Raw genomic sequence first — 115,343 nt, 5'->3', positions numbered from 1 at the left:
CGGAGTGCCCGGTCTTTCATTTCATCCGGCAGATGATGAAAGGCATAAGTGCTCACAATCGCGTCAACCGAGGGGATTTCCTCCGGGACATCCAAAAAGTGTCCTTCATACAGCTTTAAATCCGGCACTTTTTCTTTTGCCTTTTTCCGCATCGCTTCCGATGGCTCGATACCGATCACCCGGTAACCGGAATTTAAGAGCAAACGGGACAAATTTCCGGTGCCGACACCAAACTCCAACACCAGACTTTGTTCCGGAAGTTGAAGAGCATCCACTACCGCTTTCAAAATGTCGGAATATCCTTCAAACACCTCTTTATATTCCTCATGGCCGCCGAAAACGGTTTCATCATAATGCTCGGCCCATTCATCAAACAAATCATTAAATAATGCTTCTGTCATATCCATGCCTCCCGGGCAAACGCCAATAAATCTCATCAAAATAGTGTGTTTTTATTTGATATTAACAGAATATACCTTTGGATACAATCCCTTTCTTTGATGATATTCCTATGCATATTTGCCGGTCCCCGTGTCTTTCCGGACTCCCGCTATCTGCCCAAAAAAAGAGCCATTTCATCTTTGCGACAAAACGGCTCTGCTATGTATCAGGAGATCCTCCGGTTTAATAACTGATCAGTGCGGCCATCAAAATTCCGGCTGCAATATGGAGTCTGGATGAGAAAATCGCCACGGCCACATTGCCTTTGGGGATTTCCTTCAACACACTAAACGGCGCAAACCAGTGGAACAGGAAAAAGATCGCCAAATGAAACAAAATCCCCACGACTCCCCAGATGATCAGATCCACCAAGTTCACGGAATTAAAAATGGCAGAAGCCACCACAATGACCAACCCCAACACTTTTCCGCCCAAATCATGGGCCGCCGCTTTAGCCGCCCGCACTTTGGTGTCATCCTCCGTATCCGCTCCGGCGCGGATCAACCCGATTTCACGATAAGGCGTTGACCACAAAAACAACAAATAACCCAAAAGCACAAGCGGAATGGAAACGCCGAGATAATAAATAAAATTCAAAAAATATCCCCATTGAGCCACTGTTGTTCCTCCTCTCTTCAGGCTTCTTTCCATTATACAAATTTTTCGTTCCCGGGCCTGCCTGTTTAACATTCGTTTCCGCTTTCCTTTTCCCCGCGCAGGATTCCCCGGACTTCCATCAAAATTTCCCCCAACCGGTTTTTTCCTTTTCCGTCGGGGCCACATCCCCAATAACGATCCACCGGTGTCTTTTCAACAATCCGTTCATCTCCGGTGGACAACAAGATTTCCCGGATCTCCTTGTGGGTTTGAAACTTTTTGAGAACGGCTTTCCGCATGATGTCATCTTTTACTTCTTCCCAATCATCCCGCAAAGGCAACCTTCGATCCCGTCCGGTATTGGCCGCTTCCATCGGGCTTTTGGCCAACCGGACTTTTTCTTCATAAGGCGTCCCGGCAAATTTTTGCGCCTGAAAATAATGTTCACTTGTCGGCCACCATTTCCCATCCAACCTGAAGCCGTGCGGAGAAAAATTGGAAAAACAGCCATAAGGTTCATTTACCCGGTAAAAATAAATCGTCATGATGCCACCTGCCCTTGAGCAAAAAATAGACCACTTAAATTATATCATGCCAGATACGAATAAGGATTAGCTTTATGATCTCTGATCATATCATTTGCCAGAAATATAAAACCGAAAATGTCCAAAGTTATTGACATCCTGTGATGAATTGTTAAACTGTAAATGTCCAATTCTTTTGACGCGGGTGATACGGTTGAAAAACAAAATCAAAGAAATCCGCAAAAAGCTGGGGCTCACTCAAGAGCAACTTGCCAAAGCTTGCGGAGTGGCGAGACAAACAATCAATTGCATCGAAAACGATAAATACGACCCCACGCTGGAATTGGCTTTCAAATTATCCAAAGTTTTAAAGGTAAAGGTGGATGAGTTATTTATCTATGAGTAAATTTCACACAGGTTATACCATTACCATGAAAGACATTGTAAGGGAAGGCCATCCGATTTTGCGCAAACGGACCCGGGAAGTGAACGTACCTTTGTCCAAACAGGATCAGGAAACGTTAATCTGTATGATGAACTTCTTGAAAAACAGCCAAGACCCCGTGTTGTCCAAAAAGTATCAACTGCGGGCAGGTGTCGGCTTGTCCGCCAATCAAATCGGCTTGAACAAACGCATGTTTACGGCTTACTTCGCGGATGAGGAAGGGACGGAACACGAATATGCCCTCGTCAATCCAAAGATCATCAGCCATTCCATTATGATGGTGTATTTGCCGCAAGGGGAAGGCTGCCTCTCCGTCAACCGGGAAGTAAAGGGCTTTGTCCCCCGTTACGAATGGGTCAAGGTCAAAGCGTTTAATTTAGAGGGCAAAGAAGTCACCTTGAAATTGAAAGGTTATGCTTCCATTGTCATTCAACATGAGATCGATCACCTGAACGGAATCATGTTTTATGATCGCATCAATAAAGAAAACCCTTTTCAAGTGCCGGACGACTGCCGGAGCCTTTTTTAACATCTGTTCAAAAAAAAATTGCCGGTTGAAACACTTCAACCGGCAATTTTTTATCAGATTTCTTCAAAACGACCGTAACCCACAGCCGTCTTGGCCCCGGCCCCGGTCCAACTCATCGCTTCTTTCAACCAATGAACCACTTTGTCCACATCTTTTATGTTTTTTTCCTCACGGGGAGCAACCGCAAAGAGAAATGGCTGATTTTCGTCCACGGCCAAAAAAGGAATGGGAATGGGGTTCTCCCATTCTCTCGGAGAAATATTTCCCGGATCCGTGTAGTATTTTGAAAAGTGTGGGGTCATCACATCTCCCACCAACCGGATTGGAGTTGCCGGAATGGCATCAAAAAAGATGACACTTCCTGCTTGGCGGTTATTTTCGTTTTGTTCCGAATCAGTCCGGTCACTCCCAAAGATCTGTTGAATATCTTTTGGATCATTCTCCTCATAAAACTCCGCCCAAGTCCGGACAACTCCTTTGACCGAAGAACCCGGCAAATAGGGAACCCCCAGTGTCGGATGCCAGTTCACCCCGTTTTCAACCGGATTCGGTCGTCCCATACCCGGAACAAACCGGGAAACGGTTTTCATCCGGATCAGCTTCCCCTTTTTTTTATTTACCAATTGCTGCAAACGGTATTTCGCCCTCTCAATCTCTTCCGCGTCCCCAACTTTACCGATTTTAGCAATTTTATTATTCCACTGTTGTTTCCCGGTACCTTCCAAAGCCAATTTTCTGATGAATTTTCGATTTTTACTAAGTCTACAGTCCCATTGATCACAAAATTTTTCATACCATAATCCTGCATTTCCTTTTTCCTTCATTAATACACGAATATCAGGCTTCGACGAACCCAAATTATATAAAGGTATAAAAAATTGGTTTTCTTGTTTATTGCTTCTCATCTTTCTCCTCCCCGGGCTCTGACTTTTTCAGTTCGGCCACAGCGATCTTGCGATGCCACTCCAAAAACGCCAACGTCTCCATCAACGCCCACTGATAATCTGCCCGGGATTTCCGGCTTAATTGCAAAAGCAGATCTTTATCCTCTTCAAACTCGGAATGCGGATGCTTTTTACAAATCCACTTGTTAATATGCTGATACAACCATTCATGGGGATCATCCGCCTTATCTTTGGCTGCCGAACGCAACTGGGCCAAAGCCTGTCCCAATCCGTTGATCAGAATGGCTCCCGCCAAATTCACCACATAACCGGCGTACTCATCCCCCTGTTTTCCCGTTTTGTCTCTTTGTTTTACCTTGCTTACCACGCTCAATGAATAAGCAGCGCGCTGTTGCTCCAAAGTTCTGTCACTCATTCTGTCCGCCTCCCAACACTTGGGTCACCATCCAGCCTTGGCCGATCGTTTCATTTCCCCCGACTTGGAGGTAATGGCTATCTTTCAGATAATCAGTAAACTCCTTCAATTTTTCCTCGTTACCAAACCGGGCCACAAACATCGTATAAAAAAGCGTATCCGGCGGAATCACTTCTTCCTGCCACAAGTTATTGCTTTTTTTCGTTCCGGACTCCAATTCATTCCGGAAATTTACCGGCAACCCGTAGCGGGCAAAGTAAGCAAACTCATCGTCATTGATGATCGAAAGCCTGTTTTTCAACTCTTTATGTAAAAAAGGATGACGGATCAATTTCTTTAAATACGGAACCAAGCGGTCTATCAGGTCCGTTTCTTCCCGAACCTTAAATGTTAACTCTTCCAGGAAGATTGGTTTATCTTTTTCATATACACCAGCAGCAATCATTTCCCCGTTATTAATTTCCGGAATTTCGAGCGGAAAAGAATTCTGTTTATCCAACACCCCGGCCATTTTCATATCCCGGTAAAACCGTTTCAGTAAATAAGGGCTTGTCACCCAACGGTAATGCCCGGTCAAGGAACGGACGGGAAGCAACAACAGACGTGCATCCGCCACCCCAAAGGCGCCCGCATGATCTTGTTTACCAAATAAATCTTCCAAACCTTTTTCCCCTTTTTCCTCCAACCATTTTTCTCTCAAAGCCCCTTTCAAACCGGAGCCCGGAATGGTCGGACTGCCGGTGGTTTTCTCCCGGGCGACCGGCAAATCGATGACACTGTATACTTGTCCGGCTCCTGGATGAACCGGTGTTTCAGCCAACATTCCCAAGATGTATCCTTTCATTTCGCTTCTCCTCTCTTCTTCCAGGTTCCGATCACCATTTGTCCCATCCCGTATTCCTGGTATTCTCCCGTTGTCACTCCATGTAAATGCTTAAATTTGACCAACTCCTCCGGATCCGCCTGATAAAACCAGGTGCTTCCGGACGGAAGAAAAGTCATCAGCGTCCGCGGCCATGTTCTGGCCACATTCCAACCGCCGATTTGCACCGCTTTGCCGATGCCGGCGGAAAGGCAAACAGCGGATGAAAGATGTTCCCTGATTTCCGGCGGTCCTTGGTTCACCGCTTCTTTCATATCCGGATACCGGCCGGGCGTCAGCAAAGTCACCGTAAAATAACCATTTCCATCTTGGTGAAATTGTTTATCTTCAGGGATGCCAGGAAAACCGGAATCATCTTCCGCATCTTTTTCTTCCACCGTCACTTCCGCAAAACGGCCTTCCCCGCCCAACGGAATCATGAACTTCTCCGGCACTTGCCATTTTTCATCCATTCCGAAGACTTCCACCACGACTTCCAGATCCCGGTCCGGACGAGTGTGTGTGACGGCATACAGATGATGATCCTCAGCCGTCCGGTTGGGGCCCCGCTTGATCCCGACACGCCGCTCCGGTTTCCAATGATCTTTTGGACAGAGAAACGAATCCGGTTCGGGAACGCCTCCCTCCAGAATGGCCTCCATCCCTTCACAATCGACCCACCAGTCCTCGATCCATTTACCATCCGGCAGATGACGGTCCGGAGACAAAAAGAATTTCTCTTGCAAAAAGTCGCTTTCACCACTTTTTTCTGTCGGGGAAAGCCGGGTCAACCGCTCTCTGGTGCCGTACAACACCAGCGGTACCGGGTCGTATCGTTTTCCATGCATTTGCAAATATGGTCCGGACAATCTTAAATTTCCCAGTGAATCCGGCTGTGCCCAGACTTTCCGCTTTTCCTCCAAGGAAAGCCCGTGGGTATCGATGTATTCGCCTCCCAGCTCTTTGGGCCACTTTCTTCCGGGAACCCACTGTTTGATAAAATAGGCCATTGCCGCCCGGATGGCACCTTGCAAAGTGAAGATTGAAGGTGGAAACACTCCTTGCGGCGCCACCCCCGTCTCCTCCATATTAAACGGGGTTCCATCCCGGAAAAACAAAGTGTCCAATGCACGAAAACGCCATATCCACTTTCGTTGGTTATGCATCTTTTTCGAATCCTTTCTGTGCCAAAAACTTCGCCAAGATCGCTCCATCTGCTTTGAATTCGTTCGTCTCTTTGAGTCGGACGGTGTCCCCCTCCATCGATCGCTTCACGACAAAGCAGACTTGGAGCAACCGATCCATTTGCTCTTCGATCTTTTCTTTCTTCTCATCGGTCCATTTTCCGGAATCTCCCAAAATCCGGACATAGTCTGAAATCAATAACCGTTTGACCTGTTTCCGGTCGAGAACCGCTTCCACCTGATTTTCCAACAATGACTCATACATGGACAATTTATATAAAAAGCTGTTGGACAAAAGCGGATCGTCCTTCTTTTGCAGACCTTCCCGAATGTCATCAAAGACGGTCCGGTTCGTTTCCCAATCCAACACAAAATGCTCCCAAGGTGCCGACCACTGTGTGGCAATCCCCGAGCTTGTCCAAACCCCGACGGCCAAGCTGTCGCGTCCGGTCCCGCTTTTGGCCACATCATCCAGCAAGCGATGCCCTTCCTTCACCACTTCTTTCAATGGAACCTTGTAATGGGCAAAAAGGATCGCGGCAGAACCCGTCGCTGTTTTCGCTGCAATATGATCTTTGGAAAATACTTTTTCAAACGCCTTTTTGTACCGCTTGGAAAGATCGACAGCGGCCGGGATTGCCTGATCCAGCGGAAACATCGCCATCAAATCGTCCCCGCCGGCATAAATCGTCACGCCGTCATACCGGTCACGAATGTAATCGGCCAAGCCCGGCTCCTTTTCATCCCCCAGTGAAAAAACAGATAAAGCCTGGCTGACCTTCCATTCTTCGCGGGTGTCCTTTAAAGCTTGCAACAAATCCCCCAACTTGTCCCCGTCCATGACAAGGAGTGCATAATAATTCGCAAACGGTTTTCCCAACTTTTTGTTCAATGCATCCAATTGCTTCTTCAGTTCCCGGACCTTTTCATCGTTTTCGATCAGTTTGTCCAACTCGTTGGGATAAAAAGCCTTGGGATCCAGCGTCAAAAATGCATCGGCCCCCGCTTTTTCCGCTTCAGCCCGTAAATTGGGAAAATGATTTTTGGCGGCAGGACTTCTCAAAATCCCGTATTCCCTCGCTTTTTTCGCAAAATCAACGGCAAGGTCGGGACACTCATGAAGCGCCTGTTTCATCCCGGAATGAGCAGACAAATGATAAACCGACGGGAAAGAAACAGCATGATCCGTCCATTTCCAACCGATCGCCTCTTGGGTGACACGTGGGAAAAAGCGCTTGATGGTGCCAATCGCACTCAACCGTTCAGTTTCTTCCTTAATTTCCAAGGCATGGGTTTGTCCCAGATGATCCTTAAAGCACCTCCAAAAAACACTTTGTTTTTTTCTCTCTTTGGCCCGCACATACCCGGACAACTCCTGCAACCGGGAAATGAGCATGCATTTGTCTCCCGGTTCATCCGTGGGAATATAACTGCGCCAGTACTTCCGGTAATTTAACTGACTGGGGCTATCAGCCACCACCCATGTGATCTCCCACCAGTTTTTCACTTGGCGTTCCCAAATCTCCCTGGTGTTTTTACCCGCAGATGCCGGTCTCGCCACAAACCGCTTCCAAACAGCATCTGCGATCCTTTCCCATGCTTCAAGCACCGCCTTTTCACATGCTTCCGGCCGGAAATCTTCCGGGATGGAGGCGGTAAAGCGGTTGGGCAATGACCCGATCCACGGTCCGTCCACATGCGGTTCCTTCAAGCCGGATTTTCGAATCGCCTTTACCAGCGGATCTTCATGCACTCTGGGAAACACGATTTTCCCCTTGTGTTCCGTAATGTAAGCCATGGCACATCCTGACAAATAAGACAACAAAAAAGAGCCGGCCAGCAAATCCCGCGTCCGTCTGGCCTGGGCCACAAAATCCTGTACCGGACCGATGGAAAAATGAAGCAGTCGTTGATCATTCATAGCCACATACCCTCCGGTAATGTTTCTCTTTTAATTGATCTTTAAATGATTGAATGGCTCCGGCATAGTTTACGGGTGGATAATCCTCAAAATATGGTTTTCCATTTCTCTTTTTTCTCAAATGCAACTCTTCCGGAAATTGAGTGGTTAAAAACAAAAAGGCTGAGTAGTATCGCTGCTTGACTTGAAACACCCTTAACCAAACCGGCGAAGGAGTTCGATCATATTCTTTATCTTTCGGCTCCAATGTACCGCCTTGAGTACGTTTTGGAAGACCAAAGATGACTGCATTTCTTTTATTTTTGGAACAAAAATTTTTGATAATATCGCCTGCGGTCTCCCATACTTTATCGGCACATTTGTCATTGACAACTGATACAAATAGTGAAGAATGATGATCCAGGATGGTATGGCTTTGTTCATCGTTCGGATCATGGTTTACCACGAAATTATTCCAGCATCTTGTTAAATTCTCTTCCCAATCTTCAAGTGATTTGGCGTTATGTAAAATCGGGAAATCATTATCGATCATGGATTGAAGCTTTTCACAATTTTTCGCTTCCCATTTTTCCAAAGCAATCGTCCCGTATCCGCGACGGACTTTTGCTCCCACACCTCCAAAATGGCCGAGCAGCCAAATGCTGGCCAGAAGTCCCCACCAATCCGGATCCGGTTTTTTACCTTGTTTTAAATGAGGTCGTAAAAGAAATTCGATTTCAAAACTTTTATCCTTATAAAAATCTGAGTTTCCTCTTCCCTTGGGTTTTTCTAAAAACCGCATCAAAAAAGCCGATTGTCCGGCTTTTCCATTGGCACCGCCAAACAGATACTCTTCTTGCGTGATCCCGAGTGGTTTCACCTTTTTCTTATAATGCGGATTGGCAGCCCGGTACCAATACCGTAGCGCTCCTTTGATGGAAGGGATGCGAAGCTCGACTATCGGTTTTTTTCCTTTGTTATATGCACCATATAATTTTAATGGAGTCATCACACGAAACCTGGCTGTAATCCTGGGATGCTTCATGTGCTCAGCCCTCCTTTTTTTCAGGGAGTGCATGGATATATGTAAAGATATGGCCTAATAAAGTTAAACGAGTGTTAGCAGGAGTAAACCAACCATATTTATTGAGTTCTCCCATATCATCTTTTGAAATTCGATTATTCGGATCATCTGAATAAACAATAACCGGAATATCTGAATCCTCCTCAGTCAACAATTGAATCATTTTTCTCATTCTTAGATCATTACTTTGATTTCTTTTGTCATAGCAATAAACAAAAGTATCATTGTCTCTCAGTTTATTTTTAACTTTTTCTTCAGGAAACCGTTCTGGATCTGTCTCTAATAAAAAATATTCAGGCTTTCTCACTCCTCGCTTGATCAGCGCGGGATTTAGATATTCCTGCATCTTATACAAATCTTCCTCTGACCCAAGAACCAGTATCTTCGCTTCTTTATATCTCCGTTCATTTTCCATCAACTGCTCTAAGTCATCTACTCTTTTATTCAATTTGTTTTCTTTTACAAATCGATCCCATTTCTTACTGAATTCTTCTTCCACTTCTGCTTTTTGTTTTTCAAATTTATCCATTGATTTTTTCTTCAAGTCCTCATATTCTTGCTCAGCTTTGTCTTTCAATTTCTTACAAAACGAAAAAAAAGATGCTCCGAGGAAAAAGGCAGCTAATCCCCCAACAACATATAAAAAGGTTAAAAACTTATCCCATTCTCTTTCTACGAATGCACGGTTATCATCCATGTCCTTATCTGCTGAATTTTTAAATTCCTTGATCTGCTCTTTTAAAAAGTTGTACTCATCATTTTTGGCTTTCAGCTTTTCGACTTCAGAGCGAAGGCTTTCCACTTCTTTTTTTAATGCTTCCACATCCTGAGATTCTTGAGCTTGTCCTTCTGCCGGAATCAGGAAAACTCCGGAAAGCATCAGGACTGTCAGTAAAAGCAGAAAGTGTTTTCGCATCTTTCTCCTCCTCTCACATCGACAAAAATTTTGTTTTAATATAATAAAACATAAACATTTAAAAATTATTCAACGCTTTTTGTAAAAAACCCTCTTTTCTTTACAAATCAGTCAAAATCAAAATGAATTTGATAAAATTAAATTCCTTCTCTTTAGCGAAAGAAGCCGGATTTCATCGTTTATAAGCTTGTTGCCACTTTGCAACCACATAAATATTTCACAACATCCGATTTGTCACTGTTTCAAATCCTCACATAAAAATTAATAAACCAAAAAGATACCGGATCGATGTCATTCCCCGCAAGAATTTGAAGAATACGGAGAAAAAATGGTTAAATCCTTTTGGATCAAGAATCATAGCAATCGAATTTTGATGAAAATTTTTGTATATATTATATTTTCATAATATAATCGTTTTATGGCTTACGGGAATCAAAAAGAAGGGGGAAGTCCAATGAAAATCCAAGGCAACGCCACTTTTAACAGCTCCAAAAGCCAAGTCAATATTGCCAGTGATCAGGCAACCATTCACGCCTCTTATTCCCAATCATCCCAAGAAGACCTCATGGAAAAATTATGGATCGCTCTTCAAAAGTTGCACGAAGCATTGGAAAACGTGCCCAACCCTGACAAAGAACTGGTAAAACTGAGTGCCACGACGGAGGACCTCTTGGAAGAAATGAAAAACGATAAAGTCTCCAAGAGCAAACTGACACGCTTCCGGGAAAAAATTGAAAAAATCCATCCAGAGCTTCAATTGGGTTCCACTTTGCTTGCAGCCATCAGCACCGCCAGTGATGTAATTCAAACGATCACAAATACATAGAAAGAGTGATGAACATGGAGAAAATCAATACCAAAGAATTAAAGGATTATTTGTATTGTCCGGAATACTGGTTCAAACGAAAGACGGATAATGAATATCAATGGAATATTGATATATCTGCTCAACGAAGGCGATATGAAAAACGAAAAAAGCGTTATGAGCATTATCAAAAGCTAAAAAAGGACCTCTTTTACGCCAAGAAAAGAGCAAAGACGAAAAAGCGTAAACGTCACACCAAAAAGAAAAGACCAAATGAGCCAATCATTTTCCTAGGTTCCTTACTCCTGGCTATGTTGGTCCTCAAATCGTATGTGTTATATATCTTTCTGACCGGATTAGTAATCGGGGTGCTCTGGTGGCTCCATAAGAACTGGAAACAGTGGACGGTCCGCATCCTGGAGAAACAATTGGATCCATACCGGCTGCTTTTGAAAGAATTAAAAATCAACCCTTCATTGGTTCTCTATGATTTTTCATCAAAACCTCCCCTTGGTACCAAACTGGAGGTGACTTATGAAGGAAACAAATTTTATATCCACTTGGATCGTTCCAATGATAAAATCCCCGGCTATCTCCGTTACAGCAAAAAAAGTGATCTCATTGAATTGGCCGCCCAAATGAAAATCTTCCATTCACATTTTTTCACAGATCACATCATCGGCCAAATTAAATATCAAAATGAAACCAAAACAATTCTTTGGAAAAAAGAAAAAAAGCTGACGAAAAAAATGAACACTTTATTAAGTGGAGTCAATGAGATTGTTCATCAAGTGGAAGGCGGTCTGCACAAAAACTCAAAACCTTTGCCCTTTCGCTGTGCGCAATGCCCCATTCAGTCCGAATGTCAATCCTGCACTATCTATCCAAAAGCCAGAACCTCTCCGAATGAAGCAGTGGAAAAAACTTATGAACAATTCGTCGAAACTGCCTCCAAATTGCTTTCCACCTCCAAAAAACACTGGCAAAACGATGCAAAAGAACTGTTCAACGTCATCCAATCCTCTGCGTCCATTCAAAAAATCATCCAAAAGCACTGCACTTCCAGTCGTTCCTTTGACATCGAAGAGTTAATTGAAACAGCCGCGTTCCACAAAACCCGATTATTTAACACCACATTAAGCAAAAAAGACGAATTGTCCTTGGCTTACCAACTGCTCCAATATATTGCTTATAAAGGGCGCAGCTTCAAGCAAAAAACCATGGAAGATTTGGCGGGGGCTTATGGTTTCACCAAATGGTACGATCACCGAACCCACAGTGATCAAACCATCCGCTCCTTTTTCAACACCGTCATGAACCGGTTGATCCAAACCATTGAATCTGAATTGCAAAAGCAAATTCCCAAAGAAAAAATGGAACAAGTCATTTTCAACCTGAACCGAAGCCAACTGAATATTGCCTCTGATCTTGCAACCATTCGTGCAGAAATGCGTGTGGATGATGACTTTAGAGATGAAGAGGAAGAAGATGCGGATAAAAAGGATGGAGAAATGGAAATCTCGACGAAAAAGCAGTTTGCAAACCATCTGCGTTAAATAACAGACCTCCGTCTTGTTCAGACGGAGGTTTTGCACTAAAATAAAGAAACAGTTTGTCAATTCATCATTTTTCAATAAAGGAGCAAAAATTATGCTTTCAACCAATCAAATTTATATCAGAAAGTTAGAACTTTCTGATGCCGAAGCGTTGTATGAATTGAGAACCCGCAATCTGAAATATTTCCAGCCGTTTGAACCCATCCGGCCCGACGCGTATCACACGTTGGAAGGTCAAAAAGAAAAAATCGAAAAAAACCTTTGGAAGTGGAAAAACGATTTGGGATACAGTTTCGGTATCTTCCTGGCCTCCACGGACCAATTGATCGGCCAGGTCAATTTAAGCCATATTGTTCGTGGAGCTTGGCAAAATGCCTCCATCGGTTATTTTATGGATCACTCGATGCAAAGAAAAGGATATACGACAGAAGCCGTCAACTTGGCATTGGACTTTGCTTTCAACCAAGCCGGGTTACATCGCGTTGAAGCCGCGATCATGCCGCGAAACACCGCTTCCATCCGGGTGGTCGAAAAAGTGGGCTTTCTTTATGTCGGTCTCTCCAAATACTATTTACAAATCAACGGTGTCTGGGAAGACCATCACATCTATGCCATCACGCAGGAAACGTGGCAGGAAAAATCATTGAATAACTAAATGCTGAAAACAATGACCGCAAATTGTTTATTTCCTTTCCTTTAAATAGCGGACCGGAACATGATCTGTCAACCAAACCCCATTGGCAGAACGAAAAAAGACATATCCTTCCTTATGCATCTCCTTTGCCAGAACAACCAAGATGACAGGTTTTCCGTGTCTGCTTCCCACCTTACGGGCCACATCCGGATCCCCGGATAAATGCACATGATGCCGTTTTCCTTTCACCAGTCCCTTTTGACGGATGGAATGAAGAAAACGTTCCGCCGTTCCATGATACAACCGATCCGGCGGTTGCACCGGCTTGAGATTTAAATTGACCGCGATGGAATGCCCTTGATTCGCGCGGATCTTTTGTCCATCTTCACTCAAAGCAAAACGCTGCTTCTCATTCGTCGCCACAATCCGCTCCAACACCGTCCGATCCATCGGAACCCCATGGTTGCGGCATGCCGTCAAAAGCTTCTCCACATCCACCCATCCATTTTGATCCAACTCAAGACCGACCATCTCCGGCTTATGACGTAAAACTTTGCTCAGAAACTTACTCAGACGGACATCTGATTTTAACAAAACCATCAAGCTCCTTTGAACGAAAAATGACAAGTTGAATATAAACAATTTTACGAGCTGGGACAATCCTAAAAAAGAACCCGACAGATATATTGGAAAGCCTCCGTCTTGTACAGACGGGGGTTTTATTTTTGGGCAATCATTCGTTCTAATAAATCGAATTGTATAATTTAATTTATAATTAATAAAAAATATTTATTCGTCCGAATATATATTTTTAGATAATATTAGGAGGTTTCCTCATCTATGTTTATCATCGGAAAAGAATACCAGCGCAGAAAACTTCACGAACTCTATGGTGGACAACGTTATGGAGGCATTTCTACTCCAAAAAATTACCCATTTATCATGCTTTTCACAGGAGAGTCTGGACAAAACTACGGCTATAAAGATTATTGGGAAGACGGTGTTTTTTATTATACAGGCGAAGGACAAAAAGGTCCGATGCAATTTACGAAAGGTAATAAAGCCATTCGAGAACATAATGAAAACGGCAAAGACCTTTATTTATTCCAGTATGTTCGAAAAGGAGTCGTCGCGTTTGTCAATCAGTTAACTTACATCGGACATCATTTTGAAAACGATGGCCAACGTGAGATTATTGTTTTTCACCTCGCAATTTCGGATCTCGTCAATCAATGGGATGAAACCCCGATAGAATCCGAAGATTTCAAAACCAACGACCTTCATACCTTAAAAAAGATAGCACTTGATCAGCAAATAAAAACACAAAGTAGCACCATCTCTGAGGGGAAAGTGATTTACCGAAAAAGAACACTCGCGGTCAAAAAATACGCACTCGCCAGATCGAAAGGGAAATGCGAAGCATGCGGCCAACCGGCTCCTTTTATCAATAAAAAGAATGAGCCCTTTCTTGAGGTTCATCATTTAAGACGCTTATCCGATGGTGGATATGACCATCCCGAACATGTCGCAGCCATTTGTCCAAACTGCCATCGACGCGTACATAATGGGATCGATGGCAAAGATTATAACGAGAAGTTAATCCAAAAGATCCATCAAAAAGAAAAAAGGTTAAACATCAACTGTTAGTTATAAGAAAAAACAGCAAATATCCCTCTTGATCTAAGGCCACAAAGAAAAAATATTCCAAAGAACAACCATATAAACAACCTTGATCTTGTCACACCCTGTTTTTTGAATAAACAGGGTTTTTTATTTTGATGCCTTATGATAAGATCAGATTATAAATATCATATATGGAATATTAAATCACATATGTGATTTAGCGAGGTGGAAAATGTCTGTTAAATCTGCAGAACGAGTGTTACTCATTTTTGAGCTACTGGCAAATAACACTGAAGGCCTGACCATTAAAGAGATTAGTGAGAAACTCACCATCCCACAAAGTAGCACTTCCAATTTGGTTCGTACTCTTCTTCAGGCAGGGTACCTCACTCAAGATTCGCTCAAACGTTATCAATTAGGCCCCAAGCTGATCCAAATTGGAACCGTTGCTATGGATTCGTTGGATATCTCATCACAGGGAAGGCCGTATCTTAAAAAATTGATGGAAGAAGTGGAAGAAACGGTTTTTATGGCCGTCCTCTCTGGGAAAGAACTGGTCTATGTTGCCAAAATTGACAGTGATCGTTCGATTCGTACCACCGCGCAACCAGGTTATCGGAAACCTTTATATTGCACGGGTTTAGGCAAAACTTTCTTAGCATTTTTGCCAGAACCAGATCGAAAAGCATTGTTGGACGAAATCAAACTGACTCCGATCACACCCAAGACGATCACAGACAGGGAAACATTGGAAACACAACTCGAAACCTTTGCAGAACAAGGATACGCCGTGGATGATGAGGAGAATGAAGAAGGCTTGTTCTGCCTGGCTGCTCCTATCTTTGGCGTTGACCACAAGATACAAGCAGCTATCAGTGTTGCAGGGCCGAGAGAGCGAATGCTTCACCGTAAAGAACAAATCATAGAGAAACTTTCACAAACTGCATTGATCATTTCAAAAAACATTGGATATTCCCATGCACTTCACAAATAATTGGAGGCTTTTGAATGGATGTTGTCAGTATTGGAGAAACAATGGCACTGTTTACTCCCGATCAACGAGGGCCTATGAGATACGCCCGAAATTTTTCATTAAAAATGGCTGGAGCTGAAACCAATACATTGATCGGGTTAGCCAAGCTAGGGCACAAGACGGGTTGGATCAGTCGGGTTGGAAAAGATGAATTTGGCGCCTTTCTACTCCATTCAATTCGCGGAGAAGGTGTCGATACAAGTCGTGTCACTGTGGATGATCAAGCTTTGACGGGCATCTTTTTTAAAGAAATTCGAAATGAAAAAGATGTTCGTATCACCTATTACCGGAAGCATTCAGCAGCTAGCCGCATCCATCATGAGCAAATTGACGAAGACTACATCGCCAGCGCACGTTTCCTCTATCTTACCGGGATCACCCCTGCATTAAGTGAATCCTGTCGGAAAGCGATATTCTATAGCATGGACGTGGCAAAAAAACATGGCGTGAAAATTGTTTTTGATCCTAATTTGCGTCTTAAGCTTTGGAGTAAGAAGGAAGCAAGAAAAACGCTTTTATCGATGGCAGAAATGGCAGATCTGGTCCTCCCCGGTTATCAGGAAGGAATATTTCTAACGGAAACCACAGATATCAAAGAAATGGCCGATGTTTTCCATCAACTCGGAAATGAAATCGTGATCATAAAATGTGGAGAAAAAGGCGCCTACTATTCCCTTCACAATCAATCGGGATTTATTCACAGTTTTCCAGTGAAAAAAGTGATCGATCCCGTTGGGGCCGGAGATGGTTTCGCAGCGGGTGTGCTCTCAGGCTTGTTGGATGGACTCTCTATTTCCCAGTCGGTTGAAAGAGGTTGCGCCATTGGAGCCATGGTGACTACTGTTCCTGGAGATATCGAAGGGCTTCCAGATCGCGAAACATTGGAAGCGTTTTTAAAATCCGTGGACCAAGAAGATATTGAACGCTAAATAAAGGAAGGAGCTGATGGAGTGAACACTTACGCTCGCATTGTTGAGAACAAAATTGTCGCGATCATCCGCGGGGCTCATCCCTCCGATGTCATTCAAATCATCCATGCGCTAAGGGATGGCGGGATTCATGTCGTCGAAATCACGATGAACTCCCCCAAAGTGTTATCTGTTTTGGAAGCGGCTACAGACACCTTTGGTGACCAAGTTGTGATTGGAGCGGGTACGGTCTTGGATGCAGAAACCGCTCGTGCTGCGATCCTGGCTGGTGCCAAATTCATTTTATCTCCCACAACTGATGAGGAAACCATTAAAATGACCAAACGATATGGGATAATTAGCATTCCTGGTGCTTTGACACCAACGGAAATCCTTCGGGCTTATGAATATGGTGGAGATATTATCAAGGTTTTCCCAGCTACGTTGGGACCTCGATATATCAAGGACCTGCGTGGTCCCCTTCCTCAGATTCCTCTCCTTCCTACAGGCGGAATTGATCTAGATAACATCGCTCAATTTATCGAAGCAGGCGCCGTCGGTTGTGGCATCGGGAGTTCGCTCGTCAATCCCAGACAGGAAATTAATGAGGAATCACTAAAAGCGATCACGTCCAAGGCAAAACAATTTGTCTCAGCTGTAAACCATATTCATAGATAAAGGAGCGAAGTTTAATGAAAATAACAGGTTATAAATTGTTTCAAGTTCCACCCCGCTGGCTGTTTTTAAAAGTAGAAACCGATGAGGGACTCATCGGTTGGGGAGAACCAGTGATTGAAGGCCGGGCAGAAACCGTCAAAACTGCCGTTAAAGAACTAATGGAGTATTTAATTGGACAAGACCCTCTTCGGATTGAAGACCATTGGAACCTTATGTACCGCTCTGGTTTTTACCGAGGGGGACCAATATTAATGAGTGCCATTGCTGGCATTGATCAAGCCCTGTGGGATCTGAAAGGGAAATATTTTGGCATTCCCGTTTATCAATTGCTAGGTGGCGCTTGCCGGGATTCTATCCGTATTTATTCTTGGATTGGTGGCGATCGTCCATCCAATGTAGCAGATGCAGCCAAAAAAGCGGTCGAATCCGGTTTTACCGCTGTCAAAATGAATGGTACTGAGGAACTGCAAATCATTGATTCTTATGAAAAGATTGACCAAGCCGTCGAAAGGATCGCTGCAGTTCGAGAAGCTGTTGGCCCATCCGTCGGTATTGGCATTGATTTTCATGGTCGCGTCCATAAGCCGATGGCCAAAATTTTAGCCAAAGAGCTCGAACCGTATCGTCCCATGTTTATCGAAGAACCCGTATTGCCAGAAAATAATGAAGCATTAAAAGAAATTGCACAGTCTACCCATATCCCGATTGCTACGGGTGAGCGAATGTTCTCGCGCTGGCATTTTAAAAATCTTTTAATTGATGGTTATGTAGACATTATCCAACCAGACCTTTCTCATGCCGGGGGAATCACCGAATGCAAAAAAATTATTTCCATGGCTGAAGCATTTGATGTAGCCGCTGCCCCCCACTGTCCATTGGGCCCCATTGCTTTGGCAGCTTGCTTGCATGTAGATGCGACCTGCTATAACGCCTTTATCCAAGAACAAAGCTTAGGCATTCATTATAACCAAGGTAGTGATTTGCTTGATTACCTTGTTGACAAACAGGTTTTTGCATATAAAGACGGATATGTTCAGATTCCAAACGATCCCGGACTTGGTATCGAGATTGATGAAGAACACGTCAGAAAAATGGCAAAGATCGAACACAACTGGCGCAATCCCGTCTGGCGACATCGAGATGGTAGCATTGCCGAATGGTAAAACGAAAGGAGAAAGGCGCAAGACCAGACATGAATCAACGGAAAAATCGAAACAAACCGACACGGGTACGTTACGCCATTTTGGCACTCATTTTTGTAAACGTTGTCATCAACTATATGGATCGAAGCAATATCTCCGTGGCCGCCACGGCGATCAGTCAAGATTTGCAATTGAATTCGGTCCAATTGGGACTCATCTTTTCTGCCTTTGGTTGGGCGTATGCCGCTCTCCAAATTCCAGGTGGATGGTTGGTAGACCGACTTGGTCCCCGAATCATCTATAGTCTTTCTTTGTTTACTTGGTCCTTAGCGACCCTTTTTCAAGGCTTTACCAGAGGGTTTGCTTCTTTATTTGGGCTTCGTTTTGCAATTGGGGCATTTGAAGCCCCATCCTTTCCGACCAATAACAAAATTGTGACCAGTTGGTTTCCGGATCGTGAAAGAGCTTCGGCCATTGGAATGTACACCTCGGGTCAATTTGTTGGTTTGGCATTTTTAACTCCATTGCTTGTGACGATCCAACACTTCTTAGGTTGGCGAGGATTATTGATTGTAACCGGTCTGATCGGGATCATTTGGTCTGCCATTTGGTATTTGATTTACCGCAATCCTTCCGATAGTCGAAAAGTTAACCAGGACGAACTGGACTATATCAAAGAAGGAGGCGGATTAATCGATACAAAAGATTACCTAACCAACAAAGATAAAAAGAAATTTCAATGGAGTGATTTAAAAGAAGTCTTTACCCATCGCAAGCTTTGGGGGATTTATCTTGGACAATTTGCAGTCACTTCCACCTTATGGTTCTTCTTGACTTGGTTTCCCACATACCTCGTCGAATATCGGGGACTGGGCTTTATTCAATCTGGTTTTTTAGCTTCTATTCCCTTTTTAGCAGCTTTTGTAGGTGTATTGATTTCTGGATTCTTGTCTGATTATTTGGTGAAACGAGGCATTTCCATGGGGGTTGCTCGCAAGACACCAATCATTGTCGGGCTGTTCCTTTCCATTTCCATTATAGGAGCCAACTTTGTAAACAGTGCTGCTCTCATCATTTTCTTTATGACCATCGCTTTCTTTGGAAATGGACTCGCATCCATCACCTGGGTGCTCGTCTCTTCCCTTGCCCCCAAAAACCTGATTGGGTTAACCGGTGGTGTTTTCAACTTTATTGGTAACCTTTCTTCCATTGTGGTCCCTCTGGTCATTGGATTCTTAATCAAAGATGGCAATTTCGCTCCAGCGCTGATCTTTATTGGTACCATGGCTTTAATCGGTGCATTATCTTATATTTTTCTGGTTGGAAAAGTGGAACGGATTGCTGTCCATGAGGAGAATCCAGCAAGCTCTTCTGCTTCATCTTTATAAGTTCTTTCTTAAAGAGGCTGTCTAATCAGCCTCTTTTTCTTTCATTTTCTAGTACACACATTTTCTCCCGAAATCCTTCACGATAATGAGAAAACAAAACAAAAACAGCATGAGAAGGATCAAACCGCCGGAAATGAAAACCAACCGCCTGTGATTCTGTTTTACAACCCTTATACCGGGGAGTAAGATGATCTCAATCTCAATAAATCTCTTCATAAAAATCGCTGAATCCCATGATGGGAGCGGGGGAACCACCTGTTCCGGGGTGAATCCCGGGCAAGCTGTTTTGTCCGGGTAGGGTGACTCTCAACACCCGAATCCGTCAGCTAACCTCGCAAGCGTTCTGAGAGGAGGAGTGACATCGTGTTGTAGCCACGGTTTCTTTTGTGGTGCAAAAAAAGCCGCAGGAAGTCTTCCTTCTTGCGGCTTATTGTATAAGGCAAGGTGGTTATCAATATATTTCCTTACGTGATTCCAAGATCCCATAATCATCTTAATAAAAGGAAGTGAATGGCTTTGAATTATGTTTTGCGTTTTGAGGAAATGGATCGCCACAGCTTGCCGATGGCCGGGGGAAAAGGGGCCAATCTGGGAGAATTGGCCAACGCCGGATTTCCGGTACCCCCCGGGTTTTGCATCACCACCGGCGCTTACCGCCGGATCATTGACGAACGGGATGAACTCAAAGATTGGTTGGATCACTTGAATGAGCTGCAACCCGATCAGTTGGACACCATTCGTTCAATCGGACAAAAAGTGCGGGAATTTTTTGAGTCCCTGGAATTTCCCGCTGCGATAAAATCTGAAATTATCAAGGCTTGGGAGGAATCGGGAACGGAGCATGCCTATGCCGTCCGCTCCAGCGCAACGGCGGAAGACTTGCCCCATGCCTCTTTTGCCGGCCAGCAGGAATCCTACTTAAACATCAAGGGGGAAGAACCGCTTTTAAAGGCCGTCAAAAAATGCTGGGCCTCCCTTTTTACCGACCGGGCCATTGTCTACCGCCTCAAAAACGGTTTTGATCATCACTCCGTTTCCTTGGCCATTGTCGTCCAACGGATGGTCTTTCCGGACGTTTCAGGCATCCTGTTCACCGCTGACCCGGTCACGGGACACCGGCGCACGGTCTCCATCGATGCCGGTTTCGGGTTGGGGGAAGCACTGGTTTCCGGGATTGTAACCGCCGATTTGTACAAAGTGCGGGACAATGAAATCATCCAAAAACAAATTGCCAAGAAAGAAAAAGGGGTTTTTCCTCTCCCGGAAGGCGGTACCGAGGTCCGGGAACTTTCTCCGGAACTTCGCCAAAAACAGGTGCTCCCGGATGAAAAAATTCTTGCCTTGGCAGCGTTGGGGAAAAAAGTGGAAAAACATTTCGGCTCGGAACAAGATATAGAATGGTGTTTGGAAGGCGATAACCTTTACCTGCTTCAGAGCCGGCCGGTCACTTCCCTTTATCCCGTCCCTGCCGCCGGAAAAAATGAAAACTACCGGGTTTATCTGTCCATCGGCCATTCGCAAATGATGACCGATTACATGAAACCGCTCGGGATCTCGGTTTTTCAGTCACTCATTCCCTTGGATAACGAAACGACGCTTATGGAAGCCGGAGGGCGCCTTTTCTGGGATTGTTCCGGTTATCTGTTCTTAAAGCCCGTGCAGCGGAAGATTCTGCAAAGCACCCTTGCCGATGACAACATCCTGGTGCTGAAAAAAGTGATCCAAAGCAAAGATTTCAAGCGGCTCGCGCCCAAACGGGGAATCTTAAAGCACGCTTTGCGTCCGACCAAAGCGATTATGGGGATCTACAGAAACGCCATCCCCAGAATCATCCGGACCTGGTATTTTGAAGATCCAAACCGGATTGTGAAGCGGGCCTACTCCACTTTTGAACAAGATCTGGCCCGCTTCAAAAAAGAATTGTCCAAATACACCGGGGCCGTACGCATCCGGTTAATCCGGGATCATACCTTGTTCCAAACCATTCCCGATCCGTTGGCCTATACCTACACCGGAATGATCGCTCTTGCGGTAATCAAAAGCAAAATCAAAAAATGGCTGGGCGAAGAGGCTTGGGATCACGCCATCGAAAAGTCTCCCCCCGGCAATATCACCAGCGAAATGGGGCTGATGATCGGGGATTTGGCGGATGCAGCCAGACGTTATCCCGACGTGGTCCGCTATCTGGAGCAAGCAGAAGACCACAACTTTTATGAAGGGCTAAACCAAGTGGAAGGCGGTAAAGCTTTCCAAGCCGAACTGGACCGGTTCATGAAAAAGTTCGGGATGCGGGCACCCGGTGAGATCGACATCACCCGGGTCCGCTACAAAGAAGCGCCCGCCATGCTCATTCCATCCATTCTCAGCCATATGAAAAACAATGCCCCCGGGGAGCACCGCGAAAAATTTAAACAAGGGGAAAAAGAAGCACAGGAAGCCATCCGGTCTTTGCTGGAAAAAATCAAAGCAACACGCGGCGGAGCCCGGAAAGCCAGGAAACTTTCCCGGTGGATCGCCATCTTCCGGAACACGGTGGGCATCCGTGAATTGCCCAAATATATTATGATCCGCTATTTTGAGCTGTACCGGGAAGCGATTTTGGAAGAAGCGCAAAAACTGAGTGAAAAAGGTATCCTGAAACAAAAAGAGGATGTCTTTTACCTCACACTTGACGAACTGATCCAACTGTTGGAAAACCGGTTGGCCGGGGACGAAGCTATCAGACGTATCGACAGGCGCAAAGAAGAGGAAAAAGTATACCGGAATTTCACGCCTCCCCGGATCATCACCAGCGAAGGGGAAACCTTCAATGGAGGTGTGGAAAACAAAGATGCCCCGCCGGGCGCTCTGGTGGGCATTCCGGCATCAGCCGGGGTGGTGGAAGGGTATGTCAAAGTCATCCGCCGGTTGGAAGAAGGAACATTAAACAAAGGAGAGATCCTGGTCGCTCCCTACACCGATCCTGGTTGGACCCCCTTGTTCCATTCCGCCAAAGCGCTCATCACCGAAGTCGGGGGATTAATGACCCACGGATCCGTCGTTGCCCGGGAATACGGCATCCCCGCGGTCGTCAGCGTGGAAAACGCAACCCAAATCTTAAAAGATGGCCAATACATCCGTGTTGACGGAACCAACGGCTATGTCGAAATTCTGGAGGATATAAAGGAATAAAAATAAGGTTTCAACCAAGCCAAAGCCCGCTCCGGTGAAAAAGGAGCGGGCTTCTTTACAACATCCATGGACGATTATTCAATCAAGTTCAACAATTGTTCTCTGTTGATCTTCTTTTCACTTCCTGCCGGATAATGTTTCAGCAGGTATTCCTTTAAACACTTGGCCCACTCTTTTTGGTAGCCTTCTGTTTTTGCTATTTCTTTTGTAAATTCATCAATCATTTCATCATCAACGATTTCAATGGATTGTGGGACATAATTATCGTGACCATATTCAAATTTATACGCCTGCCAGATGGTATACTCCAATGCATAATTGATGCATAACCATATACTTGCCTGCTGAGAATTTTCCTCATCCACTGCATCTTCATAAAACATGGAGACTCCGCCATCTTCTTCATTGTCAAATACAGAGTAAAGATCACCGCCATCATATTTCTTCTCTTCGACCCATACCCAGCACATATCAATAGTTTTTCGGGCATCAGCGGGACCTTTGGTTACTTGATCCAAGATTTTCTCTGTTAAACTCAATAAATAAGCCACCCGAGCCTCTTCATTGATTTGGGTGTACCAACTCATGGCACCTCCTTCACCCTTTCCCGGGGGTATGAATCTGCAAATATGCAGCTTCGGCCTCTTCATTTACCTTTTCATGCCACTTCACCCTTGATGGATCGTTGACATGACTTTTAAACACATCGGAACGATTTTTTCATTTTTTAAGGACTCTGTGTGCTAAATCTTCCCAAATTAGTGCATCGTCAAGTTTTCCTGTTTCAAAGAAATGTTTAAAAGCTTGAATCATCGGATCATATTCCACCAACCATTCCTTGTTATAATCCGCTCCCACTCCTTGGGTTGTGATCATTTCAAATTCTTCATCTCGTGTTTGAACCTCAGGATTTGCCAAACAATATTGTATGCGATAATCAAATTCTATCGGGAAAAATGATACTGCGTACAGTCGGCGACCATCGATTTCATTTCCCCCGGTGACGGTCATGTCGCCAAAATCCGGGTTGGTTAAATATAAAGTATCAAAGTAATCACAACCCACTTGGTCCCCATCCACTTGATCCAAGTAACTTTTGATTTGTTTCCAATCCGGATTTTTAATCTTTTCTTTCCCGCCACCTGGCTTGAAAATAGTTAGTTCCCATTTACTCATTCGATCACCTGTTCAATCATACTTTACCGATAAGGCGATTTTTACGGCCTCTTCAAGTTTATTTTCAGCTACAAATTCCTCAATTCGCTTCGATTCTTCATCCCAATCCGGGCCATACGCATAAATGAAACGGGCAAATGAGATGATTACATCTTTGTCCAGAGATCCTAGCATGAATGCTTGGTGAAATAAGTCAAATGCCAAATCAACTCGCAATAAATACACAATTGCTGGATATGATTTAATAATGTCTTCGATTTCATCCTTGGATGCCGATGTTTCCAAATACCCCCTGATTTCGCCAATCAATGCCTCACATTTTTTCTCCAACAGTGGATATTTTCTCAAATCAATGTCATATTCTTCAGATTCAGTGATTTCCAGCAGTCTTTTTAATCGGGTGTACAGACAGTTCATCTATTATTTTCCCCCATTTACAAATCCGCTTGCATTTTTAACCAAGCCAAAGGCCTGCTTCGGTGAAAAAGAACAAGCCTCACTTATACTTCTATTCAATCATACATTTATACAATCAAAGCCAACAATTCTTCTCTTTTGATTTGCTCGTCACTTCCGGCTGGGTAATTTTTAAGCAAGTGCTCTTTTAAACGCCGGGACCACTCTTCTTGGTAGCCTTCTGTTTTTTTGATTTCTTCCATAAACTGAATATAGGTGGAATCGTCATTGACGGATTCGAGTTCTTGCGGACCATGATGTTCCTTGTTTTCAAATATTAATGCTTGCTTTAAGGTATAAGATACGGCAAAGAACAAACACCAATACGCCGATTCCGCTTGCAAATCATCTTGGAAGACACCGTCCAAAGTTGAAAGAACATAAAAACCCTCGTCTTCATCCGTCAGTCCATCATACATGGCATAAGAATCATGCATCTTCGCCTCAACCCATTCCCAACAAAGATTGATGGATTTTCTGATAACCGCATCCCAATCATCACCAAAATCCAATGGTTCCGATATTTTTTCTGACAACGTTAAATAATAAGCGGCTTTTGCATCCATGTTTACTTTCTGATACCATTTCCCCATCAAGATCCCCCGTCACATTGATAATTTTCAAAATCCACATTCTCCAGAAAGCCAATCTGATTTTAAAGGATTCGGTCAAATCCATCCATGATTTCCAAAAATTCATAAACGGTTTCCCAAGTTGGATTGGAAAAAACTTTGAATTTATCTTGAATGCTTAATCCTCCATCGTCTTTATGAAATTAACTTCAACAATTCTTCTCTTTTGATTTGCTTATCACTTCTGGCAGGGTAATTTTTTAGCAAGTATTCTTTTAAGCGTTCAGACCATTCTTCTTGATAACCATGAATTCGCTTTATTTTTGCCATAAAATCCATTTCAATCGATTCATCACTCACCAAGTCAAGGATTTGCGGAAGATAATCTTTCTTTTCATACTTATAAGCTTGCCACATTATGTAACAAATTGCTTCCAGAATCGTATGGAGAATGAGCATGAATTGCGGGCTTTCCGCCACTTCCTTCTCTCCTTCAATAAAAATGAGTCCGTCTTCTTCGTCATCAAACTGATAATACAGATCATCTGCACCATACTTTTTCCCTTCAACCCATTCCCAACACATATCCATCATGTTCCGAATCAATTGATGCCACGGGTAACTTCTTGTCAAAACCAATATCTTTTCCGATAAGCACAGTACATAAGCTGCTTTTGCATCCTCACTGAGATGTTCATACCAAGCGATGGCAAGTCCCGCCTTTCCAACTTTTAGAATTCCAAACATGATACCGGTCAAGCGGTCATCGGAGGGACGATGAGAGCTGGTGGAATCATGGGAAGAGAAGTTGTTCGGAGAGTGATCCGAAAAGGATAACCACCCTTCCCTTCCAAATTTTCCGATGGGCATGCGCTAAGAAAAATCAAAGAAAGAGATGAGCCAACCTTTTTTCATCGCATAGGACCTGAAAAAGTGTATGGATTTTTTCTATAAGTTTTCGCCAAATTCGGATCATACAAAAAAGTGTTCATGATGGTCAACGCGTTATGAAAATTTACTTTCCCTTTTTCCATGATGAACTTTAAATCAACACCTTCAACATTAAAATTAGATATGCTCCGATCCTTCATCCACTGATCCATCGTTTCCTGAAGCAGATCGTCCAATTTTTTCAGGTTTTCTATGATAAAGGATGTTTTCGATTCCTCAATTCCTTCTTCTTCAATCAAAACAGATTTAAGTTGATTTTCATCAAAACTCAGCAAAAGTTCTCCCTCCTAAGCTAACTTTCAAGATAATAAAATAAAAAATCATCCAAAATATAAGTATAATTAATTATAGTTTAAAAAATCAGGAGGTAAACAAATGCTTGAATTCAATGAGAGAAAATTAATCAGAGTTTTAAAGAGAAGGATGGCATAATCATGAAATTAAAGCGATGATATCTCTTTTAGACAAGGTGACGGATCGGCTTCAAAAGCCTTTTAATGAATGGCTGGATCATCAAGCCGTCTCTGATGAACCACTGGTTGAAGGGTTGAGTATACGAACCATCATGAAGTTGCGGAAGTGCCATTTTTTGAATACTTTGACGATCCACTTGGCAAAGCAATATAAAAACCTTTTTCAAAGCGTGGAGATAAATGAATAAAGCGAACAAAGAATTGGTTTCATGATTGAACTGAAGATTGAGTAAACTCAACGCCAAAAAGAAATCCGCCTGCGACTATTCAATTAAAAGAAGAGGCGGAAAAGCGGAAGTAAATAGGGATGTTTATGAAAGACTTTCTGGTCTTCGACAAGTGCTAATCAAATCGAGATAAGTAGGAGCAGAAGGATTTGGAAAATCAACCGGACCTCATGATGAACATTGTGTTTGCCCAAAGAAGGAATTTAAGAGCAAGGTGGAACAACCCAGGCAGCACAATCGATACAGATTCTTCCAAATTAGAAATATCAAATTTTTTTCAGATCAGTTTCAACAACTCTTCTCTTTTAATCTTCTTGCCGCTTCCGACTGGGTGGTTTTTAAGCAAATATTCCTTTAAACGTTCGGACCATTCTTCCTGGCAGCCATCCACTTCTCTGATTTTTTCCATAAAGAGCTCGATGGATTGATCACTTTCGCTTTCCAGCATGGGGGAAAATAATCTTGCTCTGTTTGATAAGCTTTCCATATCACATAACAAATGCCGTCAAATATGCAGAAAAACAGAGATTTTAGTGCAGGATTATCAACCACTCCCGGATAGTGCTCAATGAAAACCAGTGCATCATCTTCATCAGCAAACACGTCATAAATCTCCACCGCACTGTATTTACGATGTTCAACCCATTCCCAGCACATATCCATCACGTTCCGAATCAGGCGATGCCATGAGTAATTTCTTGTCAAAACCAACATCTTTTCCGATAAGCACAATACATAAGCCGCTTTTGCATCCTCACTGAGATGTTTTTACCATGCGATGGCAAATCCCGCCTTTCCAACTTTTTAAATTCTCGAAGAAAAGTCTCACATCACTCTGATTATTTCCTTATTGGATATATAACTTATGACAGGATTCCCCTTCAAGGTGATCAAGCCAAAACGAAAACCCGCTCTTTTTTACCGGTGCGGGCCGTTTTATCATCGAAACAACGTCCATGGATTTATGAAATCAACTTCAACAATTCATCTCTTTTGATCTTCTTGTCACTTCCGGTCGGGTGATTTTCCAACAGGTACTCTTTTAAGCGTTCGGACCATTCTTCTTTATACCCATTTACCTTTTTTATTTTCTGGTTAAACTCTTCATCCATAAATTCATCATCATTAATTCCAACGGGTTGTGGAAATGCTTCCCCTTTCATTTCATACGCCTGGCGGGCAGTATATAACACAGCATCAACCGCACACGACCAAATCAGTTCTGCTTGAGGACCGTATGCATTATCAGCTGCAAAAGACATTCCTTCAATATAAATCAATCCATCTTCCTCCTCATTATCTGCTGTTTCATAAAGATCATCGCCACTGTACTGTTTTTCTTCCACCCACTTCCAACACTTATCAACCGCCTCTCTGACCATCTTAAACCAATCATAGTTTTCAATCTCACTCATATGTTTTTCCACCAAAGCCAAAGCATAAGCTGCCTTTGCATCTGACCTGACATTATTCACCCATTCTATCCATTTCATTAAATATCCCTCCATTGCATTTGCATTATAAACAGAGTATGTCATTCAAGCTATTTAAAAGGTGATATGCAGTATCATTCCTCAAACCGTTGATTCATGGCAGATATCATGCTTTCTCGATGAACTTCCTTGTGATTCTCTTTCGGGGAATGTGCCAAACTCTGCTTATAAAAATTCCGGTTGATCATTCTTCCCAGATATCTTCTCCCAAGATAAAATCTGCAACGGAATAAGTTTTTAAATTCTTTCAAAATATAAAGTTCTTTATTTCGTCGCAATATTTACTAGTCAACCCACTTCAATTTATCCGTTAGATTTCCGGAATTATAAAATTCTTCAAATGCAATAATAGCCGTGTTTAAAGGAACAAGCAAACGCTGTGGAAAATCAATGCCTGTTTGTTGGCAGCTAATATATTCATACTCATCTATATTTTTCACCCTCATATTTTCCACTACCAAATGAATGGAATTGTTCTCCGGACTGTATTGAACAGCATAAAGGCGTCGGCCTTTTATCTCATTTCCTCCCATTAAAGTTAACTCCCCTTTGCCAACCACCTTTAATCCAATTAAATCAATGTTTATTCCATCAACTTGTTTCATCACTTTTTTTACTTGATCCCAAGATGGATTTTCCATTAATGTTGAGCCTGTTTCGTTATAAATATGGAGTTGAATATTGTTCATTTTCATCACCAAGACTTTCTTAATTTTTCTTTATCTACTTTTAAGATTTCAGACCCGCTCGGGATGATAACTTCCAGTTCTTCCAAACCAACTTCGACCATCATTTGACGTACATTTCTTTTGCATGATATTTAGCAGCCCAGTTGGTTCCTTTTTGTTTAGGCAGCCTTGAATCCATTCATTCCTAATCCCTTTCTTGATATTTTTTTGGATTATCATCTCCCCAACCATTTCGCCGCCAAATTCGTTTCCCATCCACTTCCAATACCGCTGATCAATTCAAAAACGAAAACCCGCTCCATATTAACGGTGCGGGTCTTTTTATGATCACCAAAACAGAATTATGAAATCAATTTCAACAATTCTTCTTTCTTGATCTTCTTTCCACTGCCTGCCGGGTGGTTTTTAAGCAGGTACTCTCTTAAGCGTTCCGCCCATTCTTCCTGATAGCCGTCTACTTTCACTATTTTTTCCATGAACCAATCAATTACTTCATCATCTGTCATTTCTATCGCCTGTGGAACATATTCTTCCTCTTCATATTCATAAGCCTGCCATGTAACATAAAACGCCGCCTGTGTTACACAAAACCACAGCGCCTTTTCTTGAGGGTCCGGTTGATCATCGACAAACGCCACCCCTTTGATATGTGCTAATCCATCCACATCATTGTCTATTTTCAAATAAAGTTCATCTCCACTATGCTTTTTCTCTTCCAGCCATTCCCAACACATATCCATGGTTCTTCTGGCCAAGCCATACCATTTATAATTTTCTATTTTATGCATGATTTTCTCTGTTAATGTCAGCAGAAAAGCCACTTTTGCTTCTGAACTCACATTCTCAATCCATTCCATCCCAGGAAACCTCCTGATTTTCATTCAATATATTTACCATTTTTCAATCTAAAGAATTGTCTTCCAACAGCTTTTTTTCCTTCTACTATTTCCGATGTAACTACTATTTCAAGCTTAGGATACATCTTGCTAAATTCCAAGAATATACCGCTCTTTGCATCAGGGTTTGTAATTCCCGCAATACATGCCGGACATGCTCCTCTAGGGTTTGATTGATGGATATATAGCTTTCCAGATACTTCTTTTGGATTTAATTTAGCCTCTTTTACTGCAGCTTCAAATTCAGCCATGACATATTCTTCAGCATGTCTAGACATTTGCGGACTATCAAACGGTGACTTAATTGATCTGTTTGGATATTTTTCATCCAAAGGAACTAACCCGGCTTCTTTTGATGCTTTTTTTATGGCACCAGGCGAAGCACCTTTAAACAATCGATCTTCCAATCCTTTAACATCTGTTCTGGCAACAGCAAGGGTATGTTTATTATGACCTACTTTTCCTCTCAAATTTTTCAAGTCTTCTTTCAGAATGTCTGTTATGCCTGAATAATCACATTTAATATTTGTCGCCAAGAACAAAGCATGGTACCCTCTGGTTGGCTGTACAGCAAAACAATCGTCAACTTTGTTGAAAATATTTTTGACAATCGGGGTTTTGGCCAGAACCGGTTCCAATTGCTGAACAGCTTTATTGATCGCTGGTTGGGCAAAGTGAACCACGGCGACGGAGCCGGCTCCAAACAGTCCTGCCAAAAAGGCATTTTTCCAATTGATCTTCCGCCCATGCAGGATATCGTCTGTCACACTGGTTCCGGCACCCTCGACCGATCCGAGGAATCCGCCTTTGCCAAACACTTTTTGCAGAGGTGCCGGCAATTTGGAGACCAGTTTCTGTCCTCCTTGCAGAACAGACCCCAAGACTTTGGAATTCTTGGCACCCATGATCAGCTTTTGCCCGATGCCGCTCGTCAATGCCCGGGAAGCTCCTGCCGTGATACCTCCTCCAACCAATCCCAAAATGCCGCCAATGGCCGCCTCCAAGAAAGTGTTCTTATTAATCCCGCCATTTAAAACGGCACTGACCAAGAAGGATATACCCATTCCCCACAAAATGGCCGCACCCAATCCAGACGTGAGCGGAAAAAGACATAATACAACACCAACCACTAAAACGACGGCAAAAGCAATATATTCTTTATATTTTTTCACCCATTCCCAAGCCGATGACAGCGTATCAATCACAACTTCTGCCATTTTGGAGCAAATCTCGGCGAACCAATCCCAAAAGGCAGCCGCTTTCTCTTTGGTCCATTCCCATGCTCCTGAAATTTTGTCCCCGAACCAATCTCCAACCTTTGACAATGATTCGGTAAACTTATCCACAATTCCTTTCTTTTTTTCAACCGGAGGGGATGAGACCGGTTGTTCCTTCTGAACCGGGTCTTTTTGTTCGAATTGATCGAAATCTTCGTTAATTTCAGGAATATTAATTCCCCCGTCAGCATGTACAAGGTCATGAACCCAGAAGGCTGTTCCCACCGAGACGATCAGCAACAAAAGGAGAAACCGTACAAAATATTTTCCCATATCTTCGACGGGTACGAAAATCCGTAACCCCGTTTCCTCCTTTCTTATTTCTCTAAATACATTGTACAGGAAACAATTAATAATTTTAAAAAGTATTATTCTCCTTGGCAATTATATTTATATATAAATTTTTATAAATAGTGCATGAATTTGTTGATGACAATTGCGATAAAAAATAAGCCGAAATAAACCTGCTTATTGCAGGAAGGTTCAATCATTGGACTAAATTGCTGTTGCACGGTTTAAAGGTCACTTCTGTATAGCAAAGATCCGTCAATTAAAAACCATGGAAAAAAATAAATCCCACTCTGTTGAAGAAGGAGCGGGATTCTTTTCATTTATGCAATCAACTTCAACAACTCTTCTCTTTGGATCTTCTTGTCACTGCCCGCCGGGTGATTTTTCAGCAGGTACTCTTTTAAACGTTCGGCCCATTCTTCTTGGCAGCCGTCTATTTTTGTTATCTTTTCTGTAAACTCCTGAATCGACAAATCACTTTCGCTTTCAAAATACTGTGGCACTGATTTCTCCCCTTCGTATTGATACGCTTTCCAAATGGCATAACAAAAACCGTCAAATATACAGAAACAAAGATATTTTAATTGTGGATTGGATTTAACTTCCGGGTAACACTCTATGTAAACCATCGCATCATCTTCATCGTCAAATTCATAATAGATATCATCGGCACTATGTTTTTTCTCCTCCACCCATTCCCAACACATCTTCAATAATCTCCGAATAAGTCTGTACCATTCATAATCTTTTGTTTGTTCCGCAATCTCTTCTGTCAAAGACAATACATAAGCCACTTTGGCATCGTCAGTTATGTTTTCATACCAAATCATCATGAGCCCCTCCTCAACCAGGATTATAAAAACAAATTCCGCTCCGGTTAAGAGAGCGGAATTCTTTTCATTTATACAATCAACCTCAACAATTCTTCTCTTTGGTTCTCTTTGTCACTTCCGGCCGGGTGATTTTTCAGCAGGTACTCTTTTAAGCGTTTGAACCATTCTTCTTGGCAGCCGTTTACTTTTCGGATATTTTGCATAAACGCTTTCTCCATATATTCATCATCAATGGGTTGTATTTCCTGAGGGGCTTCATGTTCTCTTTTTTCAAAGAGGAGTGCTTGCTTTACGGTATAAGAAACAGCCAAAAAAAGGCACCAATAGATAAATTCTTCCTGCGAGCCTTCTTCGAAATCGTCATATTCCAGTCCAATAATATAAAATCCCTTATCTTCATCAGCCAATTCCAAGTACATGAGATAGGAATCACCCTTTTTATTCTCTGTCCACTCCCAACACATATCCATGGATTTTCTCACAGTGGAAAACCAGTCATATCCGGCTAATTTATCGAGGACCTTCTCAGATAAGACCAAATAATAAGCCGCTTTCGCATCCATATTTACTTTCTTATACCATTTCTCCATCTTAATCCTCCGATTTATTAAAATCCCGTCACTCCCTGTCGTCTTTGTCCCTGCAAAGTCCCATGATCTTTTTCACTTGTTCCATGTCCATGTGTTCACGGATCCATTGCGCCAGCAAAGAGTAAATCTTTTCCCTTTCTTCCCTTCTTCGTTTCATCGTTTGTTTCCGTTTTGGCAACCCTTTTTTCAAGTGGAGATGGCAGATCCAATGCACGGTAAAGGAAGGATTGTCAAAAACGCCGTGAAGTCCGGTTCCCCACACTTCTCCGTCTTCGGAAACCGCGCCGTCGAACCGGCCGTCGGACAGCTCAAACAGTGGAGAAACTCCCGCGGCTTTCCGGGGGCGGGCGGAATGAATCTCATATCCTTCCACCGGGTCCGGTCCTCCCCAAGCGGCCAAAGGTTTTGCTTGGCTCCGGCTGGTTGGTGTGTTGAAATTCCATTGTATTTCCATGGGAAGAAGCCCCAAACCGGCCTCTTCGCGTTCGGACTCACAATCAGGATAAACCCATTTCGTCCCCAACATGGGAAAGCCTCCGCCGATCCCGATAACCGAACTTCCTTGTATTTTTAACACCCGGATTTTTTCTTCCAGTCCGGTCTTTTTCAGCCAGGCAAAATCTTCTTTCGGATTTTCCGTCCCGGGCAGAATGATGACATCTGGTCTTCCCAGTTCCCGGGCCGCTTTTACAAACCGGACAGACAAATCCGGATGATCCATGAGCGGGGAAAAATCCGTGAAGTTGGCAATACGGGGAAAACGGATCACGGCCACATCCAGATCGGCCGTTTCTTTTTGGTTTCCTTTTAACGCCAGTTCGGTGAGCGACAGGGAATCTTCCGGATCGATGCCAACCTCCACATAAGGAAGGACACCCAAAACCGGGATCCCGGTTCGCTGTTCCAGCCATCGGATTCCCGGTTCCAATAATGATTTGTCTCCACGGAATTTATTGATGATGATGCCTTTCACCCGCCGCCGCTCGTCCGGCTCCAGCAATTCCAAGGTGCCCACAACCGAAGCGAACATGCCCCCGCGGTCAATGTCGGCGATCAGCAAAACCGGCGCATCCGCCATCCGGGCCGTCCACATGTTCGCGATATCCCGCTCTTTCAAATTAATCTCCGCCGGACTCCCTGCTCCTTCCATCACCAGAATGTCATAATCCCGGGATAACCGGTTCAACGACTGTTGAACGGAAGCCAGAATCGAATCCAGTTCATGATGGAACGAACCGGCACGGAGTTCGGCAAAACGGCGCCCGTGCAAAATCACTTCCGACACCATTTCTCCTGTGGGCTTCAGAAGTACCGGGTTCATATCGACCGTGGGTTCAATTCCCGCCGCCTCCGCCTGAATGCCCTGTGCCCGGCCGATTTCCCCTCCATCCCGTGTCACATACGAATTTAAAGCCATGTTTTGCGACTTAAACGGAGCCACCCGAAAACCTTCTTCAAAAAAATAACGGCAAAAAGCCGTGCATATCACACTTTTTCCGACATCGGAAGCCGTTCCTTGCAGCATGATGGCCTTCATCTTGTTACACCTCTCTTTTGCGATCATGTTTCGTTTCATTATTGCACATTTTCATTCTTTTTCCCTTTTATAAAACGATGCTCTCTTCGCTCCCGCCAATGAAAACTGTGACGGCACTGAATGTGCAAAGAAAAAAAGTCCCCCAACGCAAGCCGGCATATTGATCCGAAAATCCGTAATCGGCCGAGAAAACCGGCTGCAGAAAAAAAGCATTTCCTCAACCCTGTTGAAGAAATGCTTTTCATTGTTATTGCTATGGAAGGCATTTGATTGCCATCGATTCAACGGGCAAACCCTTTTGATATCGTTCGATAAAAGCTTCATACCCGGAAACTCCTTCAGGCTCCGGAGATAAGATGGTGCTTTCAAGGTTTGCAAAAACTTCCCGGTCCAAAAAGTCCTCCAAATTTTGATACCGATCTTTTCGTTTGGCGAAAATCGCGAGCAAAGCCATCCCCCAAGCTCCGCCTTCCCCCGCTGTACTCATTACTGCAATTGGGGTATTCAAAGCGTTGGCCAGAACTTGCTGGGCAATGCCCGGCGTTTTAAACAGACCTCCTTGGGCGATAAAGAATTTTGTTTCGATTTGCTCTTCCTTTTTCAGAATATCCATCCCGATTTTTAACGGGGCCAAGGCTGCATACAACTGTGCCAGAACAAAATTTGGCAAGGTAAACGCGCTGTCGGGATTCCTGACAAAAAGCGGGCGTCCGGCAGGCATTCTGGTAATATTTTCCCCCGACAAATAACTGTAATTGACCAATCCCCCCGCATCGCAATCCGCCTTGGCTGCAGCCTGAAACAATGTTTCATATAATTTATTCGTATTTATATCCACACCCAGGCATTCTGCAAACTCTTTAAACAGATTGGCCCAAGCATCAATATCCGATGAGCAATTGTTCGTATGGATCATTGCCACAGGGGTGCCATCAGGTGTCATGACGATGTCGACATCTCTGTAAACTTTTTTCAATGGTTTATCCAAAACAATCATGGAAAAAGCGGAGGTTCCGACTGATATATTTCCTGTCCGTTTACGAACACTGTTGGTGCTGACCATCCCGGTTCCGGCATCCCCCTCCGGAGGAACCATCAAACTGCCCTCTTGGAGCTTGCCGCCGGCATCCAGCAACCGTGCCCCTTCCTTGGTCAATCTCCCTGCGTACTCACCTGCTTTTAAAACTTCCGGCAAAATCTCTTTGATTTTCCATGGGTAAAACGTCACATTTTCCAAACTCTCAAATCGTTTTAAAAAATCGGCAGAATAAGTTCCGGTAACTTCGTCTACGGGGAAAACCCCCGAAGCATCCCCGATTCCCAACACCTTTTTTCCGGACAGTTTCCAGTGAACATAACCAGCCAAGGTTGTAATAAAATGAATGTCTTTTACATGAGGCTCTTTGTTTAAGATGGCTTGATACAGATGGGCAATACTCCATCGTTCCGGAATATTAAATTGAAACAAGTCGGTTAATTGGTTTGCGGCTTGTTCCGTGATGTTATTACGCCAAGTTCGAAACGGGGTTAACAATTCTCCGTTTTTCGAAAAAGCCAAATATCCGTGCATCATGGCACTGACACCGATGGCGCCGATCTTGGTGAGCGTGACCTGGTACTTGCTCCGGACTTCTTCGGCAAGCTGCGCATAACTGCTTCGAATTCCTTCCCATACTTCATCCAATGCATACGTCCAAATTCCATTTTCAAATTTATTCTCCCAGACATAACTACCCGTCGCAATAGTATGAAAATCATCCGTCACCAGTACGGCTTTGATACGCGTCGATCCCAATTCAATGCCTAACGTGACATCCCCTTGTCGAATGGCCTCAGAAACTTTAACCAAGTTCACTTCACTCACCCCAATCTTTTGGTGCCTTTCTCAAATTTCTCAATCTCCTCCAAAGTATGGCCGCGTGTTTCCGGAACGCGTGTGCGGATAAATAAAACGCCGAGTAAACAAATCAACCCGAAGATTGCAAATACAGCTTCTTGAGACATCGAAGCCGTCATGATCGGGAACAACAGTCCCACCAAAAAAGAACCGATCCAGTTAAAAGATGAAGCCAATCCGGATGCCCGCCCGCGGATTAACAGCGGGAAAATTTCCCCTACGATCACCCAGGTCAACGGAGCCCAAGTAAATGAATAAAAGGCTACATATATACTCAAAAAAACAACGATCATCATCGGATTTGCATTTGGAACCAACACATTCATCACAACCGGGAAAATAAAAGACAATCCCATGATGGTTCCGCCGGTCATCAATAAAGCTCGACGGTTAAATTTATCCGCAATCAACAGGAATACAAGGGAACCCAATACAAGAATGATCCCTTGAATAATCGGCCACATTAATGCGGATTTTGCCGCATGCCCTGTTGCTTTTTCCACAATCAAGGGAATGTAATAGAAAATGGCGTTCGCGCCCTGAAATTGTTGAAACGCGGCAATCCCGACACCGGCAATGACCAAATAACGATATTTACTCTGAAAAAGCGTGCTCCATGATGCTTTTTGATTTGCCTTTTTTCCTCGATCACGGTTTCTTGAATTTGTTTTATTTCGGATTCGATTTGTTCCGGGTCCTGACGAATATATCCCAATACTTTGCGGGCTTCATTCAGTTTGTTGTTTTTTATCAGAAAACGGGGGGACTCCGGCAGCCGCAAAACACCGATAAACAGAATCAAAGCGGGCAGGGCGGCCATCCCCAACATCAGACGCCAAGCCATGGTTACGGATAAATCTTTCAATAAATAATCAACAATATATGATAGCAACATCCCGGAAACGATCATTGTTTGGTTAATTCCGGACAAACGGCCGCGCAATTTCGCCGGTGCCATTTCCGACATATAAGCCGGGACCAGCGCTGAAGCGGCTCCGACAGCCAGTCCCAATAAAATCCGGACACCGGCCAAAAAATAGATTCCATTGTGCGGGGCAATCCCTGACAAAACAGAACCAACGACAAAAACCAGGGAAGCAATTAAAATCATTTTTCGTCGTCCCAAACGGTCTGAAAGTTGTCCGGCCAAAGCCCCTCCAAAAATCGCCCCAAACATCAGAGAAGAAGTGATCCAACCAATTGCACCGGCATTGTTTTGCAGGTTCCAATCATGTTCCAAAAAAGGCAAAGCCCCCGTCATCACACCGATATCGTAACCAAAGAGGATGCCACCGAAAGCCCCGAAAAAATAGATAAAGCCACTGGGAATTTTCTTGTCATTTGCCATGCCTGTTCCTCCTCATGTTGACCACTTATTGACTTCCCTTTCCTTCATGCATCAATCATGGGTAAAACGTTTTCAAAAATGTGTTTGGCCTTGTTTTCCCTGAAACATGAACGGGAAAGTGACCAAGATCCCCTTTTTCAAGAAGGATCCCTTCCGGGGAATCCGATTCCCCGGAAGCTGTGATTACTTGATCACCACGTATTCTGCACCCACAAGTTTTGCATAAGTGACGATTTGATCCGTTGTTAAATCCAGCGAAACCACGGTATGGTGCCCGCCTCCGTTCTCAATCCAAGCCTGAACCCCGTCACGAAAATTCGGCTTGACGCGCCAAAGCACACGGGCCACCGGAAGTTTTGGCGCAGGAACGGTTGGCTCAAATGCAGAAACTTCATTGATCAACAATTTGAAATGCGTACCGAAGTCCGCCATTGAAACAACAACACCATCCCCCGCCTTGCCGTCAAACACCAAACGGGCCGGATCCTCACGATCGCCTATTCCCAAGGGAGCTACAACAATTTTCGGTTTGTTTTTTGCCAGCGCAGGATCCACTTCCAACATATGGGATTGAAGCACATACTCTTGACCGCTCGCCAATTCATACGTGTAATCTTCCATGAAACCGGTTGAACCGTTGCGGCTCATGATTTTGAGCAACCGGTTGAGTGCCGCCGTCTTCCAATCCCCTTCGGCGGCAAAGCCGTATCCTTGGGCCGTCAGACGCTGTACGGCAAGCCCCGGAAGTTGTTTCATGCCGTGCAAATCTTCGAAATTTGTTGTGAAAGCATTGTAACCCCGCTCATCCAAAAAGCGCTTGATGGCTATTTCATACCGCGCCTGAACTTTCACGCTTTTCTCCCAATCTTCCTTGCTGTACGTCCCGTAATCAAATTCATAAAGGTTTGCATACTCTTCAAATAAGGCATCAACTTCCTCATCTTTGACGGCATTCACCTCTTGAACAAGATCGCCGATGCCATAGTAATCAACAGTCCACCCAAATTGAATCTGCGCTTCGATTTTATCCCCTTCGGTTACCGCAACATTGCGCATGTTGTCGCCAAAACGGGCTACTTTAATCTGGAAGCTTTCGTTATAAGCAACTGCCACATCCATCCATTCCGCGATTTGCTTCTGTACTTCCTCACGTTTCCAGTATCCGACAACCACTTTATTTTGTTTTTTCAAGCGGGCATTAATGAAACCATATTCACGGTCGCCATGCGCCGACTGATTCAGGTTCATAAAATCCATGTCAATCGTTTCCCAAGGAATGCTTTCATTGAATTGTGTTGCTAAATGAAGCAATGGTTTTTGCAATAATTTTGTCCCGCGAATCCACATTTTTGCGGGTGAAAACGTATGCATCCATGTGATCACTCCGCAAACTTCATCCCGATAATTGACTTCTTTCATGATGTTCGTGATTTTGTCGGCACTCACGGCCAGGTCTTGCAACACAATCGGGTACGGCAATAAACCGCTTTCATTCAATTCATCCGTAATGGTTTGTGCATGCGCTTTCACCCGGGCCAGCGTTTCTTCCCCATAGAGATGTTGCGAACCCACGACAAACCAAAATTCCCGTCTTTTTGGCGTTGACATCGTACCCCTCTTTTCTTTATTTTCTTTTCTTTTAATTTTGTCCGTAATAGGCATTTTTTCCGTGTTTTCTATAATAGTGCTTATCTAAAATATGTTTCGGCAATTCTTTCGCAAAGTGATTTAATTCTTGTGTAAAGAAATTCATTTTTGAAATTTCTTCAAGCACGACACTATGCATGACCGCCGATCTTACATCTTTCCCCCATGTAAACGGACCATGTCCTTTTAACAAAACCCCGGGAACGGCCAAGATATCCAATCCCCGTTCTTCAAATGTTTCAATAATCACGTTTCCCGTTTCTGTTTCATACCCGCGTTCAATTTCTTTTGGCGTCAGAAAACGGGCGCATGGAATGGAACCGTGGAATGTATCTGCATGCGTGGTTCCCATCGCGGGAACATCCAAACCTGCCTGAGCCCAGATGGTTGCCCATGTCGAATGCGTATGCACAATCCCGCCAATTTTCTCATAATGCTTATAGAGCACCGCGTGAGTGGGTGTGTCCGATGAAGGCTTCAGCTTACCTTCAACCACATTGCCTTCCAAATCAACCACCACCATGTCACCGGGCTTCATCGTTGCATAATCAACACCACTGGGTTTGATCACAAATAAACCGCTTTCACGATCAATCGCACTTGCATTCCCCCAAGTATATTTCACCAGCCCGTGTTCAACCAATTGCAAATTGGCTTGAAGCACTTCTTCTTTCAGCTGTTCCAACAATTTCATCCCTCCGGTTTCCGACTTAAAATCAATGGTTAAAAACAATCACCGGGGAGCGCTTTTAAGGTAAGTATATTTTTTATACGTACATATGTCAATCTTAAACAAAATATGTGCATACATCTTCTACAAAATAAATGATATTCTCATTTATATTTATGTATTAACAAACGAAATGAATGACGCCGATTACGATTATTGGAAATTTGTTCGCACCAATTGTTTAACTGCTTTCGATTCATTTCACATCATGTTAAGATATGTCCATACAAATTTTTAAAACGGAAGCAAAGCACAAACAACTTTCAGGAGCAGTGGTAATATGAAACCAAAGTATCAAGCAATCATCGATGACATCAAAAGTAAAATTCTTTCCGGGGAATACAGTGTTGGAGAACAAATCCCCACGGAGTCAGCCTTGCAGGAAATATACAAAGTCAGCCGGCACACTGTGCGAAAAGCCATTTTGGAACTGTCAAAGGAAGGCTTTTTAAGAAGCAGCAAGGGGTCCGGAACCTATGTCAGCAATCAGTTCCAAATAAAGTCGGGGGCCCACTCAAATCAAAAAACCATCGGGGTGATCACAACCTATATTTCGGATTACATTTTTCCTTCCATCATTCGGGGCATCGAAAGAAGACTGAATGAGGATAACTATTCATTGCTGCTGGCCAGCACCAATAATGAGATCGAACAAGAAAAAAAAGCCTTGGAAATGATGTTGTCTTCGGGCATCGACGGATTGATCGTCGAACCCACCAAAAGCAACTTGTACAATCCCAATATTTCATACTACTTGTCATTAAAGAAACAAAACGTTCCGTTTATTATGATCAATGCTTATTACAATGAATTGGATGTCCCTTTTCTTTGTCTGGATGATGTACAGTCCAGTTATCTTGCAACCAACGAATTGATTTCCAAAGGACACACGCAAATCGGACTCATTGCAAAAATGGATGATTTACAGGGTAAGCACAGAATGAAGGGGTATATCAAAGCGCTCGAGGAAGCCCGACTCCCTTTTCAGCCGGAGTTGGTCTTATCATTCAATACAGAGACAAAGCCGGCTTTGGGCATGAACTTAAAAGATTTCCTGAACAAACATCTGAATGAATTGACGGCCATTGTCTGCTACAATGACGAGGTCGCATTTGAATTGGTAAATGTATGCAGACAACTTGACATCCCGGTTCCGGACAAATTGTCAATTATTGGTCAGGACAATTCTTTTCTCGCCAAAACCTCTTTTATTAAGCTGACGACATTGACACACCCGCAAGAACAAATGGGTTATGATGCTGCCAATTGGATTATTAAGAAATTACAGGGTAAAAAGGATTTACCTTACCAAACCTATTATCAACCCAGATTAATCGAAGGTGAAACAGTGAAAGAATTGAATAAAGAGAACCCCTGATAATTTCCATAAACATAAAACAACCCCGCTCGAAACTTCACTGAGTCCAGTGACTTAAGCGGGGATGTTTTGTTTTAGTGCCTGTTATTTTCCATATCCGGCAACAATCCACCGATTTCACGTTACAGTTCACGACCAACAGATTATCTCCAATCGTTACATGGACAAATAAAAAAGAGGGAAAGTTCCCTCTTTTAATACGGCTGGTCGCCAACGATGGCCACCCGTTCGGCTTGGCGGGGATTGGGATAATAGTCGGAAACCGCGTAATGTTGAGTGGCCCGGTTATCCCAGAAAGCGATCGTGTTTTCTTCCCAGCGAAAACGGACTTGGTACTCGGGAATCTGCGCCTGCCGAAACAAATATTGCAGCAATGCCTCGCTCTCTTCTGGTTTCATCCCGACGATCCGGGTTGTAAAGGACGGATTCACAAACAAAGTTTTGCGCTCGGTTTCCGGATGGGTCCGGACCACCGGGTGTTCCACAGGAGGGAATTCGGCTTGTTTTTCCGCCAATTCTTCTTTTGTCATGAAATCGCTGAAAGCCGGGGTAAAGTCGTGAATGGCGGTCAGCCCGTCGATGCTCTCCTTGATCTTGTCGGGTAAATTGTCATAGGCGGCTCCCATGTCTGCCCACAGTGTATCGCCCCCAACCGGCGGAACCTTGATCATTTTCAACAGGCAAGCTTTTGCCGGACGGGGCCGGAAAGTCACATCGGTATGCCAGATATTTTCGTATCCGGCTTGCTTTTGATCCCTGGCAAACCGGACAAATTCCTTGGACTCGCCTTGCGGCAAAAAAGGGTGAACCTCCAGTTCTCCCCATAACCGTGCAAAAACTTTCAGTTGTTCACTGGTGACGTTTTGATTTCGGAAGAAAAGCACCTTCCACTCAAGCAGCGCCCGGTTCAATTCGGCTTGCAGCTCCGGTGTGACAGGCCCGCTCAAGTTGACCCCGGCAATTTCAGCACCGATTACCGGCGTGAGCGGCTTCACTTTGAACAGGGTATAAGGGCGCTCCTTTGTTCCTTCCGGCAAACGGCGTAAATGGCGCGGACCGACATGATCTTCCCGGTTTTCAAACTTGAGCGGACGGGAATCTCCGGAAATGAATCCAGACATGGCACCTGCTCCTTTCAACGGGATTTCCAAACAAAAAAGGAGGTCCCAATCCGGCCGTAAAAGCCGGGATACAGGAACCTCCAGTGATCTGGTCGGATAATTATATATTTCACATCTGTTTACTCGGAAATAATGATACCAAAAATTACTTATGATGTCAATCAGTGATGGTTCTTCAGGGTTCACCCTGGAAAAGAAGACGGGGCAAGCAACACACCATGATGCGCTTACCCCTTCTTGCTGTCCCGGTAGTTTCGGCAAGCCACAATGAAACGTTTGGCCACAGAAGGGTTGGAAGCAAAATGGAGATGGGTATACCCGGCCAAAAGATTTCCCCGTGCATATCCTTCCCGCTTGTTGCCGGCATGCCCGCGGATTTTATAAGCCCAAGCATCCTGCTCTTTCTGCATCGCCAGCGTGGAATAGTGAAATTCATGTCCACGCGCTTTCTCCCCTTGCTTGAGCAACAGGTTGTCTGTCACGGCTTCCACTTCCCGGTACCCCAGCGCCGTCAATCGGTCATTCATCCGGACCACGGCCGGGATCACGCCCGTCATCGGATGTTTCTTCCCTTCCCGATCCACGATCGCCTCGGTCAAGTACATGTATCCGCCACACTCGGCATATGTCGGCATGCCTCTAGTGATGTTTTCCCGGAAAGAACGTTTCACTTCCTCATTTGCGGATAATTCCCGCACAAACTCTTCCGGGAACCCGCCACCCACGATCAATCCATCGGCTTCTTCCGGCACCGGTTCGCCTTTGAGCGGGCTGAAAAACTGCAGCCGGGCTCCGTACTGCTTCAGCAACTCCAGATTTTCCGGGTAATAAAAATGAAAAGCCGCATCTTTTGCCACTGCGATGATGACGGAATGTGGTTCCATCCATTTTTGCGAAAAAAGCCGACGCCCGGGCCCGGCAAGCAAAGGGGCATTCCCGGCAACCTTCTTTAAACCGTCCAAATCCACTCCTTTTTCCATGAGCTCTGCCAACCGGTCAAACAGGGGAACCATTTCCCCCCGTTCAAGGGCGGGGATTAAACCCAAATGGCGTTCCGGGATGTCAACGGACGGATCCGGGGGAAGCCAACCGAAAACCGGAATGCCGCACTCTTTTTCAATTGCAGATTTGACAAGCTGAAAATGTCCTTCCCCTCCGGCCCGGTTGGCAATCACTCCGGCCACGGGCACAGACGGATTCAACCCCTGATAACCCTTCACCACCGCCGCCGCACTGCGCGCCAAACTGTAGACATCCACCACCAGGATCACCGGGCTTTGCAACAAAATGGCAATCTCCGCCGTGCTCCCCTTGTCGCTCAAAGGATCTTTGCCGTCATACAGTCCCATGACCCCTTCTACGATGGAAAGATCAGCATCCCGGCTGCCATTGAGAAAAATCTCCACCATGTTCTCCGGCGGCACCATCCAGGTATCCAGATTGCGGGAAGGGCGCCCGGTGATCGCCGTATGGTAACCCGGATCAATATAATCCGGCCCGGCCTTAAATCCCTGCACCTTGAGCCCCCGCTTTTGAAACGCCGCCATCAAACCAAGGGTCACCGTCGTTTTGCCCACTCCGCTCCCCGTTCCGGCAATGACGAGCCTCGGTCTTTTTTCGTTCATGGCACATCTCCCCCCGTTCCTTCCCATTTCATAAGAAATCCCCTGCCACTTTATTTGCAGCAGGGTGCCGGCAATTAATAAGACTTGGCAAACCAGACGGTGTATTTGGCTTTCTCTCCGCATGCGACACATGTTTTCATGGTTTCCGGGGGATCAAAAGGAATGTTGCGGCTGACGGCACCGCTTTCTTCCTTCACTTTGGCTTCACAACGGTCATCGCCGCACCAGCCGGACAAGACAAAACCGCGCTTGGTTTGGATAATATCCGTCAATGCTTCAAGGGTTTCTGCCATGTGGGTGTTCCGGTCAAAATTGGCTTTCGCTTGTTGATACAAGTTTTCCTGAATCTCATTGAACAGACGATCGACCGTCTCCAAAACTTCCGCGGTCGGAACCGTGATTTTTTCCAACGTGTCCCTTCGTGCGAGCACGACCTGATCCTGATTGACATCCCGGGGCCCGATTTCCATGCGAAGCGGGATGCCTTTCGCTTCATATTCGTTAAATTTCCATCCGGGACTGTAGTTATCCCGGTCGTCCAGTTTCACCCGGATTCCCTTCGCTTTGAATCGATCCAGGATTTGTGCGGCATAAGACAGCACACGCTCCCGTTCGCCTTTCGCACCGATCGGGATGATGATGACCTGTGTCGGGGCAATGCGCGGCGGCAGCACCAATCCTTGATCGTCGCCGTGAACCATGATCAATGCCCCGATCAAGCGGGTGCTCACTCCCCAGGAAGTGGTGTATGCATACGCCAATTGGTTGTTTGCATCCGTAAATTGGATATCGAAACTTTTCGCAAAGCGTTGCCCCATATAATGGGAAGTTCCGGCCTGGAGCGCCTTTCCGTCTTTCATCATAGCTTCCACGGAATAGGTGTGAACCGCCCCGGCAAACTTTTCCGAAGGTGTTTTCTCTCCGCGGACAACGGGAATCGCCAAACCGCTTTCAATAAACTCCGCGTACAAATCCAAAATTTTAAACGTTTCTTCTTTGGCTTCCTGTTCGGTGGCATGAGCGGTATGCCCTTCCTGCCACAAAAACTCGCTCGTCCTCAAAAACGGCAACGTACGTTTTTCCCAACGGACCACGTTGCACCACTGATTCATGAGCAAAGGCAAGTCCCGGTACGATTTCACCCATTTGGAAAACATGTGTCCGATCATGGTTTCCGAGGTCGGGCGGATCGCCAACTTTTCCTCCAGCGGATCGCCCCCGGCTTCCGTCACCCAAGGCAGTTCCGGATTAAACCCTTCCACATGCTCTTTTTCTTTCTCGAAAAAACTTTGCGGGATAAACAAGGGGAAGTAGGCATTTTCATGACCCGTTTCTTTCAGCCGGGCATCCAATTCTTTTTGAATCGCTTCCCAAAGCGCATATCCGGCCGGTTTAAAAACGATGCACCCCCGGACCGGCGAATAATCCATTAAGTCCGCTTTTTTGATCGTCTCTATGTACCAACCCGAAAAATCTTCGCTCTGCGACACAGACTTTTTGGAGCTCATGCAACATCATCCCCTTCCGGTATTTCAATTCATAATTTTCTGCCCGAGTGGATTCATGTTACTATATTTCATTTCTTTCTTCAACGCGTTTGTTTTATTTACATTCTTTCATTCATGAGAATTAAAAATTCAACGCATACCGCAAGAAAGACCCCTGCCACTTCCTGTGCAGCAGGGATCTTTCTTTATCTTTGCTCAAGTGCTTGCTCAACGCTTCCGCCTGCTTCCAAACTGGCTTCATCCTTTGACAGAATCTCTTTTTTTGCGGACAGGAAACAAAAGATTAATGAGATCGCCGCACAGCCCCAAAAAATTTCCGGTATCCCCCACTTGGACACCACCGCCAACGAGCCGATCAAAACAACATCCAATACGGAATCAAGAATACTTAACAGAGAGGGTGGTCGCCCGGCTTCCCGTTGAAATGTATTGGTTACCGAGATTCGAAGAAATCGGCCAGCTAATGGATCGGGCCGCCCGGATCACCAGAACCGCCAAGATGAAAACAACCGGCGAATGATCAAAGATCACCGTCAACACATAAGAAGAGATGATCAAAACACCGGACAGATACATCCAAGCCACTTCGGACACCTTTTTCGTCAACCAACCGACATAGGTGGAAGCTAAAATTCCTCATTCGATATCGTTTTCTCATTATACAGGGGAATGGTTTTCGCACCGGCCCTCGTTCTTGCGGGCCATAACGCTTTAGAGACTCATTAATCCACTGCACGAATCCCTTTCATGACGGCAAGAATCAGCCCTTGAAAGAGCACGATGCAACTTCCGCAAATGATCAGCATCAAGGAAACGGACAAGCCATGATTCAAAAAAATGGTGAACACCCCGTGGGATACCGGCGTCAAACCGATCGAGAACGTGGTCATTAACCCCATGATCCGCCCCAATTTTTCCACAGGAATGCGTTCTTGAAGAAGAGTAACCAATAATGTATTGCCTGAGATCAAAACAAAACCGCAGAAAAACAGAGAACCCATTCCGAACAACAGCCGGTTGGTCAACCCCAGACCGACCAAACTCAATCCGTTGAGGGCAATAAGGATCATGGCAATCAGCGCCCGTCTGAACCGCAATGTAACCAGTGCCAAGAAAATTGCCCCGATGATCATTCCTGCGGATAATGCCATTTCCAAATAACTGAGATCCAGCGCCGAACCGTGCAAGATCTCTTCCACATACAAAGGAATGGCGATGTTTATGGGCCCGGAGAAGAAAAAACTGGCGATTAATGTCGTCAGGATTAATGAAAAGGCAAACGTGTCCTTTTTTAGATCGTTCAATCCTTCCCTCAGATCTTGCATCACCGACAACGGATTTCCTTGTTTTTTCCGGGTTTTGTTCTCTTCCTCCCGGACAAAGAAGAGAAAGAATGAACTAATGGCGAGAAATACAGAGATGGTGACAAAAACCAGCCCGTAAGAAAACAACGTCAACAGTCCGCCTGCGATCAGCGAACCGGTAAGAAGTCCCGCTTGTTGGGTTAATGCATTGAAAGAATTGGCTTGAGCCAAATGGTTCTTGGGCACAACCGCCGGTAAAACGGAGTTGGTTGCCGGCCAATAAAATGCTTCCAAAGTTCCAAAAAGAAAAGCAAACACAAGCAATAAGGGGATGCTCAGAACGTTGGTCATCACACAGAAAGCCATCACAAAAATCAGCAGAGCACGGGCCGAGTCGGAAACAATCATGATTCGGGATCGCTTGAAACGATCCGCCGTCACACCGCCGACGGGCATGAGGAACAACCGCGGAATGGACGCCACCATCAGGACAACTCCCAAGATCTGCCCGGCACCGGATTCCTTCACCACATACCAGCTTACTGTCAAGGTATACATGGAACCGGCCAAACTGGTAAATATACCAGCCAACCAAACCAATAAAAAGGATTTATTTTTGAACAAAGCGAACTTGGTGTTGGTTTGCCGTTCTTCTGTTTTTGCCAATACATTCTGTTCTTTCATGATCTCCCCGCAAATTCTGTCTGTCCCAATTATCAAATATGAAAAACACATTTTCTCCATAGTAACACTGACCGTCAGGCAACTTGAAGGATTATCCCTTTGATATTTCTATAAAACCCCATTAACAGCATCATGTCCCTTTTCTCGTTTCAAGCTCACCGTTTGTTACAATCAAAGCAATTTTTCCCACAAACGGCTACATCCCTTGAAACAACAATACAGTGTAATTTTACTGTTTTTTCTAATTTTCGCAAATATTTTTTGGTTTTTAAGAAAAAACTACTAAATCAACAAATTGAACACAAAAAACCCCTGCCACATCTATGCAGCAGGGATATTTTCAATAAGACTGTATGAGAGTGCAAACACATGAGCAATAGATTGTGACTTCGGCTTCTCACTTTAAGATGTATCACAAAAGTGAAACTCACTAACGTGAAAAATAATATTCTTGCACAAAATAGTACAGAGTTCAGGTTATTTAAAATGCAGAAACTCATCTTTGTAATAAGAGTATTTCAAAGTTAATACTTGACACGGATCATGCCAATGCAGACTAGAAATCGATAGGTAATAATCCGATTACGATCAGAAAAGAGTCCGATTTAGAGGCATTCTACAGCAGACACCAAATACTTATTCCTTTAAAAACAACTCTTTAAAATATAGTGATTTGCATATACTTAGATATATCAATATTAGAAATAAATAATTCCCTTCCTATTTTTGTGTTATTTCCCTGATTAATCGAATAACACCATGACTCCTGATTAACATAAAAGTCCACTGATTGATATATCTCTTTCACCTCTTCACAATCATCAATAGTTAACAAAAAATTATGTTGAGTTTTTTTTAGAAGCCTAGCCAGTTTAACATGCTCTTCATGACTCATACTTACAGGGTATAATTCATGACCTTTTTTATAATATGGAGGATCCAATACTAGGAATACATCTTTCCCTGGGGCTAAGATAAGTTCTTCAAAATCTAAGCAAGTAATTTTTACATTTTGAAGTTTACTTGAGCATTCTTTAATTCTTTTACAAAGCATTTCAGGATTCCATCTACAATCAATTTTCCAATTGGATTTTTGTTTTATCCCTCCAATAGGATTAGCTGTAATTATGCCGGAGTAGTTTGTTCTATTTAAAAATAAAAACTTATATGCGACTTCCAACTCATTTTGCGGCTTTATTGATCTAATTTCTTTCCAAATCTCAATACTAGGTTTTATACTTAAAACAAATTTGCAAATGTCATCTGGATAGTCACGAACTATTTTAAAAAAAGCATAGACACTATAATCTTTATCATTTATCCAATTTATCTTTGCCTTGGGCTTCCCAAAAAATATAGCTCCACCCCCAAAAAATGGTTCACGATATTCTATATGAGGGATATAAAAATATGGATAAAATCTGTTTAAAACCTTGCTTTTAGAGCCAGGAAACCTTAAAGGAGATCTTATTTTATTTGATATCATTTCAAATCACTTTCCTCAATACATTCCCTTTTTTGTTTATATTATCATTACCAGAGCTTCTTGGCCAGACGAAAAATTAATGCCCACTGCTTAAAAGTGGGCATATGAACATTATTTTATTAATGCTTTTCTTGTTAATAAATCTAAAATTTTCCCACCTGGTTTCATACTAATAGCCGTGTATCGGTGCGCTAGTGCTATTGGTACTACAGCATTCTCATAAAGATCGCACTCAAATTCTTCAATTAAGCTTAATGCTTTTGGTAAAACTGAATTATATTTCTCAATATTAGCCTTCTCTCGCTTGAAAACCTCTAAATTCGGCTTAGTTTTACTTTCAAATGGATAAACAAGATTAAAGACAAACACTCTTCCCGAAGGAGTTTTGTATATAAAATCTTGTCCATAATATGTTTCATAGCCATGACCATTTTTAGGAACTCTTCTTCCAGGAGAAATATACTTGTATCGAAATGCATCATTAAGTGCAAATATCCTGTTGTTTGGAATATGAGAATTAATCATTTTTACAAAATCTACAACCTGGCCACTTTTTATCAAACTCATGATAAAAAGTGGCTCATAACCATTATTCTCTAGCTTTTTATTTATTAAATGTATATATCTTAATATACTTGCATGTAGCCATGCTGAGGGACCAAATATAGCTAAAGCCCCATCTAATATAAAAGCCATTTTTGATAAAATATCCAAAGAGCCCTGTTCTTCTAAACAACGGATATAATGAATAGGAATTAGATGCTCAAGGACTTGCATTGTTCTAGAAAGAGCTACTACGTTTGATTGATACTCATTGATCTCTTCCCAAATCCTAAGACAATCAGTCGGATAAATTGGTTCACCGCACTTACAATAGATTTGCTCCTCTAGGTCCTCAATTCTAATATCCCGTTCATCACATTCCTCATTGGGACATTTATGCAAAAATAAATGGGGTCTTTCTTCTAAAGATGTATTAAATTCATTGGGTCTTATTGAAGCTAAATAGAATAAAGTTGATCGTAAACTCGTTTTTGGGTCATCTGATTTTATCCTAAATTCGTACAATAATTTATCTAATTGTGCCCTAAAACTATCTCGAACAGATTTATACCCATCTAGGATCACATTCGAACTAGGTAAAGTAAATGAAATAGAAGAGTTGTTTTGTTGAAGCTTTGCCACCTCAAAAGGGTTAACAAACCCCCCCTTTTTATTGAGTAGCCTGTATTTATTTAATTCTATTAACAGGCTACCAATTTTTATATAACCCATTTTGGTACTTGGGATAGCCTCCTCGACACTTGATTCATAAATACTACCATCTACGGCTATAATAAATTCAGGCAAATAATCACTTTTCAAAGTTGGCATAACAAATTTTTTTTTGATTTCGTCGCGTTCTTTACCATCAATCGGACTTAACAGCTTACATTTATCAAGGAATTCCTTTACATCTGGACTTTTTATTAAATTCATATGTGATGATTTATTTGCAAACTCTCCATCATAAGGCATTATATAACCACCTAATCATTCTGGTTTAAAAAGATCGATCTGTACTGGTACTACAAACGGACTAGACAAAGTTTTAACTCTGGCAAATCCAACATCTTGTGCTTTCAATAAGGAACGACTAAAATCTGCAAAATCATAAAACTTAGTTAGCTCTTTGATTTCTTTTTCATTATTTAAATGGGTTACAAACCAATTTTCTGTATTAGCCAAAATATTCGGATGAATTGATGAAACTTCTTGTGTCGCATAAACTAATGCAATATTGTATTTAGCCCCTTCTTTTGCTATCCGAGGCCATGTTTCAGTTAAATCCATATTTTTTCCAATTAAATTATGTGCTTCTTCAATGTATATTACAATATTCGGCGGAGGAACGTCTTTGATAAATTGCTCCATTGATTTGTTAAAAATATATTCAGCGATTTCTAGACTAATATTTTTCCGAATCGTTGGGTCTCCAACGGACAAGTCAAGAATAACGATTTTCCCTTCTCTTAAATGGCTATATATTTCTTCGCCGACAGCAATCCTCCCTCTATTTGGCGAATGGTACTTTTTAGCTACATCAAGTATTTTGTAACCTGATATATAATTGTTATTACTATTTTTTTGAACCATCATGTCTAGGAGGTTGCTTAAATCTACATCTACCCAAGGTTCTCCACTTTTAGATTTTGGCAACTCATTTTTTACGTTCCGGATAATTTCAAACCATTTATTGGCATCCGGCAAATTCATTGATACTATACCACTTTTTTCATTAACACTAAATGATTTAAAATTCTCTTGACCTAACTTTTTAAAAACAATATCCCTAACATCTTTATTTGCAGGGAAATGAACTCTAAAGTTTTTAGTTGACTTAAAACCCGCTTTATATAAAAGAACTTGATAAGCTGCTACCCTTCTCATCCATCTTCCATAAGCAGATTCCCACCTATCCTTTGGTTCCTCCAATGACATGTTTATAAAACTTTTTTTGTAATCGGCATCTATACTATTTGCAGCCTGAAGTTCACGCTTAATAACATTAAATCCTTCATTGATTTTTTCATAAAAGTTATTCCGTAAATCTAGAAACCCTGCTGTTTGTATCATTCTGTATCGAACAGTCTGATCAGGATAAACATTCGCTAATGCTCCATTATCTTGTTTATTTGCATTAGCATATTCCCCATTAATATCAAAAATAATTTGACCAATCTTTACATTGCCTTCATCGGCAATTTTCTTTACAACTGAAACTGTCTTCTTAATCATATTTGACTTTCCAGTTCTCGTCATACCAAGTACAGCCGTTCGCCTTGCTAAAAAATCATATGGAAAAATAGTAAACGGCACATTTTTTTCCTTTGAACTTCTATGTAACCTATCTGTTGAAGTATATCTTACCGTACCAATTTGAATAGGAGGCAGTAATTTTGTAAAACCTTGTTCCTTTGCATTTTCAATTGAACGTTTACGTTGAAGTGGATCAATGTGATTTACTATCTGCTGCAACGCTTCACCACGAGGACGATAAACAGACAATCTAGTGCTTACATAAAAAGTTTCTAAATCACTTCCCAAGTAAAGCTGCCCATCTCGTTTATAGAAAGTCCCAATGACCCTACAATCTAATCCACCAAATTGCATTTGGTTTTTAGTTATTTCATCATAATCCTCACTTAAATAAATATTAGTCTGATTTTGAAAATAATCTATTTTCGCCCTTACTAAATCATCATCCTGAGGTAACTTTGTAGATCCAACAACCCTTAATAATATTACTTGTTTATCTTCTTCATGAACGTCTTTGTATTGATCAGGATTAAAGGAAGCAGCTACTAGAAAACAATTATGCGGGATACCTACCGCCTGATTCTTCCATAAATCATTAGTCATGACTTTTGCATAATCATAATCAATGTGATATATCCATCCTACAAATGAGCTATTCTGTACGAGCTTAACTAATTCATCTTCTTTTAAAAGTTGATTAAAATTGTCCAACACATCTATCACCTTTTGAATAGTCTTATAATAAAAATATAACTATTTTTTTCAATTCGTTCAATCATTTATTATTCTAACTAATCTTCTTTTTTTCCAGCTGATTCATTTGTTTTGAATCAGTGATAGTTCAAACATTTCAGAGCGCTTCCTTTTGAATGACTTCATTATCGATAAATGTTACAGCTAGTTAGAAAAAATATTATACTTAACAAAGTCGTACTGAATTAAATTTCAAACTCCAACCACTAGTGATTTTTCATAATTCATTATATTTGAACTAAATTTCCTACTTGCAATCCTTCTTACACACCTTTCTCCTTGACCGGTCAATCGGGGCATGACATATGTACCGGATTGTTCAAATGGATCGCCGGTCTGTACTTTTTGGCACAAAACCGTTAAAATCTATGGTCTATACCACAAACACAAAGGGTGAAAAGATTGGAACCCTGCATGAACCATTCTTGGGATTTAGACGAATCCGAAGCATTACGAATCCAAAAGCATTTGGCCTCCAAAGTGATAAAAAAAGACCAACTGGATGCAGTCAAGTATGTTGCCGGTGTGGATGTCGCTTATGATCAAAAATCCGGGAAACTGGTTGCGGCTGCTGTGGTGCTGGATGCCGGATCACTGGATGTCGCGGAAACAGCGATCGCCGAAGACGTTGCCCGATTCCCTTATATTCCGGGTTTATTTTCATTCAGGGAAATCCCACCCATTGCCAAAGCATTAAAAAAATTAAACATCTCACCGGATCTGATTGTTTGTGACGGGCAAGGGATCGCACATCCAAGACTATTTGGGATCGCAAGTCACTTAGGCGTTTTATTCGATGTCCCCACGATCGGCTGTGCCAAAACAAGATTGATGGGTGAAGCCGGACAGCCGGAAATTCAAAGGGGCAGCCATGCTCCCCTGACCGATCACGGTGAGGTGATTGGCAACGTATTGCGGACTCAGGATCATGTAAAACCGATCTATGTTTCAATTGGTCACCGTATCTCCTTATCGACAGCCTGTGACTGGATTTTAAAGCTTTCTCCGCATTACCGCCTGCCCGAAACAACACGGAAAGCCGACCAAACCGTCCGCAGGGCTTTAAAAAACCGCCTTTCCTTCTAAAATTCAACAAAAACAAACCCCTGCCACATGCAGGCAGGGATCATCCCATTAAACGCCCAACCGAACCAACTCGACGACATACTCTGTGAGAAACAACTCATGATTGTAGATATTTAAAGTTTGTTGCCCTGTTTCCACTATGAGTGCTTTATAGACAATGCGACGTTTACGTGTGGAATTGTCCGGTTTGATAACGACAAAAACTTTGCCACTTCGTTGCAGCAGGAAGATCCATATCCGCCCCGATGAAACGATTTGGATTTCTGGAATCAACACCTTGAAATAATGAACCGAAGAGGAAAAGCACAAACTCCCGGTCGTTCAAATTGGTTAAATGAAGTTAAATGAAAAGAATCCATTGTGATTCAAAGCAGATTTCCTCCTGATCCCCCTGACAAAAGTTCCCCGTTGCCGTTCTTCAGCCGTATTTTATCAAGTTTATATTTTAGATCGAACCATTTCGGTTCCATCTTTGTAGTTTTTTGATTAATGTTGAATGGTCAATCCCAAGAACCTTCGCGGCTTGACGAAGGGACGGTTGCGACTTCATCGTCGCTAAAACCAACTGTTGTTCATACCTCTCCACTCTCTCCTTTAATGTGAGCGGATTATTCACCAATTGTGCATTTTGAATATGAGCAGGAAGGTGGTGAAGCTCGATTACAAGGGATGGAACGGAGACAATCAGATTCTCCATCAGATTTTTAATTTCCCTTACATTCCCCGGCCAATTATAACGGCACAACTGTTCCTTGGCGTCGCGACTGAGACGTTTTTGAACGTGGAATTTTTTTGAGTAATGCATAAAGTAATAATCAATAAGAGCAGGCACATCTTCAGGCCTCTCCGACAAAGGGGGGATATGAATCTCAACAACCTGCAGACGGTAAAACAAATCCTGACGAAAGCGTCCTTCTTTCACCAGACTACGCAAATCCCGGTTGGTCGCGGAAATCACACAGACGTTCACAGGGCGTGCTTGGACGCCACCTATCCGATAAACCTGGGGATCTTGCAGCACCCGCAACAGCTTCGTCTGCAAAGCAAGCGGCATTTCACCAATTTCATCAAGTAAGATCGTTCCACCATCCGCCAATTCAAACAATCCTTTTTTCCCCCCTTGCGAGCTCCTGTAAAAGCACCAGGTTCATATCCAAACAGCTCCGACTCAAGCAGTGCCTCCGGTATCGCAGCACAATTCACTTTGATAAACGGTTTATTCCTGCGATCACTCAAATGATGGATGAGGTTTGCGATCACTTCTTTGCCAACGCCGGATGGGCCAAGCAACAGTACGTTTGTTGGATACGGAGCCACCTGTTTCACTTTTCCGACAATCTCTTTCATCCATTTGCTTTCGGAAACAAAAATGTTGTCTCCATCCGTCGTCAGGTGATACTGATGTCGATTCAGTTCGGAAAGTCCGACCACCTTCTCCAATTCTTCCGTCAGCCGGTTCAAACGCGTAATATCACGAACACTCGTGACTACCAGTTGGATTTCTCCAGCTTCATCAAATTCGGGATTCCCGGTAATAATTACCTCCTTACCATTCCTCAAGTTTTGCATCAGCGATATAGAACGCTTATGTTCGATCACGAGAAGGGAAACCGAATTATTGATGTAGCCTTCTTTAATCAAATCATTCATGTGGCGGCCAATGAGCTCTTCCCGCCGGGTCTCCGACAGCTTCTCATATGCAGAATTCACAAGGAGTGTAACTCCGGAACCATTGGTAACATATACGCCATCCGGAATCCACTCGATAATTTCCGCAATTTGTTCCAACTGTTCCGGGTCAAAGCATTTTGCTTTCAGTATGATAACCACCCCACGCGAAAAAATAATCGGTTCTTCAGTGGTGAAATTTATCATCGAACGGTGAATTTCGTCACCATTTTATTATAACAACGATAATCGGGAATAATCAAAAAAATCAATCTATAATCAGTGAAAAAATTCACCAATCACTGTTCGCCTACCATTTTCATGGCATATGTTGCGTGTTTTTTATGTTGGCACAATTTTTGCTTTTGAAATATAAACGAAAATCATATTTGTGATAAAGGAGGTATGAGCATGGCCAACATCGTGAAAGCACGCCCGAAGCTGTACGTCTTGGACAACGGACGGATGAGGATGGACAAAAACTGGATGATCGCCATGCACAATCCTGCTACTGTTGACAATCCAAACGCACCTGCGGAAATGATCGAGTTTCCGATTTATTCTGTCTTGATTGATCATCCAGAAGGAAAAATTCTTTTTGATACCTCATGTAACCCCAATTCCATGGGACCTCAAGGTCGCTGGTCAGAAGCCACCCAGTCGATGTTCCCCTGGATCGCAAGCGAGGAGTGTTATCTGCACAATCGCTTGGAACAGCTAAAAGTGCGTCCGGAAGACATTAAATTCGTAATTGCTTCTCATCTCCATCTCGATCACGCTGGCTGTCTCGAAATGTTTACCAATGCAACCGTGATCGTCCATGAAGACGAATTCAACGGGACCCTGCAAGTTTACGCTCGTAACCGCTCTGAGGGAGCGTACGTTTGGGCCGACATTGACGCTTGGATCAAGAACAACCTGCAGTGGCGCACCATTAAGCGCGACGAAGATAACGTCCCGCTGGCTGAAGGAGTACGAATCCTCAACTTTGGCAGCGGACACGCATGGGGGATGCTCGGACTGCACGTTAAACTCCCGGAAAAGGGCAACATTATCCTGGCTTCCGACGCGATTTACAGTTCTGAAAACTTCGTGCCTCCGGTAAAACCACCGGGGATTATCTACGATTCACTCGGATATGTAAAAACAGTGGAGCGCATCCGCCGGATTGCGCAAGAAACCCAGTCGGAAACCTGGTTTGGTCATGATTCAGAGCAATTTAAGTCGTTCCGAAAGTCCACGGAAGGATATTACGAATAAGATCCAAGACTCTCAACACCATGTTTTCGTATAAAGGAGGCATTGTCAAATGAAAATACGCGCCGCCGTTTTGTATGAAATGAACCTGCCGGCTCCTTACAAGGACAGCCGGCCACTTCGAATAGAAACTCTTGACCTTGACCCGCCCCAAATGGGCGAAGTACTTATTCGCATACGCGCAGCTGGTTTGTGCCACTCGGACCTTTCTGTCATTAACGGCAGCCGGCCCCGTCCCATCCCGATGGTCCTTGGTCACGAGGCGGCAGGCGAGGTCGTTGAAGTCGGGCCTGGTGTAACCGACCTCCGGCCTGGCGATCATGTTGTCTGCGCCTTTGTACCCAGTTGCGGACACTGCCTGCCCTGCCAAGAAGGTCGGCCAGCCCTCTGTGAACCGGGCGCCAATGCTAACGGTGTGGGAACTCTCCTGTCCGGGGAGAGAAGGTTACACAAAGACGGAACGGACATTCATCACCATCTGGGCATATCGGGGTTTGCGGAGTATGCGGTCGTATCGAGGAACTCTTTGATTAAGGTCGATCCCGAAATACCGTTTGATGAAGTCGCACTCTTCGGGTGTGCAGTGATGACCGGAGTTGGGGCTGTGGTGAATTCCGCCCGCGTCCCAGCGGGTAGCAGTGTAGCTGTTGTTGGATTGGGTGGAGTCGGCCTGTGCGCCATACTGGGTGCCCTTGTAGCAGGAGCAAGAACCATTGTAGCTGTGGATATAAATCCCGCAAAGCTCAAGACGGCACTGGAACTGGGGGCAACTGCAGCATTTGACGCACGCGATCCGGAAGTGACGGAACAAATTCGTGCGGAAACCGACGGCGGTGTGGAATTTGCATTTGAAACCGCTGGTGCAGTTCCCGCTATGCAGACTGCAATCAACATCACGCGTCGCGGTGGCACAACCGTCACGGCAGGACTCCCCCATCCGAAACACCATCTCTCTTTCCCGCAAGTCTTGCTCGCCGCTGAAGAACGAACCATTAAGGGGTCTTACGTTGGAAGCTGCGTTCCGGCACGCGACATTCCTCGTTTTATCGAGCTTTACAAAAAAGGGCGCTTACCGGTCAATCGGTTGCTGACTGACCACTTGCGTCTCGAGGACATTAATGAAGGATTTGACCGCTTGGATCGCGGTGACGTTTCACGGCTTGTTGTCACGATGTGAGTATGCAAAGTTGAAGGAGAGATTATAAATGAATTCAGAACTAGGTCGGTACTCTCTTTTTATCGGAGGGAACTGGACGGATGGACAATCGGGGGAAACGTTTGACGTCATTAATCCGGCGACCGAAGAAGTGATTGCCACGGTTCCAAACGCCTCCCCTTTAGACATGCAGGCTGCGATTGAGGCATCCGTTGCAGCTCAGGCAGAATGGGCCGACACTCTGGCCTCGGAACGTGCGCATATCTTGCAAAAAGCAGCAGCACTCATGCGTCAGCGCGCCGACTCCCTGGCCCGTATCATAACGATGGAAGAAGGCAAACCACTCTTTGAGGCACGTGGGGAAATTGCCTATGCAGCTTCTTTTCTAGAGTGGTTTGCTGAAGAGGGGAAACGGATCTACGGCGAAACCATTCCCTCTGGTTCGCGCTACAAGCGGATTATTGTTCTTAAACGACCGGTGGACGTCACAGCGTCCATCACCCCTTGGAACTTTCCTGCCGCCATGATTACTCGTAAGTTGGGCCCGGCACTCGCTGCCGGTTGTACGATGATTGTCAAGCCATCGGAACTCACACCTTTATCGGCACTTGAAATCGCCCGTGTGTTCGAAGAAGCCGGACTTCCGAAGGGTGTTTTGTCGGTGGTGGCAGGAACAGACGCGCCGGCGCTCACCAAAGTTATTATGGATGACTCCCGCGTCCGCAAGGTTTCCTTTACGGGATCCACAGAGGTCGGCAAGATCCTGATGCGTCAAGCCGCCGATACCGTGAAGAGGCTCTCTCTTGAACTCGGGGGGCATGCGCCGTTTATCGTCTTTGAAGATGCCGATTTGGACACCGCTGTCGGCAACGCAGTGACTTGCAAAATGCGCGGTATGGGCGAAACGTGCGTCTCGGCCAACCGCTTCTACGTCCACCGCTCGATTTTAGAAGCCTTTACCGAAAAGTTGGCTACACATTTGTCAAGCATGCAAGTGGGGAATGGATTAGACGAGAAAGTCCTTGTCGGTCCGCTCATCGAGCCGGCTGCGGTGAAAAAAGTGGAATACCATGTACGTGATCCAAGGGAGCAAAGCTCGTCACCGGTGGCAGCTGCTGCGGAGACCGCGGTTATTTCTTTGAACCCACCGTACTTACCGATGTTAATCACTCTATGGTCATCACGCAGGAAGAAACATTTGGCCCTGTTGCCGCCATACTTCCTTTTGACACCGAGGAGGAGGTCATTCGGGCGGCCAATAACACTCCATATGGTTTGGCGGCTTACTACTTCACCCGGGACGTCGGCCGGGTGATACGGCTTGCGGAACAACTCGAATACGGGATTCTCGGGGCCAACGACGGCCTGCCGTCTACGGCACAAGCCCCGTTTGGTGGAGTTAAGGCTTCCGGGATCGGACGGGAAGGCAGTAAATACGGAATTGAAGAATACTTAGACATTAAGTATCTGTCTCTCGGGATTTCATGAAATTACCAAAGATACTTTCCGGCATCCGGCAAAAGTCTGACGTTGGGAAAACGAGCCCTTTTCTCGTTTTCCCTTTTTCCATAATGATTTATATAATAAAAAACCCCTGCCACATGCATGCAGGCAGGGATCATCCCATTAAATTTTCAATTCGCCCAACCGGACCAACTCGACGACAGCTTGGGAACGCCCTTTTACATTTAACTTTTGCATGACGTTACTGATGCGCACTTTTAAAAACTTTGGAACAGGATTTCATTGGGAACAGTGTTTCAGATAATGGGTTATAAAGTCCAAATTACCCAATCAATTTCTTTAAAGTTAACTTCTTTACATTTTCCACCAATTTCAACTGATAGTTTTTAACCTCGCGCTTACTTCTTCTGGTATTTTTCCCAAGAAATAGTCTTCGATCAATTCCCAAAACTCTTTCGTTGATACTTCATTTTTAAACAAATATGTTAACATTTCAACCGATGTTTTATGTCTTTCATATACATTAGTCAGAACTCGATTTTCATATTGTGTAGGATTGTTTACTTCACGGTATAACTGAAAAAATGAGTTGATACGAATGTAAATTTCCGGATTATCGCCTCCGGTTACTGAATAAATTAGTAATCCCATTGCCTCAACCAATCCAAGCAAGATAAATGTTTTTTCGATTTCTTTTCTGTTTCCTTTTGATAAGTACATTTCATAACGATTGTTCTCAACCTCAGATGTATTTTGATTTGATAGGATTTGTTTCATTTTGGAATTTACCCAATCTAAAAAGCCACTGTAGCTGCTGTTAAGCAGTGTGTACTTTTTGCGCCCTTCGTCAAAACGGATGAAGCTGTTATAAAAGTTTGCATGTTTTTTTGTCAGCCGGTCGAAATTCTCCGCGCTATACAGACAAACCATCGCAAGGTTTTCACAATAATATTTATCTTTTTTTGTCTGCCTTTTTAGCTCTTGAGCAAACTCTTCGATGGAGAAGTATTGATTGTTTCGGGCGTATTTACCAAAAATGCTGGAAACTTCACCCACCAGATTCTGTAACTCCAATTTAAATTGAGTGATGTTACTTGTTTTTATCAGAAAATCAATCAGTAAGACAGATTGAATGGAATCAAGAAAAAACAAATTTAAACTTTCATCTTTTGAACGAAACAAGTATTTAAACTGTGGGTAAGACAAAGATGTATAATGATCTTGCCATAAGTTTTTTAAATTACACTGGTAAACGCTTTTTTCTTTTCCTTGTTTTTTGCGAACTAAGGTGAAGTAACGACCAAATTGTTTGATTAATTTGTTTTCAATCTCTTTGTCGACCAAAAAATATTCATTAGCAAAAATGCTCCTCGGTCTGGCAACGATGGGCGAATAGTTCATCTTCAATTTGAAATCTTTTTCAATGATTAATAGTGCCGTTTTTAGCTTGTTATCAATATCCTCAACCTGGTCAGTGACATTCTTTTTTTCAAAGATATAGCGAAACTCATCTGACCTGACAAGCAATTTACGAATAGGGGAGCTCTCTTTGCTTTTTTCCGCCAGTTTTAATATTTTCTCCATCACCTGAATCAGTTGGTGTTTTTTTATAGTTGAAATTCCATGCAATCGATTCACATGAACAAAATCTTTCGGAAGGAAATCGAAATAAGCATACCCTTTATTCAGAGAACGTGCAGCACGTCCAATTTCTTGGATATAGTCACACACATTTTCAGTTGGTGCGAAGTGATACACATTTTGAATATCAGGAATATCTATCCCCATTCCAAACGCCTTAGTTGCGAGCATAATTTTCGTTTCGTTATTTTTATATTTCAGGTAATTAATATTTTTGTCTTCCTTCTCCATGCTACCATAATAACTTGAAAGATTACTGATTAATTTAGTTGATCCGTATACCCTTGCAAATTGCATAAAGTCAAGTATTAAACGTACAGTAGGAAAATAAACCAGCGTTTTTTGCCCTCTCTGCAGGAAAGTTTCCAACCGAACCAAAAGAATCTTAAATTTGTCGCTTAAGTACTCATTATATTTTTGCTGCTCGAGATCCTTTTGCCTAATTTTGACCTCAATATCATCTCTCTTAATATAACCAAAATAACTGATTGGATTGATTAAGTTCAGACTATCCCGGGTTTCTGCATACATATCTTCAACACCGCCATAGATTGCTGTGGCAGTAAACGTAGCAATCGGAAATTGCATTTCTTTCCTAAGTTTTTGTAAATAACTGCCCAAATACCAATAATCTGAACGGAAAGCTTTTCCCCAAGTAGTAACGATGTGAGCCTCATCAATTACAAACAGACCGACTTTCCTCTCGCCGATCAGTTGTGAAATGTCGGATCGACTTAATAAAGTTTCAGGAGAAATGTAGAGAATGGAGATTTTTCCTTGCTTTATTTTCTCCATGATATCCAATTTTTCTACCGGGGTAAGTTCGGAGTTGATTGTTGCCGAAATATCCACATTTTTACTTTGCAACCCCTGTACTTGGTCTGTCATAAGTCCGATGAGCGGAGAAATGACGATTGTCATTAAATTATATTTATGCGCCAAGTATATGGCCGGGATTTGAAACATGATTGATTTACTGGCACCTGTAGGAGATGTGACAAAAATATCATTGTAATCTTCTTTGTTGAGTGATTTCTCCGCTTGCTTAATGATATCATCTATAATTTGACTCTGTGATACCAATATTGTCTCTTTTTTATTTGAAGGATCATTGATGTTTTTGTACATTTTGAGCAGTCTAAATGAATCATATCCCCAATACTTTTTTAAAATTTTTAAGTACTCTTCCTCGTAAACTCTCTTGGTTTCAAGTTTCTTCGTGGATAAAATCAGTTGGACTTGTTCCTTATACAGGTATTGAAGAAGGGTTAACCGATTATAATAGTAATTTGGAAAAGAATTCAATTCACCGGAGTAAGTAATATGAACTACTTTTCCATTTATTTTTCCCTGTGTAACATCATGAATGAACTGTAATATCTGATCCTCTTCTTCAGAAAGCTCTAAATAGGCTTCTTCATAAACACTTTGAACATCCTCTGGCAGCTGATCTTCGTTCTCAAAAACATAAAAGTCCAGATCATTCGTTTCGGTAACGTAAGTCACATAATATTGGTTGTCAACTTTTTTGATATCCCCAAAATAAGTTTGCAATATTTCCAGTTCAGCAGATAAGTTATCTGGCCATTCATCATCATGATAATAACACTGATATATCTCATCAATATTATCAATGGGGTATAAAATCGGGAAAGTTTGGTGATATAGGTTATTCTTTAACGTGATAATCTCAAAATAAAGAGAAAATATATCTCTTCCTAGGGTGCTCTAGAATCAGCCAGTTGTTGAATGCTAACTTCAGTGGAATAAGACAATAATTTTTCAATCGTGAGATCGTTATAAAATGATTGATCAAATCCTTTAAACACGAATAAAATGTTTTTTGAGTACCTATCTTTTTTACATTGGACAAATGAAATTGAATCATTGATTTGTTGTGATCCATCAAAGAAATCAACTCCATTCCCTGTGTTTTAAGATGCTAGCTCTTTATAATGTTTCAGGATTAGTATTTTCAATCTTTCCAAGGCTTTCTTTTCAATCTGTCTGATTCGTTCACGAGTGACACCCATGATTTGTCCAATTTCCTCCAAAGTTTTGGTTTGACCATTCTCAAAACCGAATCGAAGTCTTATTATATCTCTTTGTTTTGATGATAATTTTTCCAACAGTTTGTTAATCTCGTCCCTTTCAGATTTACTTTCGACCATATATACCGGGTCTGTATACTCATTAACCTGATATCCTAAAATTCTCATACGTTCGTTATCTATAAATTCGATGAGTTCGGTATTTTCACCCTCTCCTGACACAAGGGCATTTAAAGAAGCAAGATTCAAAAATCGGTGTTCAATTTTCTTAGACTCTTCATACTTCTCTTTCGAGATTCCCAATTGTTTACATATCTCTTCAACATCAATTTTTGGATTATGAAAAAGGTATTTTGTTCAGCTCTTTTTATTTTTAAAACAGTCTCAAATGCATGAGCCGGGATCCTTACCGTCAATCCTGTATCCATGATTGCACGTGTAATATGCTGACGAATCCACCATGTCGCATAGGTGGAAAACTGGTAACCTCGTGTAGGATCAAATCTGTGAATCGCTTTGATTAAACCAATAATCCCTTCTGAAACTAAATCGTCATAGCTTAACTTATGACTAACATAGTTTTGATATCTCAAAGCAATTTTTTGTACAAGCCGTCTATTACTTAAGATCAGATTTTTGAACACCCGGTCTTCATGATATTTTTGGTAGTTGCTAATCAGGTCAGTGTTGTTATTGTAATCTTCTGATTCATTATCTATAAAACTTTCAGGTCTTCTTTTTAACTCAAGGCTTAAGATTTCGTCAATATCTAAATCTTCTTCAGGATCAAGTTTGCTAGATCTTTCATTTTTGACAGGGACAATATGCTCTTCTACGATCTGACAACCTTTTGATCTAAGATAACCCCGAATAAACTCCTCATCGACATCTTGCTTAACAATGCCAGCTATAATTTTTTTGGCTTCTTCCATGTTTATGAATTTTCTTGATGAAAAAGCTGAATGGAGTTGTTTTATCATCATATAATCCAAACGCATATACCCGACCCGCTTTCATAAAAAATCAATCATAAATCAATTTACTTCACATCGGATATATAACCATGTTTACTAGATTCGTATTGTTTTCCTTCTCATATTCCATCAATCTGGGCATTCCTTTTTTGTCTACTCTAAGTACGTATAAAGCGGAAATCCTGATGGGGGTATCTATCAAACTCTTCTAGAAAAAATTAAATTTAGAGACAATATTGGAACGGTTACCCGGCTCGAACAACGAGCCAGGTCTGTGATCTTAATTTCTCAAAAACGGCGACAGTTCTCCATACGAAGTAATAAACAATTTCTCGCGCGCTCTTGTACTGGCGACATACAAGAGAGAGCGCTCTTGTCTCATTTTCTCTTCTCTTTCTTCAACATCTTCAATTTTTGTAAAAGTATCGAGGGGAACGACTTTTTCATTAACCCCAGCCAGAAAGACAACACGAAATTCGAGCCCCTTGCTTCGGTGCATCGTGCCGCAATGAACTCCCTTGTTGCTTAAATGAGATTCTGTTGTGAGGAGCGAGGCGGGAACTCCATTATCTTCCAGGAACTTTTGATACCTCTCAACCATTTTTTTTGTTCTCGCGAAAAGGCCGATCTCATGAGGCAAAATTCCTTCACTCAATAATTCCTTCACCTGTTTTAGAATGAACTGCCTCTCAAGGTTTACGTTTGCAAAGTTTACGCAGACGGGTTCGGTTCCTGACAAAAGCGAGATATCATCTGCAAAATTTTGCCCTCCGTCTAAGTCATCAAATGGAATTTGTCTGATGACTTGCATCGCCTGTTTTCGAATTTGTTCAGTGGTACGGTAGTTAATGCGTAAACGTCTGGATCTTTGCCCGCGAACATCAATTCCGCAACGTGAAAGAACCGCAAAACGGGAGTAAATGCGTTGGTGAGGATCTCCCACAATAAACAGGTCATTTCTGTTTTTCGGGACCAAGGCCCTCAACAATTTAAACGACTCTTCAGTAAAATCCTGCGCTTCATCAACGATGGCCGCACGGTAACTCAATCGGCCGGGGTTCGTTTCCAGCCATTTTCGGGCCATGCGAATGATATCCGAATATTCATACCAGCCTCTTTCCTCCATCTCACTGCGGACATGCTCAACAACTTTCCATATTTCTTCCCGTTCTCTTTTGCTGATTTTCGTTTTCCCTCCTTTGCGCAGAAGATTTAAATATTCTTCCTTTACTTCGATTCCATAGGGTTGGATAAACCGGTCATATTCTCTCTTGATGAGCAGCAATTGACTTGGGTCTATGTTTAAACGGCTTCCGACTTGCCGCCAGATGACTTCCCGGTCTTGGTCACTCTCAATCATTTTGTTGATTTGTACACCGCAATAAGTTTCAACAATTTCTTTGGCCAACCGGTCGATGTTAATGACATCAATTCTTTGTAACTCCTCAGGTGTACACATGGTGTTTAAGTAGTCTTGTACGATTGCTGCCATATTAACGTTAAAGGTGGTAAAGAGAAGTTTCTCATCCGGAAGCAAATAATCTCTCACCAACTTCCTTGCCCGGTGCAAAGCAACCACCGTTTTGCCGGTTCCGGCTCCTCCGAGCACTTTTACCGGGCCGCTAAAATCTTTCTCGACCAATTCTTTTTGAGTAGAATGCAAAAACAACCGCCAGCGGTCAAAAGGGTATTTTAACATTTCTTGCAGCTGTGTGTCGGAAGAAATCACAGCCACTTGGCCCGACGTATTTAACATCGCTTGGAGGAATGGTTGATCTGATTTTTCTTGACCTTTCCTTTGTTCTGCCTTGATCTCGGTGACAATCTGAAGTACATCTTGATACGGCTCACCCTGGGCGATCCATAAGAGAGGTTCAAACGTATCTTCCGGAATTTCATCGGCATACTTGTACAGCTCATCGGCTGTTTGAATACTGTATATAACCGGAATAAGCTCTTCCGGTACACCGATGGCAATCAATTGCTTTTCGGTATAATCAGAAAATATTCCTTTTACCGTATTTGAACCGTTCCTTCCCGGGCTTGTCCACATTTGTAAAAGACCCGTCGCCTTATTAACCTCAAATCGCTTCTTTTCCGCCCACTCGTATGCCTGATCATGATTATCAATCCACACAAACAAATTCACATCTTCTTTTTCCGGCTTGACAAGAATCGCCCGGTATTTTTGATTTACACGGACAGAATGGACTTTGGGATCAATCGCACCTTTCACCCGTTCAAAATTCAATCCATGAGCTTCCGGGTGTTGGGTAAGCTGATGAATCATATCCCAAGCCAATTTTTGAACTTGAGGCGGAACTTCTGCGATTGCCTCGGTAAAGGTTTTATGAATGGAAACGATGGGCATAGAAAATTCTCCTTTCAGAATCATAGATAATGGTCACGATATCTGTAGAAGGCAGAAGCTTTCTAACTTCCGCCTACCTCTTTCATCCGTTACTTCAAACCAAACTGCGCCTTTGTATTCAATTTGTTGTTTTGGAACATCGCATTCATATTCGAACCGTCGTCATTTTGCCAAGAGTACATAATGGTTTTGATGCCGCCAATTTCAGTAGAACTCATTTCTGTTCCCTCAAAACCGATAATTTTTACAACCTCTTCATATGTCATCCCGTTTTTAATCTTTTTGAATTCTTCCATCGTCACTTCATCTTTTTCTTTCACCGCTGGTTCAGGTGTTGACACTGCTGGCACGTCCGCCTTTTCTGAAATTGTTTTTTTATCTGCCTGAAGATTGTCTTTTTCTGTGTCTACACTTGACATGAGTGCCGACATGCTCCCAACATCAAGAACAGTCCCACAAGAGCTCCACATCCAATCATCCATTTTTTCATCTTTTGTTCCTCCCAAAGAAATGAAATATCGGACTTGACTTGAAGGGAGCGCAAAGAGTTCGTTACAATAAGAGAAAGGCTAATTTAAGGAAGCATAGGTTGAAGGGGTTGCACAAACGAATCTCTTTGCGCGTAAAACCTATGGAGTGATCTCCATCTGTGCAGTCTTCCATTTGGCGGTGGAAAACTGCATCTATGACTCTGCTGATCCTGTTGGCGCAGGTTCAGCAGATCCGGTTTCGATTTGCAGTTGGAACTGGCACTTCCAACCGCAAACATTCCTTTAAGCTGTTTTCGGTCATCCCCCCTTTCACTTTTTCATTGCTTTACAAGAATTAATCCAGTTCTTCGTCTAATTCTTCCGCCTCGTTCTGACAGCTTAATTCTGCTTGTTTCATCACAATTTCAACCGCACTTTTCTGTTGGTCCGGCGGATAACCATATTTCTTCAACAATCTCTTGACTGTTACCCTCATTTTGGCTCGGACGCTTTCCCGCAGATTCCAGTCCACCGTTATATTTCTTTTAATCGAATCGGTGAGATCGCGCGCGATCTGCTTTAACACTTCATCTCCCAGGACTTCTTTTGCCGATTCGTTGTTGGCCAAAGCATCATAAAAGGCCACTTCATCATCGGATAACCCCGTTTCCTCGCCCCGCTTGTGGGCTTTATTCATCTCTTTTGCCAGCTCAATCAGTTCCATGATGACTTGGGTCGATTCAATCGTCCGATTTTGATACTTGATAATCGATTCTTCCAGCATCTCGGAAAACTTTTTCGATTGAACCAGATTCCGTTTAGCGATGGTTTTTACTTTTCCGTTTAACAATCGTTTGAGCAGCTCTACGGCAAGGTTTTTCTGTTTTAATCCTTTCACCTCGGCCAAAAACTCATCGGACAAGATGGCGATGTTGGGTTTATTGAGGCCAACGGCGCCCAAAATGTCCACCACGCCTTCAGAGATAATGGACTTGGATACCAATTGGTTGATCTCAGCATCCAACTGGGAAGCCGTTTTTTTCTTGCCCGAAGCTGGAATCATCTTGATAATCCCGGCTTTCACCGATTTAAAGAACCCGATTTCCAAGTTCAATTTTTCCGCTTCGGGAGTGGTTGCGCACAAGGCATAAGCTTTTGCCAGTTCGGTAACCAGTTGCAGAAAGTGTTTTTTCTTTTCTTCGCCGAGCCCCAATACATAATCGACGGTGGCAACGATGGTTTGCATCCGCTCGGATGGGCTTCCGCTTTTAAACTTGCTGTAGTCATGACCGTGAAATAAATCCCGGATCAGGTCATACTTCTCAAGCATGAGGTCAACTGCCAGTTCCGTATCCACACCCGCCGTTTTGCGGTCATTTTCGGTATACTGTTGCAGAGCCTTTTTCAAAGAGTCGGCGATCCCGATATAGTCGACCACCAATCCGCCCGGTTTATCTTTAAACACACGGTTGACACGGGCGATGGCTTGCATCAGGTTATGTCCTTTCATGGGTTTATCAATGTACATCGTGTGCATACAGGGAACGTCAAAACCGGTGAGCCACATATCGCGGACAATGACAATCTTGAGCTCATCATGGATGTCCTTCATCCGGTTGGCGAGAAGTTCGCGCTGCTGTTTGGTGGTGTGGTGAGGATGCATTTTTTCCTCATCGCTCGAATTTCCGGTCATCACCACCTTAATGACGCCTTTATCCAGGTCGTCACTGTGCCACTTGGGTCTTAACGCGACGATCTCGTTATAGAGATCGACGGCAATCCTTCTGGACATGGTGACAATCATGGCTTTACCGAACATGGCTTTCTGCCTGGTTTCGAAGTGCTCCACGATGTCTTTGGCGATTTGCTTCAGCCGCTTTTCCGCCCCGACTAAAGCTTCCAACCGGGCCCATTTGGATTTGAGCTTCTCTTTCTCATCCAGTTCCTGATGTTCGGTGATCTCTTCATACTCCTCATCGATCTTCGGTTTCTCTTCCTCCGGCAGGGAGAGTTTGGCAATCCGGCTTTCGTAGTAGATCTTTACGGTGGTTCCGTCTTCCACCGCGCGGGTCATATCATAAATGTCAATGTAGTCCCCAAACACAGCCGGCGTGTTTTTATCCGCCAACTCAACAGGAGTGCCGGTAAATCCGATGTACGAAGCGTTGGGCAAGGCGTCCCGCATATATTTGGCGAAACCGAACTTGACCTTGGCCTCGTCTTTTCCTTTCACCACTTCCGCGCTGAACCCGTACTGGCTCCGGTGCGCCTCATCGGCAATCACCACCACATTGCGGCGGTCGGTCAGCACCGGCATCTGATCTCCTTTTTCCTCCGGGGCAAACTTGTGGATCGTGGTAAAAATGATGCCCCCGGACTCCACATTGAGCAGCTCGCGCAGTTCTTTGCGGGAATGGGCCTGTTTCGGAGTTTGGCGCAACAACTGCTTCGACTTGCTGAAGGTGGAGAAAAGCTGATCGTCGAGGTCGTTTCGGTCAGTGATCACCACAATCGTCGGATTATCCAGCTCAGAAACCAATTTTCCGGCATAAAAGACCATGGACAAACTTTTCCCGGAACCCTGGGTATGCCAGATCACCCCAATTTTGCGGTCCCCTTGTTCCTCAGTTGCGCGGATCGTGCTCTCAATCGCCTTCACCGTCGCGTGATACTGATGATATCCGGCTAAAATCTTGTAGACATTTTCCCCGTCCGTTTGGAAAAAGATGAAATGCCTTAAAATATCCAGGAAACGTTCTTTTTCGAACATTCCCTTGATTAAAACTTCCAGTTGCGGAATGGCGTCCGGAGCGACGTCCTCCCCGTCGATCGTCCGCCACATCATATACCGGTCTTCGTCAGCCGTCAGGGAACCCGCCCGGGCGTTCACCCCGTCACTGATGACAGAGAAAGCATTGTAAGTAAACAGGGATGGAATCTTCTTTTTGTAAGTCTGAATCTGGTTGTATGCTTTGGTAATGTCGGTCTCTTCATTGGAAGCACTTTTTAATTCGATCACCACCAGCGGCATCCCGTTGACGAAAACGACCAGATCCGGACGCTTCTCCACTCCGTTTTCGATGACGGTAAACTGGTTGACGACCAGCCAGTCGTTATTGTGGGGATCTTTAAAGTCGATCGGCCAGACTTTCTCCGTTTTGAAGCTTCCGTCTTCCCGTTGAACCTGGACATCAATTCCGTCCGTAATCATTTGATGGAACGCCTGGTTGTTAATCAGAAGATTGGGACTTTGCGGAATCGAAATCTTGCGAACGGCTTCGTCGATCGCTGCCGGCGGAAGGTGAGAGTTGATGCGGGACAGGGCATCCCGCAGTCTCTCTTCCAAAATGACTTCGCTGTACTCATTCCGTTCCGGATAATCGCCTTCAGGGGAAATCTCGGGGCCATAGCTCACATCGTAGGATAACTCTTGAAACCACTCCAGGGAAGCTTGTTCAAGCTCATACTCGTTGAAGCTGCTCATCTTGATGTCTCCCTTCGTTTATAGAGGTACGCGGATCTCACCGGACATGAGTTTGGGCAGGAGGGTGTCTCTTATTTTAGCAAGCTGTAAGTTTTGATTAAACAATAATGATATTTGTTTAAAGATAGGTTTTATAATTTGTTCAAACGCTAATACAACATTCTTTTTAGGAACTAATATAGGTATATCAGCAATCTGCTTAAGATTAATAAATTCTTGTACCGTTTGTTGTTTTCTTTTATGGAACTCAGTTTGAAAAACGGTAGATTTAAACAAAAAATAAATGTAAAGATTTGTTAAATATTCTCTATTTATTCTAATAAGAGCGCTATTACAATGGATCGCAACAGGTAGATCTTGTTTTCTAACATATGCTACTTTCCCTAAAGTACCAATTTTAGTAATTAATATGTCCCCCTCTTCTGGTTGATATTTTTTGTGTATTTTCTCATAGTCTTCTTTTTTTATATAAGTCATTCTTTGATAATCAATGAAACCATTTTGTATTGTAACTCCAGTGATTAAAGGTATCCCTTTTTCCACTCTTTTTGGTGGATTATGTGTACCATCTTTAATTAATGTAGTTATCTCACCCAGACTTCTAACTTCCCACCCCTTAGGAATCAACCCTAACTCACTTTCAACAAACTCTCCATCTTGAAACGGCTCAAAGTCGACAAACCAGGATTTAAAGATCGCTTGTGCCATTTCTTCAAGGTTTTTGTTGATTTGGTTGTTGAGTTCGATTTTTTCGTCGAGGGAAGAGAAAGTCTCTGCAATTTTTTTTTGTTCATTTAGAGATGGAATTTTCATTGTGGTCTTTTCTAAAACACTAACTTGGGCACGTTGTCTACCTGAGGTACCGGTCATAGATTTTATAGCTATTTCTCTAAAAAATGGAGAAGTAGCAAGATAATAAACAAACTTATTATCTGTAATGTTCGGCTTGGCTCTCATTACAATAAATTCTGTTGAGCCGAAAGCAACTTCATTTGTGTCAAGGATATCTACATATGCGGTCTTTCCGTTTTCTAAACAAGGAGTAATACGAGCGAGTAAAGTATCACCATTCCTAAACCTAGAACCACCACCAACTTTTTCTATCGTAAATCCTTGTATTTTACGAATAAATGGTTCTAAATCTGTCATTGAAACCTTTTTGGCTATAGTCCCTTTTTTGAGTGACTCTTTTGGATTAAATTCAATAACTTCTTCTAACTCTACTTCCTTCCAATCCTCAAAACTCATACCCAATCCCCCGCAGATTCTTTCTAATCTCCTCTTCCAATTCCCTTGACTTGGCAAACTGCTCCGCCAACTCACTGGTCAATCGCGCCATTTTATCGGCAAACGCTTCCCCGTCTTCTTCCGTCTCTTCAATTCCCACATACCGCCCCGGAGTCAGAATATACTCACGCTCTCTTACTTCCTCCAAAGTGGCTGATTTACAAAATCCCTTGATATCTTCATACTCTCCCGCTTCTTTTTGCCCACGCCATGCATGGAAGGTCCGGGCAATCTTTTGAATGTCTTCATCGCTTAATTCCCTGCGGACACGATCCACCAAGTGGCCCAGTTTGCGGGCGTCGATAAAGAGGATTTCCCCCTTGCGGTTGCGTTGGTTTTTGGCTGCCTTGTTTTTGGTCATCACCCAGACGCAGACCGGAATTGGGGTAGAGTAAAAGAGCTGCCCCGGAAGAGTGACGATGGCTTCGACCAGGTCATTCTCAATCAAATTTTTGCGGATGGTGGCTTCGCTGCTCTGGTTGGTGGACATGGAACCGTTCGCCAAGATGAAGGCAGCCGTTCCGCTGGGAGCCAGTTTAAAGACGATATGCTGAATCCAAGCGTAGTTTGCGTTCTTGGCCGGCGGAACACCATATTTCCAGCGAAGGTCCTCCGTTAAGCGCTCACCACCCCAGTCGCTGACGTTAAACGGAGGATTGGCCAAGATGTAGTCCGCTTTCAGGTTTTTATGCAGGTCGTTGTGGAAGGTATCCGCGTGGTGTTCGCCCAGGTTATTGTCGATCCCGCGAATGGCCAGATTCATTTTGCAGAGGCGCCAGGTGGTCGGGTTAGATTCTTGTCCGTAGACAGCCACATCCCCGATCTTACCTTGATGGGCTTTGATAAACTCCTGGCTTTGGACGAACATTCCTCCCGAACCGCAGCAGGGATCATAGATCCGTCCTTTAAAAGGCTGAATCATTTCAACCAACAACTTAACGACGGTACGCGGGGTGTAGAATTGCCCACCATTTTTTCCTTCGGCACTGGCAAAGTTATTGAGGAAGTACTCATATACCCGTCCCAGCACATCGTGGGCCTGGCTGTTTTTGTCCCCCACTTTGAATGAGAATAGGTCGATAATCTCGCCCAATTTGGTTTTATCTAATTCCGGACGGGCGTAATCTTTGGGAAGCACACCTTTTAATGACTTGTTGTCCCGTTCGATGGCCACCATCGCATTGTCGATGATTTGCCCGATCTCCGGTTTTTTGGCGTTGGCTTTGATATGAGACCAGCGGGCTTCTTGAGGAACCCAGAAGATATTGTTTGCAAGGTATTCATCGGGATCTTCGGGGTCTGCCCATTCATCTTTGGATAAGCGTTCGTATTCTTCCTCAAACGCATCGGATATGTACTTCAGGAACAGCAAGCCCAACACCACGTGTTTGTATTCGGCTGCGTCCATGTTGTTTCTCAGTTTGTCCGCCATGCTCCACAGGCGTTGTTCAAATCCCAATTCGGCGCTGTTGTTGTTGGATACCGCCATCAGTTAAGACCTCCTCAGTCCAATAATTGATCGTAAATCTGCTGTCTTTTTTTCTCCCATCGTTCTTTGGCTTTGCGGACAGTTTCGAAATAGAGTTGATGCTCTTTCCGATACTCTTCGACAATCTTCCGCTGTTCTGCTATATCCGGCAGCGGAATCTCCATCTCGCCCAGATCGGCCGGGTTAATATTCATCACGGTGGTTCCGCGTTGGAACGTTTTCACCAATTGGGTGCCAACCGGGCTTTCCAAAAAGATTTTTACATATTCGCTCATCACTTCTTTCGAAAACCGAACTACGATAATATTCGCAGAAGCGATCACTTTTTTGGGCAATTCCCGAACCACCGCCACTTTATTGACCGTCCCCCGACAAGTAATCACCAAATCCCCTTCTTCCAATGCGTAACGCCTTACTTTCCGGTACTCTTCATTAATCGTGTCCATCGCTTCCCAGATAATCTCCCCATCTTCGATATTGGAGATATTGAGAACCGATATTTCCCCGGGTTGGATATGGCTTTTCATAATCGACTTCCCCCGAAAAAGTTCGGCGATCTCTTTTAACTTGAACACTTGCCGGTTGGGCCCTGCCAGTCCACCCAGGAGATCCTCCTGGTCATCTGCCAACAAAAGTTCGATTCGCCAGTCTTCCCGTTCTTTAAGCTCATCCTGATCAATTTCCTTTTGAATACGGGGAAGAAATTGTCCATTTTTCAGTTCAAGGCTTCCCAGTTGGATGGAATCCACCGCTTGATGGGAAATCGTGATCAGGTATGTTTTCATCCCCGTATAGGGTCGAAGAGATCCCTCAGGCAATGTAAAAATTGACTTTATATTGAAATGTTGGAGAATCCAGTATCTCAACTTCGCAAAGGAACCGCCTGAAAAAGTAAATCTTGCAGGGACAACAATTTGCAACTCCCCGAATTCATTCAACCAGTCAAGCAAGTTCTCAGCGGCAATCCCTTCCGATTCCCGTGTCATGAACCGTTCCGTGTTTACTTCCGGTTTTAAGCCAAAGGCGGGTATGGCGATAATCAGGTCAAATTCTTGATCCAATGGTAAGAGGCTGTAGATGGAAACTTGAAGCACTTTCACATGGTTGCAGTGTTCAAAAAGAAACTTTAACGCTTCTGCCAACCACTTTTTCTCAGCGGTCAGGACAAAGTTTTTATCCAAGTTGGTTTCGATCAGCTCTATCAAACCATTCAAATGTTTATGCGCTTCCGCAATCAATACCGTCTCAATATGCCCGTCCATTAAGGATCGCGAAAAATAATCCACCAGATAGGCAGGGCTGACCATTACTCCAGACCGGTCTTTTTGGAATATTTCCTTTAGAGCCTGAAAGAAGTCGATCTCTTTACCGACCTGAAAAAGCTCATAAAACCAGCTCGGGTCTCCCGGAAAATAACCGAGCCGTTTTTCGGTTGTTTCTTTCATCAATTCATATAGAGATGCTTCATCTACATTCTGCAAGTGGTTGTATTTTTGTTCATATGCTTTTTGGGTCAGGTGGATGCGCAATAACTCAACAGTGATTCGATCGCAGTCAATGATATTTCTCTGTCTGAGCAGTTCTTGGAAATGAAAAAGCGTTGCCATGTTTTGTGCCTCCTTTTTCCACCGTTCCCCTCCACCTGAGAATAGTATATACCCATTCACATGATATTTGCAACAACAAATTTAGTATTACATTACTAAATTTCGGTTTATCCTTAATGTATTGTGATTCTCACGTCAATATCAAATAAAAAAGGTGTGTCATTTGCACACACCTTTGAGTCGGCCCACCTGTTTTTTTCTTAAATCATTGTTCAAAAAAATCGCTGTCAATTCGTTTAACAATATAGCGCTCCTCTTCAGATACCCCTATATTATAGTCGATCATCAGTTCAGCCAGATCATCCCCGTCAATTAAAACAATGTTTTTCGGAACCTTTTCTGCAAAATTGATCGCGCTGGCAGTAAATCTGGAGGTAGTGATAAAGACTCCTTTTTCGGCGTTTTTAGCCGCCAAGGCCCCGGCAAACTGTTGAATTTCCGGGCTACCAACCGGTTTTTCCCATCTTTTGGCTTGAATATAGATCTGGCTCAATCCAAGTTTATCTTCTTTAATAATACCATCAATTCCCTCATCACCTGTTCCTCCGACTCTTTGACCCGCTTCTGCCAGAGATCCTCCATATCCCATCGCAACCAACAACTTAACAACAAGACCTTCAAAAAAATCCGGGGAACATTTCATAACTTGTTCTAACAGCTCTTCAGCCAATGCTTTTCTAATCAGTTCATAACTCTCACTTAATGTTTCTCTCGGGGGTTTAACAAGCTCTTTAGTCTGTGTTTTATCAACCGCCGGATCTGCTTTTCTTTTTGTGAAAAATTCCCTGAACTCTTCAAACTGCAATAAAAATTGATTGTTGACTTCACTTGGATTGCTCTTTAAGACCTTTCGTCCGGCAGGAGTAATTTTTATGACTCCACGTTTAGGGCTTTCAATTAATTTCGCTTTTTTAAGGTATGTACATGCCCAACTGACTCTATTATCAAAAACGGGTTGTCTTCCACTGGACAGCAGTTGTTTTCTTTCTTTGGCAGTTATTTTAAACTCCGTTGCCAGCGCTTCCCGAAGGTCTTTCTTTGTATGCTCTTTTCCGTCGGACAGATATTTTAGAACAGGTAACATCAATGTTTGGTAATCCGGGATCACATCTTCACCCTCTTCATTATGTTGTTCTTAGTTGTTGAAAAAGAAAAAGTAATTAATACAGGGTCATTAACATTTATACTCGCAAACTATACAAGTAATGGCAAGCCGCTTTTTTATTGTTAGTTCTCATACTTCCCCAGCAAAATCCGTTTTCCAAAAGAGTATAAAACACTTAGCGTGAAAAGAGTTGCACTCTTTGCTCTTCAAAGATTGTCCCCCTTTTCCACAAACATTTTCCCATACAAAAACCCCTGCCACATGCATAAAGGCAGGGATCATCCCATTAAATTTTCAATTCGCCCAACCGGACCAACTCGACGACAGCTTGGGAACGCCCTTTTACATTTAATTTCTGCATCACATTGCTGATATGGTTACGAACGGTTTTTTCGCTGATAAACAGTTGTTGGGCGATTTCTTTGGTTGTCTTGTCTTGCACCAAAAGCTCAAACACTTCCCTCTCCCGGTTGGTCAACAAGGAGTTGCCTCTTCGGTTACTCAAATGATGCCACCCTTCCTTGCTCGAGCACTTGATTTACAAGGGTCAGGGACCAGTCAAGTTATATTATGTCGGGGCTCCGCTAATGGTGAGTTTTTATCCGCTATTTAGGCGCGTATCCTGTTATTTTCGAAGCGCTGCGTCACTTTTCTCCATCATCATATTCAACATCCCCTGTAACGGTTCCGGAAACTTCGGAAGGAAGGGATGAAAAACGGGAGAGTAAAAATTTTATTCCGGAATGTAGATGATTTCTTCCGGAGCGGTGGTCAACGATTCCAGTCCGTTTTTTGTCACCAAGTATGTGTTTTCAATGCCGACGACCCCGCGGCCCGGGAAGGTAAACTTCGGTTCAATGGCGATCACCATTCCTTCTTGCAACGGCTGGTCAAATCCCCTTGCCAAAACGGGAAGCTCGTCCATTTCCAGACCGACGCCATGCCCCAGGAACTTGGCCTGATCGGGCCCGAATCCCATGAAATGCTCCGCCAAACCGGCTTCCTTTGCCATTTCCAGCGAACGGAGATACAATGACTTCCAGGAAACGCCGGGTTTTCCCATCTCTTCGGCTTCTCTGATGATGGAAACGGCCACCTTATAAGCCTGCTTTAAATCATCATCCAAATCCCCGATCACTGCCAGCCGTGTTTGGTCAATCAGATAACCTTCCACTGTCGTGGCAATGTCCACCAGAATCGGTTCATTGGCTTTGATTGGTTTGGCACTCGCTCCTTGCGGACTGGCCAGTTGCGTACCCAATCCGCCGGCAGGCCCGTCAAAATAAGTGGGAGTGGCCGCAGCCGCGCCGGAAGCCACCATTCCCAGGCAAAGTTCTTGGTTATATCCCCGCATCCGGAACAATCCGATGCTTCCTTTTAACCGCAAAGTGTATTCAATTTCTGCCGACAGCTCCAACTCCGTTTTGCCTTCGCGGATCAAACGGGGAAGGGATTCCACGATTTCTTTGACATGGGAGGCCGCTTGGCGCATTTGCCGGAGTTCATATTCGGACTTGACGGCTCTTTGGAGTCTTAAATCAAAGGAGATGTCCACCGGTTCGGCCCCGGGAAACAAACCGATATATCTTTGGGCGAGGCCGTAAGGAAGCACATCCCATTCCAGTCCCAACCTTTTGACCGGTCCGAAGGTCGATTCGATTTTCCCACCCAATTCGCGCAATCTTCCCAAAGGTTGCACAGGAAGAACCGTCTCAAATTCCGCACGGGTCACACTTTTTTTTACATAAAAACAGGGTTCTCCTTTTTGCGGCACGTACAAGACCCCGTTTTGCATCGTCCCGGTCAAATAATAAAGATCGATGTTCTGGGTGATCAAAGCACCGTCTGTTTCCTTTTGCTGAAGCGTGGATTGAAAGCGGGCAATCCGTCCTTTGATTTCCGTTTCCGGAACTTTTGAAAGCGTATGCATTTTTGCGCGATCCCCTTTCTGACTTACGCCTGAAATGTTAAAATCCTCACTCTTTTAAGGTACAATGTTTTTTTCCCAAACGTCAAACCCGGGCATAATTGCCCCGACTCCGAGCCAAACTACTTGCAAACAACCAAGAGAAAGGAAACTACGGAATGATCCTTATAGGAATAATCCTCATCGCACTGGTCATCGTCATGCTGGCTGTCGGGTCAGGGCTTTCCCCTAGTTCCAGAGAACATCGTAAACAACAGCAGGAAATGCAATCCTTGAAATATTCCCCCGCAAAAAAGCCGGTGGTTTTGATCATCATTGATTCATTGATGCACATTCCATTGAAAGAAGTACTGGATTTCGGCAAAGCACCGGCAATGAAGTATTTGGTGGAAAACGGGCAATATCATCCCAAGGTGGTTACGAGCTTTCCAACCATGTCCGTGAGCATCGACACGACCTTGCTCACGGGGGCGACCCCCAATGAACATCATATTTACGGCTTGGTTTATTTTCATAAAAAAGAAAACCGCATCGTCAATTTTGGCACTGGACTCAAAGAGACGTTTATTTTCGGCTTGAAAACCGTTTTGCAAGACAGCCTCCTGAATCTGAACCAAAAATACATCAGCCAAAAGGTGAAAACCATTCATGAAGAAACGGACTTGCCCACCGCATCCATCAACGGACTGATTTACCGGGGAAATTATCCAAGAACATTGTTTCCTCCCTTCCTGGCCCGGTGGACCGCCCTTTTGCCCAAGCGCATTCAGACCAAAGCACCGTTTCTTTTTTCTTTTGGTTCCATGTCCAAAATCTCGAAGTCTGCCAAATACGATTCGCTTTGGAAACGTTTGGGGTTTAATGACTCTTTTTCGCGAATGGAATTGGCTTCGCTGATTAAAAAAGGCCATTTGCCGGCGTTTACCATTGCCTATTTCCCATCCAATGACGATGCCGTTCATCGGAAAGGCCCGTCGCAAATCAAGGGGATTGAAAAAGCGGACAAAGAACTGCAAAAGGTTTTGGATGCTTTCGGTTCCTGGGAAGAGGCCATCCGGCAAGTCACTTGGATTGTCATGGGCGACAGCGGGCAAACCCCGGTTCTCCCCGATCATCAAGCTGCTTACATCGATTTGCGAAAGCTTCTCAGGGACTACAGAATCATGCCCATCCGGCAAAAAACGCCGCGAAAAGAAGACCAACTGGTGTTATGCGTCAATGAACGGATGGCTTACATTTATTTAACGGATCCCGATCTTAAGATGAACGAAGTGATTCAGGCACTGAATAAGGAACCCAAACTGGATCTGATTGCCTGGCAAGAAAAGGATTGGATTCACGTCATCAGCGGCAATGTCCCACAAGCCCGTTGCCGGTTTCAAAAAGAAGGGCCGTATGCGGACAAATACGGCCAAACCTGGAAGCTGGAGGGAGACCCGTCCGTCCTGGACCTGAAACTGGATGATTCAAACCGGATCCGCTACGGCATTTTTCCCGATGTGTTATTCCGTTTATCCAGTGTCATAAATACTTGGGACCGGGTGATCATTGTCACCGCTTCGCCGGGATATGAGTTGACGGGAGAAGGCTCTCCGACGCATAAAGGCGGATCCCACGGCTCCCTGCATTATCTGGATTCGGAAGTGCCGATGATTATTTGCGGCACAAACACCAGGCCCAAAACGCTGCGCTTGATCGACATCAAAGACTGGATCCTTCAATTAATCTCCCCGAACAAAACAAATCTCTGACAGGTTGGAATGAGTCAAGCCCGGTATCGCATAAAAGTAACTGTAAAAATAAAAATATCGGGGAGAAACCAATATGAGCCGCGTGGCGAATCCGGACAAAACCTTGATGAATTTGGATGAGCGGTGTCCGACACTGCCTCCGAAATGTTTGTTTGTTTTGGAACTGGAACAAGATGAGTATTTTCCCCATCTGTCTCCATCCGAAGTTCCTTTGTTGATTGACCAGGCCATTCAAAAAGGAATCCTTGCATCCGGCAAGTGGGCGGAACAAAAACAATCGCTCAAGGATATGATCAATCTTCTCATAAGGCAAGGAATCACCGTGCGCTTTTTGGATCGGCATCCGGAAAAACCCGCCATTCGCGCCGAATACAACAAGAAAACCAAAACCATCCGCATTTACCGCAAATCCATGCATCAAATCCAGCGGTTCTTCGAAGGCCTCAACATCCCGGTAACGGAAGAAGATCTTTTCTTGCTGCATTTATACCATGAGTGGTTTCATCACTTGGAAGAAACCAAAATCGGGCGGACCGATGATGAATTGCCCCGGGTCACCATCAAGCAGAAAGGCCCTTTCTCCATTCGCAAACGATTGAGCCGGTTGCGGGAAATCGCTGCACATGCGTTTGTCCAACAAGTGTTTGAACTCAACTGGTCCCCTCTGTTACTGGATTATTTGCTTTATTTCAAAGAAAAGGGATGGAGCTTTGGGCAAATCCGCGAATCCTTCCAAAAAGAAAAGCAAAGAATTCAATCGGTTTATCATTTGGGCGGCACATAGATTGGTCGACAAGACCAATCTATTTTCTTGAGAAAGGTGCCAACATCCTGATCATTTGCTAAGATAATAAGAGAGGTGAAAAGCTATGGACCGCTGTATTTGTCCGAAATTTGAAATGGCTGTTGAAATTATTTCCAAAAAATGGACAGGCCTTATCATTCGTGTTTTGATTGAAAAAACAAGCCGCTTTCGGGATATTCGCGAGCAAATTCCTTTGATGAGCGAGCGGATGCTTGCTGAACGATTGAAAGAACTTGAGGCCAAAGGATTGGTGGAGCGGAGAGTTTATGCGGAAACGCCGGTGCGGATCGAGTATGCTTTGACCGAAAAAGGAAAAGCACTCACCCCTGTCATTGACGCCATTCAAAAATGGGCGGACGAATGGATCGACTGTGACGAATAATTTTTAAAAAAGCAGGGGACATTAATGGCACCGGAGGTGTCCAACGATGTCATTTCCATATCGATGTCCGGCTTGCGGCACAAACCGGAGTCGTTTTAATATCATTGAACAAGTGGTGCATTCCGTCAAAAAGGATCGGCTGACCGGTGAAATCATTGAGACCGTGCCGGAAGACGATCCTTTTCAAATTCGGTACCGCGGCGAAAAATACCGTGTCCAATGCGGTGTCTGCGGAATGATTGACAAAGAAGAACGGTTTGTCAAATTCGCGCAAAACGCATTGGACCCGGCAAACTGAATTTGCTGTTTACAAATGCCGAAGGGACTTCCCTTCGGCATTTTTTATGGAAAAAACCCTCTCTTTTATCATGCTGAGAAATGTTTTAAATATCGTTATAATAGATATTGAATAGAAGATTCTGTTCTTATGCCTTATTTCTGCGCTTTGTTCTCACAGCGCTTTCATCATTCAGATCATGCGTTACCAATTCATGAAAGAAGAAGGGGTTTACATGCAAGCGTTCAAAGAGTCCATATTACAACTGATCACCGAAACATCCACCAATCTGCCGGCAGATGTGCGCAAAGCCATCAAAAAATCCAGAGAACTGGAAAATGCGGGAACCCGTTCCGCTTTGGCTCTATCCACCATTTGCGACAACATTCAAATGGCCGAAGAAAACGTTTCACCGATTTGCCAGGACACCGGCATGCCGACTTTTAAAATCAAAGTTCCCGTCGGCGCCAATCAGATTGAAATGAGCAAAGCCATCCGGGAAGCGATTGTCGAAGCCACGCAAAAAGGAATTTTGCGCCCGAACTCCGTGGATTCCCTCACCGGGGAAAACAGCGGAAACAACCTGGGAGAAGGCGTTCCGGTCATTCACTATGAGCAATGGGAAAAAGACGAGGTGGAAGTACGACTGATTTTAAAAGGCGGCGGCTGTGAAAACAAGAATATTCAATATAGTTTGCCTTGTGAATTGGAAGGTTTGGGACGGGCCGGACGCGATTTGGACGGAATCCGCAAATGCATTTTGCATTCGGTTTACCAAGCCCAAGGGCAAGGATGCAGTGCCGGCTTTATCGGCGTCGGAATCGGCGGCGACCGGACCACCGGCTATGAGTTGGCCAAAAAACAATTGTTCCGTCATTTGGATGACACCAACCCGAATCCAAAACTGGCCGAATTGGAAGAATATATTCTCGAAAAAGCCAACACGTTGTCCATCGGAACCATGGGCTTCGGCGGCGAGGTGACTTTGTTGGGCTGTAAAATCGGTGCCATGCACCGGATTCCGGCCAGCTTTTATGTATCGGTCGCATATAACTGCTGGGCTTTCCGCCGCCAGGGTGTCACCATCGATCCGAAAACCGGAAAAATCACCCGCTGGCTTTACCAATCCGATGAAAAAGTGGATCTCCAAGTAAAAGAAGAAAACGATGCCGGTTCTGCTGAGAACACCCGCACCGTGGAACTTCACACCCCGATCACCGAAGAACAAGTCCGTCAGCTGAAAGTGGGGGACATCGTCATCATCAACGGTCCGATTTACACCGGCCGTGACGCAATCCACAAGCATTTGATGGATCACGACGCTCCGGTCGATTTAAACGGGGGTGTCATCTACCACTGCGGTCCGGTCATGCTCAAAGATCAGGACGGCAACTGGCATGTCAAAGCCGCCGGCCCCACCACCAGCATCCGCGAAGAACCGTATCAAGGGGATATCATCAAGAAATTCGGCATTCGTGCCATCATCGGAAAAGGCGGCATGGGCAAGAAAACCTTGCAAGCCTTAAAAGAACACGGGGCGGTTTACCTCAACGCCATCGGCGGAGCAGCCCAATATTATGCCGACTGCATCACCAGTGTGGACGGTGTCGACTTCATGGAATTTGGCGTTCCGGAAGCAATGTGGCATCTCCAAGTGAAAGGCTTTGCCGCCATCGTCACCATGGATGCCCATGGCAACAGTTTGCATGAAGACGTGGATAAAACTTCTCTGGAAAAACTGGCTGAACTGAAAGATCCGGTCTTTTAACGGATGGTTGCCACGGGGAAGCGTTTGCCGCCTGAAAAAATGCCCGTCCTTTTGGCAAACGCTTCCTCCCATCCCGCACCATTTTCTGATTTTTCAGTAAAATAAATGATAAATTTTGGTTGCCTGCCTGCTTTTTACTGTTCACAGAATCCACGGAACAAGTTACAATAAGCTTGAGCCACTTTACCTCAATGGAAAATGAAGGAAACGTTTGGATTGTCACATGTTTCTTTTCATGAAAAGGGGGATTTCATTACGGATGAAAAATATTAAATTGTGGAGCATCCTTGCTCTTGTGGCAATGACGGCTTTCTCCTTGATTGGGCCGCAACCGGCTTCCGCCGATGCCATTAAAGGAGAAACCGTGGTCACCTTGGGGAAAGATTTGACCGGAACCCAACGGGATCAAATTTTGAAAGAAATGGGTGTCAGCGAAAACGCGGATAATGTCACCATCATCGATGTAACCAACCAAGAAGAACATCAATACCTTGGAAAATATTTGGGGGCGGATGTCATCGGACGCCGGGCCATCTCCTCCGCAAAAATTGTACTTACTTCTTCCGGTGAAGGAATCTCGGTGAAAACCAACAAAATTACCACCATTACACCCAGCATGTATGCCAATGCTGCCATCACAGCCGGAATCAAAGATGCGGACATTTATGTCACCGCTCCGTTTGAAGTATCCGGCACCGCAGGTTTGACCGGGATTATCAAAGCTTTTGAAACAGCAACCGGAGAAAAAATTGATGAAAATAAAAAACAAGTGGCTAACGAAGAAATTGTCCGGACGCAAGAACTCTCCCAAGAGATCGGCGATCCCAACAAAGCTGTTCAATTCATCAACGAAGTGAAAAAGCAAGTCTCTGAAGAAAAACCGAAAACTCCGGAAGAATTCCGGGACATCATCATCAACGTTTCCAATGACTTTGATATCAACTTGAATCAGGAAACCATCAACAATCTGGTTCAATACGCCCAAAACTTTGACAAATTGGGCATCGACTGGGATCAATTGAGCCAGCAATTTGAAAGCTTGCGTGGAGATATCAAAGATATTTTAAATTCGGAAACCACGCAAGGAATCATCGACACCATTTTTGAATGGTTGGGCGATCTCTTTAAAGCAATCGGTGAATTATTCACCTCTGCCTCTTCACGGCAATAATTTAAAAAAAGAACCGCTGGAATCTTTCCAGCGGTTCTTTTTTGTTTAAACGGACAACCACTTTTTAAACAGATGTTTTGTCGCATCCCGGTTGGATTTGGCAATCGCCGTTGTCAGCGGTATGCCTTTCGGACAAGCTTGCACACAGTTTTGTGAGTTTCCGCACTCTTGCAAGCCGCCTTTGTCCAAGAGGGCTTCGAGACGTTCTTCTTTGTTCATGGCCCCTGTCGGATGTGAGTTAAATAATTGAACTTGTCCCACCACAAAGGGTCCCATGAAATCCGAATGGCTGTTGACATTCGGGCAGGCTTCCAGACAAACCCCGCAGGTCATGCATTTTGACAATTCATAACGCCATTGCTGTTCATTTTCGCTCATCCGCGGTCCCGGGCCGAGATCGTGGGTTCCGTCAATCGGAATCCATGCTTTCACTTTTTTCAATGCATTAAACATCCGGCTGCGGTCCACAATCAAGTCCCGAATCACCGGGAAAGTTTTCATCGGTTGAACCCGGATGGGTTGTTCCAATTTGTCAATGAGTGCGGTACAAGCTTGGCGCGGCTTTCCGTTAATCACCATCGAACAAGCTCCGCACACTTCTTCCAGACAGTTGGACTCCCATTGGACCGGAGAAACGGTTTTTCCTTCGCTGTTTACGGGATTTCGTTGGATTTCCATCAATGCGGAAATGATATTCATGTTCTTGCGATAAGGAATTTTAAACTCTTCTTCATAAGGTTTATCATCAGGTCCGTCTTGGCGTGTTATGATGAGGTGCACTGTTTTTTGTTCACTCATTTTTTCGCACCTCCTTTATCCACATCATAACGACGCGGGCGAGGCTTAATCAAAGAAACATCAACCGGTTCATATTCAAACACAGGGCCTTCCGGTGTAAATTTCGCTTTGGTGGTTTTCAACCATTCTTCGTCGTTCCGGTCGGGGAATTCCGGTTTATAATGGGCACCGCGGCTCTCATTCCGGTTGTAGGCACCCAGCGTGATCACACGGGCCAATTGCAACATGTTCCACAAATGGCGGGTGAACGGTCCGGCCTGATTGCTCCATTTGCTGGTATCCACCATATTGATGTTTTGATAACGCTCCATCAGTTCCTGGATTTTCTCATCGGTTTTCTTCAGGCGGTCATTGTACCGGACAACCGTGACATTATCCGTCATCCATTCACCCAACTCTTTGTGCAAGAGATAGGCATTTTCATTGCCGCTGTCCATTTTCAGGATGCTTTCATATTTTTCTTCTTCCGCTTTGCGTTGCGATTCGAACTGATCCACAGACATGTCTTCAATGCTGTAATTCAATCCGCGCACATATTCAATGGCTTTCGGCCCGGCCACCATTCCGCCGTAGATACTGGAGAGCAAGGAGTTTGCACCCAGGCGGTTGGCTCCGTGATATTGGTAATCACACTCTCCGGCGGCAAACAGTCCGGGGATATTGGTCATTTGATCATAATCAACCCACAAGCCGCCCATGGAGTAGTGAACGGCAGGGAAAATTTTCATGGGAACTTTTCTCGGGTCCTCTCCGACGAATTTTTCGTAGATCTCAATGATTCCACCGAGTTTGATGTCCAACTCGCGCGGATCTTTGTGAGACAGATCCAGGTAAACCATGTTTTCGCCGTTGATTCCCAATTTCATATCGACACAGACTTTAAAGATGGCGCGTGTCGCGATGTCCCTCGGAACCAGGTTTCCGTAAGCGGGATACCATTCTTCCAGGAAGTACCACGGTTTCCCGTCTTTATAGGTCCAGACCCGTCCGCCTTCACCCCTTGCCGATTCCGACATCAAACGCAACTTGTCATCTCCCGGAATGGCCGTGGGATGAATTTGAATAAATTCACCGTTGGCATAATAAGCCCCTTGTTGGTATACCGCACTGGCAGCCGTTCCGGTATTGATCATCGAGTTGGTCGATTTCCCGAAGATGATTCCCGGGCCGCCGGTTGCCAGGATCACTGCATCGGCCAAGAAGGTGACAAATTCGCTGCTTCTCAGGTTTTGGGCGACAATCCCCCGGCAACGTCCTTCATCATCCTGAACAATCCGGACAAATTCCCAATGCTCAAACTTGGTGACTTTTCCATCCACCTCAAACCGGCGGACTTGCTCATCCAGCGCATAAAGCAACTGTTGTCCGGTGGTGGCTCCGGCATAAGCCGTCCGGTGATGTTTGGTTCCCCCGAATCGGCGGAAGTCGATCAATCCTTCCGGGGTCCGGTTAAACGGAACACCCATGCGATCCATCATATAGATAATTCCCGGAGCTGCTTCACACATTGCTTTTACCGGCGGCTGGTTGGCCAGGAAGTCTCCGCCGTAAACCGTGTCGTCAAAATGTTCCCATGGGGAGTCTCCTTCACCCTTGGTATTGACAGCACCGTTGATACCGCCTTGTGCACATACAGAGTGAGAGCGTTTCACAGGAACAAGCGAAAAGAGTTGTACATTGGCACCGGCTTCAGCCGCTTTGATGGTTGCCATCAAACCAGCCAAACCACCGCCCACAACGATTATTTTTTCATTCATTGGCAAGTGCTCCCTTCTAATGCTGTGCCAATTGTTGAATAAATTCAGGTCTGGCAAACGCGAATAGTGCTGAAATTCCCAAATAAGAAACAATCACAAAAACCGCGCTCCACACCCATGTGGAAACAAGCTGGGCACGCGGTCCCACCGTCACACCCCAGCTGACAAGGAATGACCACATTCCATTGCTGAAATGGAAAACGGCACAAAGGACCCCGATGATATACAGAGCGAAAACAACCGGATTTTGCACAGTGTCTGCCATGAGCTGAGCCAATTGTTCCGACGTCAGGTCATACAAAGCAACCTGTACCCTGGTTTCCCACACATGCCAGATGACATAAACCAATGTCACAACACCGGTTACCCGTTGCAAAACGAACATCCAGTTACGGAAAGTACCGAAATTTCCCACGTTGTTTTTCGCCTGGAACGCAATGTACAATCCGTAAATACCGTGATATAAGAGAGGCAGAAAAATAAAGAAAATTTCAAGTACAAGCAAAAACGGTAAACCCCAAAGCCATTCGACTTTTTCCACAAACGCATCTGCCCCTCGTGTGGCGTAGTAGTTGGTGAATAAATGCTCAACTAAAAAAAAGCCCACCGGTATTACGCCCAACAACGAGTGAATCCGACGGTTGAAAAAGCTGCGTTGTGTGCTCATCATTTGCCTCCAATCTAGGACATAATCGCGATCAGTGAATGAATTGAAAAGTCTATCAATAATTTTTAAGAAAATAGAAAAGGGTTTCAACTCGCTATATATTTTACTCCCATATTGTTTCCGCCGTCAAGGAACGGTCAAATTTTATCCTCCGTTTAAAAACCGGTGAATCTGCGGACCGAACCGGTTGAACTCGACAAGGAAAGCATCATGCCCGTAATCAGAAGAAAACTCATGATAAACCGACTTGACCCCTTTTTTCAGACAAATTTGGTGGAAATCGCGCTGTTGCCAGACGGGAAAATAAATGTCTTCCTCGATTCCGATGGTCAAAACTTCGGCATGAATCTTCCTGACCGCTTCTTCCACACCGCCCCGTCCGCGTCCCAAATCATGATGATCCATGGCATCGAGAAACCTGAGATACGTATTGGCATCAAACCGGTTGACCAGCTTGCGGCCTTGATAATGCAAATAACTGTCCACCATTTCCCGCGCATTTTCCGGATTCTGCCGGGAAAAACGTTCTTCAAACAAAAGATCCGTACGGTATGTCACCATTCCGATCATCCGGGCGATGGACAATCCCCGAACCGGGCCTTTTGACGGATAATAATCCCCTCCCTGCCAATCCGGATCACTGACAATCGCTCTGCGCCCGATCGTATTATAAGCTATGGACATGACCGACAGCGAGGCGGCAGTTGCAATCGGGATGCACTTTTCCATGAAATCCGGGTACATCACGGCAAACTCCAAAGCAAGCATCCCGCCCATCGATCCCCCGATCACTGCTTTCAGGCGGTGGATGCCCAGCTTCAAAAGCGCTTCATATTGCGCCCGCACCATGTCGCGAATGGTCACCTTGGGAAACCGGCTTCCATATGGTTTTCCGGTGCGCGGGTCCGTCGAAGCGGGACCGGTGCTTCCTCCGCATCCCCCGAGCACATTCATCGTGATCACGGTGTATTCGGTCAAGTCAATATATTTGCCTGTGCCAATCAGCCCGTCCCACCATCCCGGATCCGACTCATTGCCCACCGCATGGGCATCCCCGGTCAATGCATGGCAAACCAAAATCACCTGGTCTGTGCCGACCCGGCCCACTTTCTCATAAGCCAGTGTCACATCCGGCAAAATCTCCCCGCATTCCAATTCAAAAGATCCGATGGACACCGTATCTTTTATCTCGACCAACTGTAAAGTCATTTTGCATTCCCCCAAAAGCTCCTGGATAAAAACATGAAGCCCTCTCCTTGAGCGAAGAGGGCTTCACGATCCGTCACACGTTCCGTCAACCTCTTCTCATCTCTCAGGAATCAAATCCTGCAGGAATTGGCACCAACCGCTAATAACTAGCGAGGTTGCCGGGTTTCATCGGGCCAGTCCCTCCACCACTCTGGATAAGAAGCAGTTTCTTATATAATTTTTCTAATCAATTATAAAGATAATTCTATAAATTGTCAACCGCCTTGGAAAAATCTGCCGGCGGCGCCTGGGGGTCTTCCAACCAACAGCGCACTTGGTGCGTATGGGTGACCGGAGTGACTTCCGGCATTTCTTCAAAACAGATATTCATCGCATACAGGCAACGATCCGCAAACGGACATCCCTGGGGAGGAAGGAACAAATCCGGAGGGGACCCGGAAACCGGCCGGAGTGCTTGTTCTTTGGACCGGTCTAACCGGGGCATGGATTGAATGAGTCCCCAGGTATACGGATGATGCGGTTGATGGAATATTTCCCGCACAGTTCCGGTCTCCACGATCTGTCCCCCGTACATCACCGCAACCCGGTCCACCGTTTCCGCAACAATCCCCAAATCATGGGTAATCAACAAAATGGAGGTGCCGGTCTGTTGCTGGATGTTTTTCATCAAATCCAATATTTGCGCCTGAATGGTGACATCCAACGCCGTGGTCGGTTCATCGGCAATCAAAATTTCCGGAGAACATGACAGGGCGATGGCAATCATGACCCGCTGCCGCATCCCGCCGCTGAATTCGTGCGGATATTGCTTCATTCTTCTTTCCGGATGGGAAATCCCCACCCACTCCAAAATTTCCAAGGCTTTCTGACGGGCTTCGTGATAACCGCACTGCTCATGCCAGCGAATGCCTTCCATGATCTGATACCCGATGGTCATGGTCGGATTCAATGAGGTCATCGGATCCTGAAAAATCATCGCAATCCGGGAACCGCGAATCTGATACCATTCTTCCTCCGGCAAATTCGTCAATTCCTTCGGCCCCAAAAAGATTTTTCCCTGCTTGATCCTTCCGGGCGGAGACGGGATCAACCGCATGATGGATAAGGCCGTCACGCTTTTTCCGCTTCCGGATTCACCGACGATGGCCAGCGTTTCTTTTTGATTTAATGAGAAACTCACTCCCCTGACGGCCTGCACTTCCCCTCCGGGAATCCGGAAAGATACATGGAGATCCTCGACTTTCAAGATGGTTTCCAAAACAACCCCTCCTTTGTCCTTTGCTGCTTCCTTACTTCCTCATTTTCGGATCAAGGGCATCACGCAATCCGTCTCCGAAAACATTAAAAGCCAGCATGGTCAAACAAAGAAACAGTGCCGGGAACAGAAGGCGCCACCATTCTCCGGACAGAATCGTAATCAGCGAGTCATCAATCATCGTCCCCCAGCTGGCAACCGGAGATTGGACCCCCAAACCGAGAAAACTTAAAAAAGCTTCTGAAAAAATGGCAGAGGGAACCGTCAAAGTCAACATGATGATGATGGGGCCGAGCGCATTGGGGATCAGATGCTTAAAAAGCAGTCTCGGCGTGTTGGCCCCCAGGGTTTTTGCGGCAAGCACGAATTCCTGCTCCTTCAACTGCAATATCTGCCCCCGCACCAAACGCGCCATATTGAGCCAACCGGTCACCGTCAATGCAATAATAATGGTTGTCACACCCGGCGGCATCACCACCATCAATAAAATCACCGTCAACAGATGGGGCAGTCCCCATAAAACATCCACCACCCGCATCATGATTTCATCCGTGCGTCCCCCGCGATAACCGGCAATTCCTCCGTAAATCACACCGATCACCAAATCAATGAGCGCCGCGGCCAGGCCGATGGTCAGGGAGATTTTCCCCCCTTCGCACACCCGCACAAACACATCCCGTCCCAGATCATCGGTTCCAAACCAGTGTTCTTTGGAAGGAGGAAGGTTCCGCCCGTGTTCCAAATCCTGTTGGTGAACATCATAAGGGGAAACAACCGGGCCGATGACGGCAATCAGTGCAATCAGCAATATGACGGCCAGTCCGGTGACGGCCAGATAATTTCTACGGAGGCGCCCCCATACATCCTGCCAATAAGTTTGGGTGGGACGCTTGATTTTTTCGATGGATGCCGGATGGCGCCTGGCCGGCTGAAACCGGGGATTTACTGATGGTTCCATGTTATTTCCCCTCCTTTTTGCCCAGTTGGATGCGCGGATCAATCAGTCCGTAGGCCAAATCGACAAGAAAATTGATTCCCACCAGCAAAACGGAATAAAACAACGTAACCCCCATGATCAACGGATAATCGCGATTATGAATGCTTTCCACAAAATATTTGCCGATCCCCGGAATGGAAAAAATATTTTCGATCACAAAACTTCCCGTCAAAATGCCGACCGCAAGAGGACCGATCACGGTCACCACGGGCAAAATGGCATTTCGGATCGTGTGACGGGAAATCACATAAACGGGTGGCAATCCTTTGGCCCGGGCGGTACGTATGTAATCTTGCGTCAACACTTCCACCATGCTGGAGCGCATCAGCCTTGTAATGGTGGCAAGCGGCAAAGCCGCCAGCGCCAGTGTCGGCATGATCGTCGAGGCAAACCCTTCCCACGTGGCCACCGGCAACAGTTCCCATTCCACGGCAAGATACTTTTGCAATAAAGGCCCCAGCACAAAACTTGGGATGGAAATGCCGAGCACGGCAAGCACCATGGCCAGATAGTCCGCCGTCCGGTTCTGTTTGAGCGCGGCAACAACCCCCAGAAACAAACCGGCAATGATTGCGCAGACCAATGCCTGGATTCCCAATTGGAAGGATACCGGAAACCCTTCCTGAATCATGTCATTGACCGAACGGGTTTCAAATTTGATGGAAGGTCCCAAGTCCAATTGCAATAATCGCTTCATATAGTTCAAATATTGAACCGGTATGGGATCATCCAACTGGTAATGGGCGCGCAAATTGGCCAATACCTGCTCCGGCAGTTTCTTTTCATCCGAAAACGGATCTCCGGGAATTGCTTTCATCATAAAAAAAGTGACCGTTGCAATCACCCAGAGCGTAATGATCATCTGCATGAAGCGCTGAAGAATGTATTTCAGCAATCCTCTCCCCCCAACCTGAACAAACTGAAACGTTTTCATCTTTTCTTAATTCCCATTTTTCGGAAAAATAAAGCGGTTTCCGGTCACAGCGCAGGCCCATCCTCTTCCACTGTGTTCTTATTTTATGATGAAGAAAAAACTGCATATTAAATATTATTCTATAAAAAACAGAGTAACCCTTTGCGCGGGTCATCCGTTCATAAAAAAAGAGAGCCGATTCAGATCAGCTCTCTTTGGCCACCCCCTGCAGAACGGGTTCTTTCGCTTCCGTTTGATCCAAGCCAAAAGCCGTATGAAGCCGGCGAACGGCTTCCAATGCCACTTCCCTGTCCACCACACACGAAATTTTAATTTCAGATGTCGAAACCATTTTCACCCGGATTCCGGCTTCACTCAGTGTGGCAAACATTTTTGCGGCCACTCCCGGTTTTGTCATCATGCCCATCCCCACGGCAGACACCTTGGCAAGGCCGGACTCGGAAATCAATTGGGCATAACCCAGAGAATCTTTTGCCGATTCTAATAATTCAATCGTTGCATCCTTTTCAGATTCTTGCACACTGAATGCCACATCGATCTCCTGATGGTCATGTTCACTTTGCACAATAATGTCGACATTGATATTCGCTTCGCCGATGAGTCCGAATAATTGCGACAACATATTTTCGCGGTTGGGCAGGCCCAGCACTTTGATTCTTGCAACATCGAGATCATGAGCAATGCCCCGTACATTTAACTCGTTTTCCATGATTTTCTCCCCTTTCACCCATGTTCCGGGTTCATCCACAAAGCTGGAACGGACCACCAATCGGACTTGATGATGGAGCGCCGTTTCCACCGAACGCGGATGAAGAACGCCGGCTCCCAAGTGTGCCAGTTCGAGCATTTCTTCATAAGTGATTTCATCCATTTTCCGGGCGGCGGGCACCACGCGCGGGTCAGCTGTAAAGACCCCGGTCACATCCGTGTAAATTTCACAACAATCCGCCCCCAGGGCTGCCGCCAAAACAACCGCCGTTGTATCGGAACCTCCGCGTCCCAAAGTGGTGATCTCATTCTCCGGGGAAATCCCCTGAAATCCTGCAACCACAACGACTTCACCCTGGTTCAGGCATTCAAGCACGGCTTCGGTGCGGACTTTTGTCACCCTTGCTTTTCCATGCGCATGATCGGTTTGGATTCCGGCTTGCCACCCCGTCATGGATCTTGCTTTCAATCCCCGTTCTTTGAGCGCCATCGTCAACAAAGCGATGCTGACTTGTTCTCCAGTGGCCAAGAGCATATCCATCTCTCTCGGTTCCGGATGCGGACTGATCTCATTGGCCAGATGAACCAGCTCATCTGTGGATTTTCCCATCGCTGACACCACGATGACACACTGATGTCCCTGTCTTGCGGTTTCAGCGATCCGGTCTGCCACTTTATGAATCCTGGCGACATCGCCCACCGAAGTACCGCCAAACTTTTGCACAACGATCCCCATGGTTCCTCTCCTCTTTCCTCAGCTGGACTAAACTCGCTCAGAAAAAACAGAAGGCCACAGCAGAGATAGCTTGCTGTCGCCTTGGTTTCCAACGCTCCAGCCCGCATATTCCCTGCGGATTAGCTCTCCACAAAAGCCGTGGCTTCTGTGACAGTGTTGCCCCTGTTCGAGCACAACACCAGCTTGTGTTCAATCGGGATTTCCCACAAGCTTCGGCGGCATTTTCCTTTCCTTGTCCATCCTCGTGTCCCGACACTCCGGACAAGTACTCATAAAAGCCGCGCCTCTAGTCCACATGATCAGCGAGCAATATTTATTCATTGTCCTGATTTTTTACGATCTTACCATAACCGGGTTCCGGATTCAATCCATTCAAACACTTTTTTTCTTTAAATCAAAGAAAAATCTTCACGGGAAACGACTGACAAAAAGCATCACTGGTACAAACCGGATTGAAAGATTATAATAAACAACATAAAGGGGTGAAATTTCATGGCAAACATCGGATTACCCGGACTGATCATTATTCTGGTCGTTGCCTTGTTATTGTTCGGGCCCAAAAAGCTGCCCGAGCTGGGACGGGCCACCGGACAAACATTGAAATCTTTCCGCGATGCCTTAAACGGCAAGGAAAAAGAAGAAGAAAAAAACTCTCAAAAGGATTAATCGTTCATTCCTTTCTGCTGACTGGAAACCGGTGCCTTGTCAGCAGTTTTTATTTTGGAAGCATGACGGGCTTCTTTCTTTAATTGCTTTGCTTTCCGCTTTTCTTCCAATCCCATGAGGTATTCATGATCATCGCGAAGAATCCGTGCCACATGGAGCCCGCTTAAAGCCGAGGCGGAAACACCTCCGTGGCCCGGATAGGTCGTGGATCCCGTGTAATACAGGCGCCGGACTTTTTTATCTTTCATGGGCGGCCGGATCAAAGACCGGAAACCGTGAAATGCCCGGCCGTTCAAGGCTCCGCCCTTGGCACCGGTTAATTCCTCCAGCTCAGCCGGCCCCATGATTTGCTCCGTTTCGATGTGGTTTTTCAAATCTTTCAAACCCCATACTTTGTCCAGCAAAAACAACAGTTGTTCCCGGTAGGTTTCCACATTCTCCCGGCTTCCCGAGGGCACCGGCACCATCACCGTGAGATTGCTGGCTCCTTCCGGGGCGCGGTCCGGTTCGGACACACTGGAATTTCCGACATAAATGAGAGGGGACTCCGGCCATCTTTGTTGTTCAAAAATATCGATATACTGCCGGCCGACATCATCCGGATAAAAATAGTTGTGGTGCAACAATTGCGGATAGCTTTGCTTTACCCCGAGCAACCACAAAATTCCGGAACTGCTCAGCCGCTCCGGTTTGTCCTCTTTCCTTCCCAGGAAGTTATTTTTCGTTACTTGCACATCCACATTGCTGATGACAAAATCCGCCTCCCATTTTTCTCCGCCTGCCTTGACCCCTGCCGCTTGTCCTTCTTTGACCAGGATCTCTTCCACTTCACAAGAGGTATGTATCATCACCCCCACCTTTTTGGCCAACCGGACCAACGCCTCCACCAAGCGCCGGTTCCCGCCTTCGACATAGCTTAAACCGTGCACCATCTCCAGATAACTTAAGATCGCCAACGCTGCAGGTGCCTGATAAGGAGACGAACCCACGTACAGGGCATACCGGTTCATCATGGCGATCAGCCGGTGGTCCTTGAAGTAGCGGCGGTGAAAAGCATCCAGCGATTCAAACGGGTGGGCTTTCAAACCATGCCAAACCGCCTTGTTCCGGAAAAAATCAGTCCAGCTGCGGTTGGGTTTGCGTATCACATAATCTTCAATCACTTCATACATCCGCTGCGCTTCGGACAAATAATCAAAGAAACGGTTTTGCTCTTCCGGGGAAAAAGCTGTCAGTTGTTCCATCATATAATCCGGATCGGCCGACAAGTCAATGACCGTTTTATTATAAAAAAAATGGCGGCTGTTGACCGGAAGCGGAATAAAACGCAAGTCGGGATCCAATTCCTCTCCTGCTTCCCGGTAAACTTCCCCGATCACTTCCGGCATCATGACCGGCACGAATTCCCCATCAAAAAAGTAAGAATTCAGCTGATAAGAACGACAGCGCCCTCCCAACTCTTTTTGTTTTTCCAGCAAGGTGATTTCATAGCCATATGCCGCCAGCCGGATCGCGGCCACCAGTCCGGCAATCCCGCCTCCAATGACAATTCCCTTTTTCATGGAGCGTGTCACCCTTTCTTTATTTTCTGTATCCATTGTTCAATCTGTTTTTTCCAATCTTCCACCGGCGGCCACGGATGGTCCCCGGCCATGGTTCCTGCCAGTACACACTCAAAATCGCCAAGATTTTCGGAAATGACCTGCTCTTTGACCATATCCAGATGATACGTGAGTTCCTTACTGCAGGCGGCAATCCACGCCCGGCGGTTTCCCTGTTCAAAAGTGGAAGGCACAATCGGTGCAGACAATTGGACACAAGCTTCCGGAAAACGTCCGGTCATGGAATAATAAAACGCAACCGGCACCACTTGCACATGTTTCACCTTTTCAAGCAATGAGCCCAATCCCGGCAAAAAACGAAGCGGGCGAAAATCCGGATGTTTCACTTCTCCCTGCCCGAAAACCCAAAGCGAGCCAAACCTTCCATCCAGGATTTCTGCGCCGTGTTCCAAAGCTTCTTGAATTTGTTGATAGGAATCCCCGTCAAAAGAGAGCACCTCTTCCTGCCCCAGCCATCCATACGTGTCGGTTTCCTCTTCATTCACCAAAAAATAAGCATCTTGCCGCAAGTAGTTCCGGCTGATCCACATGGCCAGATAAAGATCCCACCAACTTGCATGATTGGCCATATATAATGTAGGAATTGAAACGTTGATTTGCTCGCTGCACCGAACATACACACGGGCAAAGTGTTTTTTTAATTTCCTTGTCAGATAAACCTGCCAAACCCAATCGGCGACAAGGTTTTGTTCCCCGGATTTTTCCCTCATACGCATTTCTCCTTTCCCCGATTTTCCCCTGAAACAAACATAAGGATCTGTATGGCACATGACGCCCTGTATACTTTCTTCGTAAACTCTTGTTCTTTTCGGCCGGGAAGACTTCCTGCCAAGCATCAAACCAATCAAGGATTATACCCGATTCGTCCAAAAAAGAAAAAAGACCCCTGCAGGTCTTTTTTATCTTTTCCTTTTTATTTCATCAGATTAGACAATTGTTTCAGCCGTAATTCAATCTGATCCAATTGTTGATCCATTTTCACAAAAGATTCTTTGATTTCCTTTCGCAACTCATGCAGCTGTCTGGCCAGCAAAGCAATATTGGTCTCCACATATTCCATATTGTATTCCCGGCTTTCCGGATTGGAGGTGCGCGAAGCATCAGGGGGTGAAGACGGGTGTTTCCGCTTTTGCAAACTTTTTAAATAATGCAATGCTTCTTTTCCCGTGGCAATGTTTCTCCGGAATAAATCTTCCGCCAGGTTGAGTACATCGGCACGGGTGATCTTATAGTTATTTTCCAACATGCAAAATTCGAGTAAAACGTTGATGACCCCGTTGGAAAAAGAGTACCTTTCTTTTAATTCATAAATCAACTGCACCATTTGTTTCGAAACGGCTTGTCCCCCTGAATATTGACGAAGAAAATAAACGGGATCCATGGCTTCGATTTTCTCATGAATGTCACGCACCTGGAAGTCCTCCTTACATCAAATGATCGATTGGCAAAAAAGATCCTCACCCTCCCGACGGCGAGGATCTTATTGGTTTAACTCCTTCAAAATGGTCCGGGCAAGCTGATCACCAATACCCGCCTTCCGAAACTCTTCGATGGAAGCTTTTTTCATGTTTTCAATGGATCCGAAATGTTGATAAAGCCGTTGCTTTCGTTTCGGCCCGACTCCCTGGATTTTATCCAACTCGGATTGGAACATGCTTTTGCCGCGAACCTGCCGGTGAAACGTGATAGCAAAGCGGTGTACTTCTTCCTGAATGCGCTGGATCAGGAAAAACGTGTCGCTCCCCCGCTCCAACTTCACTTCCTCCACCGGATCCCCGGCCATCAGTTTGGCTGTCTGGTGTTTGTCATCTTTCACCATGCCGCCGACCGGGATAAACAATCCCAATTCGTTTTCCAACACATCCATGGCCGCATGGATTTGCGCTTTTCCGCCGTCCACCAAGACCAGATCCGGCAACGGACGGTTCTCTTTCAAAACGCGCGTATACCGGCGCCGGATCACTTCCCGCATGGTCTCGACGTCATTGGGGCCGGAAACGGTCCGGATCCGGTATTTGCGGTATTCTTTTTTGGCCGGTTTCCCATCGATAAAACATACCATCGCCGACACCGGATCGGTTCCTTGAATATTGGAGTTGTCAAATGCTTCAATCCGTCGGGGCAACCCGATTTCAAGCGCCCGGCTCAAACCTTCCAACGCATTCCACGTCTTTTGCTCGTCCCGCTCCAACAATTGGAAACGCTCTTTCAGGGCAATCTCCGCATTTTCGGTGGCCATGTTCACCAGATTCTTTTTGTTGCCGCGCCGGGGAACATGAATATGAACTTCCGGAAGCATTTTTTTGAGAATGTCCGGATCCACTCCTTGAGGCAAATGGATTTCTTTCGGGAGTGTGGGCATTTCATGATAAAACTGGGCGACAAAAGAAACAAAATCTTCTTCTGCCTCGTGGTAATGCGGAAACACCGATACTTCCCGTTCGATCAATTTTCCCTGGCGCACAAAAAACACTTGGACACACATCCAGCCCTTTTCCGCCGCATAGCCAAAGATGTCCAAATTCTGTTGAGCAGGAAGGACAATGTTTTGTTTTTCGATGGTCGAGTCAATGTCCAAAAGCAGGTCCCGGTACTCTTTGGCTTGTTCAAACTCCAAATTTTCCGCCGCTTCTTCCATTTTCCTTTGCAATTCTTTTTTCAGTTCCGCGACGCCCCCGTTTAAAAAGCGGACGATTTTCTTTGTTATTTTCTCGTAATCGTCCGGATCCACATCCATTTCACAAGGAGCCAGGCATTGTCCCATATGGTAATACAGGCAAACCCGTTTGGGGATGGTTTTGCATTTGCGCAGCGGAAACAAGCGGTCCAATAATTTTTTGGTGTGTTGAGCCGCTCCGGCATGGGGATAGGGTCCGAAGTACTTGGAACCATCCTTTTTTAAGTTCCGGGTCACTTCCAGGCGGGGATGTCTTTCTTTGGTCAGCCGGATGTAAGGGTACGATTTGTCGTCTTTTAACATCACGTTATATTTCGGGCGGTGTTTTTTGATCAGATTCAGCTCCAAAATCAGAGCCTCCACGTGATTGGACGTGACAATGTACTCAAAATCGGCGATGTCCATCACCAAGCGTTGGGTTTTTCCGTCATGGCTCCCCGTAAAATAAGAACGGACCCGGTTTCGCAAATTTTTCGCCTTGCCGACGTAAATCACTTCCCGGTCTTGATTTAACATCAAGTAACAACCGGGTTTCTCCGGTAACAGAGAAAGCTTGTCTTTTATCTCCAAACAAGTCCCCCCTCCTGAATTTAATTTCATTTATATCCATAAACATTTTTCTGTTTGCCAAGTTAACTATTTATAGTTTAGCATATTACCCTTCGCTCCTCACGAAAAAAGATTACGCATCTTCCACGCAGATCATTCATAAAATTCGAAATAAAACTTGAAAAAATACACAACATATTTTAGTATAAAGATCTGTACTGTCTCAATAAATACATAAAATTTATGTAGGTGATTTAATATGTTTTTAAAAGACCAAGTCCAAAAGAACCTTTATCTGTCCTATCTGATTGTTTCATTGCTCTTGGCGGTTTTTACATTTTTTATCTATGTGAATATCGATCCGGTAACCGAAGAACCAACAGCCTGGGCTTTTGTATCTGTCATCATTTTAATCATATTAACTCCTGCCCTTAGCGGGGGAATTATGTCGGTGACCATTTCCGCTCACTATAAAAGTGAAGCTTCCGTTCCGGTTTTGCTTCAGGAAATGTTGCCGAATTACTGGAAAATTTTAAGACTCGGTTTATGTATTTATTTATTGTCCATTCCGGCTGTGCTGGTTACTTTTTTAGTGGTTTTTCTCTTTTTATTTTTTCCTCCGTTGGCAGTTTTGGCAGCCATATTGCTTTCAATCGGCTTGATTGCTTTGTTGTCTTATTTGTCTGTTCAATCTTCGGTTCTGGTTTTAAAAGACGGAATGAGAAGCTGGCAATCGATTAAACATGCCTTTGTTATGCTGAAAAAAGCTTTCAAAAAAATTTTTCTTTCTCTTCTGGCTGCATTTGGGGCTTACCTTGCTCTTTCAATTATTTTCTGGTTGGCGGGATCTTTGCTCATCATCGCCATTTACATGGTGTTTGGATTATCGGACTCACATCCTGTTGTCTTATTGATTTCAAGTTTGGTAGCACAACTTACAATCACCTTCCCGTCACTGTTTGCTTTATCCGTTTATGTCAAAAGATATAAAGACAAAATTGAACCGGAATTTCGTCCGGCTGATCAAGAGACCGCTTAAGATCACATAAAAACAAAAGGCGACGCCAACCGGCATCGCCTGATGCACATCCATCAAACATATTCTTTCAACCAGGCCACCAATTGTTCTTTCGGTTGAGCCCCGACCATTTTGGAAACCATTTCCCCGTCTTTGAACACCATCAAAGTCGGCACACTCATGACTCCGAATTTCCCGGCCGTTTCAGGGCTGTTGTCCACATTCACTTTGGCAATTTTCAATTGGTCGCCCATTTCTTCATCCACTTTTTCCAATTCGGGTGCCAGCATGCGGCACGGACCACACCACGGAGCCCAAAAGTCAACCAAAACGGTCCCCGCTTCTTTGCTTTGTACTTCTTTATCAAAATTTTCATCCGTAATTTCCACGATTGCCATTCGTTACTGCCTCCTTAAATTTTGCTTGCGCATCATGATCCAAACCAAAAACATCTTTGGCTTTCACAGTGTAGTATACCACTTTAGAAAAAAAAGTACCAAGTCATTTTGTTAGTAAACCAAAAAGAAGAGCACAAGGGGAGTGCTCTTCCATCCTAATCCAATATCATTCCTTATTGCTGTTCACTTAACAACTTTTTAAACTCTTCCGTCAGCATCGGAACCACTTCAAACAAGTCGCCGACGATGCCGTAATCCGCCACTTGGAAAATCGGAGCTTCCGGGTCTTTGTTGATCGCAACGATGACTTTGGAGTTGGACATCCCCGCCAAATGCTGGATTGCTCCTGAAATTCCACAGGCAATGTACAAATCGGGGGTCACCACTTTACCGGTTTGACCGATTTGCAACGTATAGTCACAATATCCGGAATCGCAAGCCCCCCGGGAAGCGCCGACGGCTCCTCCCAATACATCCGCCAGCTCGTACAGGGGTTTGAATCCTTCCTCACTTTTCACCCCGCGACCTCCGGAGACGACCACGCGTGCTTCGGTCAAATCCACGCCGTCCGAAGCTTTTTTAACCACATTTTTGACAATGGTCCGCAATAAATCTTTGTCCAGATCCACGCTGAGCGCCTCAACATCCGGCGTACGGCCGGGATCCGGCTCTTCCTTTGGAATATTGTTGGGGCGGAATGTTGCAAAGATCACGCCGTCTTTCACCACTTTTTTCACAAACGCTTTCCCTGCGTAGATGGGGCGGGTGAAGACAACTTTTCCATCTTCCACCTCAATATGGGTGCAATCGCTGATCAACCCGTAACCCAAACGGGCCGCAATGCGCGGGCACAAATCTTTTCCCACCGCCGTGTGGCCGGTAAAAATCACATCCGGGTTGACATGCTCAATCACTTTTTTAAAGGCTTGGAAATAAGCATCCGTGGTATATTGATCCAATTCGCCGTTTTCCACAACGATCACTTTATCGGCACCATGATGGGCCAGCGGTTCCGCCAAATCTTTGGCAAAACTGCCGAAAACCGTGGCGGTGACCGTCCCGCCTTCTGCCACCTGTTTTGCCGCTGCCAGCGATTCAAATGTCACATTTCTGAGTTTCCCCTCACGCACGTCTGCAAGAACCAATACATGTTTGCTCATGATTCGCTCCTCCTCGCTGTTAAATCACCTTTGCTTCAGAGTGCAACAATTGAACCAATTCTTTTACCTGATCTTCCAACTCGCCTTCCAAAATTTTTCCTGCTTGTTTTTTGGGCGGCAGGAATACTTCGGTCGTTTCGGTTTTGGCCTGAATCTCTTCTTCTTCCAAGTCCAAATCATCCAGATCCAAACGGGAAAGCGGTTTCTTTTTGGCTTTCATAATTCCGGGAAGCGAAGGATAACGAGGATCATTCAATCCTTGCTGTGCCGTCACCAAAATCGGGAGGGTTGATTCGATGTATTCAACATCCCCTTCCACGTCTTTTTCCACTGAAACTTTTTCGCCCTCAATTTCCAATTTGGTAATGGTGGAAATATGGGGAATCCCGAGCAATTCAGCCAGTCTGGGCCCCACTTGGGCAGACCCGTCATCCACAGCCATGTATCCGCACAAAATAATGTCATATTCCAGGTCTTCTTCTTCGATCGTCGCAGCCAGGATTTGGGCGACGGAATGTTCATCCAGTTCTTCATCAAGATCTTCGGTATCGACAATGACTCCTTTGTCCGCCCCCATGGCCATGGCGGTGCGAAGTGCTTGTTCAGCCCGTTCCGGACCGATGGTGATGACCGTCACTTCCCCGCCGTGCTCTTCTTTCAGGCGGACGGCTTCTTCCACCGCATATTCATCATAAGGGTTGATCACAAACTCGACGCCATCCTCACTGATCTGACCATTTTCAATCGTGATTTTTTCTTCGGTGTCAAACGTCTGCTTGAGACAAACGAGAATGTTCATCTTCCACTCCCCCTTGTTATCGGCTGTTTTTTATTTCTTCATCCCATGAATGAATAAACGGTGAATCTCGTCGATCTGGTCCAACAGGCTGTATTTAAAACCATTCATAATCCAAGATGTCACCGTTTCATCCAAGGTTCCAAACACCATTCTGCGGGCAATCCGCACATCCAGATCTTCGTGAAACACACCCGCCTTTTTTCCGTTTAAAATGACATTGTCAATGATATCCAAGTACCTCTTTAAGATATTGTTGATTCCTTTTCGCACTTCCGGATTGGACTGCCTCAGTTCGATTTGGGTAACCAGTGCCAATTTGCGGTCTTTTTCCAAGTTTTCGAAATGGAGTTTGATCAAATGGTACAGTTGCTCTTCAGGGGATGTGATTTGACTCAATTCTTTTTCGGCCTGGCTGATAAAGGAACCCATTTTTTCATCAAACAGTGAAACCAAGACATCATCCTTGTTTTCAAAATAAAGATAGATGGTGCCGTCAGCCACCTTGGCTTCACGGGCAATCTTAGATATCTGGGCATTATGATAACCATATTCGGCAATCACTCTTACTGCAGCGTCAATGATTGCTTCATATTTTTCCCCGGTTCTTTTAGCCATCTCTCCAAATCCTCTCCGGCCTTTTATGAATGACTATTCATTCAATTTTTAGTTTAGGATAACCGCTTTCAATTGTCAATTGATTTGAACAGATTTTATTATATCAAATTAATCCTATTATAGAAATTTTCAAGATAAATTTATGCATTCTTTTTGTTTAATTGCATAGACCGCTCTTTTTCTTCGTCCGCCAACACCCGCCGCAACACTTTTCCGATGGAGCTTTTGGGTAATTCCTTGCGGAACTCATACAAGCGGGGAACTTTAAATTTGGCCAGCCGTTCGCGGCAGAACCGGTCCAATTCCTTTTCGGTCACCGAATGCCCTTCTTTTAAAACGATGAACGCTTTCACCGTCTCGCCCCGGTAATCATCTTTCACGCCGATCACCGCTGCTTCTTTGACCGCTTCATGTTCGTACAGGATGTCTTCGACTTCCCGGGGATAAATATTGAACCCGCCAGCAATGATGACATCTTTCTTCCGGTCGAGAATATAGAAATACCCGTCTTCATCCATTTTGGCAATATCCCCTGTACACATCCATCCGTCTTTCAGCACTTTCTCCGTTTCCTCCGGACGGTTCCAATACCCTTTCATCACTTGCGGCCCTTTGACTTGCAATTCCCCCTCGTGCCCGGGAGGAAGCACTTCTCCTGTTTCAACGTCAACAATTCTCGCATCGGTATCCGGCCAGGGCAAACCGATGGTTCCGCTTTTTTTGCGGTCCCACAACAAATTGGCATGGGTTACCGGTGAAGTTTCCGTCATACCGTATCCTTCCACCAGCAATCCGCCGGACAACTCTTCAAATTTTTCCTGCACCTCCAGCGGAAGTGGTGCGGAACCGCTCAAGCAAGCATCCACCGAGGACAAGTCGTATTGGCTGATTTTGGGATGATTGATCAGCCCCACATACATCGTGGGAGCCCCGGGGAAGAAGGTGGGTTTGTGTTCCTGAATCTTTTTCAACACCAAATCCGTGTCAAACTTAGGAATCAAAATGATTTTGGCTGCCATTTTCATTCCCAGGTTCATCACGGTGGTCATGCCATACACATGAAAAAACGGCAAAGCCCCGACAAAGGATTGCGGCTCGGTCCGTTTGGCCTTATACAACCACGCTTCGGCCTGGCAACAGTTTGCCACCAGATTGCGATGGGTCAACATCGCCCCTTTCGCAAGCCCTGTCGTCCCGCCGGTATATTGGAGCAACGCGATGTCATCCGCCGATTCAAAGACCGGCTCCATCGGCTCGGGACTCGACTTTTTCACAAGAGAAACAAAAGAATACGTGTCCCCGCCATAGTTAACGCTTACACTTTCGCCCGCAAGTTTGGATTTGAGCTGAAACAGCCAGTTTTTCGGAACGGGCAGATAATCGCTCAACCGGGTTACGATCACCCGTTTCAGTTTTGTTTCCGGTTTTACTTCCTGCACCCTCGGCCACACCAAATCCAGGCAGACAATCGTTGTGGCCCCGGAGTCAGCCAATTGGTGCTTCAATTCTTTTTTCATATATAATGGATTAATTTGAACCACAATGCCGCCGACCATCAAGACCGCATAATAAGCAATGATTCCCTGAGGCGTATTGGGAAGCATGATGCCCACACATTCCCCTTTTTGCACTCCCAATTCTTTCAATGCAGCGGCAAAGCGATAAACTTCATCCAACAACTCCCGAAACGTCATGCTTTTTCCCATAAAATCAAAAGCGTCCCGCTCTGGATAATCTTTGGCGGCATCAAGCAGAAACTGTGTTAACGGAACTTCTGGATAGTCCAAAGTTGCTGGAACTTCCGGAGGATAATGACGAAGCCATATTTTTTCATTTTCAGCCATCTGAACTCCTCCTTTTTCGACTGAATAGTCATTCATAATTTTATATATTTTTATAATAAAAAATAATTAACTAAAAGTTATTTTATCTAATTTCACGTTATTTTTAAAGATTTGTTTTTTGGAAATATTCGATATCCGTGTGTTTTTTTGCCATAAAAAAAGCAAGGCATCCCCTTGCCTTGCAAAATTTCTCTTTGTTTGAGCAAAATCCCCGTCACGTTTCCGGCTTTGCCTGCCGATCCGGATCTTGCGGCGAGATGCCGCTGGGCCTTTTGGTTTTGTTGGGCATGGGCGTCCGGATCAAAACATCCAGCAAAGCTTTTCCGTTAAACGGAATCAACGGCCATAAATAAGGAGTCACCAATACTTCAATCCGTGCCAACCAGACAACCCAGGCGATACAGGCAATGATAAATCCGGCCCAGCCAAAGAGTGCCGCTGCGACCAACAAACCGAAGCGGACCATTTTGTTTGCCATCCCCATCTCATAGCTGGGGGACGCAAACGTTCCGATCACTGCCAATGCCACATACAAAACCACTTCCGGAATGAACCATCCGATTTTGATTCCGATCTCCCCCAATAAGACGCCGGCAATCAATCCCATCGCCGTCGCCAAGGGAGAAGGGGTGTGAATGGAAGCCATCCGCAAAATTTCCACCCCGGTTTCCGCAATGAGAATTTGAACAAACAGCGGAACGTCCGCGGTGTTTTGCACGGCAAGAAATTGAAGAAAAGAAGGAAGATGTTCGGGACGCGTGGAAAGCAAATACCACAGCGGCAGCAAAAAAATTGAAATGCCCATCGCCAGAAACCGGATCAAGCGTAAAAATGCACCAACCACCGGTTGTTGGCGGTACTCCTCTGCATGTTGCAGATGATGAAAAAATGTGGACGGGGTGATCATCACACTGGGGGATGTATCCACATAGATCAGCACATGCCCTTCCATCAGGTGAACCGCCGCCACATCGGGGCGCTCGGTAAAGCGCACCATCGGATAAGGATTCCAATAACGTTTAAACAAATGCTCTTCCAATGTTTTTTCCGCCATGTGCAAACTGTCCGTATCAATCTTTTGAATCGCCTCCCGCAACTCATTCACAACACGGGGATCCGCCAAATCTTCCACATAGGAAAGGCAGACATCGGTTTTTGACCGGCGCCCGACTTGCATGTGTTCCATCCGCAATCCGGGATCCCGTACATGCCGGCGTGTCAAAGCCGTGTTAAAAACCAGCGTTTCGACAAACCCGTCTCTGGCTCCCCTGACCACTCTCTCAATGTCCGGCTCCTCAGGACCGCGTGCCGGATAAGTCCGGGCATCAATGATAATGGCGGACGATTCGCCTTCCATCAACATGGCGGCGGCACCGGACAACACCGAAGTGACAATTTTTTTCACCTGATCGGTCAATTCCGCTTCCACATACGCTATTTCCCTCTTCAACAGCCGTTGCAAAGCATCAGTTTTCAAATCTTCCGCCCTCAAATCGGCGAGACGGTCCATGATGTAATTCATGATTTCGTCCTTCACAAAACCGTCCACAAAATAGAAGGTGCATGCTTTCTTTCCATAAGTCATCGGGCGGCAAATCATATCAAAACTTTGGCCGACTCCCAATATCTCATTGAGCATTTCGGTGTTTCGTTCCAAATCCTTATGAAGCGTTGCATGCTCCCACCACTGGGTTTTGAGCTCACTCATCCGGCATCCACCTTTACATTTGCCTGCATCCTGTCTCCATTATTGCCCGGCTCCGGACAGGTTAGACCCCGGCGGAATCAAAAGATTTTTAGTCCGGACGACTTGATTCCGGATCGAAAACAACCGAAACGGAGGGAAAAGAAATGGTTCAAAACATTGTCTGCACCGGCTTTGTTTATCATCAAGAAAAAACGCTCATTATTCAAAGATCTTTGCAGGAAACTTTTTTGACCGGCTTCTATGAATTGCCCGGCGGCAAGGTTGATTTTGGCGAAGATCCCGTACAAGCTTTAAAACGGGAATTTCGCGAAGAAGTGAATTTACATATTGAAGTGAAAAAACCTTATAAAACATTCTCTTATGTCTCAGCCAACGGGAAACGGCATACAGTGGAAATCGTATATCCGGTTGAGATGCACGATGATCCGTCCCGCATCCGATTAAGTGAAGCTCATTCAGCTTATCAGTGGATCTACGAAAAGGAAGTCGGACATTACCTTCTGAGCGCGGAAACCAAGGATTCCATCTTGCAAGGCTTTCATCTGTCCGGGTGACAGGCGGTTTCGCCAGGCACATCACGCAAGAAGCCCGGACTCGTTACAACATCGTTTATTTCATTAAAGTTCCATGATTTTTAAATGATGGCCACCCCGCAAAAACCGCATGAACTCCTCCATCGTTTAAAAAAGCCATTGATTAAACCTTAAAAATTTATACTCTCGCGAAGAAAATATATAGACAAATATGATATTTCAAAATATGATAGAGGCAAAGAGGTGATCTTTTTGAACGAACTTGATTTAAAAGTTTTGGGAGAAGCTTTGCGAAAAGTCCGTAAAAAGCGGGGGCTCAGACTGGTGGATTTGGAGGATGATCAAATTTCATTTGCCACCATCTCCAGCATTGAGCGCGGCGTTCCCACCGTCAAACCGCAAAACCGGCTTTATTATTGCCAAAAACTCGGATTTGACGTTTCCCAACTCCCTTCCCTGATTCGTCAGGAAAACGGCGAGCGCAACAAAACGGAAAACTTGCTGTTTTTAATTGAAACCTGCATTCGATTGGATTGCGATGCGGCTTTGGAACAGCTCCGCAAATTACAATCCAAAGGAAAAGATTATTATTTAGACAAGATCTATTATTTAAAAGGCCTGTGCTATGTGAAGAAAAATAAATTAAATAAAGCGGAACATTTTTTTCTCCAATCCATCCATGCCATTGAAAAGAAAAATCACGCCTCCGATCCCAATATTAGATCGGCTTGCTTTTATGAACTGGGACAAATTTATTACCGCCGGGATCATTTGGATCAAGCGCTGGATTATAACGAACAAGGACTGAACGCCTTTCAACCGGGAGAAAATCCTTCCGATCTTTATGACTATTTAATGATTGCCAAAGCCACTTATCTGGAAAAACTGTACCGCACCGATGAAGCTTTGCAAATACTGAATGACTTGTGGGCAAGGATCGGACAAATCAACAGCCTGAGAGTCAAACTCCATATGTATGAATTAAAAGCCGCTTTGTTAAATAAAAAGAAAAAATATGATGAAGCCTTAAAATACGCCCGGGAAGGATTACATATCGCGCGTACAAACGGCGCGCATGAACAGGCGGTCGAATTGTTGACCGTATGGGGAAACATCCTGCAAAACGCCAATGACTACCAGACCGCCGAAAATTGTTATCAACTGGCTCTCCGCTTGGAAAACAAGCTGAAAGACAAAAAAGTTTTACTTGTGTCAACCTTGACCCGGCTCGGGAAATTATACAGCAAGATGAACAAAAACCGCGAAGCATACCTCAGCTTGTCCACAGCCGTGGAACGCGGAAAAAAATATAATGATTCCCACCGTTACTGTGAATCGTTGATGGCTTTGGGCGATTATTACTTTGAAAACGGACAATACCCGAAAGCCGTTGATCCTTACGAAGAAGCCTTAAACATCGCCAGTTCCTGCAACTATCCCCGGCTCATGGAAAAGGCCTTGCTCAATTTATCCGAATGCTGGAAAAAATTAGGAGAAAAAGAAAAATACATAAAAATGCTGGGTGAATTGCAACAACTCCGGTTACGGGATCTGGAAGTCATGGAAGTGTAAATGCAATTTGCTTCACCGCCGGCATCCCCCTTTCAGGAAGAATGAGTTTCCTTTACCGGGGGATGCTATTTTCATCACCGGATTTTTCATCTGTGGTATAATAGTGCCTGATTTTTTGGATGGAGCTTATTTTTAAGGAGGAAATACTGTGCAATCTCTTCCGCAAGACTTCTTGGAACTGATGAAATCCTTATTGGGCGATGAATATCCGGCATTCCTCAAAACTTATGAATCGGCTCCGGTTCGCAGTTTACGCGTCAACACGTTGAAAACCGGACACCTCTCCTTCCCGGAAAAAGTTCCTTTCCGGCTGGAACCGGTTCCATGGTGCCCGCCGGCTTTTTATTATGACCATGAACGGGACCGTCCGGGAAAACACGTTTACCATGCAGCCGGTTTATACTACATTCAGGATGCCAGCGCGATGGCTCCGGCAGAAGCCCTTTCCGCCAAGCCGGGAGAAAAAATTTTGGACTTGTGCGCCGCTCCGGGAGGAAAAACCACACAGCTGGCCTCGCAAATGCAAGGAAAAGGGGTCCTGGTTGCCAATGAAATTGACGGCAAACGGATCAAAGCCTTGGTGGAAAACCTAGAACGCTGCGGAGTCACCAATGCCGTCGTCCTGAATGAAACCCCGGCCCATCTGGCGGCCCGCTTCCCCCAATATTTCGACGGCATTTTGATTGATGCCCCCTGTTCGGGAGAAGGCATGTTCCGGAAAGATCCGGAAACCGCCACCCGCTGGAGCCTGAAAGCGGTTGAGAAATGCGCGGAATTGCAATATGAAATACTCACGGCTGCTGCCCCGATGTTGCGTCCGGGCGGCCGTTTGGTCTATTCGACTTGTACGTTCAACCCGACGGAGAATGAACAAGTCATCGCGGCCTTCCTGAAAAATCATCCCGGCTTTGAAATCAAATCGATCCAAGCGGCTCCTCATTATCAGCCGGCACATCCCGAATGGGCGGGAAACCGGGTTCCCGCATTAAATCAAGCGTGCCGGCTTTGGCCTCATCACTTGAAAGGAGAGGGCCACTTCGTTGTGCTTATGGAAAAAAAAGAAGAACAGGAAACCCGGAAAACCCGGCCCGGCAAATTCCCGCCCGTTCCACAACCGGCCGCAAAAGTGTGGAAGTCCTTCATTCAGGAAACTTACAACCAAACGGACCTTTTGGAAGGGACTTTCACCATGTACGGCGATCATCTTTATCAAGTGCACCCGGATCTCCCCTCGTTAAAAGGATTGCGGGTGGAAAGGCCCGGCAGATACCTTGGGCAGGCCAAACGCAGCCATTTTGTACCTTCCCACGCCTTGGCACTTTCCAGCCTTCCGGAACAGGTGAAACAAACCTGTGATTTTCAGACGGATGATCCCGACCTTCTTCTGTATTTGCAAGGAGAAACTTTGCCGAGCGATCTGGCCAAAGGCTGGACACTGGTCACGGTGGACGGATATCCGATCGGCTGGGGAAAAGTTTCCGGCAATTTGTTGAAAAACCATTATCCCAAATGGCTACGCTGGGATCGCACATTGAAATAAAAAAGACGGGAGAAAAAATCTCCCGTCTTTTTTTATTTTTTATCATAAATCCCCTTTCGGCTCACATAGGTTACGATAGATGAATCATTTTAAAGGGACAGAACCCAGGGAGGGGTTGCCCCCGTGGAAAAAAAGCCGTCCGATACCTGGCCGAAATATCTTCCCTACACCCAGGTGGCCATGGGAATGATTCAGCCTGAATGGTTGTTTATGTCACATTTTTTTGAGGACCAGGAAGAAGAGGAAGAGCAAAAACCGCAACCCCCGGCTGTCAAACCCCGCCACGTCCGGATCAATATCCGTCCCCGCAGACGCTAGCCTTGTGAATCTTTTCTCCACCGGACCGCCGGGAACAGGCGAAAAAGCCTTTTTTCTTTTTGTTGTTTCTCTCCTTTTTTCTTCCATAATTTCTTCTTAATCATCAAGAAGCGGCGCATTTCATTAATAAAATACAGATAAGCGGCATGCGTTTCAAATTCTTCTTTTGTCGTAGGCAAAGGGGAGTTGTGAAAACTTTCCCTGATCTCTTCCAACCGGTTCAAAAACACTTGCGAGGAATTGCCGTAATGAATGGCATCTGCCACATCCTCCAAAAACCCGGCAATCATTTGCCCCTGTTCACTGCTGTAGTTTAAAGTGGAAACGGTCAGCGCAATCCGTTCCAATACTTCAAACTGCCGCTCCCTCATTTCGAAATACTGGTAATAATCAAGGGCTGATTCGTTGAATTGATTTTCAATATCCCGGACAGCCAACTCTTTGGCTTCCTTTAACCATTGCGCCGTCTCCGTGATTTGTTTTCCGTCCCAATACCGCTCAGGTTCACGGAGATAAGCGGCAAATTCCCGCAAGATAATCTTAAAATTCTCTTCAATTTTGCGCCGGTACGCTTTCAGCTCTTTTTCCGCACTGGGAATGTATGCATTGAGCAGAACCGCCATGCCGATTCCGATCACCAATAACAAGATTTCATTGACGATGATCTTTCCATTGACATCTTTCAGCACATAAAGATGCATGATGACCACCGCACTGGATACAATCCCGTCTTTGAGGTTTAAATAAACATTCATCGGAATCAACACGAGCAACAACAAGGTCAACGTCCAAGTATGATAACCAATCCATTCAAAAAAGACGGCTGAAATCCCCAATCCTGCCAGAGAGCCGAAAAAACGTTCCCATGCCGTTTGATAAGATTGCTTCTTTGTCGTTTTGATGCAAATCATTGTAATGATGCCGGCTGCCGTATAATATTGCAGTCCCATCCATTGCGCAATGGAAATGGACAGCGCAATGCCAATCGCCGTTTTAATGGTTCGGTATCCGATTATCATGCACACTCACTCTTTTATTTTTCTGTTCCAGAATCACTATATACCATCATATGACGGCAGTGCCAAAGGTGCAAGCAAAACCTGCAAGCATAAACACACTGAACGGTTTCATTTTGTAATTTCCCAGGAAATTAGTGGTTCATTTCCAAATCTGGTATGATATGAATGTCGGAAATTTTACGGCAAGGAGAAGGTTTCAATGAATTCATCCGTCATCAAAAACATTTCACCCAAAAAAACTTATTATCACTTATTGGCATCCAGTTACCAACGGGCTGAACATCTGCTTTCCCAAACGGGAACGGATCCGGTAAGACAACGGGATACCATGGCTTATCTACATCAATTGCAAAAAGAGATGCAACAGTTTGCGGAAGATTACGAAGAAGCGGTAACCAATCAACCCGGAGGGAAGCCGTGAACCGACAACCCGTTTCAGGAGCTGATGATACGATAAGAATCAGCTCCTTATTTTTTTAATTTCAAATTATTAAAAATTAAAGAAGGATATATTACTTTTTTGTAGAAAAATATTTATGGATTAAATAAAAAGGAGGGTTGCCACACACATATCTTTTTGTTTTGTTGTTTTGCTGAAAAATCAGATAAGGGGATCTCATCAGAAACAGGAGGGGAAAATATGAAACGTTTCCTGAGTATTGCCACGGCACTGTTATTGGTTGTCCTTCTTGCAGTGCCCGGGACCATGTTTGCCAGCCCTGCCTCCACCGATGACTATGTGCCGGGTGAGTTGATTGTGAAGTTTAAAGACGGCATCTCCGCCCAATCCACCCAATCGATTCACGCTCAATACGGGGCCAAATCGATCGAAAAATCCAAATATTTGGGTTTCGAAGTGGTTAAGTTTGATGGTTCGGTTGAAAAAATGATCGAAAAATACAAAAACAATCCCAATGTGGAATATGTTGAACCCAACCATTACGTTCACATCATGTGGACACCCAATGACCTTTCCAGCCAGCAATGGGGACCGCAAAAAGTCCAAGCCCCCCAAGCTTGGGATGTCACCCGTAGCAGCAGCAGCACGGTGATTGCCATCGTGGACACCGGGGTTCAAACCAATCACCCGGATTTGCAAGGGAAAATCGTCCAAGGGTATGACTTTGTCGATAACGACAGCAATCCCCAAGACGGGAACGGACATGGAACCCACTGTGCCGGAATTGCCGCTGCTGTGACCAACAACGGCAGGGGAATTGCCGGAATGGCTCCCAACGCTTCCATCATGCCGGTCCGTGTGCTGGATAACAGCGGAAGCGGAACCATGGCAGCCGTTGCCAACGGAATCGCTTATGCCGCCCAAAACGGGGCAGACGTCATCAGCTTGAGCTTGGGTGGCACATCCGGAAGCTCGGCCTTGCAAAGCGCTGTCCAACAAGCTTGGAACAGCGGAGCCGTCGTGGTTGCCGCTGCAGGAAACAGCAGCAGCTCCACGCCCAACTATCCGGCTTATTACTCACAAGCCATTGCTGTCGCTTCCACCGATTCCAATGACAGCCTGTCTTACTTCTCCAACTACGGAAGCTGGGTGGATGTAGCCGCTCCGGGCTCCAACATCTACTCCACCTACATCAACAGCAGTTACGCAACGTTGAGCGGAACCTCCATGGCCACGCCACATGTGGCAGGACTTGCCGCTTTGTTGGCCAGCCAAGGCCGCAGTAACTCAGAAATCCGGGCTGCCATTGAAAATACCGCCGATAAAATCAGCGGCACCGGAACTTACTTCCAACACGGAAGAATCAATGCTTACAAAGCCGTCAATTATTGATAAAGAAAGAGGCTTTTCCGTTTAAGGAAAAGCCTCTTTTTCACGCATAAAACATAAAGAAAATAACCCCTGCTATGAAGAAAAGCAAAGAAATGGTTCCCAAGATCCATGGCAAGTGTTTCATCGGTTTCCTCCATATGCAATCTTTACTTCAATTCCACCACCGTCACGCCGGATCCGCCTTCATTATGGTTGCCCAGACGAAAACTTTTCACATGCCGGTGGCTGCGCAAAAACTTTTGCACTCCTTGGCGAAGTGCACCCGTCCCCTTGCCGTGAATGAGATGAATTTCTTTATAGCCCGCCAACAGGGCTTTATCCAAATAATTGTCGATTTCCAGCAATGCCTCTTCCACCAGTTTGCCCCGCAAATCGCATTCGGGTTTCACATGGGCAGACATCCGGTTGACCGTCGGCTTGATTTTCACGTCAGCCGGTTTTGACGAAGAACGTTTTTCCAACTGGTCCTGATGCATTTTCATCTTCAAAAAGCCGACTTGCACTTGATAATATCCGTCGCCCAGATCCTCGGTGATGGTCCCGTTCTGATTTACAGATAAAACGCGGACTTCATCCCCCACGGTCAGTTTCTCGGATTTGCCGGTGTTTTTCTTCGTTTTTTGCGGCAATTCCCAATCCGGCACCGCATTTTTCAGCCGGGCTTTCGCATCACTTAATTCATGCTCTTTTAAATCCCCCGGACGGGCTTTGGCCCACGCACGGAGTTGCTTCAAGACCTCTTCCGCTTCCCGCTCGGCATTGGCGATGATCCTTTGCGCCTCTCGACGTGCTTTTTCCTTGAGCGCCGCTTTTTCTTCCTCGAACTGCTCCCATTTTTCCCGGATATCCGCATACAAAGCTTCGGCTTCTTTCTGCAATGCTTCCGCTTCCTCGTGTTTTTCCCGCGCCAGCTTTTGCTCAGAGGTCAAAGAAGATATCATTTCTTCCAGGCTTTTTTCATCACTGGACAGATGCGCTTTGGCCCGCTCAATGATTTCTTCCGGCAATCCCAAACGGCGGGAAATGTTAAACGCGTTGCTGCGGCCGGGAACCCCGATCAACAAGCGGTAGGTCGGTTTCAATGTCTCCACATCAAATTCCATGCTGGCATTGACGGTTTTCGGGTGATGATGGGCAAACAGTTTTAATTCACTGTAGTGGGTGGTCGCCATGACAAACGACCCTTTTTGAATCACATATTCCAAAATGGAAATAGCCAGCGCCGCCCCTTCCGTCGGATCCGTTCCTGCGCCCAATTCATCGAACAATACGAGGCTTTTCTCATCCACCTGTTTTAAAATGCGGATAATCTTGGTGAGGTGTCCGGAAAAGGTACTCAAATTTTGTTCAATGCTCTGTTCATCCCCGATATCGGCATACACCCCGCCAAACACCGGCATGATGCTGTCTTCTTCAGCGGGAACGGGAATTCCGGATTGTGTCATTAAAGCAAACAAACCGACCGTTTTCAGTGTCACCGTTTTTCCTCCGGTGTTGGGGCCCGTAATAATAATGGCATGGTAATCCTCTCCGATCGAAACTTCGATGGGAACCACATCTTCTCCTCTGATCAAGGGATGGCGGGCTTTTTTCAGGTGCAATACCGACTCGGAAATCTCCGGGCAAATCCCCTTCACCCGATATCCGAACCGGGCACAAGCCATGATGCAATCCAGGCTGGCCAAAACTTCCAGATTCCTTTTTAAGCTCTCCACTTCGGGGGTAATTTTCTCCGTCAGCTTTTTCAATACTTTTTCAACTTCCTGTTTCTCTTGCAACTCGAGCTGACGCAACTGGTTGTTCCATGACACGACCGCTTCCGGTTCGATGAATAATGTCGCCCCCGATGAGGACTGGTCATGGACAATTCCCGGGAACCGGGAACGGTACTCCTGCTTGACGGGGATGACATACCGGTCAAACCGCTGGGTGATGATGGCTTCCTGCATCATCTTTGTATAATGCGGATTGCGCAAAATTTCCTGCAAGGTTTGTTGAATTTGCTTTTTCGCTTCCCCGATGCGGCTCCGGATTTTCCCCAATCCGGGACTGGCTTGGTCTTTGACGATTCCCTGTTCATCGATGCTTTTCAGGATTTCTTCTTCGATCCATTCCAAACTTTCCACCTGCTCGGTCAAACCGCGCAGAATGGGAAGCGGCGCCTCTTCTTCATCCACTTGCCGCAAAAAAGACTTCACCTGGCGTCCGGCCGAAATGGTACCGGCGATGTCCAGACATTCCGATTCAGTCAAGACTCCGCTCTTTTCTGCCCGCCGGACCGCGGCGCGGATATCCCGGACCCCTCCCAGCGGAAGGTCCCCTTTCAACCGGATCAAGTCCATGCCTTCTTGTGTGGCTTGCAGGCGGTGTTTCACCTGATCCCTTTGACCAGAAGGGGTCAACCGGCTGACTTTTTCTTTTCCCAAGACCGTTGCGGCCTCGCTTTTCACCATCTCTTTAACTTGGTCATATTCCAACGATTTCAGCGTCCACTGCTCCACGCCGGACAACTCCTCTTTCTTTTCAAAATCATTCTTTATTATAGCATTTCCCGTGAACGAAAAACATCGGGCCAATCGCGAAATCAGCCCGATGGTTGCTCAGTGTGTGAAGATATGTTTGCCGATTTTTTTGATTTGCGGCCGGTTCCAAATCCATTTGGAGGTTGCCCGTTCCGGGTTGAAGTAATACAATGCGCCTCCGGTCGGATCCCAACCGTTTAAAGCATCCCTGACTGCTTTTTTGGCCGTTTCATCCGGTTGCATCCAGATTTGCCCGTC

The 115,343-nt window shown here is 44.9% G+C and carries 101 protein-coding genes, 4 pseudogenes and 3 riboswitches (2 of these 108 cut by a window edge); of the genes and pseudogenes, 31 read left to right on the top strand and 74 right to left on the bottom strand.

The features are described 5' to 3' along the window. The 3 genes from I8U21_RS12075 to I8U21_RS12065 form a co-directional block, all read right to left on the bottom strand. Nucleotides 1-401 carry the 5' portion of a class I SAM-dependent methyltransferase gene (locus tag I8U21_RS12075; RefSeq protein ID WP_198053999.1) on the bottom strand. It extends 253 nt beyond the left edge of the window, so 401 of the gene's 654 nt are visible here — the first part of the coding sequence; it begins with the start codon at nt 399-401; its stop codon lies off the left edge, out of view. A gap of 223 nt (nt 402-624) precedes the next feature. Beyond that, nucleotides 625-1,059: a DUF350 domain-containing protein gene (locus tag I8U21_RS12070; protein WP_049719848.1), complete on the bottom strand. Its 435-nt coding sequence runs from the start codon at nt 1,057-1,059 to the stop codon at nt 625-627. Between the two features lie 65 nt (nt 1,060-1,124). After that, nucleotides 1,125-1,586: a riboflavin biosynthesis intermediates N-glycosidase gene (locus I8U21_RS12065; RefSeq protein WP_276319285.1), complete on the bottom strand. Its 462-nt coding sequence runs from the start codon at nt 1,584-1,586 to the stop codon at nt 1,125-1,127. 190 nt (nt 1,587-1,776) lie between these two features. Here I8U21_RS12065 and I8U21_RS12060 point away from each other — a divergent pair, with 190 nt between their 5' ends. Then, nucleotides 1,777-1,968 (top strand): helix-turn-helix transcriptional regulator, encoded by a 192-nt coding sequence (locus I8U21_RS12060; RefSeq protein ID WP_037993685.1) that lies wholly within the window; start codon nt 1,777-1,779, stop codon nt 1,966-1,968. Beyond that, entirely contained in the window at nt 1,961-2,536 is a 576-nt protein-coding gene (gene def, locus I8U21_RS12055; RefSeq protein WP_198053998.1) for a peptide deformylase, read from the top strand. The genes I8U21_RS12060 and def overlap by 8 nt, the downstream gene beginning before the upstream one ends. A gap of 53 nt (nt 2,537-2,589) precedes the next feature. Here def and cmr6 read toward each other — a convergent pair whose 3' ends face one another. From cmr6 to I8U21_RS12020, 7 genes are all read right to left on the bottom strand, one after another. Then, complete coding sequence (gene cmr6 / locus I8U21_RS12050) at nt 2,590-3,168, bottom strand: type III-B CRISPR module RAMP protein Cmr6 (RefSeq protein ID WP_198053997.1); 579 nt, start codon at nt 3,166-3,168, stop codon at nt 2,590-2,592. A 259-nt stretch (nt 3,169-3,427) separates the two neighbouring features. Further along, nucleotides 3,428-3,856 carry a type III-B CRISPR module-associated protein Cmr5 gene (gene cmr5 / locus I8U21_RS12045; protein WP_198053996.1) on the bottom strand — a complete coding sequence of 143 codons (429 nt, stop codon included), beginning with the start codon at nt 3,854-3,856 and terminating at the stop codon, nt 3,428-3,430. After that, on the bottom strand, nt 3,849-4,700 hold the full coding sequence (gene cmr4, locus I8U21_RS12040) for a type III-B CRISPR module RAMP protein Cmr4 (protein WP_198053995.1): 852 nt from the start codon (nt 4,698-4,700) through the stop codon (nt 3,849-3,851). The genes cmr5 and cmr4 overlap by 8 nt, the downstream gene beginning before the upstream one ends. Next, the gene (locus I8U21_RS12035) at nt 4,697-5,884 is read right to left on the bottom strand and encodes a type III-B CRISPR module-associated Cmr3 family protein (RefSeq protein ID WP_198053994.1); all 1,188 of its coding nucleotides are present in this window, start codon (nt 5,882-5,884) and stop codon (nt 4,697-4,699) included. Before I8U21_RS12035 ends, cmr4 begins: the two co-directional genes overlap by 4 nt. Then, entirely contained in the window at nt 5,877-7,823 is a 1,947-nt protein-coding gene (gene cas10 / locus I8U21_RS12030; protein ID WP_198053993.1) for a type III-B CRISPR-associated protein Cas10/Cmr2, read from the bottom strand. The genes I8U21_RS12035 and cas10 overlap by 8 nt, the downstream gene beginning before the upstream one ends. Continuing rightward, entirely contained in the window at nt 7,816-8,811 is a 996-nt protein-coding gene (locus tag I8U21_RS12025) for an RAMP superfamily CRISPR-associated protein (protein WP_370527089.1), read from the bottom strand. The genes cas10 and I8U21_RS12025 overlap by 8 nt, the downstream gene beginning before the upstream one ends. Nucleotides 8,812-8,851: 40 nt before the next feature. Next, on the bottom strand, nt 8,852-9,802 hold the full coding sequence (locus I8U21_RS12020; RefSeq protein WP_198053991.1) for a coiled-coil domain-containing protein: 951 nt from the start codon (nt 9,800-9,802) through the stop codon (nt 8,852-8,854). 454 nt (nt 9,803-10,256) lie between these two features. On the opposite strand from I8U21_RS12020, the gene I8U21_RS12015 reads away from it, so the two are divergent. The 3 genes from I8U21_RS12015 to I8U21_RS12005 all read left to right on the top strand — a co-directional run bounded on the left by I8U21_RS12015 (nt 10,257) and on the right by I8U21_RS12005 (nt 12,818). Further along, entirely contained in the window at nt 10,257-10,628 is a 372-nt protein-coding gene (locus I8U21_RS12015; RefSeq protein WP_198053990.1) for a hypothetical protein, read from the top strand. Between the two features lie 14 nt (nt 10,629-10,642). Then, nucleotides 10,643-12,163: a hypothetical protein gene (locus tag I8U21_RS12010; protein WP_049719843.1), complete on the top strand. Its 1,521-nt coding sequence runs from the start codon at nt 10,643-10,645 to the stop codon at nt 12,161-12,163. Nucleotides 12,164-12,257: 94 nt separating this feature from the next. Then, the gene (locus tag I8U21_RS12005; protein ID WP_232337645.1) at nt 12,258-12,818 is read left to right on the top strand and encodes a GNAT family N-acetyltransferase; all 561 of its coding nucleotides are present in this window, start codon (nt 12,258-12,260) and stop codon (nt 12,816-12,818) included. 27 nt (nt 12,819-12,845) lie between these two features. Here I8U21_RS12005 and I8U21_RS12000 read toward each other — a convergent pair whose 3' ends face one another. Further along, the gene (locus tag I8U21_RS12000) at nt 12,846-13,391 is read right to left on the bottom strand and encodes an RNA 2'-phosphotransferase (RefSeq protein ID WP_370527086.1); all 546 of its coding nucleotides are present in this window, start codon (nt 13,389-13,391) and stop codon (nt 12,846-12,848) included. Nucleotides 13,392-13,637: 246 nt separating this feature from the next. On the opposite strand from I8U21_RS12000, the gene I8U21_RS11995 reads away from it, so the two are divergent. From I8U21_RS11995 to I8U21_RS11965, 7 genes are all read left to right on the top strand, one after another. Next, a complete protein-coding gene (locus I8U21_RS11995) occupies nt 13,638-14,444 on the top strand; it encodes an HNH endonuclease (RefSeq protein WP_062842915.1) in 807 nt (268 codons plus the stop codon). Nucleotides 14,445-14,652: 208 nt separating this feature from the next. Further along, on the top strand, nt 14,653-15,414 hold the full coding sequence (locus I8U21_RS11990) for an IclR family transcriptional regulator (protein ID WP_049719840.1): 762 nt from the start codon (nt 14,653-14,655) through the stop codon (nt 15,412-15,414). Nucleotides 15,415-15,428: 14 nt separating this feature from the next. Then, nucleotides 15,429-16,382 carry a sugar kinase gene (locus I8U21_RS11985; protein WP_049719839.1) on the top strand — a complete coding sequence of 318 codons (954 nt, stop codon included), beginning with the start codon at nt 15,429-15,431 and terminating at the stop codon, nt 16,380-16,382. A 21-nt stretch (nt 16,383-16,403) separates the two neighbouring features. Then, nucleotides 16,404-17,039: a bifunctional 4-hydroxy-2-oxoglutarate aldolase/2-dehydro-3-deoxy-phosphogluconate aldolase gene (locus I8U21_RS11980; RefSeq protein ID WP_049719838.1), complete on the top strand. Its 636-nt coding sequence runs from the start codon at nt 16,404-16,406 to the stop codon at nt 17,037-17,039. 14 nt (nt 17,040-17,053) lie between these two features. Continuing rightward, on the top strand, nt 17,054-18,202 hold the full coding sequence (gene dgoD, locus I8U21_RS11975; RefSeq protein WP_198050942.1) for a galactonate dehydratase: 1,149 nt from the start codon (nt 17,054-17,056) through the stop codon (nt 18,200-18,202). After that, nucleotides 18,196-19,569 carry an MFS transporter gene (locus I8U21_RS11970; protein ID WP_232335034.1) on the top strand — a complete coding sequence of 458 codons (1,374 nt, stop codon included), beginning with the start codon at nt 18,196-18,198 and terminating at the stop codon, nt 19,567-19,569. Before dgoD ends, I8U21_RS11970 begins: the two co-directional genes overlap by 7 nt. A 212-nt stretch (nt 19,570-19,781) precedes the next feature. After that, a riboswitch (cyclic di-AMP (ydaO/yuaA leader) is annotated at nt 19,782-19,924 on the top strand. A gap of 155 nt (nt 19,925-20,079) precedes the next feature. Beyond that, entirely contained in the window at nt 20,080-22,740 is a 2,661-nt protein-coding gene (locus I8U21_RS11965; RefSeq protein ID WP_198053989.1) for a phosphoenolpyruvate synthase, read from the top strand. A 74-nt stretch (nt 22,741-22,814) separates the two neighbouring features. On the opposite strand, the gene I8U21_RS11960 is transcribed toward I8U21_RS11965, so the two are convergent. The 19 genes and pseudogenes from I8U21_RS11960 to I8U21_RS11870 form a co-directional block, all read right to left on the bottom strand. Next, nucleotides 22,815-23,327: an Imm6 family immunity protein gene (locus tag I8U21_RS11960; RefSeq protein WP_181731911.1), complete on the bottom strand. Its 513-nt coding sequence runs from the start codon at nt 23,325-23,327 to the stop codon at nt 22,815-22,817. 133 nt (nt 23,328-23,460) lie between these two features. Beyond that, nucleotides 23,461-23,916 (bottom strand): hypothetical protein, encoded by a 456-nt coding sequence (locus I8U21_RS11955; protein WP_037993717.1) that lies wholly within the window; start codon nt 23,914-23,916, stop codon nt 23,461-23,463. A gap of 12 nt (nt 23,917-23,928) precedes the next feature. Further along, complete coding sequence (locus tag I8U21_RS11950; RefSeq protein ID WP_181731912.1) at nt 23,929-24,333, bottom strand: hypothetical protein; 405 nt, start codon at nt 24,331-24,333, stop codon at nt 23,929-23,931. A 107-nt stretch (nt 24,334-24,440) separates the two neighbouring features. Beyond that, nucleotides 24,441-24,965 (bottom strand): Imm6 family immunity protein, encoded by a 525-nt coding sequence (locus I8U21_RS11945; RefSeq protein ID WP_037993721.1) that lies wholly within the window; start codon nt 24,963-24,965, stop codon nt 24,441-24,443. A 174-nt stretch (nt 24,966-25,139) separates the two neighbouring features. Continuing rightward, on the bottom strand, nt 25,140-25,691 hold the full coding sequence (locus I8U21_RS11940; protein WP_165489700.1) for an Imm6 family immunity protein: 552 nt from the start codon (nt 25,689-25,691) through the stop codon (nt 25,140-25,142). Between the two features lie 164 nt (nt 25,692-25,855). Further along, on the bottom strand, nt 25,856-26,170 hold the full coding sequence (locus I8U21_RS11935; RefSeq protein WP_181731914.1) for a hypothetical protein: 315 nt from the start codon (nt 26,168-26,170) through the stop codon (nt 25,856-25,858). Nucleotides 26,171-26,355: 185 nt separating this feature from the next. Then, nucleotides 26,356-26,613, bottom strand: a complete 258-nt coding sequence (locus I8U21_RS11930; protein WP_198053987.1) for a hypothetical protein — start codon at nt 26,611-26,613, stop codon at nt 26,356-26,358. 336 nt (nt 26,614-26,949) lie between these two features. After that, nucleotides 26,950-27,333: pseudogene (locus I8U21_RS11925) on the bottom strand (Imm6 family immunity protein); the annotation flags it as partial. Between the two features lie 224 nt (nt 27,334-27,557). Further along, entirely contained in the window at nt 27,558-28,088 is a 531-nt protein-coding gene (locus I8U21_RS11920; RefSeq protein ID WP_049719829.1) for an Imm6 family immunity protein, read from the bottom strand. Between the two features lie 284 nt (nt 28,089-28,372). Further along, nucleotides 28,373-28,783 carry a hypothetical protein gene (locus tag I8U21_RS11915; RefSeq protein WP_049719827.1) on the bottom strand — a complete coding sequence of 137 codons (411 nt, stop codon included), beginning with the start codon at nt 28,781-28,783 and terminating at the stop codon, nt 28,373-28,375. Nucleotides 28,784-29,118: 335 nt separating this feature from the next. Further along, a complete protein-coding gene (locus I8U21_RS11910) occupies nt 29,119-29,634 on the bottom strand; it encodes an Imm6 family immunity protein (protein ID WP_198053986.1) in 516 nt (171 codons plus the stop codon). A 20-nt stretch (nt 29,635-29,654) separates the two neighbouring features. Beyond that, the gene (locus I8U21_RS11905; protein WP_198053985.1) at nt 29,655-31,223 is read right to left on the bottom strand and encodes a hypothetical protein; all 1,569 of its coding nucleotides are present in this window, start codon (nt 31,221-31,223) and stop codon (nt 29,655-29,657) included. A gap of 338 nt (nt 31,224-31,561) precedes the next feature. Continuing rightward, nucleotides 31,562-32,071: an Imm6 family immunity protein gene (locus I8U21_RS11900; protein ID WP_049719825.1), complete on the bottom strand. Its 510-nt coding sequence runs from the start codon at nt 32,069-32,071 to the stop codon at nt 31,562-31,564. A 71-nt stretch (nt 32,072-32,142) separates the two neighbouring features. Then, entirely contained in the window at nt 32,143-32,664 is a 522-nt protein-coding gene (locus I8U21_RS11895; RefSeq protein ID WP_198053984.1) for an Imm6 family immunity protein, read from the bottom strand. A 28-nt stretch (nt 32,665-32,692) separates the two neighbouring features. Beyond that, nucleotides 32,693-34,201 (bottom strand): cobyric acid synthase, encoded by a 1,509-nt coding sequence (locus tag I8U21_RS11890; protein ID WP_198053983.1) that lies wholly within the window; start codon nt 34,199-34,201, stop codon nt 32,693-32,695. A gap of 253 nt (nt 34,202-34,454) precedes the next feature. Continuing rightward, a complete protein-coding gene (locus tag I8U21_RS11885) occupies nt 34,455-36,056 on the bottom strand; it encodes a xylulokinase (protein ID WP_198053982.1) in 1,602 nt (533 codons plus the stop codon). 5 nt (nt 36,057-36,061) lie between these two features. Beyond that, nucleotides 36,062-37,446: pseudogene (locus I8U21_RS11880) on the bottom strand (sugar porter family MFS transporter). A 183-nt stretch (nt 37,447-37,629) separates the two neighbouring features. Continuing rightward, complete coding sequence (araA, locus tag I8U21_RS11875; protein WP_198053981.1) at nt 37,630-39,054, bottom strand: L-arabinose isomerase; 1,425 nt, start codon at nt 39,052-39,054, stop codon at nt 37,630-37,632. Nucleotides 39,055-39,085: 31 nt separating this feature from the next. After that, nucleotides 39,086-39,781: an L-ribulose-5-phosphate 4-epimerase gene (locus I8U21_RS11870; protein ID WP_181731926.1), complete on the bottom strand. Its 696-nt coding sequence runs from the start codon at nt 39,779-39,781 to the stop codon at nt 39,086-39,088. Nucleotides 39,782-40,103: 322 nt separating this feature from the next. Between I8U21_RS11870 and I8U21_RS11865 the strand changes: the two genes are divergently transcribed. Beyond that, on the top strand, nt 40,104-41,201 hold the full coding sequence (locus tag I8U21_RS11865; protein WP_181731927.1) for a GntR family transcriptional regulator: 1,098 nt from the start codon (nt 40,104-40,106) through the stop codon (nt 41,199-41,201). Between the two features lie 194 nt (nt 41,202-41,395). Here the strand turns inward: I8U21_RS11865 and I8U21_RS11860 are convergent, their stop codons facing one another. From I8U21_RS11860 to I8U21_RS11825, 8 genes are all read right to left on the bottom strand, one after another. Further along, nucleotides 41,396-42,322 carry a TauD/TfdA dioxygenase family protein gene (locus I8U21_RS11860; protein ID WP_181731928.1) on the bottom strand — a complete coding sequence of 309 codons (927 nt, stop codon included), beginning with the start codon at nt 42,320-42,322 and terminating at the stop codon, nt 41,396-41,398. Between the two features lie 227 nt (nt 42,323-42,549). Beyond that, nucleotides 42,550-43,947: a cobyrinic acid a,c-diamide synthase CobB gene (locus I8U21_RS11855; protein WP_181731929.1), complete on the bottom strand. Its 1,398-nt coding sequence runs from the start codon at nt 43,945-43,947 to the stop codon at nt 42,550-42,552. Between the two features lie 74 nt (nt 43,948-44,021). Continuing rightward, nucleotides 44,022-45,455 (bottom strand): proline--tRNA ligase, encoded by a 1,434-nt coding sequence (gene proS / locus I8U21_RS11850; RefSeq protein ID WP_198053980.1) that lies wholly within the window; start codon nt 45,453-45,455, stop codon nt 44,022-44,024. 378 nt (nt 45,456-45,833) lie between these two features. Further along, complete coding sequence (locus I8U21_RS11845; RefSeq protein ID WP_198050968.1) at nt 45,834-46,040, bottom strand: hypothetical protein; 207 nt, start codon at nt 46,038-46,040, stop codon at nt 45,834-45,836. Nucleotides 46,041-46,177: 137 nt separating this feature from the next. After that, complete coding sequence (locus I8U21_RS11840; RefSeq protein ID WP_198050969.1) at nt 46,178-47,443, bottom strand: MFS transporter; 1,266 nt, start codon at nt 47,441-47,443, stop codon at nt 46,178-46,180. Between the two features lie 658 nt (nt 47,444-48,101). Beyond that, nucleotides 48,102-48,929, bottom strand: coding sequence for a DNA adenine methylase (locus I8U21_RS11835; RefSeq protein WP_198053979.1), 828 nt, complete (start codon nt 48,927-48,929; stop codon nt 48,102-48,104). Nucleotides 48,930-49,040: 111 nt separating this feature from the next. Next, on the bottom strand, nt 49,041-50,447 hold the full coding sequence (locus tag I8U21_RS11830) for a DNA double-strand break repair nuclease NurA (RefSeq protein WP_198050971.1): 1,407 nt from the start codon (nt 50,445-50,447) through the stop codon (nt 49,041-49,043). 15 nt (nt 50,448-50,462) lie between these two features. Next, complete coding sequence (locus I8U21_RS11825) at nt 50,463-52,439, bottom strand: ATP-binding protein (RefSeq protein ID WP_198050972.1); 1,977 nt, start codon at nt 52,437-52,439, stop codon at nt 50,463-50,465. A gap of 444 nt (nt 52,440-52,883) precedes the next feature. On the opposite strand from I8U21_RS11825, the gene nfi reads away from it, so the two are divergent. Continuing rightward, a complete protein-coding gene (gene nfi, locus I8U21_RS11820) occupies nt 52,884-53,567 on the top strand; it encodes a deoxyribonuclease V (RefSeq protein WP_232337642.1) in 684 nt (227 codons plus the stop codon). Nucleotides 53,568-54,012: 445 nt separating this feature from the next. On the opposite strand, the gene I8U21_RS15205 is transcribed toward nfi, so the two are convergent. Together I8U21_RS15205 and I8U21_RS11815 are read right to left on the bottom strand one after the other, a co-directional pair. Next, complete coding sequence (locus tag I8U21_RS15205) at nt 54,013-54,672, bottom strand: sigma 54-interacting transcriptional regulator (protein ID WP_255516970.1); 660 nt, start codon at nt 54,670-54,672, stop codon at nt 54,013-54,015. Next, the gene (locus I8U21_RS11815) at nt 54,558-55,397 is read right to left on the bottom strand and encodes a sigma 54-interacting transcriptional regulator (RefSeq protein WP_370527085.1); all 840 of its coding nucleotides are present in this window, start codon (nt 55,395-55,397) and stop codon (nt 54,558-54,560) included. Before I8U21_RS11815 ends, I8U21_RS15205 begins: the two co-directional genes overlap by 115 nt. A 249-nt stretch (nt 55,398-55,646) precedes the next feature. Here I8U21_RS11815 and ahlS point away from each other — a divergent pair, with 249 nt between their 5' ends. The 3 genes and pseudogenes from ahlS to I8U21_RS11800 all read left to right on the top strand — a co-directional run bounded on the left by ahlS (nt 55,647) and on the right by I8U21_RS11800 (nt 59,136). Beyond that, nucleotides 55,647-56,495: an AhlS family quorum-quenching N-acyl homoserine lactonase gene (ahlS, locus tag I8U21_RS11810; protein WP_198053978.1), complete on the top strand. Its 849-nt coding sequence runs from the start codon at nt 55,647-55,649 to the stop codon at nt 56,493-56,495. Between the two features lie 49 nt (nt 56,496-56,544). Beyond that, entirely contained in the window at nt 56,545-57,669 is a 1,125-nt protein-coding gene (locus tag I8U21_RS11805; protein ID WP_198053977.1) for a zinc-dependent alcohol dehydrogenase family protein, read from the top strand. Nucleotides 57,670-57,697: 28 nt separating this feature from the next. Next, nucleotides 57,698-59,136 (top strand): annotated as a pseudogene (locus tag I8U21_RS11800) (NAD-dependent succinate-semialdehyde dehydrogenase). 138 nt (nt 59,137-59,274) lie between these two features. Here the strand turns inward: I8U21_RS11800 and I8U21_RS11795 are convergent. The 13 genes and pseudogenes from I8U21_RS11795 to I8U21_RS11735 all read right to left on the bottom strand — a co-directional run. Next, nucleotides 59,275-59,364: pseudogene (locus I8U21_RS11795) on the bottom strand (helix-turn-helix domain-containing protein); the annotation flags it as partial. Between the two features lie 120 nt (nt 59,365-59,484). After that, on the bottom strand, nt 59,485-62,307 hold the full coding sequence (locus tag I8U21_RS11790; protein ID WP_198053976.1) for a DEAD/DEAH box helicase: 2,823 nt from the start codon (nt 62,305-62,307) through the stop codon (nt 59,485-59,487). A gap of 380 nt (nt 62,308-62,687) precedes the next feature. Next, nucleotides 62,688-63,107, bottom strand: coding sequence for a sigma-70 family RNA polymerase sigma factor (locus I8U21_RS11785; protein WP_198050978.1), 420 nt, complete (start codon nt 63,105-63,107; stop codon nt 62,688-62,690). Continuing rightward, nucleotides 63,050-63,802, bottom strand: coding sequence for a sigma-70 family RNA polymerase sigma factor (locus I8U21_RS11780; RefSeq protein ID WP_198053975.1), 753 nt, complete (start codon nt 63,800-63,802; stop codon nt 63,050-63,052). Before I8U21_RS11780 ends, I8U21_RS11785 begins: the two co-directional genes overlap by 58 nt. Nucleotides 63,803-64,058: 256 nt before the next feature. Continuing rightward, entirely contained in the window at nt 64,059-66,149 is a 2,091-nt protein-coding gene (locus tag I8U21_RS11775) for a UvrD-helicase domain-containing protein (RefSeq protein ID WP_198053974.1), read from the bottom strand. 89 nt (nt 66,150-66,238) lie between these two features. Continuing rightward, complete coding sequence (locus I8U21_RS14995) at nt 66,239-66,631, bottom strand: DUF3862 domain-containing protein (protein WP_232337641.1); 393 nt, start codon at nt 66,629-66,631, stop codon at nt 66,239-66,241. Between the two features lie 343 nt (nt 66,632-66,974). Further along, on the bottom strand, nt 66,975-70,103 hold the full coding sequence (locus tag I8U21_RS11765; RefSeq protein WP_198053973.1) for a type I restriction endonuclease subunit R: 3,129 nt from the start codon (nt 70,101-70,103) through the stop codon (nt 66,975-66,977). An 18-nt stretch (nt 70,104-70,121) separates the two neighbouring features. After that, complete coding sequence (locus I8U21_RS11760) at nt 70,122-71,351, bottom strand: restriction endonuclease subunit S (protein WP_198053972.1); 1,230 nt, start codon at nt 71,349-71,351, stop codon at nt 70,122-70,124. Continuing rightward, a complete protein-coding gene (locus I8U21_RS11755; RefSeq protein WP_198053971.1) occupies nt 71,341-72,879 on the bottom strand; it encodes a class I SAM-dependent DNA methyltransferase in 1,539 nt (512 codons plus the stop codon). Before I8U21_RS11755 ends, I8U21_RS11760 begins: the two co-directional genes overlap by 11 nt. 14 nt (nt 72,880-72,893) lie before the next feature. Next, entirely contained in the window at nt 72,894-74,486 is a 1,593-nt protein-coding gene (locus I8U21_RS14990) for a restriction endonuclease subunit S (protein WP_232337639.1), read from the bottom strand. A gap of 205 nt (nt 74,487-74,691) precedes the next feature. After that, entirely contained in the window at nt 74,692-75,594 is a 903-nt protein-coding gene (locus tag I8U21_RS11745) for a restriction endonuclease (protein WP_370526937.1), read from the bottom strand. A gap of 283 nt (nt 75,595-75,877) precedes the next feature. Further along, a complete protein-coding gene (locus I8U21_RS11740; RefSeq protein WP_037993760.1) occupies nt 75,878-76,096 on the bottom strand; it encodes a helix-turn-helix domain-containing protein in 219 nt (72 codons plus the stop codon). Between the two features lie 228 nt (nt 76,097-76,324). Then, nucleotides 76,325-77,521: a M24 family metallopeptidase gene (locus tag I8U21_RS11735; protein WP_198053970.1), complete on the bottom strand. Its 1,197-nt coding sequence runs from the start codon at nt 77,519-77,521 to the stop codon at nt 76,325-76,327. A 155-nt stretch (nt 77,522-77,676) separates the two neighbouring features. Between I8U21_RS11735 and I8U21_RS11730 the strand changes: the two genes are divergently transcribed. The 6 genes from I8U21_RS11730 to I8U21_RS11705 all read left to right on the top strand — a co-directional run bounded on the left by I8U21_RS11730 (nt 77,677) and on the right by I8U21_RS11705 (nt 83,672). Beyond that, entirely contained in the window at nt 77,677-79,269 is a 1,593-nt protein-coding gene (locus I8U21_RS11730; RefSeq protein ID WP_198053969.1) for an alkaline phosphatase family protein, read from the top strand. A gap of 73 nt (nt 79,270-79,342) precedes the next feature. After that, the gene (locus I8U21_RS11725) at nt 79,343-80,053 is read left to right on the top strand and encodes a hypothetical protein (RefSeq protein WP_198053968.1); all 711 of its coding nucleotides are present in this window, start codon (nt 79,343-79,345) and stop codon (nt 80,051-80,053) included. A gap of 85 nt (nt 80,054-80,138) precedes the next feature. Then, nucleotides 80,139-80,456, top strand: a complete 318-nt coding sequence (locus tag I8U21_RS11720; RefSeq protein WP_037993325.1) for a winged helix-turn-helix transcriptional regulator — start codon at nt 80,139-80,141, stop codon at nt 80,454-80,456. 46 nt (nt 80,457-80,502) lie between these two features. After that, nucleotides 80,503-80,754 carry a DNA alkylation repair protein gene (locus tag I8U21_RS11715; RefSeq protein ID WP_181731934.1) on the top strand — a complete coding sequence of 84 codons (252 nt, stop codon included), beginning with the start codon at nt 80,503-80,505 and terminating at the stop codon, nt 80,752-80,754. Nucleotides 80,755-80,968: 214 nt separating this feature from the next. After that, the gene (locus I8U21_RS11710) at nt 80,969-82,501 is read left to right on the top strand and encodes a fumarate hydratase (RefSeq protein WP_181731935.1); all 1,533 of its coding nucleotides are present in this window, start codon (nt 80,969-80,971) and stop codon (nt 82,499-82,501) included. A 259-nt stretch (nt 82,502-82,760) separates the two neighbouring features. Next, nucleotides 82,761-83,672 carry a DUF1002 domain-containing protein gene (locus tag I8U21_RS11705; protein ID WP_181731936.1) on the top strand — a complete coding sequence of 304 codons (912 nt, stop codon included), beginning with the start codon at nt 82,761-82,763 and terminating at the stop codon, nt 83,670-83,672. 45 nt (nt 83,673-83,717) lie between these two features. Here the strand turns inward: I8U21_RS11705 and sdhB are convergent, their stop codons facing one another. The 8 genes from sdhB to I8U21_RS11665 all read right to left on the bottom strand — a co-directional run bounded on the left by sdhB (nt 83,718) and on the right by I8U21_RS11665 (nt 92,733). Beyond that, the gene (sdhB, locus tag I8U21_RS11700) at nt 83,718-84,470 is read right to left on the bottom strand and encodes a succinate dehydrogenase iron-sulfur subunit (RefSeq protein ID WP_198050988.1); all 753 of its coding nucleotides are present in this window, start codon (nt 84,468-84,470) and stop codon (nt 83,718-83,720) included. Further along, nucleotides 84,467-86,227 (bottom strand): succinate dehydrogenase flavoprotein subunit, encoded by a 1,761-nt coding sequence (gene sdhA / locus I8U21_RS11695; protein WP_198053967.1) that lies wholly within the window; start codon nt 86,225-86,227, stop codon nt 84,467-84,469. The genes sdhB and sdhA overlap by 4 nt, the downstream gene beginning before the upstream one ends. A gap of 16 nt (nt 86,228-86,243) precedes the next feature. Further along, nucleotides 86,244-86,894, bottom strand: coding sequence for a succinate dehydrogenase cytochrome b558 subunit (locus I8U21_RS11690; protein WP_198050990.1), 651 nt, complete (start codon nt 86,892-86,894; stop codon nt 86,244-86,246). Between the two features lie 144 nt (nt 86,895-87,038). Then, nucleotides 87,039-88,103, bottom strand: coding sequence for a homoserine O-acetyltransferase MetX (gene metX / locus I8U21_RS11685; protein ID WP_198053966.1), 1,065 nt, complete (start codon nt 88,101-88,103; stop codon nt 87,039-87,041). Nucleotides 88,104-88,196: 93 nt separating this feature from the next. Next, a riboswitch (SAM riboswitch) is annotated at nt 88,197-88,304 on the bottom strand. 43 nt (nt 88,305-88,347) lie between these two features. Next, on the bottom strand, nt 88,348-89,361 hold the full coding sequence (locus I8U21_RS11680; RefSeq protein WP_198053965.1) for an ABC transporter ATP-binding protein: 1,014 nt from the start codon (nt 89,359-89,361) through the stop codon (nt 88,348-88,350). Between the two features lie 31 nt (nt 89,362-89,392). Further along, entirely contained in the window at nt 89,393-90,316 is a 924-nt protein-coding gene (locus tag I8U21_RS11675; RefSeq protein ID WP_198050993.1) for an ABC transporter permease, read from the bottom strand. A 1-nt stretch (nt 90,317) separates the two neighbouring features. Next, on the bottom strand, nt 90,318-91,250 hold the full coding sequence (locus tag I8U21_RS11670) for an ABC transporter permease (protein ID WP_198050994.1): 933 nt from the start codon (nt 91,248-91,250) through the stop codon (nt 90,318-90,320). Nucleotides 91,251-91,473: 223 nt separating this feature from the next. Continuing rightward, complete coding sequence (locus I8U21_RS11665; protein ID WP_198053964.1) at nt 91,474-92,733, bottom strand: aspartate kinase; 1,260 nt, start codon at nt 92,731-92,733, stop codon at nt 91,474-91,476. A 112-nt stretch (nt 92,734-92,845) separates the two neighbouring features. Further along, a riboswitch (Lysine riboswitch) is annotated at nt 92,846-93,030 on the bottom strand. Nucleotides 93,031-93,225: 195 nt separating this feature from the next. Here I8U21_RS11665 and I8U21_RS11660 point away from each other — a divergent pair. Next, nucleotides 93,226-93,399 (top strand): twin-arginine translocase TatA/TatE family subunit, encoded by a 174-nt coding sequence (locus I8U21_RS11660; protein ID WP_062842883.1) that lies wholly within the window; start codon nt 93,226-93,228, stop codon nt 93,397-93,399. Here the strand turns inward: I8U21_RS11660 and I8U21_RS11655 are convergent. The 4 genes from I8U21_RS11655 to uvrC form a co-directional block, all read right to left on the bottom strand. Continuing rightward, on the bottom strand, nt 93,396-94,961 hold the full coding sequence (locus I8U21_RS11655) for a phytoene desaturase family protein (protein WP_198053963.1): 1,566 nt from the start codon (nt 94,959-94,961) through the stop codon (nt 93,396-93,398). The two genes, I8U21_RS11660 and I8U21_RS11655, sit on opposite strands and share 4 nt — an antisense overlap. 8 nt (nt 94,962-94,969) lie before the next feature. After that, nucleotides 94,970-95,731, bottom strand: coding sequence for a lysophospholipid acyltransferase family protein (locus I8U21_RS11650; RefSeq protein ID WP_181731947.1), 762 nt, complete (start codon nt 95,729-95,731; stop codon nt 94,970-94,972). Nucleotides 95,732-95,934: 203 nt separating this feature from the next. After that, nucleotides 95,935-96,432, bottom strand: a complete 498-nt coding sequence (locus I8U21_RS11645; RefSeq protein ID WP_181731948.1) for a DnaD domain protein — start codon at nt 96,430-96,432, stop codon at nt 95,935-95,937. Nucleotides 96,433-96,501: 69 nt separating this feature from the next. Beyond that, on the bottom strand, nt 96,502-98,268 hold the full coding sequence (gene uvrC, locus I8U21_RS11640) for an excinuclease ABC subunit UvrC (protein ID WP_255516968.1): 1,767 nt from the start codon (nt 98,266-98,268) through the stop codon (nt 96,502-96,504). A 238-nt stretch (nt 98,269-98,506) separates the two neighbouring features. Between uvrC and I8U21_RS11635 the strand changes: the two genes are divergently transcribed. Further along, complete coding sequence (locus I8U21_RS11635; protein ID WP_181731950.1) at nt 98,507-99,286, top strand: hypothetical protein; 780 nt, start codon at nt 98,507-98,509, stop codon at nt 99,284-99,286. A gap of 53 nt (nt 99,287-99,339) precedes the next feature. Here I8U21_RS11635 and trxA read toward each other — a convergent pair whose 3' ends face one another. The 6 genes from trxA to I8U21_RS11605 form a co-directional block, all read right to left on the bottom strand. Continuing rightward, nucleotides 99,340-99,663: a thioredoxin gene (gene trxA, locus I8U21_RS11630; protein ID WP_049719804.1), complete on the bottom strand. Its 324-nt coding sequence runs from the start codon at nt 99,661-99,663 to the stop codon at nt 99,340-99,342. Nucleotides 99,664-99,836: 173 nt separating this feature from the next. Then, a complete protein-coding gene (locus I8U21_RS11625; RefSeq protein WP_198053961.1) occupies nt 99,837-100,823 on the bottom strand; it encodes an electron transfer flavoprotein subunit alpha/FixB family protein in 987 nt (328 codons plus the stop codon). A gap of 19 nt (nt 100,824-100,842) precedes the next feature. Beyond that, nucleotides 100,843-101,622 (bottom strand): electron transfer flavoprotein subunit beta/FixA family protein, encoded by a 780-nt coding sequence (locus I8U21_RS11620; protein WP_181731952.1) that lies wholly within the window; start codon nt 101,620-101,622, stop codon nt 100,843-100,845. 30 nt (nt 101,623-101,652) lie between these two features. Beyond that, nucleotides 101,653-102,237 (bottom strand): fatty acid metabolism transcriptional regulator FadR, encoded by a 585-nt coding sequence (locus I8U21_RS11615; protein WP_181731953.1) that lies wholly within the window; start codon nt 102,235-102,237, stop codon nt 101,653-101,655. A 140-nt stretch (nt 102,238-102,377) separates the two neighbouring features. After that, on the bottom strand, nt 102,378-104,081 hold the full coding sequence (locus tag I8U21_RS11610) for a long-chain-fatty-acid--CoA ligase (RefSeq protein WP_198053960.1): 1,704 nt from the start codon (nt 104,079-104,081) through the stop codon (nt 102,378-102,380). A gap of 214 nt (nt 104,082-104,295) precedes the next feature. Beyond that, complete coding sequence (locus I8U21_RS11605) at nt 104,296-105,789, bottom strand: spore germination protein (RefSeq protein ID WP_181731955.1); 1,494 nt, start codon at nt 105,787-105,789, stop codon at nt 104,296-104,298. Between the two features lie 143 nt (nt 105,790-105,932). Here I8U21_RS11605 and I8U21_RS11600 point away from each other — a divergent pair, with 143 nt between their 5' ends. The 4 genes from I8U21_RS11600 to I8U21_RS11585 all read left to right on the top strand — a co-directional run bounded on the left by I8U21_RS11600 (nt 105,933) and on the right by I8U21_RS11585 (nt 109,752). After that, nucleotides 105,933-106,343, top strand: a complete 411-nt coding sequence (locus I8U21_RS11600; protein ID WP_181731956.1) for an NUDIX domain-containing protein — start codon at nt 105,933-105,935, stop codon at nt 106,341-106,343. Between the two features lie 231 nt (nt 106,344-106,574). Continuing rightward, entirely contained in the window at nt 106,575-107,894 is a 1,320-nt protein-coding gene (locus I8U21_RS11595; protein ID WP_198053959.1) for a helix-turn-helix domain-containing protein, read from the top strand. A gap of 148 nt (nt 107,895-108,042) precedes the next feature. Further along, nucleotides 108,043-109,434 (top strand): RsmB/NOP family class I SAM-dependent RNA methyltransferase, encoded by a 1,392-nt coding sequence (locus I8U21_RS11590; RefSeq protein WP_198053958.1) that lies wholly within the window; start codon nt 108,043-108,045, stop codon nt 109,432-109,434. 123 nt (nt 109,435-109,557) lie between these two features. Then, nucleotides 109,558-109,752 carry a hypothetical protein gene (locus I8U21_RS11585; RefSeq protein WP_198053957.1) on the top strand — a complete coding sequence of 65 codons (195 nt, stop codon included), beginning with the start codon at nt 109,558-109,560 and terminating at the stop codon, nt 109,750-109,752. Here the strand turns inward: I8U21_RS11585 and I8U21_RS11580 are convergent. Next, on the bottom strand, nt 109,749-110,771 hold the full coding sequence (locus I8U21_RS11580; protein ID WP_198053956.1) for an aromatic acid exporter family protein: 1,023 nt from the start codon (nt 110,769-110,771) through the stop codon (nt 109,749-109,751). The genes I8U21_RS11585 and I8U21_RS11580 overlap by 4 nt on opposite strands. A 199-nt stretch (nt 110,772-110,970) precedes the next feature. On the opposite strand from I8U21_RS11580, the gene I8U21_RS11575 reads away from it, so the two are divergent. Together I8U21_RS11575 and I8U21_RS11570 are read left to right on the top strand one after the other, a co-directional pair. Beyond that, on the top strand, nt 110,971-111,192 hold the full coding sequence (locus tag I8U21_RS11575; protein ID WP_181731961.1) for a hypothetical protein: 222 nt from the start codon (nt 110,971-110,973) through the stop codon (nt 111,190-111,192). A gap of 285 nt (nt 111,193-111,477) precedes the next feature. Next, nucleotides 111,478-112,563, top strand: a complete 1,086-nt coding sequence (locus I8U21_RS11570; protein ID WP_232333911.1) for a S8 family serine peptidase — start codon at nt 111,478-111,480, stop codon at nt 112,561-112,563. 146 nt (nt 112,564-112,709) lie between these two features. Here I8U21_RS11570 and I8U21_RS11565 read toward each other — a convergent pair whose 3' ends face one another. After that, entirely contained in the window at nt 112,710-115,064 is a 2,355-nt protein-coding gene (locus I8U21_RS11565; protein WP_198053955.1) for an endonuclease MutS2, read from the bottom strand. 99 nt (nt 115,065-115,163) lie between these two features. Next, nucleotides 115,164-115,343 carry the 3' end of a spore cortex-lytic enzyme gene (gene sleB / locus I8U21_RS15335; protein ID WP_415860538.1) on the bottom strand. 726 nt of this gene lie beyond the right edge of the window, so only the last 180 of its 906 coding nucleotides appear in the window; the start codon falls outside the window, past its right edge — the gene reads right to left on this strand; the stop codon is at nt 115,164-115,166.

This window comes from Thermoactinomyces sp. CICC 23799 (assembly GCF_016055145.1).
GTDB classification, from domain to species: Bacteria; Bacillota; Bacilli; order Thermoactinomycetales; family Thermoactinomycetaceae; genus Thermoactinomyces; species Thermoactinomyces intermedius.
The sequence above is the reverse complement of the archived record's forward strand: the minus strand, read 5'-3'. Positions and strand labels throughout refer to the sequence as shown.

What these genes read in the sequence shown, in the direction of transcription:
- def (WP_198053998.1), top strand. Translation starts at nt 1,961, where the DNA reads ATGAGTAAATTTCACACAGGTTATACCATTACCATGAAAGACATTGTA.
- cmr5 (WP_198053996.1), bottom strand. Translation starts at nt 3,856, where the DNA reads ATGAGTGACAGAACTTTGGAGCAACAGCGCGCTGCTTATTCATTGAGC.
- cmr4 (WP_198053995.1), bottom strand. Translation starts at nt 4,700, where the DNA reads ATGAAAGGATACATCTTGGGAATGTTGGCTGAAACACCGGTTCATCCA.
- I8U21_RS12035 (WP_198053994.1), bottom strand. Translation starts at nt 5,884, where the DNA reads ATGCATAACCAACGAAAGTGGATATGGCGTTTTCGTGCATTGGACACT.
- cas10 (WP_198053993.1), bottom strand. Translation starts at nt 7,823, where the DNA reads ATGAATGATCAACGACTGCTTCATTTTTCCATCGGTCCGGTACAGGAT.
- I8U21_RS12025 (WP_370527089.1), bottom strand. Translation starts at nt 8,811, where the DNA reads ATGACTCCATTAAAATTATATGGTGCATATAACAAAGGAAAAAAACCG.
- I8U21_RS12020 (WP_198053991.1), bottom strand. Translation starts at nt 9,802, where the DNA reads ATGCGAAAACACTTTCTGCTTTTACTGACAGTCCTGATGCTTTCCGGA.
- I8U21_RS12015 (WP_198053990.1), top strand. Translation starts at nt 10,257, where the DNA reads ATGAAAATCCAAGGCAACGCCACTTTTAACAGCTCCAAAAGCCAAGTC.
- I8U21_RS12010 (WP_049719843.1), top strand. Translation starts at nt 10,643, where the DNA reads ATGGAGAAAATCAATACCAAAGAATTAAAGGATTATTTGTATTGTCCG.
- I8U21_RS12005 (WP_232337645.1), top strand. Translation starts at nt 12,258, where the DNA reads ATGCTTTCAACCAATCAAATTTATATCAGAAAGTTAGAACTTTCTGAT.
- I8U21_RS11995 (WP_062842915.1), top strand. Translation starts at nt 13,638, where the DNA reads ATGTTTATCATCGGAAAAGAATACCAGCGCAGAAAACTTCACGAACTC.
- I8U21_RS11990 (WP_049719840.1), top strand. Translation starts at nt 14,653, where the DNA reads ATGTCTGTTAAATCTGCAGAACGAGTGTTACTCATTTTTGAGCTACTG.
- I8U21_RS11985 (WP_049719839.1), top strand. Translation starts at nt 15,429, where the DNA reads ATGGATGTTGTCAGTATTGGAGAAACAATGGCACTGTTTACTCCCGAT.
- dgoD (WP_198050942.1), top strand. Translation starts at nt 17,054, where the DNA reads ATGAAAATAACAGGTTATAAATTGTTTCAAGTTCCACCCCGCTGGCTG.
- I8U21_RS11970 (WP_232335034.1), top strand. Translation starts at nt 18,196, where the DNA reads ATGGTAAAACGAAAGGAGAAAGGCGCAAGACCAGACATGAATCAACGG.
- I8U21_RS11965 (WP_198053989.1), top strand. Translation starts at nt 20,080, where the DNA reads ATGGCTTTGAATTATGTTTTGCGTTTTGAGGAAATGGATCGCCACAGC.
- I8U21_RS11960 (WP_181731911.1), bottom strand. Translation starts at nt 23,327, where the DNA reads ATGAGTTGGTACACCCAAATCAATGAAGAGGCTCGGGTGGCTTATTTA.
- I8U21_RS11955 (WP_037993717.1), bottom strand. Translation starts at nt 23,916, where the DNA reads ATGAGTAAATGGGAACTAACTATTTTCAAGCCAGGTGGCGGGAAAGAA.
- I8U21_RS11950 (WP_181731912.1), bottom strand. Translation starts at nt 24,333, where the DNA reads ATGAACTGTCTGTACACCCGATTAAAAAGACTGCTGGAAATCACTGAA.
- I8U21_RS11945 (WP_037993721.1), bottom strand. Translation starts at nt 24,965, where the DNA reads ATGGGGAAATGGTATCAGAAAGTAAACATGGATGCAAAAGCCGCTTAT.
- I8U21_RS11940 (WP_165489700.1), bottom strand. Translation starts at nt 25,691, where the DNA reads ATGTTTGGAATTCTAAAAGTTGGAAAGGCGGGACTTGCCATCGCTTGG.
- I8U21_RS11920 (WP_049719829.1), bottom strand. Translation starts at nt 28,088, where the DNA reads ATGAAATGGATAGAATGGGTGAATAATGTCAGGTCAGATGCAAAGGCA.
- I8U21_RS11915 (WP_049719827.1), bottom strand. Translation starts at nt 28,783, where the DNA reads ATGAAAATGAACAATATTCAACTCCATATTTATAACGAAACAGGCTCA.
- I8U21_RS11910 (WP_198053986.1), bottom strand. Translation starts at nt 29,634, where the DNA reads ATGGAATGGATTGAGAATGTGAGTTCAGAAGCAAAAGTGGCTTTTCTG.
- I8U21_RS11905 (WP_198053985.1), bottom strand. Translation starts at nt 31,223, where the DNA reads ATGGGAAAATATTTTGTACGGTTTCTCCTTTTGTTGCTGATCGTCTCG.
- I8U21_RS11900 (WP_049719825.1), bottom strand. Translation starts at nt 32,071, where the DNA reads ATGATTTGGTATGAAAACATAACTGACGATGCCAAAGTGGCTTATGTA.
- I8U21_RS11895 (WP_198053984.1), bottom strand. Translation starts at nt 32,664, where the DNA reads ATGGAGAAATGGTATAAGAAAGTAAATATGGATGCGAAAGCGGCTTAT.
- I8U21_RS11890 (WP_198053983.1), bottom strand. Translation starts at nt 34,201, where the DNA reads ATGAAGGCCATCATGCTGCAAGGAACGGCTTCCGATGTCGGAAAAAGT.
- araA (WP_198053981.1), bottom strand. Translation starts at nt 39,054, where the DNA reads ATGTCAACGCCAAAAAGACGGGAATTTTGGTTTGTCGTGGGTTCGCAA.
- I8U21_RS11865 (WP_181731927.1), top strand. Translation starts at nt 40,104, where the DNA reads ATGAAACCAAAGTATCAAGCAATCATCGATGACATCAAAAGTAAAATT.
- I8U21_RS11860 (WP_181731928.1), bottom strand. Translation starts at nt 42,322, where the DNA reads ATGTCTGGATTCATTTCCGGAGATTCCCGTCCGCTCAAGTTTGAAAAC.
- I8U21_RS11855 (WP_181731929.1), bottom strand. Translation starts at nt 43,947, where the DNA reads ATGAACGAAAAAAGACCGAGGCTCGTCATTGCCGGAACGGGGAGCGGA.
- proS (WP_198053980.1), bottom strand. Translation starts at nt 45,455, where the DNA reads ATGAGCTCCAAAAAGTCTGTGTCGCAGAGCGAAGATTTTTCGGGTTGG.
- I8U21_RS11840 (WP_198050969.1), bottom strand. Translation starts at nt 47,443, where the DNA reads ATGAAAGAACAGAATGTATTGGCAAAAACAGAAGAACGGCAAACCAAC.
- I8U21_RS11835 (WP_198053979.1), bottom strand. Translation starts at nt 48,929, where the DNA reads ATGATATCAAATAAAATAAGATCTCCTTTAAGGTTTCCTGGCTCTAAA.
- I8U21_RS11830 (WP_198050971.1), bottom strand. Translation starts at nt 50,447, where the DNA reads ATGCCTTATGATGGAGAGTTTGCAAATAAATCATCACATATGAATTTA.
- ahlS (WP_198053978.1), top strand. Translation starts at nt 55,647, where the DNA reads ATGGCCAACATCGTGAAAGCACGCCCGAAGCTGTACGTCTTGGACAAC.
- I8U21_RS11805 (WP_198053977.1), top strand. Translation starts at nt 56,545, where the DNA reads ATGAAAATACGCGCCGCCGTTTTGTATGAAATGAACCTGCCGGCTCCT.
- I8U21_RS11780 (WP_198053975.1), bottom strand. Translation starts at nt 63,802, where the DNA reads ATGCGTTTGGATTATATGATGATAAAACAACTCCATTCAGCTTTTTCA.
- I8U21_RS11775 (WP_198053974.1), bottom strand. Translation starts at nt 66,149, where the DNA reads ATGCCCATCGTTTCCATTCATAAAACCTTTACCGAGGCAATCGCAGAA.
- I8U21_RS14995 (WP_232337641.1), bottom strand. Translation starts at nt 66,631, where the DNA reads ATGGATGATTGGATGTGGAGCTCTTGTGGGACTGTTCTTGATGTTGGG.
- I8U21_RS11765 (WP_198053973.1), bottom strand. Translation starts at nt 70,103, where the DNA reads ATGAGCAGCTTCAACGAGTATGAGCTTGAACAAGCTTCCCTGGAGTGG.
- I8U21_RS11760 (WP_198053972.1), bottom strand. Translation starts at nt 71,351, where the DNA reads ATGAGTTTTGAGGATTGGAAGGAAGTAGAGTTAGAAGAAGTTATTGAA.
- I8U21_RS11755 (WP_198053971.1), bottom strand. Translation starts at nt 72,879, where the DNA reads ATGGCGGTATCCAACAACAACAGCGCCGAATTGGGATTTGAACAACGC.
- I8U21_RS14990 (WP_232337639.1), bottom strand. Translation starts at nt 74,486, where the DNA reads ATGGCAACGCTTTTTCATTTCCAAGAACTGCTCAGACAGAGAAATATC.
- I8U21_RS11735 (WP_198053970.1), bottom strand. Translation starts at nt 77,521, where the DNA reads ATGCATACGCTTTCAAAAGTTCCGGAAACGGAAATCAAAGGACGGATT.
- I8U21_RS11730 (WP_198053969.1), top strand. Translation starts at nt 77,677, where the DNA reads ATGATCCTTATAGGAATAATCCTCATCGCACTGGTCATCGTCATGCTG.
- I8U21_RS11725 (WP_198053968.1), top strand. Translation starts at nt 79,343, where the DNA reads ATGAGCCGCGTGGCGAATCCGGACAAAACCTTGATGAATTTGGATGAG.
- I8U21_RS11720 (WP_037993325.1), top strand. Translation starts at nt 80,139, where the DNA reads ATGGACCGCTGTATTTGTCCGAAATTTGAAATGGCTGTTGAAATTATT.
- I8U21_RS11715 (WP_181731934.1), top strand. Translation starts at nt 80,503, where the DNA reads ATGTCATTTCCATATCGATGTCCGGCTTGCGGCACAAACCGGAGTCGT.
- I8U21_RS11710 (WP_181731935.1), top strand. Translation starts at nt 80,969, where the DNA reads ATGCAAGCGTTCAAAGAGTCCATATTACAACTGATCACCGAAACATCC.
- I8U21_RS11705 (WP_181731936.1), top strand. Translation starts at nt 82,761, where the DNA reads ATGAAAAATATTAAATTGTGGAGCATCCTTGCTCTTGTGGCAATGACG.
- sdhB (WP_198050988.1), bottom strand. Translation starts at nt 84,470, where the DNA reads ATGAGTGAACAAAAAACAGTGCACCTCATCATAACACGCCAAGACGGA.
- sdhA (WP_198053967.1), bottom strand. Translation starts at nt 86,227, where the DNA reads ATGAATGAAAAAATAATCGTTGTGGGCGGTGGTTTGGCTGGTTTGATG.
- I8U21_RS11690 (WP_198050990.1), bottom strand. Translation starts at nt 86,894, where the DNA reads ATGAGCACACAACGCAGCTTTTTCAACCGTCGGATTCACTCGTTGTTG.
- metX (WP_198053966.1), bottom strand. Translation starts at nt 88,103, where the DNA reads ATGACTTTACAGTTGGTCGAGATAAAAGATACGGTGTCCATCGGATCT.
- I8U21_RS11675 (WP_198050993.1), bottom strand. Translation starts at nt 90,316, where the DNA reads ATGGAACCATCAGTAAATCCCCGGTTTCAGCCGGCCAGGCGCCATCCG.
- I8U21_RS11665 (WP_198053964.1), bottom strand. Translation starts at nt 92,733, where the DNA reads ATGGGGATCGTTGTGCAAAAGTTTGGCGGTACTTCGGTGGGCGATGTC.
- I8U21_RS11660 (WP_062842883.1), top strand. Translation starts at nt 93,226, where the DNA reads ATGGCAAACATCGGATTACCCGGACTGATCATTATTCTGGTCGTTGCC.
- I8U21_RS11655 (WP_198053963.1), bottom strand. Translation starts at nt 94,961, where the DNA reads ATGAAAAAGGGAATTGTCATTGGAGGCGGGATTGCCGGACTGGTGGCC.
- I8U21_RS11650 (WP_181731947.1), bottom strand. Translation starts at nt 95,731, where the DNA reads ATGAGGGAAAAATCCGGGGAACAAAACCTTGTCGCCGATTGGGTTTGG.
- I8U21_RS11635 (WP_181731950.1), top strand. Translation starts at nt 98,507, where the DNA reads ATGTTTTTAAAAGACCAAGTCCAAAAGAACCTTTATCTGTCCTATCTG.
- trxA (WP_049719804.1), bottom strand. Translation starts at nt 99,663, where the DNA reads ATGGCAATCGTGGAAATTACGGATGAAAATTTTGATAAAGAAGTACAA.
- I8U21_RS11625 (WP_198053961.1), bottom strand. Translation starts at nt 100,823, where the DNA reads ATGAGCAAACATGTATTGGTTCTTGCAGACGTGCGTGAGGGGAAACTC.
- I8U21_RS11620 (WP_181731952.1), bottom strand. Translation starts at nt 101,622, where the DNA reads ATGAACATTCTCGTTTGTCTCAAGCAGACGTTTGACACCGAAGAAAAA.
- I8U21_RS11615 (WP_181731953.1), bottom strand. Translation starts at nt 102,237, where the DNA reads ATGGCTAAAAGAACCGGGGAAAAATATGAAGCAATCATTGACGCTGCA.
- I8U21_RS11610 (WP_198053960.1), bottom strand. Translation starts at nt 104,081, where the DNA reads ATGGCTGAAAATGAAAAAATATGGCTTCGTCATTATCCTCCGGAAGTT.
- I8U21_RS11605 (WP_181731955.1), bottom strand. Translation starts at nt 105,789, where the DNA reads ATGAGTGAGCTCAAAACCCAGTGGTGGGAGCATGCAACGCTTCATAAG.
- I8U21_RS11600 (WP_181731956.1), top strand. Translation starts at nt 105,933, where the DNA reads ATGGTTCAAAACATTGTCTGCACCGGCTTTGTTTATCATCAAGAAAAA.
- I8U21_RS11580 (WP_198053956.1), bottom strand. Translation starts at nt 110,771, where the DNA reads ATGATAATCGGATACCGAACCATTAAAACGGCGATTGGCATTGCGCTG.
- I8U21_RS11575 (WP_181731961.1), top strand. Translation starts at nt 110,971, where the DNA reads ATGAATTCATCCGTCATCAAAAACATTTCACCCAAAAAAACTTATTAT.
- I8U21_RS11570 (WP_232333911.1), top strand. Translation starts at nt 111,478, where the DNA reads ATGTTTGCCAGCCCTGCCTCCACCGATGACTATGTGCCGGGTGAGTTG.